Source organism: Celeribacter naphthalenivorans (genome assembly GCF_020524585.1).
Taxonomy (GTDB): domain Bacteria; phylum Pseudomonadota; class Alphaproteobacteria; order Rhodobacterales; family Rhodobacteraceae; genus Celeribacter; species Celeribacter naphthalenivorans.
In genome coordinates this window covers 284459-370093 of the sequence record NZ_JAIVLK010000006.1, presented here as the reverse complement: position 1 = coordinate 370093, position 85635 = coordinate 284459, and the positions used below count along the sequence as shown (strand labels likewise).

Annotated in this window: 94 protein-coding genes, 3 tRNA genes and 1 other RNA gene (1 of these 98 running past the window's edge); 53 read left to right on the top strand and 45 right to left on the bottom strand. The window is 59.4% G+C overall.

Annotated features, from left to right (window positions below):
* Positions 1 to 236: 236 nt before the first annotated feature.
* The 4 genes from LC094_RS15255 to LC094_RS15240 all read right to left on the bottom strand — a co-directional run bounded on the left by LC094_RS15255 (position 237) and on the right by LC094_RS15240 (position 3453).
* On the bottom strand, positions 237 to 1325 hold the full coding sequence (locus tag LC094_RS15255; RefSeq protein WP_226553641.1) for a site-specific integrase: 1089 nt from the start codon (positions 1323 to 1325) through the stop codon (positions 237 to 239).
* Between the two features lie 282 nt (positions 1326 to 1607).
* The gene (locus LC094_RS15250; protein ID WP_226553640.1) at positions 1608 to 2267 is read right to left on the bottom strand and encodes a hypothetical protein; all 660 of its coding nucleotides are present in this window, start codon (positions 2265 to 2267) and stop codon (positions 1608 to 1610) included.
* Positions 2268 to 2426: 159 nt separating this feature from the next.
* Positions 2427 to 2501: transfer RNA gene (locus tag LC094_RS15245), tRNA-Asn, on the bottom strand.
* An 82-nt stretch (positions 2502 to 2583) separates the two neighbouring features.
* Positions 2584 to 3453, bottom strand: coding sequence for an MBL fold metallo-hydrolase (locus tag LC094_RS15240; protein ID WP_226553659.1), 870 nt, complete (start codon positions 3451 to 3453; stop codon positions 2584 to 2586).
* Positions 3454 to 3606: 153 nt separating this feature from the next.
* On the opposite strand from LC094_RS15240, the gene LC094_RS15235 reads away from it, so the two are divergent.
* Complete coding sequence (locus LC094_RS15235) at positions 3607 to 4938, top strand: ATP-binding protein (RefSeq protein WP_226553639.1); 1332 nt, start codon at positions 3607 to 3609, stop codon at positions 4936 to 4938.
* Between the two features lie 62 nt (positions 4939 to 5000).
* Here LC094_RS15235 and LC094_RS15230 read toward each other — a convergent pair.
* A tRNA-Ile gene (locus LC094_RS15230) sits at positions 5001 to 5077 on the bottom strand.
* Between the two features lie 137 nt (positions 5078 to 5214).
* Here LC094_RS15230 and purM point away from each other — a divergent pair.
* The 4 genes from purM (at position 5215) to rnd (ending at position 8710) form a co-directional block, all read left to right on the top strand.
* Positions 5215 to 6276 (top strand): phosphoribosylformylglycinamidine cyclo-ligase, encoded by a 1062-nt coding sequence (gene purM, locus LC094_RS15225; protein WP_226553638.1) that lies wholly within the window; start codon positions 5215 to 5217, stop codon positions 6274 to 6276.
* Positions 6273 to 6893, top strand: coding sequence for a phosphoribosylglycinamide formyltransferase (purN, locus tag LC094_RS15220; RefSeq protein WP_319003301.1), 621 nt, complete (start codon positions 6273 to 6275; stop codon positions 6891 to 6893). The genes purM and purN overlap by 4 nt, the downstream gene beginning before the upstream one ends.
* Before the next feature lie 134 nt (positions 6894 to 7027).
* On the top strand, positions 7028 to 7399 hold the full coding sequence (locus LC094_RS15215) for a DsrE family protein (RefSeq protein ID WP_226553637.1): 372 nt from the start codon (positions 7028 to 7030) through the stop codon (positions 7397 to 7399).
* A gap of 153 nt (positions 7400 to 7552) precedes the next feature.
* Positions 7553 to 8710, top strand: coding sequence for a ribonuclease D (gene rnd, locus LC094_RS15210; protein ID WP_226553636.1), 1158 nt, complete (start codon positions 7553 to 7555; stop codon positions 8708 to 8710).
* Positions 8711 to 8814: 104 nt separating this feature from the next.
* Here the strand turns inward: rnd and LC094_RS15205 are convergent, their stop codons facing one another.
* From LC094_RS15205 to LC094_RS15185, 5 genes are all read right to left on the bottom strand, one after another.
* Positions 8815 to 9318: a GNAT family N-acetyltransferase gene (locus tag LC094_RS15205; RefSeq protein WP_226553635.1), complete on the bottom strand. Its 504-nt coding sequence runs from the start codon at positions 9316 to 9318 to the stop codon at positions 8815 to 8817.
* A gap of 191 nt (positions 9319 to 9509) precedes the next feature.
* Positions 9510 to 10037, bottom strand: a complete 528-nt coding sequence (locus LC094_RS15200; RefSeq protein WP_226553634.1) for a GNAT family N-acetyltransferase — start codon at positions 10035 to 10037, stop codon at positions 9510 to 9512.
* Positions 10038 to 10304: 267 nt separating this feature from the next.
* Positions 10305 to 11321: a Fe(3+) ABC transporter substrate-binding protein gene (locus LC094_RS15195; RefSeq protein ID WP_226553633.1), complete on the bottom strand. Its 1017-nt coding sequence runs from the start codon at positions 11319 to 11321 to the stop codon at positions 10305 to 10307.
* 52 nt (positions 11322 to 11373) lie between these two features.
* Positions 11374 to 12216 carry a nucleoside triphosphate pyrophosphohydrolase gene (mazG, locus tag LC094_RS15190; RefSeq protein ID WP_226553632.1) on the bottom strand — a complete coding sequence of 281 codons (843 nt, stop codon included), beginning with the start codon at positions 12214 to 12216 and terminating at the stop codon, positions 11374 to 11376.
* Positions 12209 to 13027, bottom strand: coding sequence for an isocitrate lyase/PEP mutase family protein (locus tag LC094_RS15185; protein ID WP_226553631.1), 819 nt, complete (start codon positions 13025 to 13027; stop codon positions 12209 to 12211). Before LC094_RS15185 ends, mazG begins: the two co-directional genes overlap by 8 nt.
* Before the next feature lie 192 nt (positions 13028 to 13219).
* Between LC094_RS15185 and cysS the strand changes: the two genes are divergently transcribed.
* The 4 genes from cysS to LC094_RS15165 are packed head-to-tail and all read left to right on the top strand — an operon-like array spanning position 13220 to position 17632.
* Positions 13220 to 14653 (top strand): cysteine--tRNA ligase, encoded by a 1434-nt coding sequence (cysS, locus tag LC094_RS15180; protein ID WP_226553630.1) that lies wholly within the window; start codon positions 13220 to 13222, stop codon positions 14651 to 14653.
* Positions 14653 to 16293, top strand: a complete 1641-nt coding sequence (gene cimA, locus LC094_RS15175; protein ID WP_226553629.1) for a citramalate synthase — start codon at positions 14653 to 14655, stop codon at positions 16291 to 16293. Before cysS ends, cimA begins: the two co-directional genes overlap by 1 nt.
* Before the next feature lie 9 nt (positions 16294 to 16302).
* Complete coding sequence (locus tag LC094_RS15170) at positions 16303 to 16851, top strand: phosphatase domain-containing protein (RefSeq protein ID WP_226553628.1); 549 nt, start codon at positions 16303 to 16305, stop codon at positions 16849 to 16851.
* Position 16852: 1 nt separating this feature from the next.
* Positions 16853 to 17632 (top strand): squalene/phytoene synthase family protein, encoded by a 780-nt coding sequence (locus LC094_RS15165; protein ID WP_226553627.1) that lies wholly within the window; start codon positions 16853 to 16855, stop codon positions 17630 to 17632.
* On the opposite strand, the gene LC094_RS15160 is transcribed toward LC094_RS15165, so the two are convergent.
* The 6 genes from LC094_RS15160 to LC094_RS15135 all read right to left on the bottom strand — a co-directional run bounded on the left by LC094_RS15160 (position 17605) and on the right by LC094_RS15135 (position 21681).
* Positions 17605 to 17838 carry a ribbon-helix-helix domain-containing protein gene (locus LC094_RS15160; RefSeq protein WP_167600817.1) on the bottom strand — a complete coding sequence of 78 codons (234 nt, stop codon included), beginning with the start codon at positions 17836 to 17838 and terminating at the stop codon, positions 17605 to 17607. The two genes, LC094_RS15165 and LC094_RS15160, sit on opposite strands and share 28 nt — an antisense overlap.
* Positions 17839 to 17846: 8 nt before the next feature.
* Positions 17847 to 18032 carry a DUF4169 family protein gene (locus LC094_RS15155; RefSeq protein ID WP_226553626.1) on the bottom strand — a complete coding sequence of 62 codons (186 nt, stop codon included), beginning with the start codon at positions 18030 to 18032 and terminating at the stop codon, positions 17847 to 17849.
* Between the two features lie 29 nt (positions 18033 to 18061).
* On the bottom strand, positions 18062 to 19042 hold the full coding sequence (locus LC094_RS15150) for a serine hydrolase domain-containing protein (protein WP_226553625.1): 981 nt from the start codon (positions 19040 to 19042) through the stop codon (positions 18062 to 18064).
* A gap of 85 nt (positions 19043 to 19127) precedes the next feature.
* A complete protein-coding gene (locus LC094_RS15145) occupies positions 19128 to 19436 on the bottom strand; it encodes a hypothetical protein (protein WP_226553624.1) in 309 nt (102 codons plus the stop codon).
* A gap of 155 nt (positions 19437 to 19591) precedes the next feature.
* Positions 19592 to 20983 carry a class II fumarate hydratase gene (gene fumC, locus LC094_RS15140; protein ID WP_226553623.1) on the bottom strand — a complete coding sequence of 464 codons (1392 nt, stop codon included), beginning with the start codon at positions 20981 to 20983 and terminating at the stop codon, positions 19592 to 19594.
* 140 nt (positions 20984 to 21123) lie between these two features.
* Positions 21124 to 21681, bottom strand: coding sequence for a class I SAM-dependent methyltransferase (locus LC094_RS15135; RefSeq protein WP_226553622.1), 558 nt, complete (start codon positions 21679 to 21681; stop codon positions 21124 to 21126).
* A gap of 193 nt (positions 21682 to 21874) precedes the next feature.
* Between LC094_RS15135 and LC094_RS15130 the strand changes: the two genes are divergently transcribed.
* Positions 21875 to 22597 carry a DoxX family protein gene (locus LC094_RS15130; RefSeq protein WP_226553621.1) on the top strand — a complete coding sequence of 241 codons (723 nt, stop codon included), beginning with the start codon at positions 21875 to 21877 and terminating at the stop codon, positions 22595 to 22597.
* An 80-nt stretch (positions 22598 to 22677) separates the two neighbouring features.
* Here the strand turns inward: LC094_RS15130 and LC094_RS15125 are convergent, their stop codons facing one another.
* From LC094_RS15125 to LC094_RS15095, 7 genes are all read right to left on the bottom strand, one after another.
* On the bottom strand, positions 22678 to 23169 hold the full coding sequence (locus LC094_RS15125) for an SspB family protein (protein ID WP_226553620.1): 492 nt from the start codon (positions 23167 to 23169) through the stop codon (positions 22678 to 22680).
* Positions 23170 to 23244: 75 nt separating this feature from the next.
* Complete coding sequence (gene chrA / locus LC094_RS15120) at positions 23245 to 24537, bottom strand: chromate efflux transporter (RefSeq protein ID WP_226553619.1); 1293 nt, start codon at positions 24535 to 24537, stop codon at positions 23245 to 23247.
* 76 nt (positions 24538 to 24613) lie between these two features.
* Positions 24614 to 25393: a phytochelatin synthase family protein gene (locus LC094_RS15115; protein WP_226553618.1), complete on the bottom strand. Its 780-nt coding sequence runs from the start codon at positions 25391 to 25393 to the stop codon at positions 24614 to 24616.
* A gap of 186 nt (positions 25394 to 25579) precedes the next feature.
* Entirely contained in the window at positions 25580 to 26017 is a 438-nt protein-coding gene (locus LC094_RS15110; protein WP_226553617.1) for a nuclear transport factor 2 family protein, read from the bottom strand.
* A gap of 204 nt (positions 26018 to 26221) precedes the next feature.
* Positions 26222 to 26598, bottom strand: a transfer-messenger RNA (tmRNA) gene (gene ssrA, locus LC094_RS15105).
* Between the two features lie 69 nt (positions 26599 to 26667).
* Entirely contained in the window at positions 26668 to 27708 is a 1041-nt protein-coding gene (locus LC094_RS15100) for an ABC transporter substrate-binding protein (RefSeq protein WP_226553616.1), read from the bottom strand.
* Between the two features lie 154 nt (positions 27709 to 27862).
* Positions 27863 to 28576 (bottom strand): FadR/GntR family transcriptional regulator, encoded by a 714-nt coding sequence (locus tag LC094_RS15095; RefSeq protein WP_226553615.1) that lies wholly within the window; start codon positions 28574 to 28576, stop codon positions 27863 to 27865.
* Positions 28577 to 28655: 79 nt separating this feature from the next.
* Between LC094_RS15095 and acuI the strand changes: the two genes are divergently transcribed.
* Positions 28656 to 29639 carry an acrylyl-CoA reductase (NADPH) gene (gene acuI / locus LC094_RS15090; protein ID WP_226553614.1) on the top strand — a complete coding sequence of 328 codons (984 nt, stop codon included), beginning with the start codon at positions 28656 to 28658 and terminating at the stop codon, positions 29637 to 29639.
* A gap of 82 nt (positions 29640 to 29721) precedes the next feature.
* Positions 29722 to 30543, top strand: coding sequence for a sulfite exporter TauE/SafE family protein (locus LC094_RS15085; RefSeq protein ID WP_226553613.1), 822 nt, complete (start codon positions 29722 to 29724; stop codon positions 30541 to 30543).
* A 57-nt stretch (positions 30544 to 30600) separates the two neighbouring features.
* Here LC094_RS15085 and LC094_RS15080 read toward each other — a convergent pair whose 3' ends face one another.
* The 4 genes from LC094_RS15080 to LC094_RS15065 form a co-directional block, all read right to left on the bottom strand.
* Positions 30601 to 30795 (bottom strand): DUF1289 domain-containing protein, encoded by a 195-nt coding sequence (locus tag LC094_RS15080; RefSeq protein ID WP_226553612.1) that lies wholly within the window; start codon positions 30793 to 30795, stop codon positions 30601 to 30603.
* A complete protein-coding gene (gene ruvX, locus LC094_RS15075; protein WP_404815022.1) occupies positions 30795 to 31268 on the bottom strand; it encodes a Holliday junction resolvase RuvX in 474 nt (157 codons plus the stop codon). The genes LC094_RS15080 and ruvX overlap by 1 nt, the downstream gene beginning before the upstream one ends.
* 10 nt (positions 31269 to 31278) lie before the next feature.
* Positions 31279 to 32514: a c-type cytochrome biogenesis protein CcmI gene (gene ccmI / locus LC094_RS15070; protein WP_226553611.1), complete on the bottom strand. Its 1236-nt coding sequence runs from the start codon at positions 32512 to 32514 to the stop codon at positions 31279 to 31281.
* Between the two features lie 98 nt (positions 32515 to 32612).
* Positions 32613 to 33062, bottom strand: coding sequence for a hypothetical protein (locus LC094_RS15065; protein WP_226553610.1), 450 nt, complete (start codon positions 33060 to 33062; stop codon positions 32613 to 32615).
* Between the two features lie 174 nt (positions 33063 to 33236).
* Here LC094_RS15065 and LC094_RS15060 point away from each other — a divergent pair, with 174 nt between their 5' ends.
* From LC094_RS15060 to rarD, 6 genes are all read left to right on the top strand, one after another.
* A complete protein-coding gene (locus LC094_RS15060; protein WP_226553609.1) occupies positions 33237 to 33398 on the top strand; it encodes a hypothetical protein in 162 nt (53 codons plus the stop codon).
* A gap of 161 nt (positions 33399 to 33559) precedes the next feature.
* Positions 33560 to 34159, top strand: coding sequence for a superoxide dismutase (locus LC094_RS15055; protein WP_226553608.1), 600 nt, complete (start codon positions 33560 to 33562; stop codon positions 34157 to 34159).
* Between the two features lie 57 nt (positions 34160 to 34216).
* The gene (locus LC094_RS15050; RefSeq protein ID WP_226553607.1) at positions 34217 to 35080 is read left to right on the top strand and encodes a metallophosphoesterase; all 864 of its coding nucleotides are present in this window, start codon (positions 34217 to 34219) and stop codon (positions 35078 to 35080) included.
* Positions 35077 to 36240 carry an amidohydrolase gene (locus LC094_RS15045; RefSeq protein ID WP_226553606.1) on the top strand — a complete coding sequence of 388 codons (1164 nt, stop codon included), beginning with the start codon at positions 35077 to 35079 and terminating at the stop codon, positions 36238 to 36240. Before LC094_RS15050 ends, LC094_RS15045 begins: the two co-directional genes overlap by 4 nt.
* The gene (locus LC094_RS15040; protein WP_226553605.1) at positions 36237 to 36866 is read left to right on the top strand and encodes a hypothetical protein; all 630 of its coding nucleotides are present in this window, start codon (positions 36237 to 36239) and stop codon (positions 36864 to 36866) included. The genes LC094_RS15045 and LC094_RS15040 overlap by 4 nt, the downstream gene beginning before the upstream one ends.
* Before the next feature lie 154 nt (positions 36867 to 37020).
* Complete coding sequence (rarD, locus tag LC094_RS15035) at positions 37021 to 37971, top strand: EamA family transporter RarD (protein WP_226553604.1); 951 nt, start codon at positions 37021 to 37023, stop codon at positions 37969 to 37971.
* Here rarD and LC094_RS15030 read toward each other — a convergent pair.
* On the bottom strand, positions 37899 to 38489 hold the full coding sequence (locus LC094_RS15030; RefSeq protein ID WP_226553603.1) for an LOG family protein: 591 nt from the start codon (positions 38487 to 38489) through the stop codon (positions 37899 to 37901). The two genes, rarD and LC094_RS15030, sit on opposite strands and share 73 nt — an antisense overlap.
* Positions 38490 to 38635: 146 nt before the next feature.
* On the opposite strand from LC094_RS15030, the gene LC094_RS15025 reads away from it, so the two are divergent.
* From LC094_RS15025 to LC094_RS15000, 6 genes are all read left to right on the top strand, one after another.
* Positions 38636 to 39919: a LysM peptidoglycan-binding domain-containing protein gene (locus LC094_RS15025; RefSeq protein ID WP_226553602.1), complete on the top strand. Its 1284-nt coding sequence runs from the start codon at positions 38636 to 38638 to the stop codon at positions 39917 to 39919.
* Positions 39920 to 40023: 104 nt separating this feature from the next.
* Complete coding sequence (locus tag LC094_RS15020) at positions 40024 to 41862, top strand: ABCB family ABC transporter ATP-binding protein/permease (RefSeq protein ID WP_226553601.1); 1839 nt, start codon at positions 40024 to 40026, stop codon at positions 41860 to 41862.
* A gap of 51 nt (positions 41863 to 41913) precedes the next feature.
* Entirely contained in the window at positions 41914 to 43311 is a 1398-nt protein-coding gene (locus tag LC094_RS15015) for a cryptochrome/photolyase family protein (RefSeq protein ID WP_226553600.1), read from the top strand.
* Between the two features lie 45 nt (positions 43312 to 43356).
* Positions 43357 to 44601 (top strand): class I SAM-dependent methyltransferase, encoded by a 1245-nt coding sequence (locus tag LC094_RS15010; RefSeq protein WP_404815021.1) that lies wholly within the window; start codon positions 43357 to 43359, stop codon positions 44599 to 44601.
* Positions 44602 to 44617: 16 nt separating this feature from the next.
* Positions 44618 to 45058, top strand: coding sequence for a TrgA family protein (locus LC094_RS15005; RefSeq protein WP_226553599.1), 441 nt, complete (start codon positions 44618 to 44620; stop codon positions 45056 to 45058).
* A complete protein-coding gene (locus LC094_RS15000; RefSeq protein WP_226553598.1) occupies positions 45049 to 45912 on the top strand; it encodes an NUDIX domain-containing protein in 864 nt (287 codons plus the stop codon). Before LC094_RS15005 ends, LC094_RS15000 begins: the two co-directional genes overlap by 10 nt.
* Positions 45913 to 45925: 13 nt before the next feature.
* Here LC094_RS15000 and LC094_RS14995 read toward each other — a convergent pair whose 3' ends face one another.
* Positions 45926 to 47143 (bottom strand): MFS transporter, encoded by a 1218-nt coding sequence (locus LC094_RS14995; protein WP_226553597.1) that lies wholly within the window; start codon positions 47141 to 47143, stop codon positions 45926 to 45928.
* A 137-nt stretch (positions 47144 to 47280) separates the two neighbouring features.
* The gene (cobA, locus tag LC094_RS14990; RefSeq protein WP_226553596.1) at positions 47281 to 48135 is read right to left on the bottom strand and encodes a uroporphyrinogen-III C-methyltransferase; all 855 of its coding nucleotides are present in this window, start codon (positions 48133 to 48135) and stop codon (positions 47281 to 47283) included.
* Positions 48136 to 48320: 185 nt separating this feature from the next.
* Here cobA and LC094_RS14985 point away from each other — a divergent pair, with 185 nt between their 5' ends.
* From LC094_RS14985 to LC094_RS14955, 7 genes are all read left to right on the top strand, one after another.
* The gene (locus tag LC094_RS14985) at positions 48321 to 48926 is read left to right on the top strand and encodes a precorrin-6A/cobalt-precorrin-6A reductase family protein (protein ID WP_226553595.1); all 606 of its coding nucleotides are present in this window, start codon (positions 48321 to 48323) and stop codon (positions 48924 to 48926) included.
* 6 nt (positions 48927 to 48932) lie between these two features.
* Complete coding sequence (locus LC094_RS14980; RefSeq protein WP_226553594.1) at positions 48933 to 49559, top strand: DNA-3-methyladenine glycosylase family protein; 627 nt, start codon at positions 48933 to 48935, stop codon at positions 49557 to 49559.
* On the top strand, positions 49560 to 50096 hold the full coding sequence (locus tag LC094_RS14975; protein WP_226553593.1) for a hypothetical protein: 537 nt from the start codon (positions 49560 to 49562) through the stop codon (positions 50094 to 50096).
* Between the two features lie 99 nt (positions 50097 to 50195).
* Positions 50196 to 50864, top strand: coding sequence for an alpha/beta hydrolase (locus tag LC094_RS14970; protein ID WP_226553592.1), 669 nt, complete (start codon positions 50196 to 50198; stop codon positions 50862 to 50864).
* A gap of 143 nt (positions 50865 to 51007) precedes the next feature.
* Positions 51008 to 51142, top strand: a complete 135-nt coding sequence (locus LC094_RS21615) for a hypothetical protein (RefSeq protein WP_264186513.1) — start codon at positions 51008 to 51010, stop codon at positions 51140 to 51142.
* Positions 51114 to 52694, top strand: coding sequence for an ABC-F family ATP-binding cassette domain-containing protein (locus LC094_RS21660; RefSeq protein WP_319003300.1), 1581 nt, complete (start codon positions 51114 to 51116; stop codon positions 52692 to 52694). The genes LC094_RS21615 and LC094_RS21660 overlap by 29 nt, the downstream gene beginning before the upstream one ends.
* 168 nt (positions 52695 to 52862) lie before the next feature.
* Positions 52863 to 53447, top strand: a complete 585-nt coding sequence (locus tag LC094_RS14955) for an HNH endonuclease (RefSeq protein ID WP_226553591.1) — start codon at positions 52863 to 52865, stop codon at positions 53445 to 53447.
* Positions 53448 to 53462: 15 nt separating this feature from the next.
* Here the strand turns inward: LC094_RS14955 and LC094_RS14950 are convergent, their stop codons facing one another.
* Positions 53463 to 54419 carry a radical SAM protein gene (locus tag LC094_RS14950; protein ID WP_226553590.1) on the bottom strand — a complete coding sequence of 319 codons (957 nt, stop codon included), beginning with the start codon at positions 54417 to 54419 and terminating at the stop codon, positions 53463 to 53465.
* A 282-nt stretch (positions 54420 to 54701) separates the two neighbouring features.
* On the opposite strand from LC094_RS14950, the gene zwf reads away from it, so the two are divergent.
* The 3 genes from zwf (at position 54702) to pgi (ending at position 58570) form a co-directional block, all read left to right on the top strand.
* Positions 54702 to 56156, top strand: a complete 1455-nt coding sequence (gene zwf, locus LC094_RS14945; RefSeq protein ID WP_226553589.1) for a glucose-6-phosphate dehydrogenase — start codon at positions 54702 to 54704, stop codon at positions 56154 to 56156.
* A complete protein-coding gene (gene pgl / locus LC094_RS14940) occupies positions 56153 to 56824 on the top strand; it encodes a 6-phosphogluconolactonase (RefSeq protein WP_226553588.1) in 672 nt (223 codons plus the stop codon). Before zwf ends, pgl begins: the two co-directional genes overlap by 4 nt.
* Positions 56825 to 56947: 123 nt before the next feature.
* Positions 56948 to 58570, top strand: coding sequence for a glucose-6-phosphate isomerase (gene pgi / locus LC094_RS14935; protein WP_226553587.1), 1623 nt, complete (start codon positions 56948 to 56950; stop codon positions 58568 to 58570).
* 34 nt (positions 58571 to 58604) lie between these two features.
* On the opposite strand, the gene LC094_RS14930 is transcribed toward pgi, so the two are convergent.
* Complete coding sequence (locus LC094_RS14930) at positions 58605 to 58898, bottom strand: SCP2 sterol-binding domain-containing protein (protein ID WP_226553586.1); 294 nt, start codon at positions 58896 to 58898, stop codon at positions 58605 to 58607.
* A gap of 65 nt (positions 58899 to 58963) precedes the next feature.
* Positions 58964 to 59491: a DUF2938 family protein gene (locus LC094_RS14925; RefSeq protein WP_226553585.1), complete on the bottom strand. Its 528-nt coding sequence runs from the start codon at positions 59489 to 59491 to the stop codon at positions 58964 to 58966.
* A gap of 5 nt (positions 59492 to 59496) precedes the next feature.
* On the opposite strand from LC094_RS14925, the gene LC094_RS14920 reads away from it, so the two are divergent.
* The 15 genes from LC094_RS14920 to LC094_RS14855 all read left to right on the top strand — a co-directional run bounded on the left by LC094_RS14920 (position 59497) and on the right by LC094_RS14855 (position 69572).
* Positions 59497 to 59988: a helix-turn-helix domain-containing protein gene (locus LC094_RS14920; RefSeq protein ID WP_226553584.1), complete on the top strand. Its 492-nt coding sequence runs from the start codon at positions 59497 to 59499 to the stop codon at positions 59986 to 59988.
* A gap of 319 nt (positions 59989 to 60307) precedes the next feature.
* Positions 60308 to 61606: a tyrosine-type recombinase/integrase gene (locus LC094_RS14915; protein WP_226553583.1), complete on the top strand. Its 1299-nt coding sequence runs from the start codon at positions 60308 to 60310 to the stop codon at positions 61604 to 61606.
* Positions 61607 to 61984: 378 nt separating this feature from the next.
* Positions 61985 to 62173 (top strand): helix-turn-helix transcriptional regulator, encoded by a 189-nt coding sequence (locus LC094_RS21710; protein ID WP_226553582.1) that lies wholly within the window; start codon positions 61985 to 61987, stop codon positions 62171 to 62173.
* Between the two features lie 225 nt (positions 62174 to 62398).
* Positions 62399 to 63523 carry an AAA family ATPase gene (locus tag LC094_RS14905; RefSeq protein ID WP_226553581.1) on the top strand — a complete coding sequence of 375 codons (1125 nt, stop codon included), beginning with the start codon at positions 62399 to 62401 and terminating at the stop codon, positions 63521 to 63523.
* Between the two features lie 224 nt (positions 63524 to 63747).
* A complete protein-coding gene (locus tag LC094_RS14900) occupies positions 63748 to 64071 on the top strand; it encodes a hypothetical protein (protein ID WP_226553580.1) in 324 nt (107 codons plus the stop codon).
* Positions 64058 to 64747, top strand: a complete 690-nt coding sequence (locus LC094_RS14895; RefSeq protein ID WP_226553579.1) for a hypothetical protein — start codon at positions 64058 to 64060, stop codon at positions 64745 to 64747. Before LC094_RS14900 ends, LC094_RS14895 begins: the two co-directional genes overlap by 14 nt.
* 68 nt (positions 64748 to 64815) lie before the next feature.
* On the top strand, positions 64816 to 65229 hold the full coding sequence (locus tag LC094_RS14890; RefSeq protein ID WP_226553578.1) for a hypothetical protein: 414 nt from the start codon (positions 64816 to 64818) through the stop codon (positions 65227 to 65229).
* Entirely contained in the window at positions 65226 to 65807 is a 582-nt protein-coding gene (locus LC094_RS14885; protein ID WP_226553577.1) for a hypothetical protein, read from the top strand. Before LC094_RS14890 ends, LC094_RS14885 begins: the two co-directional genes overlap by 4 nt.
* 264 nt (positions 65808 to 66071) lie before the next feature.
* The gene (locus LC094_RS21610; RefSeq protein ID WP_264186512.1) at positions 66072 to 66197 is read left to right on the top strand and encodes a hypothetical protein; all 126 of its coding nucleotides are present in this window, start codon (positions 66072 to 66074) and stop codon (positions 66195 to 66197) included.
* Positions 66181 to 66966 carry a hypothetical protein gene (locus LC094_RS14880; RefSeq protein ID WP_226553576.1) on the top strand — a complete coding sequence of 262 codons (786 nt, stop codon included), beginning with the start codon at positions 66181 to 66183 and terminating at the stop codon, positions 66964 to 66966. Before LC094_RS21610 ends, LC094_RS14880 begins: the two co-directional genes overlap by 17 nt.
* Complete coding sequence (locus tag LC094_RS14875; protein WP_226553575.1) at positions 66963 to 67442, top strand: hypothetical protein; 480 nt, start codon at positions 66963 to 66965, stop codon at positions 67440 to 67442. Before LC094_RS14880 ends, LC094_RS14875 begins: the two co-directional genes overlap by 4 nt.
* Complete coding sequence (locus LC094_RS14870) at positions 67435 to 67920, top strand: hypothetical protein (RefSeq protein WP_226553574.1); 486 nt, start codon at positions 67435 to 67437, stop codon at positions 67918 to 67920. Before LC094_RS14875 ends, LC094_RS14870 begins: the two co-directional genes overlap by 8 nt.
* Before the next feature lie 3 nt (positions 67921 to 67923).
* Positions 67924 to 68184, top strand: coding sequence for a hypothetical protein (locus LC094_RS14865; protein WP_226553573.1), 261 nt, complete (start codon positions 67924 to 67926; stop codon positions 68182 to 68184).
* A 151-nt stretch (positions 68185 to 68335) separates the two neighbouring features.
* Positions 68336 to 68899: a hypothetical protein gene (locus tag LC094_RS14860; protein WP_226553572.1), complete on the top strand. Its 564-nt coding sequence runs from the start codon at positions 68336 to 68338 to the stop codon at positions 68897 to 68899.
* Between the two features lie 130 nt (positions 68900 to 69029).
* Positions 69030 to 69572 (top strand): hypothetical protein, encoded by a 543-nt coding sequence (locus tag LC094_RS14855; RefSeq protein ID WP_226553571.1) that lies wholly within the window; start codon positions 69030 to 69032, stop codon positions 69570 to 69572.
* 186 nt (positions 69573 to 69758) lie between these two features.
* Here LC094_RS14855 and LC094_RS14850 read toward each other — a convergent pair whose 3' ends face one another.
* From LC094_RS14850 to LC094_RS14815, 8 genes are all read right to left on the bottom strand, one after another.
* Positions 69759 to 69902 carry a hypothetical protein gene (locus tag LC094_RS14850; RefSeq protein WP_226553570.1) on the bottom strand — a complete coding sequence of 48 codons (144 nt, stop codon included), beginning with the start codon at positions 69900 to 69902 and terminating at the stop codon, positions 69759 to 69761.
* A gap of 149 nt (positions 69903 to 70051) precedes the next feature.
* Complete coding sequence (locus LC094_RS14845) at positions 70052 to 70417, bottom strand: hypothetical protein (protein ID WP_226553569.1); 366 nt, start codon at positions 70415 to 70417, stop codon at positions 70052 to 70054.
* Positions 70418 to 70484: 67 nt separating this feature from the next.
* A complete protein-coding gene (locus LC094_RS14840) occupies positions 70485 to 70805 on the bottom strand; it encodes a hypothetical protein (RefSeq protein ID WP_226553568.1) in 321 nt (106 codons plus the stop codon).
* Between the two features lie 7 nt (positions 70806 to 70812).
* Entirely contained in the window at positions 70813 to 72645 is a 1833-nt protein-coding gene (locus LC094_RS14835; protein ID WP_226553567.1) for a hypothetical protein, read from the bottom strand.
* The gene (locus LC094_RS14830) at positions 72642 to 73970 is read right to left on the bottom strand and encodes a DUF4123 domain-containing protein (protein WP_226553566.1); all 1329 of its coding nucleotides are present in this window, start codon (positions 73968 to 73970) and stop codon (positions 72642 to 72644) included. The genes LC094_RS14835 and LC094_RS14830 overlap by 4 nt, the downstream gene beginning before the upstream one ends.
* A 453-nt stretch (positions 73971 to 74423) precedes the next feature.
* Positions 74424 to 74497, bottom strand: a tRNA-Gly gene (locus tag LC094_RS14825).
* A 144-nt stretch (positions 74498 to 74641) separates the two neighbouring features.
* Entirely contained in the window at positions 74642 to 75271 is a 630-nt protein-coding gene (locus LC094_RS14820) for a fasciclin domain-containing protein (RefSeq protein WP_226553565.1), read from the bottom strand.
* Positions 75272 to 75440: 169 nt separating this feature from the next.
* Positions 75441 to 76016 carry an rRNA large subunit pseudouridine synthase E gene (locus LC094_RS14815; RefSeq protein ID WP_226553564.1) on the bottom strand — a complete coding sequence of 192 codons (576 nt, stop codon included), beginning with the start codon at positions 76014 to 76016 and terminating at the stop codon, positions 75441 to 75443.
* A 200-nt stretch (positions 76017 to 76216) separates the two neighbouring features.
* Here LC094_RS14815 and LC094_RS14810 point away from each other — a divergent pair, with 200 nt between their 5' ends.
* Entirely contained in the window at positions 76217 to 77329 is a 1113-nt protein-coding gene (locus LC094_RS14810) for a Ppx/GppA phosphatase family protein (RefSeq protein ID WP_226553563.1), read from the top strand.
* An 86-nt stretch (positions 77330 to 77415) separates the two neighbouring features.
* On the opposite strand, the gene LC094_RS14805 is transcribed toward LC094_RS14810, so the two are convergent.
* Both LC094_RS14805 and hemB read right to left on the bottom strand, forming a co-directional pair.
* Positions 77416 to 77973 carry a lipid-binding SYLF domain-containing protein gene (locus tag LC094_RS14805; protein ID WP_226553562.1) on the bottom strand — a complete coding sequence of 186 codons (558 nt, stop codon included), beginning with the start codon at positions 77971 to 77973 and terminating at the stop codon, positions 77416 to 77418.
* A gap of 142 nt (positions 77974 to 78115) precedes the next feature.
* Positions 78116 to 79114 carry a porphobilinogen synthase gene (hemB, locus tag LC094_RS14800; protein ID WP_226553561.1) on the bottom strand — a complete coding sequence of 333 codons (999 nt, stop codon included), beginning with the start codon at positions 79112 to 79114 and terminating at the stop codon, positions 78116 to 78118.
* 174 nt (positions 79115 to 79288) lie between these two features.
* Here hemB and LC094_RS14795 point away from each other — a divergent pair, with 174 nt between their 5' ends.
* Positions 79289 to 79816, top strand: coding sequence for a component of SufBCD complex (locus tag LC094_RS14795; protein WP_226553560.1), 528 nt, complete (start codon positions 79289 to 79291; stop codon positions 79814 to 79816).
* A gap of 3 nt (positions 79817 to 79819) precedes the next feature.
* Positions 79820 to 83296: a transcription-repair coupling factor gene (mfd, locus tag LC094_RS14790; protein ID WP_226553559.1), complete on the top strand. Its 3477-nt coding sequence runs from the start codon at positions 79820 to 79822 to the stop codon at positions 83294 to 83296.
* 3 nt (positions 83297 to 83299) lie between these two features.
* Here mfd and LC094_RS14785 read toward each other — a convergent pair whose 3' ends face one another.
* Positions 83300 to 84529 carry a multidrug effflux MFS transporter gene (locus LC094_RS14785; RefSeq protein WP_226553558.1) on the bottom strand — a complete coding sequence of 410 codons (1230 nt, stop codon included), beginning with the start codon at positions 84527 to 84529 and terminating at the stop codon, positions 83300 to 83302.
* A 126-nt stretch (positions 84530 to 84655) separates the two neighbouring features.
* Positions 84656 to 85294 (bottom strand): DsbA family oxidoreductase, encoded by a 639-nt coding sequence (locus LC094_RS14780; RefSeq protein ID WP_226553557.1) that lies wholly within the window; start codon positions 85292 to 85294, stop codon positions 84656 to 84658.
* A gap of 333 nt (positions 85295 to 85627) precedes the next feature.
* On the opposite strand from LC094_RS14780, the gene LC094_RS14775 reads away from it, so the two are divergent.
* Positions 85628 to 85635: the beginning of a hypothetical protein gene (locus tag LC094_RS14775; protein ID WP_226553556.1), read on the top strand. It continues 223 nt past the right edge of the window; 8 of the gene's 231 nt are visible here — the first part of the coding sequence; it begins with the start codon at positions 85628 to 85630; its stop codon lies off the right edge, out of view.

Genomic DNA, 85635 nt, shown 5'->3' with positions numbered 1-85635 from the left:
GCTGCTTTATCGTAAGCATCTGAAGCCATTGGAGGTATTTGAGCACTTCAGCATCGACAGAAATTTTGGTCTCTTCAACTCCGATGCTCAATTCCGCAGTGAGTGGGTTTATTCCAATAAATCTGCTCAGGTGCTCTTCAGGTCGCGTCGAAACACTGGTTAGGTTTGTCCCGCATCTTTAGTTGTGCGGAACTATGCGTTACGCGAAGGCCCGAAGAGCCGCAGGTTACTCACATTCACATCAAGCGCGGCAGCCTTTCGATCGCATCGCGCTTCACGCTGAGAGGAGTTTCATCGCGATATGTCGATGTGTTTGTTCCTTCTTTCTCATCGTTGTCGATATGACCGATGATATCGGTTCGGGTCACGTCAAGAACGCCTGTGCTGTGCAGCAGCGTGTGATTGACGTAATGTCTCAAACTATGAATGCAAAGCTTACGCGGGTTGCCATTCAGGGAAATCTGCATCGCCTTGCGCCAGGTGTCGTCGAAACGTTCGCCAAACTTTTCCACTGACGTCGCCAGATCTTCAGTATTCGAGCGCTTAGAACCGTTGCGTGGTACGGGGACGACGTCAGGAAACAAAAGGTTGTGACCCTTTCCGGCAATAGACTTAACGTAGTCCAAGAAACCGAGCTCGATCAGGTGAGAATGGATCGGAACGGTGCGCGTACGCTTGTCATCCTCCGTGCAATCTGGGTCTTCGCCCTTGATGCCGCGGTAGGCGTTGGCCTGGATCACAAAGCACGGGACGCCTTCAATGTTTTCTACATCAGAAGGCAACATACCTGCAATTTCAGCTCGCCGAGCACCTGTGTAACCAAGGATGAGAGGGATCCAAAATTTGCCATCTTTCAAAATCTTTGTTCCTGGTTCATGGCGCCGTCCAGCGGAACGAGCGCCAGTCCAGATGGTGTGGGAAAACAGTTGGCGCGCCTCTTCCTTGCGGAAAACCGCTCGCGATTTGTGTTTGTTGCGGGATGACTTCTTTTTCGGCTTCAGGTCTTTTGTGTTGAGATCTGTAAGGGAAATGCCTTCTGCACGTGCCCGAGCGATCAGCAACTCCATCGACTTTACGTGCCGCCTCCGGGTGCTGGAAACCAGGCCAAGTTCAGCGGGAGCCATATGTCTGGCATTCATATAAACTTCGTCAACTGTTCGGTGCAAATCTTTGGAAGAACGCAAAAAGTTCTTCGGAAACTTCTGCAAGTTGTCAGCCCAAAATGTCAGATGTGCCTGCCGAATTTCAGTGACTTTGGAAAGCCCTGTGATGAACATGAAGCGTCTAATATCTGACCCTCGCTGCTGTTTGACAGCTTTGCTCATGTTATTATCAACTGCGGTGCGCCAGAAGACGTGTGCGATGTCATCGGTCCATTCGTCTGGTGAAGCGTTTTCGGCTTGGTCTTGCGTCTTGAAGAAGTAATCTTCTAATTTTTCATAGTAGTAAGTGGTTTTGTTAAGGCTTTATGTGAGCTTCCTCTTGCTCCTTCCATACGATGGGGCACCGGCGCTTCCAAAGGTGCAGATGCGGGTGGCGTCGGAATTGCGTTGGTCGGGGAGAGATTTTCAGCGGTGAGGCAAGATTCTGAATTCGTCACAAATTTGTTAGCGGGGGTGGGTGGTGCGGATGTTTCTTTTTTTGAGCGGCGCCCGCGAATCCTGTCGAAAATCATGAAGTGCCTGAAGGCGAGCACGGAAATGCGCAGCGCGAAGCTGTGCAAGATGTTCTTCATCTTTAATGACATCATTCGTCAGAGACGCGTAGATCGAGCGCAGTTGATCTCCCGTTGCCGCTGAAAGTGCCTTGCGGCTTTCAATTTCATAAAGATGGAGGATCGCCTTCAGGGTCTCCTCGTCCCACTCGGGATCAATCTTCTCGACCGGAAACCTTTTGCGAATACCTTGCTCGAGAAAACTTTCGTAAATAATTGGCAATACAGACAATGAGCGCTCATTGTCTGCGGAAAACCTTCCTTTCATCCGCGCGAAGTTGATCTGACGGTTCAGGTCAGAAACGCACTTCTGGAGATAATGTTCGAAGTACCTGAACACAATTTTGTCAGGGAGTGCAGGCGTTAACAGTACAAAGCTATCGAACATTTGGTCGAACTCCAACTTGAGGCGTTCAAGCCATGTATGCGCAAGATTTCGATCTGTCGTCCCCAATGCCAAAAAAATTGGAGAAAGAAATGTGGATAACCCTGGAATCCGCCGGCGAAAGTAGAAGCGATTCCGTTTGCAGTAGAGATATTTCTGCTGAGTCAAAGTGGACCTCTGTGATGAGGCCATCGCATATGAAACGACTTACAACCAGCGCTGTGTGAACCTTTTGTGAGACGCCAGTGAGACGAATCTAGGTGAGAAATCAAAAGTGAGCGGAGCTACTTTCTTTTTCTTATCCATATCAACAGGTTAAGTTGTATATGGCTCCGGCGGTAGGGATCGAACCTACGACCAATTGATTAACAGTCAACTGCTCTACCGCTGAGCTACGCCGGAACATGGGGCGGTGTATAGCTATGTGATTTGGGGCGTGCAAGTGGGTTTTGTGACAAAAAATCAGTTTTCGACAATTTTTTACTCAAGTCACGGAAAATACTGCCTTTTCAGAGAGTTCGGGTGTGGCGAGGACGTGGTTTCTCTCGGTGAGGTCGATCAGATGCGCCAAAGTGTTGCGCGCGGCGGCGGGGAGGTGGCTGGCGGGCAGCTCGGTGTAGACGGCTTGGGTCAGGGGCAGGAGTGCCTGTGGACCTTGGGTCAAAACCGCAAGGATTTGCGCCTCGCGCTTGGCCCGATGCGTCAGGAGAAAGTCGATCCGCTCCAGTGGGGTCTCTACGGCTGCGCCGTGGCCGGGCAGGAGGCACTGAGGTGCCAGATCGCGCAGGAGCGCGCAGCTGTCGCGAAAGGCGGCGGCGTCGCCATCGGGCGGAGAGATCAGCGAGGAGGACCAGCCCATCACCAGATCGCCGGAAAACACCATGTCTTGCCAGTGAAAGCACAGGTGATTGCCCATGTGACCGGGGGTATGGAGTGCGGTGATCGGACCGGATTCGGTCTCGATCTCGGCCTCATGCGCCAGTGTCACATCGGGTTGAAAGCCCTCATCGACGCCTTCGCCGCCGCCGATCTGATCGCCTAGAGCGGCCATCACCGGGCTGCGGCCCGCCATTGCATCGCCAAAGGCATAGATCGGCGCGCCGGTGGCCTCAGAGAGAGCGCGCGCGCCTTCGGAATGGTCGCGATGTGCGTGGGTGACGAGAATGTGGGAAAGGCGCGTGTTTTGCGGCAGGGCGTCGAGGATCGCCGCGCGGTGATCGGCCAGATCGGGGCCGGGGTCGATCAGCACACGGGACTCGCCCTTGCCCAAAAGATAGGTGTTCGTGCCCCAATGGGTCATCGGCGACGGGTTCGGCGCCAAAATGCGGATCAGCCCGGGGGCAAGCTGGGTCATGGTGTCGGGGCGGGTCTGCACGCGATTGTCCTTTGCTTCGGGCTCTGTCAGGGTCTACCAAGTGTGCGTTTCATGGCATAGCTTTATCTCGGCTGTGCCAAAGGGCGCTATGGGATGTCCATAGGATATCTGTGCGCTGAAAGGTCTTGGTCTATGTTGTTCGAATGGCTCAAAAAATACATGCCGCGCGGGATTTATGGCCGGGGCGCCTTGATCCTTTTGGTGCCGGTCGTGGTGATCCAGATCGTGGTGATCGTCGCCTTTTCCCAGCGCTATTTTGCCGACATCACGCGCCAGTTGAGCCGGGGTGTGGTGGCTGAGATCGGTCTCTACGTGGTCTCCGCCGACACGCTGCCGATGGCGCAGGTGCCGCTGGCCTTGCAGGAGCTGGATGAGCGTCTGGGCTTTGCCTCCACCTTTGGTGCCGAGGCCCCGATCGCAGATCAGCGCCGCTGGTATGATTATTCTTCGCGGGTGATCGAGGCGGAATTGCGCGGTGCGATTGATGGCGTCGAAGGCATGGATGTCGCCAGCGACACGCAGCGGGTGCGGGTGTCTATCATGACTGAGGCAGGGCGTTTGACGCTGGATGTGCCACGACGGCGGGCCTCGGCCGCGAATCCGCACCAATTGGTGGTTTGGACGGCCTTTACCGGCCTTGTGATGACCCTCATCGCCTTTATCTTCCTGCGCAATCAACTCCGACCGATCCGGCAATTGGCCCGTGCTGCCGAAAGTTTCGGACGCGGCGAAAGTCGGCCCTATCGTCCGGCAGGTGCCATCGAAGTGCGCTCTGCGGGGGCGGCCTTTCTCAATATGCGCTCGCGGATCGAGCGTCAGATCGAACAGCGTACGCTGATGCTGTCGGGGGTGTCGCATGACCTGCGCACGCCTTTGACGCGGATCAGATTGGGCCTGTCGATGCTCGATGTGCCCGAGGCGGATGCCGAAGAGGTGGCGGCGATGCAGGCCGATCTCGATGAGATGGAGCGCTTGATCGAGGCGTTTCTAGATTTTGCGCGCTCGGATGCGACCGAAGACCCCGAAGCGGTCGATTTGGTGGCTTTCGTCGAGGCCGCAAAGGAGCGTGCAGAGCGCGCTGGCGGCGTGGTCGAGCTGGGGGAGATGCCGGATCAGGAGGTGGTTCTGAAACTGCGGCCTGTGGCTCTGGCGCGCGCGCTCGACAATCTGATGTCCAATGCGCGCCGCTATGGCACGACGGCGCGGATCGGTCTGGCGCTTTTTGAACGGGCGGTTGTGATTTCTGTCGAAGACGACGGGCCGGGGATCGCGCTTGAGGGCCGTGAACGCGCCTTGCAACCCTTTGTGCGTCTTGATGAATCGCGCAACCAGAATCGCGGCTCAGGCGTGGGGCTGGGCCTTGCCATTGCCCATGACGTGGCGCGGCGCCATGGCGGCACATTGCGTCTGGGAGAAAGCGCGGGCCTTGGGGGATTGAAGGCCGATCTGGTTTTGGCGCGCTAAGAAAACGGACCGCCCTGCAGCCGGCTTTCAAGGCTTTGTTGCTCAACGAGTTTTAAGAATTTTGGTAGGCCCGGCAGGACTTGAACCCGCAACCAAAGCGTTATGAGCGCTCTGCTCTAACCAATTGAGCTACAGGCCCCTACCGGAACCGTGCTTATTGTGCGCTCAAAGCAGGGTCAAGCAGAAGTCGACGCAAGGCGCAAACGGGGGCCTTTTCAAGACGGCTCAAACCGCGTAAACGGGCGGCAACTTTGGATTGCGCGGGGAGCCTTTGCCATGACCCATGAACAGAAGACATCGGGAAAAAACGGTCTGACCTATGCAGACGCCGGTGTGGATATCGATGCGGGCAATGAGCTTGTCGAACGCATCAAACCGGCGGCGAAAAAGACCGCGCGTCCGGGCGTGATGGCCGGGCTGGGCGGCTTTGGCGCGTTGTTCGACCTGAAGGCCGCGGGCTATGAGGATCCGATTCTCGTTGCCGCGACCGATGGCGTCGGCACCAAGCTGCGCATTGCGATCGACACCGACAATGTCAAAACCGTGGGCATCGATTTGGTGGCCATGTGCGTCAATGACCTTGTGTGTCAGGGCGCTGAGCCTTTGTTCTTCCTCGACTATTTCGCGACCGGCAAACTGAAACTCGACAATGCCGCCGCTGTGATCGAAGGCATCGCCGAGGGCTGTGCGCAGTCCGGCTGTGCGCTGATCGGCGGTGAGACGGCCGAGATGCCGGGCATGTATGAGGATGGCGATTTCGACCTCGCGGGCTTTGCCGTGGGCGCGATGGAGCGCGGCTCCGATCTGCCGTCCGGCGTGCGCGAGGGCGATGTGCTTTTGGGGCTGGCCTCCAACGGCGTGCATTCCAATGGCTATTCTTTGGTGCGCAAGACCGTCGAGATTTCTACCTTTAAATGGTCCGACATCGCGCCGTTTTCGGATGCGACCCTGGGCGAAGAGCTTTTGAAACCAACCCGGCTTTACGTCAAACCGGTGCTCAAGGCGATCCGCGCGGGTGGGGTTCATGCGCTGGCGCATATCACCGGCGGCGGTCTGACCGAAAACCTGCCGCGCGTTTTGCCGACCGGCATGGGTGCCGACATCGACCTGACGGCTTGGACTTTGCCGCCGGTCTTTAAATGGCTGGTCGACACAGCCGGCCTGTCGCAGCATGAGCTTCTCAAGACCTACAACGCCGGGATCGGCATGATTGTGGTCTGCGATGCGGCGGAGGCCGAGGCTTTGACCACGCTTTTGAGCGGCGAGGGCGAAACCGTCTACCGTCTCGGTCAGGTGACCACCGGCAATGGCGTGACCTATGAGGGCAGCCTCTCGTGAATTCCAAAGTCGTGAGCCCCAAAAAGGTTGCGATCCTGATTTCCGGCGGCGGCTCCAATATGGTGTCGCTGGCGAAATCCATGATGGAGAACGCCGAGGACGCCCCCCTTGGGCGTCCGTGTCTCGTGCTCTCCAATGTGCCCACGGCGGGCGGGTTGGCGAAGGCCGCTGACATGGGGATCGCGACCGAAGTGGTGGATCATCGCGACTTTAAAGGCGACAGGGAAGCCTTTGAACAAAAGCTGATTTCCGTCATTGACCAATATGAGCCGGACGTCATCGCCATGGCTGGGTTCATGCGCATTCTGACGCCGACATTTATCTCGCATTACGCGGGGAAAATGCTCAATATCCACCCGTCATTATTGCCGAAATACAAAGGCCTTCACACGCACCAGCGCGCGATTGAGGCGGGGGACGGTGAGGCCGGGTGTTCGGTGCATGAGGTGACAGCGGAGCTGGATGGCGGGCCGATCCTTGGACAGGCGCGGGTGCCGATCATGGCGGGTGACACGGCGGATGATCTGGCGGCACGGGTTCTGGTGAAGGAACATTTGCTCTATCCGGCAGTGCTCAAGCGGTTCCTTTCGGGCGAAAAAGACCTGATCACGCTTTAAACCGGTCTCTCGTGCCACTAGGGCGAGATGTCGCGGGGCTGTGATCCTTTCCGACCTTTCAAAGATATATTCGAGATGTAGAATATAACGCGAGTCCGCACAGGACCCGCAGCTATGTCGCGAAAGGATATCGCATGAAAACCGCTGATTTCGTTGCCACAATTTTTGACGGCCATTCCAATCCGGGCAAGGTGACCGTGGCCTTCACCATGGCGCTCAACGCGCAGAAAATGGGCCATAGCTCCATCGTTTTGCTGATGGTCGAAGGCGTCGAGCTGGGCCAGCCCGGCTCTTGTGACGATATGGACATTGGCAAGCCGTTCGAGCCGGTGGCCGATCTGGTCAAAGCCTACCGTGAGGCCGGCGGGCGCATCGGGATTTGCGGCGCTTGCATGATCCACAACGGGTTCAGCGCGGAACAGATGGACCCGGCCTATGAGATCATCACGGCGCCCGATGTGGTCGAATTGATGATGGCGGCGAAAGGCAGTCTGCCGATCACCTGAGGCGGTCACGCGCGCCCAAAAGTGGTGCAGACAGGAAGCAGACATGGGGAAGGGGGCGTTCTGCGCCCCCTTTGTTCTTTTCATTCCGCCGCAAACCCCGTATCACGATTGAACCGCCGGGATGACCCCGCACCGCAGGCAAAAGAAAACAACATGATCACCATCACCACGACCGAAGGCCTTCAGGCTTTCTGCGACCGCGCCAAAGCCCAACCTTACGTCACGGTCGACACCGAGTTCCTTCGCGAACGGACCTATTATTCCAAACTTTGCCTCGTGCAGCTTGCCGTTCCGGGCGACGCCGAAGAGGACGCGGTTCTGGTCGATCCGCTGGCCAAAGGCCTCGATCTCGCGCCGCTTTATGCACTGTTTCGCGACGAAAACGTGGTCAAGGTCTTCCACGCCGCGCGCCAGGATCTCGAGATTTTCTACATTCAGGGTCAGGTGATCCCGACGCCTCTGTTCGACACGCAGGTGGCCGCGATGGTCTGCGGCTTTGGCGAACAGGTCGGCTACGAGACGCTGGTGCGCAAGATCGCCAAGGAAAGCCTCGACAAGACCTCGCGCTTCACCGATTGGTCGCGCCGTCCGCTCAGCCAAGCGCAGGAAAGCTACGCGCTGGCCGATGTGACGCATTTGCGGGTGATCTATGAATTCCTGCGCGATGAGATCAAACGCGAAGGCCGCGAAAAATGGGTGGCCGAGGAGCTTGAGGTGCTGATGTCGCCGGAGACCTATGTGGTCAAACCCGACGACGCCTGGATGCGGGTCAAGACGCGCACCAGTTCGGGCAAATTCCTCGCAGCCGTCAAAGAACTGGCTGCTTTCCGCGAATTCTACGCCCAGAGCCGCGATATTCCACGCAACCGCGTGTATAAAGACGACGCGATGCTGGAGCTCGCGTCGACGAAGCCCAAAACGCCGCAAGACCTGTCGCGTTCGCGGCTTTTGTTGCGTGAGGCACGTAAAGGTGAGATTGCCGACGGTATCTTGCAAGCGATTGAAAAAGCGTCGAATTACACCGCCGCCGAGATGCCGAAGCTGGATATGTCGAAAGACAAGATTCAGGTGAACCCGGCGCTGGCGGATATGCTGCGGGTGTTGCTCAAGGCAAAATCCGACCGTTTCAACGTGGCCGCCAAAATGATTGCCTCCGCGTCTGACCTCGATCAGATCGCGGCCGGGAAACGCGATCTGCCGGTGTTCAAGGGCTGGCGCGCCGAGGTTTTCGGTGACGATGCGCTGCGGCTCTGCAAGGGTGAGATTGGTCTGGCCGTCAAAGGTCAGCGGGTCGATGTGATCGCGCTTTAAACGTCTGACCAAGAGCCTCAAATGCGGCTCTCGGTCGAATGTCTTGGCCTGATGCGCGTCTCACGCTCCCGTCCTTTCTCTTTTCAGGTGAAAAGACGAGAGCTTTAAAGCGCGACCATATTTTCGTTCAAAATCATCTCAAACCGTTTGCCAGTGAGGGTTTTCGGTTCAAACCCGCAAGCGCGATAGGTGGCCTGCGCGACCAGATTGTGGTCCTGCGTGCCAACCGTCAGGCTGTGGCATCCCATGGCAATGGCGGTGGCTTTCGCCTCGGCAATCAGCGCGCGCCCGACGCCTTGTCCGCGCGCCTCTTTGGCGATGTAAAGGTGATGCAGGTCCAGCGTTTTCTGGCCATGGTGCAGGCGCACACCGCCGACCAATCCGGCGTAACCGACCAACGCGCCGTCGCGTTCCGCCACCAAAAGCCGCAACCACGGCAGATCGGCGCGCATCAAATCGATGAGGCCGGGCAGGTCCAGCTCCGGCTCATCGCCGTGATGATGTGCCAGCGCGTGGATCATATGCAAAAGCGCATCCTTGTCGCCCCAACGCGCGCGGCGGATCGTGAGGCTGTCCTTCGGGGTGGTAATCTTTGTCAGTAGGGTCATGTTTTTCTCCTGTGGGCGCCACAGGAGGGGAAGTTTGACATGAAAAAAGCCGCCTCTTGTGGCGGCTGTTCAATGTTCCAAGCTGAAAGGCCGCGCTTATGTAAGCTCGGTCCAATAAAAAACAGTCATGGAAGCGGTCTGTGTCATGCGGGCAATTTGCGCGGCGTGGGGAGGCCTGTCAAGCGCAAAGCTCAGGCCAGCGCCATTTTGTCCAGTGCCATTTCGTAATGCGGCGCGCGCGGCGAAGGGCGTTCGAACCCGACGGCGCGATAGGCGGCCTTGGCGGTCTCAGAGGTGCTCAGGATGCCGACACTCAAGGTGCCGCAGCCCAGACGATGCGCCACGTCCCGCGCCGCCTGCGTCAAGGCGCGCGCAACACCTTCGCCGCGATATTCGGGCCGGACATAGAGGTGATGCATCTGCATGGCGCGGTCGATGGGACTCAGTTGCAGCCCGCCGACCAGCACGGTGTAGCCGATCAAATCGCCATTCTGCTCGGCGACCAGAATGCGGGCCCAAGGCGAGGAGGCATAGAGCAGGTCGATCAGAACATCCTCATCGAGCTGCAATTGATCCTTGGTCACCGTTTGCAGGTCGCGGATCATCTCAAGCAGGCACGGCAAATCCGCCTGTTCCATCGCGCGGAGGGTCAGGGGCGGGAGGGCCGATGCGGCGGTGAGGGCCGCGATGTCGAATTTGCGCTCTGTCATGTCGGTCATGTCTTGATCTCTTGCCGCGTCTTTCGCCGGGACAAGACATCAAAAAGGTTAAGGCAGCCCTACGGTGCCGGTGAATTTTCTGTAAAAACGACCGTTTTTGATCTGGAGGGTGCGTTTGGTGCCCATATGTGGCAGAGATCGCGCTCTGTCAATCTGTCGATTTGACCAAATTGAGTGTTTGGTCAAATCTGGAGGGCGTGTGGCGCCGATGCGCCGATGCGGCGAGGCCCGGGGCCTCACCGCGTGAGATCACATGAGATCAAAGGCTCAGCCGTCGTAATCGACCTCTTCGGTCAGACGCAGGGCTTCGGCGCGTTCTTCGGCGAGACGCGCCAGAGGGATGTTGTCCGGGTGCAGATCGCCCCAGCTTTTCACCAGCTCGGAGGCCTCGGTGCCCGGCACGACGGGGTATTCGGAATTCACCTCGGCGTAGATTTCCTGCGCGTGTTTGGAGGTCAGGAATTCAATGAATTGAACGGCTTCCTCGGTGTTCTTCGACGATTTCGTCAGCGCAACGCCGGAGATGTTCACATGCGTGCCGCCGCCGTCTACGTCAAAACGCGGGAAATCGAGGCGCACGGAGTTGGCCCATTCCTGCTGTTCCTCATCGGCCAGCATTTCGCCCATGTAATAGGTGTTGCCCAGCGAGATGTCGCATTCGCCAGCCCAGATCGCCTTGACCTGTGCGCGATCGTTGCCCTGGGGTTTGCGGGCGAGGTTGGCCTTGAGGCCTTCGAGCCAGGCTTTGGTTTCCTCGGGGCCGTGATGCGCGAGATAGGCGGAGGTCAGGCCGATCATATAGGTGTGCATGCCGGAGCGGGTGCAGATGCGGCCTTTCCATTTCGGATCGGCGAGGTCTTCGTAGGTGGTCACTTCGCCCTCTGCGACGCGCTCTTTCGAGGCGTAAACGATCCGCGCGCGCGAGGTCACACCCCACCAGTTGCCTTCCGGGTCATGGAATTCGGCGGGGATGTTTTGCTGCAAGGTCTCGGTCATCAGCGGCTGGGTCACGCCCGCGTCCACGGCCTCGGCCAGACGCGAGATGTCGACGGTCAGGATCACGTCGGCGGGCGAGCGGTCGCCCTCGGCCTTCAGGCGCTCTGTGAGGCCTTCGACCAGATAGGCCACGTTGACCTGAATGCCGGTTTCTTCGGTGAACGCATCGACCAGCGGCTGGATCAGCTCCGGCTGGCGATAGGAATAGACATTGACGTCTGCAAAAGCAGAAGAGGCCAAGAGAGACAGGGGGAGCGTTAGGGGAAGAGCGAGTTTGAGCGCGGTCATTGGGACTTCCTTTGATTGGTCCCGCTCGTTAAATCTGACTAAAACGCTCAGGTCAAGTGGTCTCGCCGATCACGCTTGCTTTCTTAGCGGCCTTCTCGCGAGCCTTCGCTTTGTCCCAAAGCGCATCCATCTCGGCCAGATCGCTGTCCGCAGGCGTCTTTCCAATTGCTTTAAGATCGTCTTCAACTGCATTGAAACGACGTGTAAATTTCGCGCTGCAGGCACGTAGAGCCTCCTCGGCATCCACCCCCAAATGCCGCCCCAGATTGACCACAACAAAGAGCAAATCGCCGAATTCCTCGAAGACCTCGTCTTTCGTCAACCTGTCGCGCGCCTCTTCCAATTCGGCGGCTTCTTCGCGGATTTTGTCCAGAACATGGGAGGTGTCCGGCCAGTCAAAGCCCACCCGCGCCGCACGCTTTTGTAGCTTCTGCGCGCGCATCAAAGCAGGCAGGCCCATGGCCACGCCGTCGAGCACACGGGTCTCCCCACGGCGCGCACGCTCCTTGGCTTTTTCCTTTTCCCAATCCTTGGTCTGCTGCTCCGGCGACTTTTGATTGCTCTCGTCGCCAAAGACATGCGGATGACGGGAAATCATTTTGGATGCAATGGCTTGCGCGACGTCGTGAAAGTCGAAAAGTCCTTTGTCAGCGGCAATTTGCGCCTGAAACACCGATTGGAACAACAGGTCCCCCAGCTCGGATTTCAAATCCTCCATATCGCCACGCGCGATGGCGTCGTCGACCTCATAGGCCTCCTCAATAGTATAGGGCGAGATGGTCGCGAAATCCTGTTCGATATCCCAAGGGCAGCCGCCCTCCGGGTCACGCAGGCGACGCATGATTTCCAAAAGCTGTTCAATGCCTTGCGGGACGTTGTGAATGGCATCACTCATGGCGGGCTCCTTTGGCGAGAAGCGCATCCACCCGGTCCGATCCGGCGGGGGTGCAGGTGGAAAAGACGCCTTGGCTCAGGATGTCTTCGGCGTTCGAAATCAGCCGCTCGTGGATCGACCGCGCCAGCAAAGAGCCAAGCGAAATGCGCGCCACGCCGAGGGCGGCGAAATCGGCGCGGGTGAGGTTTTGCAGCGGGCCGACGGGCAGGGCGTTCACTGGTTTCTTGGTCGCCGCCACCACGGTTTTCAGATCCTCGATGGTGCCGGGACAGGGCACGTAGAGGCAATCCGCCCCCGCCGCGTCAAAGGCCCGGAGGCGCCGCAGGGCCTCATTGAGATCGTAATCGCCATTCATCACCCCGTCGGCGCGCGCCACGAGGACGAAATCACCGGGCAGGGCGCGGGCGGCGCTCACGGCAGCTTTGATGCAGTCGACCGCCAGATCAAACTCCCGCGCACCTGCGTTGGGGAAGGCCGTGTCTTCGATGGAAATTCCTGACAATCCAGCCTCATAGGCCAGTTTTACGGTCCGCGCGACCTCATCGGGATCATTGGAAAACCCGTTCTCGAAATCGCCAGAGACCGGCACGGAGACGGCGGCCACGAGGTCTTGGGCATGAGCCAGCGCCTCGTCGCGGGTCAGCGTGCCGCCATCCGGGCGCCCGAGGGTAAAGGCCTGTGCGGCCGAGGAGGTGGCAATCGCCTGCGCGCCCAGTCCCGCCAACACGCGCGCCGATCCGGCGTCCCAGGCGTTGGCGAGGATAAAGGGCTGGCCGGGGCGGTGGAGGTCTCTGAATGTCGTCTGGGTCATAGGCGTCACCCTGACCCTCACAAGAGGGCTTTGCAAGCCGGAAAACCCGCGCTACAAGAACCGCATGACCAACCGTGCCACCATCATTATTGGCTGCTGCATTATCCGCTGACATCGTCGCGCGGGTCCGGTCTCTTTTCACCTGAAATGGAAGCTGATAAGCCCGCGGGGGACACCCTGAGGGACTAGCTTATGACCATCAAGCTCACCAATTCGAAAACGCGCAAGAAAGAGATTTTCGAGCCGATCGACCCGAACAATGTGCGGATGTATGTCTGTGGTCCGACGGTTTACGACCGCGCCCATATCGGCAACGCGCGGCCTGTGATCGTGTTCGATGTGCTCTACCGGCTGTTGCGCCATGTCTATGGGCCGGATCACGTCACCTATGTGCGCAACTTCACCGACGTGGATGACAAGATCAACGCGCGCGCGGCGGAGAGTGGGCGCTCGATCCGCGAGATCACCGACGAGACGACCGGGTGGTATCTCGACGACATGCGCGCGGTGGGGGCAATGGACCCCGACCAGATGCCGCGGGCGACCGAATTCATCGGCGCGATGATTTCGATGATCGAAGGGCTGATTGCGAAAGGCCACGCCTATGCCGCAGAGGGCCATGTGCTGTTTTCCGTCGAGAGCTATAAGGACTACGGCAAACTCTCGGGCCGCTCCATCGACGATATGATCGCGGGCGCCCGCGTCGAAGTGGCACCCTACAAACGCAACCCGATGGATTTCGTGCTGTGGAAACCGTCGTCGGACGAGCTGCCGGGCTGGGACAGCCCGTGGGGCCGGGGGCGTCCGGGCTGGCACATTGAATGCTCGGCGATGTCTTATGAGCTTTTGGGTGAGAGTTTCGACATTCACGGCGGCGGCAACGACTTGATGTTCCCGCACCATGAAAACGAGATTGCGCAGAGCTGCTGCGCCCATCCGCAGGGCGGCTTCGCGCGCTATTGGCTGCACAACGAGATGTTGCAGGTCGAGGGCAAGAAAATGTCCAAGTCTCTGGGCAATTTCTTCACCGTGCGGGATTTGTTGGATGGTCATGACGGGATGCCGGGCGTGCCGGGGGAAGTAATCCGCTTTGTGTTCCTCTCGACACATTACCGCAAGCCGATGGACTGGACGGCGGAGAAGGCGGAGCAGGCGAAGGCGACTTTGAAGAAGTGGCGAAGCCTGGGGAGCAGCGCTCTCGGAACTGGAAACGCTGATCCACGGGTTCTGGAAGCCATTGCCGATGACTTGAATACGTCGAAAGCTATCTCTGTCCTTCATGAAATGGCGAAGAAAATTCAAAATCAGCAACGGCACGATACTCCACCTGATGAGGTGGAAGACTTTGTTGCTTCCGCACGTTTGCTCGGTCTTTTAGAGGACAGAGCAAATATGGGGGCTTGGGTTTTCGAGGGCGCTGTTGGGAAGTTAATTGACCTCACCACCTACGCCGATCATCTCTTCGCCCTGCGCCAATCCGCCATGGAAACCAAAGACTTCTCCGCCGTCGACGCGATGAAAACCGCGCTCTTGGACGCGGGTGTCGAGGTGCGTATGTCTAAAGCTGGCGTGGAACTTGATGCGGGCCCCAACTTCGATGCGGCGAAACTTGAGGGGCTACTTTGATGACCACAGCCAGCACCAAAGACCGCCTCTACCTCTACGACACCACACTCCGCGACGGCCAGCAGACCCAAGGCGTGCAATTCTCCACCGAGGAAAAGCACCTGATCGCCGATGCGCTCGACCATCTCGGCGTCGATTACATCGAGGGGGGCTGGCCCGGCGCCAATCCGACCGACAGCGAATTCTTCGCCGACGCGCCCAAGACCAAAGCCCGTTTCACCGCCTTCGGCATGACCAAACGCGCCGGGCGCTCCGCCGAGAATGACGAGGTGCTCGCGGGCGTGTTGAACGCGGGCACGGACTCCGTCTGTCTCGTCGGCAAGACCCATGATTTCCACGTCACCACGGCGCTCGGAATCACGCTTGAGGAAAACATCGAGAACATCGAAAAATCCATCGCCCATCTGGTGGCGCAAGGCCGCGAGGCGCTGTTCGATGCCGAGCATTTCTTTGACGGCTTTAAGGCCAACCCGGACTATGCGATCGCCTGTTGTCAGGCCGCCTACAAGGCTGGCGCGCGCTGGATCGTGCTTTGCGACACCAACGGCGGCGCGCTGCCCAGTGAGGTCTATCAGATCACGCTCAAAGTCATCGAGGCGGGCATTCCCGGCGCACATCTGGGCATTCACACCCATGACGACACCGGCAACGCCGTCGCCAACAGCCTCGCCGCCATCAACGCCGGCGCGCGGCAGGTGCAGGGGACATTGAACGGCCTCGGCGAGCGCTGTGGCAATGCCAATTTGATGACGTTGATCCCGACATTCCTGTTGAAAGATCCGTATAAGTCGACGCTCGACACAGGGGTCACGGAGGACGCCCTGAAGAGCCTCGTCAAGACCTCGCGCATGCTCGACGACATCCTGAACCGGGTGCCGCTGCGCTCCGCGCCTTACGTCGGCGCTTCGGCCTTTGCGCATAAGGCGGGGCTTCATGCCTCGGCCATTCTCAAGGACCCGACCACCTACGAACACATCCCGCCCGAAACCGTCGGCAACGCGCGGATCGTGCCGATGTCCAATCAAGCGGGACAATCGAACCTGCGCTCGCGTTTGGCGGATATGGGGCTTGAGGTGTCGGAACGGGCCGACCTTGGCCGCATTCTTGAGCGCATCAAACAGCGCGAAAGCGAGGGCTATTCCTACGACACCGCGCAGGCCTCCTTTGAACTCGAAGCGCGTCGCGAATTGGGCCTCATGCCTGCGTTTTTCGAGGTCGAGCGCTACCGCGCTACGGTCGAACGCCGCCGCGATGCAAAAGGCCGCGAAATCCATCTCTCCGAGGTCACGGTCGTGGTCAATATCGCCGGAGAACGCCACCTGTCGGTCTCCGAAGGCATCATGGCCGACGGCAACGACGGCGGGCCTGTGAACGCCCTCTCAAAAGCGCTGGTGAAAGATCTCGGGCCATATTCCGAACTGATCTCCGACATGGAACTCGTTGATTTTAAAGTCCGGATCACCAATGGCGGCACCGAGGCGCGCACCCGTGTCATCATTGATCACGAGGACAGTCTGGGCCGCCGCTGGTCCACCGTGGGCGTGTCCTCGAACATAATCGACGCCTCCTTCGAGGCGCTTTTGGATGCGGTGCTGTGGAAACTTTTGCGCGACGGTGCGACGGCGCTTGGGGCGGAATGAGGGGGCAGAATGACGGAGCGTGCTTTCTTTCGGCCGCCATCGGCAGGTGCGCCTGAGGCGGATGACATTCTGCGGATGCAGGACGTGCATCTGGGGCCGGTTGATATCTATGTGCCGGATGTCGGGACGCTTTATTGCGATATTGACGGCACGCTGGCGGATATAGCCCATCGACGCCGCTTTCTTGAACGCACACCGAAAGATTGGAAAGCGTTCAAATCCACGATGCATCTCGACGCGCCCATGTCCGAGGTGATTGCGGCGGTCAAACGCTTGTATGCTGCGGGATGGAATGTGGTTTTGATGACGGGGCGCGACGCGGCAAGCCGGCGGGTCACCCAAGACTGGCTCAAGCAGTTCGACGTGCCCTATGCGGCCATATTCATGCGCGCAGATGGCGATTATCGCCGCGACGATTTGGTGAAGGCCGACCTGATGGCCGAGGCTGAGGACGCAGGGTTCAGAGCGGATCTGGTGTTCGATGATCGCGATCAGGTGGTGCGCATGTGGCGCAACAGCGGGCTGACCTGTGTGCAGGTCGCAGAAGGAAATTTTTGATATGAGCGTTCAGGCCTGTGCAGAGATCGTCCAAAAGGGCGATGAGGACCGGTTTCGTGCCACCATGGCCGCGCCTCTGGCCGCGCGCGAGGTGTTGTTCCCGATCCATGCCTTTTGTCTTGAGGTCGCGAAGGCGCCTTGGGTCACGCAAGAAGCGATGATCGCCGAGATGCGGTTGCAGTTCTGGCGCGATGTGTTGCAGGAGAAAATCGACGGCAAGGCGCCGCGCGCTCATGAGGTGGCGGGGCCTTTGGCGCAGGTGTTGGACACGGCTTCGGCGCAGGCTTTGGATGCCACGGTGACCGCGCGGCAATGGGACATTTACCGCGATCCGCATGAGGATGCGGCGGCCCTTCGGACCTATCTGCACAACAGCTACGCCATCCCGATGCACCTCGCAGCCCGTCTGCTTGGTGCACCGGAATCCGCGACCAAAGCGCTTAATGCTCTGGGCTACGCGGGTGGCTTGGCGCGCTATCTGATGGCCATTCCGGGGTTGCAATCGGCGGGGCGGATTCCGCTCGTTGACGGTCGCCCTGAAGCGGTCTCGGAGCTTGCAAAAGAGGCCTTGGAACAGGGCCGTTGGGGCGCGCAGAAATTGGGCAAATTGACCAAAACCGCCCGCGCGCCGATGATCGACGCGGTGATGCATTTGCCGGTTCTGAAGCAGGCGGCAAAAGACCCGGATGCGGTTTTAGATGGGCGGTTGGGGCAGGGACCCGCGCGCAAATCCTTGCGGCTGGCTGTGGCGTCTCAATCGCCCAGTTGGGCTTTTTTCTGAGTGTAATCGAGCACATAGACCCGGATCGCCGAGGCCAACCCGCTGTCCACGCCGCGCAATTCGTCGATTTCGGCGGCCAGCACATTGACTGGGATGTCGCGCTCTTTGGCGATGCCGCGAAAGGCGCGCCAGAACGGTTCTTCGAGCGACACAGAGGTGCGGTGGCCGTGCAAAGTCAGCGAGCGTTTGACCGGGCGGCCCATCAAGAGCGCGCTCATGTGTCGTCTCGCTTATGTGCGTCCAATTCCGATTTCGCCTTGGCCTTCTGCGCCTCTTCGAGGGCTTTTTGCGCCTTGGTGCGACCGAATTTCACGGCATTCTGATCGCCCTCGGCGCGCTTGTTTGCGCGGGCTTTCTGTTTGCGAAACTGGTTCAGATTGGTGACGTTATCGGTGCTCATGGGGTGGAATGATACCGCAAGGGTGGGTTTTACGCCAGTGCCAAAATCGGCCCGTCCAACAACGCCATCAGCGCGCCGAAATAGCCCTCTGAGCGCGCCGGGCGGTTCGGGTCTGAGCTGATCGCGACAGCCAAATCGCGCTCCGGGTGGGCGGCGATGATCTGGCCACCGTAGCCGCGCGCAAGGATGTAACCACTATCGCTCAGGAACCAGCCGTAGCCATAGGACATGCCGGACCAGGGCGAGCGAGTGCGGGCCGTGGTGGAGGCCTCGATCCAAGCTTGCGGCAGGACCTCGCGACCCTCGAACCAGCCGCCATCGCGCAGCATTGTGGCGATTCTCAACATGGCGCGGGGCGTGAGCGCCATTTCATTGCCACCCATGTAATAGCCCTGCGGATCGCGGGTCCAGGGCGGGATCTCGATGCCCAAAGGCTGGCCCAAGATGCGGCGCATCTGGGTTAAAAGCGTCTCGCCGGTGGCCTCGGACAGTGCGGCGCCCAAGAGATGGGTGCTGCCGCTGGAATAGATCATTCGGCCGCCCGGTTCGGCTTCCATCTCGCGGGTCAGGGCGTAGCTGTTCCAGTTCGCGGCATTGACCCAGGCGCCGTAATTCGGCCCGGAGGTCGAGGCCAGTCCTGCACGTAGGCTGACGAGGTTTTCCAAGGTGATGTCGCGCACCTTTGGGTCAGCAGAGGCGGGAATGAGGCGGGGGGCAACCTCGCCCAGCGTGGCAGTGATTGAGGGAACGGCGCCTGACGCAATCGCGTCGCCGAGGCACAGCGCCACGAGGCTTTTGGAACAGCTTTTGATGTTGGTCAGCCGGTCCAACCCGCCGCCGCGTGGGGCCTCGGCAAAAATCACCTCAGAGCCGCGCTGCACCTGCAGGGACTGGAGTTGATCGAGGCCGTTCACGGTGTCTGAGAGAGACGTGCCCTGCGCCCAGGCGGGGCGAAGGGCGGTGAGGGCGAGGGCCGCAGAGGCGGCTGTGAGAATCTGGCGACGATACATGCCGCCAGACTGTCATAGGTTTTGAGCTTTGAGGACTCACGGGCGATCACAGTCCCGCGGGTCATTCGCTAAGCGAGATTTGTCCTTAGTTTTGAGGGGCGTAGGAGCGCATCACCTCTTCGTAGCGCGCGGTGGTGATCTCCGGGTTGTGCGTCTGGACGCAGGCAACCATTTCCGGGCGCGCCCCATCGGGGGCGGCGGCGTCACCGGCTTGGTAACGTTGCTTCGCGGCTTTCATCTCTTCGCGCGAAGGACGGTTGGCTTTGAAACATTGGGTCAACTCCTGTTTGGTGAGGCCCAGGTCTTTGGCGATGTCTTCGACCGGGAAACGGCCCTGTGCCGTGGCGGGCAGGGCAAGGGAGATGAGAAGCGGGGCTGCAAGAAGGAATTTCATAGACTGTCTCCTGTTTGATTGAGCCTCTGATACGGGCCTCCCCGCCGCCTTCCGTCGCGCAAAAAGAAAGGCGACCCGAGGATCGCCTTCACTTTAATTTGTCATGTTTTCAGCGTAGGGAGACGCTGTTTCGCGCGTAGCGGATCAGGTTTCGATCAGTCCTTCGGACCGATCATCTGCTCCGGGCGGACCACGGCGTCAAAGGTCGCCTCATCCACAAAGCCCAGCTTGATCGCCTCTTCCTTGAGGGTCGTGCCGTTTTTGTGCGCGGTCTTCGCGACTTTGGTGGCGTTGTCGTAGCCGATGGTCGGCGCCAGCGCGGTCACCAGCATGAGGGACTCGTGCAGCAGTTTCTCGATACGCGGCTCGTTGGCCTCGATGCCCGCCACCATGTTGTCGGTGAAGGCCGAGGCGCTGTCGCCGAGCAATTGCATCGACTGGAGCACGTTATAGGACATCATCGGGTTGTAGACGTTCAGCTCGAAGTGACCTTGGGAACCCGCGAACCCGACGGCGGCGTCATTGCCCATGACATGGGCGCAGACCATGGTCAGCGCTTCGGCCTGGGTCGGGTTCACCTTGCCCGGCATGATCGAGGAGCCCGGCTCGTTTTCCGGCAGGATCAGCTCGCCCAGACCGCAACGCGGGCCGGAGCCGAGAAGACGCAGGTCGTTGGCGACTTTGAACAGGGACGCTGCGACGGTTTTCAGCGCGCCGGAGAACATCACCATGGCGTCATGTGCAGCGAGCGCTTCGAATTTGTTCGGGGCGGTCACAAACGGCAGGCCGGTGATTTCGGCCATGTTTTTGGCGACAGCTTCCGCCCAGCCTTTTTTCGTGTTGAGACCGGTGCCGACAGCCGTGCCGCCTTGGGCCAACTCGTAGATCGCGGGCAGGCACATCTCGACGCGCTTGATGCCCATGCGGACCTGATGCGCGTAGCCGCCGAATTCCTGACCCAGCGTCAGAGGCGTCGCGTCCTGGGTGTGGGTGCGGCCGATCTTGATGATGTCTTTGAATTTCTCGGCTTTTTCCTCGAGCGCTGCGGCCAGTTTGTTCAGCCCCGGAAGCAACACGTCACGCGCCTGCATGGCGATGCCGACATGCATGGCAGTCGGGAAGGTGTCGTTCGAAGACTGGCCCATGTTGCAGTGATCGTTCGGGTGCACCGGATCTTTCGACCCCATCGTGCCGCCCAGCATTTCGATCGCGCGGTTCGAGATCACCTCGTTGGCGTTCATGTTGGACTGGGTGCCGGAGCCGGTCTGCCAGACGACGAGCGGGAAGTTGTCGTCGAATTTGCCGTCGATCACCTCGGTGGCGGCGGCGACGATGGCGTCGCCCAGCTCTTTTGCCAGCTTGCCCTGCGCCATGTTTTCCATCGCACAGGCTTTTTTCACCACGCCCAGAGCGCGGATGATTGGCACCGGCTGACGTTCCCACCCGATGGGGAAGTTCATGATCGACCGCTGGGTCTGCGCGCCCCAATATTTGTCGGACGGGACTTCGAGCGGGCCAAAGCTGTCGGTTTCGGTACGGGTGGTCATCGGGGCACTCTCCCATGCTATGCCAAAGATTGCTTTGGCTATAAGGCCTCAAACAGGGGCTTGCAATGTATACCGAGGCATACATGTCGGTGATAGCGCTAAAAAACGACGCGATGCACCGGGATGCACCGCGACGGGCGTCAGCTCACGCGGCGACGGTATTCGAATACGCGCGCCGGCGGCAGGTTGGCCCAGACCGTGCCGCGCTTCTCGGACACAAGGCCTAACTCTCCCTGCATCTCCGGCGTGATCGGCGAAGAGTTGGCATAGGTGATCTGGGTGAAAAACGCGCCCGGTGCCATGACCTCAAAGGCTCGGCCCACAACGGCCCGTTGCAGTGCGGGTTTCGCCAGCACCGGCACGCCCGAAATCACCGCGCCAATGTTGCTGAGCCCAATGTCGCGGATGTCTTCGGCGGGTCGGTTGATGACATGGACACCTGGGAATTTCTCGCACAGCTCCACACAGAACCGTGGGTTCAGTTCGAGGAGTGTGAGCCGCGCAGGATCGATACCACGCGCAAGGATTTCGCGGGTAAAGGCGCCAGTGCCCGCGCCGATCTCGACGATGGGGCCGGAAATATCCTCGACACCGCGAGTCATGAGACGCGCTGTGGCGGAGGACGAGGGGGCAATGGCGCGGACCTCATCGGGATTGCGGATCAATTCTGAGAAAAAAACGGCAAAATCGCGCGGCATGATGTCCTCCTGTTTGTGATAGAGGTGCGCGCGCAGCAAGGCGGACGCAAGGGAGATTGTGCCGCTGTTACGCAAACTTCACGCGGTTGTATCGTGCCTTTCATACTGCGGGTACGGTGCGGGCACACTGCGGCCACGCTGCGGATGACGTCGCTTCAGGCCTTTGTGATTTTGGTGGGTAAATGCGCAATGATTGTTCAAATATGCGCATGGGGTATGCTGTTCTTTGAGGGCAACGAAGAATTGCCACAGCTTTGACGTACCGGGTACCAATGCGGCGGTCAGGCGCGCGGCAATTCGCCCCAAATGCGCCTTAAGTGTACGTTTTCAGGAGTTTATTATGCAGGAAATGACGTCGGGACCTCGCGAGCGATTGATCCTTCCGTTTCTCGCTTCGTTATATCACGGTTTTGCGCAGCCCTTTGGCTGGTTGGCTTTTCGCGTGATCATCGGCGGCCTTTTGATGGTCGAGGGTTGGCCAAAAATCACCGCGCCGATGGGGCAGGTGGGATTTGTCGAAAATGTGGTTGGGCTGCCTGCCGGTTGGTTCTTTTCGCCGCTTTTGGCGATCTTGCAATTCTTTGGTGGCGCCATGATTGCTGTGGGTCTGGTCACCCGTCCGATTGCCTTGATCAACGCTGTGATGTTGCTTGTGACGCTGTGGTTTCACATGTCGCACCCCTATGGCGACGCGTTCCTGACGCCTGAAGGCTTGGCCTTTCTTAAGGACCATACGAGCTATTTGACGGCCCAGGGACAGGCGCGTCTGCTCGGGGACGGCGGTGCCGCATTCTTGCATCAGGTCCAGCTCAAGGCTGAATTCAATTCGACATTCTGGTTTGCTGGCGCGGCGATCATCGCGGCGTTTGGCGGGGGCAAGCTGTCGCTTGATCGTATGATCGGCAAAGAATTCTGAGACATAACACGCAAAAACAAGAAAAGCCGCTCTCAAGGGAGCGGCTTTTTCATGTTCTGGAATGATCCAAAACGAGACATTTACTTGCGGAACTTGTCCAGAGAGACAATCTCTGCCTCTTTCGGCCCGCTGCTTTTCTCCGGCTCGTCTTTCGGCTCGAAAGAGGTCACCTCTGCGTCATGCGGGATCTCGTCCTCGTCCATTTCCTCGACATCGTACTCCTGCGTCTCGAACCGCAGGCCGAATTCGACGGAGGGGTCCACGAAGGTGCGGATCGCGTCGTAAGGGATATAGAGAGGCTCCGGGCTGTCGCCAAAGTTCAGCGTGATCGCGAACCCGTCTTCGGAGACCTCGAGATTGTCGAACCAATGCTGGATGACGATGGTCATTTCCTCGGGGTAGCGATCCGACAGCCAGTCGGCCAGCTCCACATCCGGGTGCATCGTGTCAAAGGTGATAAAGAAATGATGATCCCCCGGCAGACCGTCCTTGGCCACGCCATCGAGCACCTTGCGGATCAGTCCGCGCATGGCGTCGTGCATGAGGTTGCCATAATCGATGGTTTTGGCCATCCGAGCGTCCTTTCCTTATCCCTTCCTCGCAGCATAAGGGATTCTGTGGCAGAGGGAAGAGGCCTTTGAAGGGGCTCACATTGTGCCGATCTCACCAGTGCCGATTTCAACCGCGCCCAGAGCTAATCCGGCCAAGGCCATAAGGGCCAGCGTGACCATCAGGCCGCGTTTGAACACAAAGAGCAGGATGGCTGCGAGGGTCACGAGCGCGAGCGCTTCGAGCGACAGGCTGTTCAGATCGGGCAGGGTGAGTCGCAACGGCCCGAGGCTTTGTGACGAGACGCGGGTGAAGAGAACATGCAGTGCAAACCACCACGACAGCGAGGCGATCACACCGACGACGGCGGCGGTGACGGCCTTGAGCGCGGCGTCCAATCTGGGCCGCGTGGCGATCCAGTCGATGTAAGGCGCGCCTGCGAAAATCCATAGAAAACAAGGGATAAATGTCACCCAAAGTGTGACCAACGCGCCGAGGATGCCACCAAAGACTCCCAAAGGTGTGGCAGCCATATAGCCCACGAACTCTGTCACGAGGATCAGGGGGCCGGGCGTGGTTTCGGCCAGCCCCAAGCCATCGAGCATCGCCTCGGGCGTCAGCCAACCGTGGTTTTGCACCGCCTCCTGCGACATATAGGCCAAGACTGCATAGGCGCCGCCAAAGGTCACGACCGCGAGTTTCGAGAAAAACAAGGCGATCGCCAAAAGCCGTTCTTGCCCCGCGAGCCACAACCCGATCAAGGGCGCCGCCCAAAGCGCGCCCCAAAGGGCCAGCGTGCGGGGCAGATGCGTGGCTTTTGGGGCATTGGTCGTCTGTGCCGAGGCCTTGGCCGTCAGTGCGCCATAGAGACCAGCGCCCAGAACGATCAGCGGAAAGGGCGTGGCGAAAAAACTGATCAGCGCAAAGGAGAGCGCCGCCAAGACCCAGCGGCTGCGTGTGCCGAGGGCCTTTTTGCCCAATCGGAACAGGGCCTGAATGACGACCAGAACCACCGTGGCCTTGATCCCGGCAAACAACGCCTCGGAGGCGGGCAAGTGGCCGAAATGCGCATAAAGCGCCGCGAGCGCCAGCATCACAAGCGCGCCGGGGGTTGTGAAAAACAGCCCCGCGATCACGCCGCCCGGCACGCCGCGCAGGCGCCAACCGGCATAGGTCGCAAGCTGCATCGCCTCGGGGCCGGGGAGCATCATGCAAAAGGAGAGCGCGGAGAGGAAGCCGTCCTCAGAAAACCAGCGCCGGTCTTCGACCAATTCGCGGTGCATCACCGCGATCTGCGCCGCCGGTCCGCCAAAGGACAAAAGCCCGATCCGGGCGAATGTTTTCAGGAAAGCCGAAAAATCCGGGTGATGTGGAACGGGCTGGGGCGACATGGGAGAGCCTCGGTCGGGAACCTTTGCTGTCTTGGTAGCCGCCCCAGCCTGTGGGTCAAGTCTTAGGTTTCAGGTCTTAGCTTTGAGGCGCGAGACGGACAAGGCCGCCGGTCTGGCCTTCGAGCACGCCGTGCTCCTCCGACGTCGGTTTGAGCATCGCTTCCAAGAGCACTGTGGTCGGCGTCCAATAGGGGATGTACCAGTCCTGATCGACCTCAAGGATCAGCACCTCATCCTTGGCGGCATCATAGGCGCCGATCAGCGACACATGCGGGCCGTCCCAATCGCCGGTCACAACGCCTTGGTTGAAATAGACCATGAGCGCGTCGTCAGAGCTTTCTTCGTTTTGGATCAGCCATTTGCGGGTGGTGTCTAACGTCGCCCCGCTGGCGTCCGCCGGTTTGAACGCTGTCACGCCATAGCCCTCAAGACCCGCGACCGGCAGGGCCGCCGTGGCATAGGTGACGAGATCGTCGAACATGACGCCATCGCCGCCTTCGGCCGAAATCTCCGACCAATGGGCGTCGCCAACGGCCTCCAAGAGGTCGGGCTGGGTCATCACCGTGTCTTCGGCATTGGCGGGCAGGCCAGCCAGTCCGTTGACGGCGGCGGTCACCGTGGCCACGCCACAGGCGGAGCTGGTGAACTGTGGTTTCACATAGGGCGCGAAGGCCCAGTAATCCGGCGCAGGCGCGGCTCTGAGATAGTCCGTGGCTTCGGTCACTGGGGTGGCGTTGGGGCCGAGTTTCGGCAGAGGGGCCTCGTCTTCGGCATGGGCGGCGAGGCCGGTACAGAGGGCCAGCGGCAGGGCAAGAGAAAGGGCAAGCGCCTCAGGCAAAGCAACGGTCAGTTTCATATGTCACCTATTTGAAAAACGGGTCATGACCGTGGAGCTATCTCTGCCGACACGCGATCCCGCCCGCTTACTTTTGATCAAATTTCAGGATTGGCAAGGGAAACCGAACCAGACCTTTGCAGGCGGGGCGAGGGTGCCGCGTTTTCAGGCGAAGACGGTCAGCCGTAGACTGTTCCTCAAAGGCTGTCAGCTCAGGGTTTCTCCCGCCAGCATGAGCGCGATTGAATCCTTGGGCAAATTGCCCATCTGTTCGAAATAGCTGACGAAGTCATAGCTGTTATGGGCCTCGATGATCTTGCCGTTTCTCAGCCGGATCATCACCTGTCCGGGAATGTGAATCGGCGACATGTCGGAGGCTTTTTGCGCATGAAGCGTCATCCGCACCCAAACGCGGTCGTCCATTTCCATCGAATCTTCGATGCTGAAACTCACATTGCGGACAGCGTGAAGGACGGCGGGAACGAGGCTTTGAAAATCTTCGATCTGGGCCGCGAAATCGGTCATCAGGCCGCTGGCCATTGCCTCGACATCGAAAAAATCGGCGACGGCGTCGAGATTGCCCTCAACCCAGATTTTTTCATACCACGAGGTGAGAATTTCGAGCCCGGTCACGATGTCGCCCATTCATTTTGATGCGTTGCCCCTATGGGATACGCCCAAAATCTAAAGGATTGGTTGCCAGCGCAGAAAAATCTTGCGTCCCTCTCTCATGCGACAGGGGAAAGTGCAGGATTCTGTTGCCAGGCTCCTTCACGATGCGATTTGCAGTCGCCTGAAGGTAGCCCATCCGACTTGAGAGGGAGCGATAAGTGCAAAGGTGGGGAAAGAGGTGCAGGATTCTGTTGCCAGGCTCCTGCGGGCCCCGCCTTACGCTGCTAGGCGAAAGGGCTTAGATTTCGATATTTCGCACAGCTTACGCTGCGAGAGCCATCGGAGCTTTGTTGTCGTTTGCAACTAGCTTAAGTGAACCGATAACGGTGGTATCTCACCGAGACAAAGCAAAACCCCTTTAGACGTCCGTCGATCCTATTTCGTCCCCATGATCCAATCTCTTGCCGGTCTCAAACGAAGACCGAAGAGGGGTATTTGGTGGAGACGCCGGGTACCGCCCCCGGGTCCGATCCGCTTATTACGAGCGCGTTTATGTCCATAGTCGCCTAAGCGACATCCCACATGTAAGCGATGGGAGGCAGGGTTTCAAGGGGTGGTGATACAAGGCGAAACGCCGCCCTTCTGACAGGGCGGCGCTTGTTTTTCGGTGCGATCGTAAAGCCTTAGAACCCGGCTTTGATCTTTTCGAACTCTTCGGACTGCTTTTCACGCAGCTCGACAGACATCGGCAGCTGGGCCAGAACCGGCACGTCGATCGGCTCGAGGCCACCGGCGACGAGCGCCTCTTCGCCCAGCGTCGCCAGACCTTCGGTGTTCGAGATGCCGTAGCCTGCGTCCATCAGGACAGCGGCGTTCGAGGCGTCGAGGAAACCGTTGATATAGTCATAGGCTTTCTCTTCCGAACCGGGGCCGTCTTTCAGGTTCACGTAGCCGCAAAGCCAGAGCGAGGAGCCCTCGGTGGTTTCACGCTGGAAGCCCACCGGGAAACCTTCCTCGACCAGCGTCGGATAGGTTTCGTTCCACGCCCAGGAAATCAGAACTTCGCCTGTCGCCATAAGCTGTGCCAGCTCCGCCGGATCGGTCCAATAGGTGCGCAGGTTCGGATGCACCTCACGCAGCCAGTTCGAGGCGGCTTCGAATTGCTCGTCCGTTGCCGTGGTCCAATCCGTGGTGCCGGTCGCCAGATAGGCCAGCGCATAGGCGTCGTCCACATTGTCCGGCAATGTCATGCGGCCCGCGTATTCCGGGTTCTTGAACACCTCCAAAGAGGCGACGGCTTCGGCCGGCACTTCGTCCGTATTGTAGGCGATGGCGGTTGAGCCAAAATCGGTCGGAATGAAATAGGCGCTCGCGGCCGCCACGTCAGAGCCCAGAAGGTTGCTGTCGAGTTTGGCATATTCGGTGATCTTCGCAGTGTCCCACGGCTCGAGAATGCCGCTTTCCTCCCATTTCTTCACGGAACCCGCGCAGACGTGGCTGACGTCGGCCTTGAAGCCCGACACGAGTTTCTGAAGCGCTTCGTCTTCTTCGCCGAAGAAGGCGAAAGACGGCTGAACACCATTCTTTTCGGCGTATTTGGTGTGGAATTCAGGCGCTTCGAAGCCCGAGTAATCGAACACCAAAAGCTCCGGATCTTCGGCGAAAGCCGCCGCCGCGAGAATGCTGAGCGCTGCGCCGCCCAAAAGGGTTTTCATCATGGTCATGTCATCTCCCTGAAAATGGATCATGTCTGGTGAATGACGCTATCAGGCGTTTGAACCTTTGCAAGCAAGATTCCCGTGAGTTGCACCGGAAGCGGGCGGGACGGGCGGTGTGTGCCATAATTTGATCAAATTATGAGCAGGCCCGTTCCAGACCTTAACTCAAGGCCGTCCGAAGCGTCTGATCCCGCAGATAATCCATCAAAATCTCAAGCCGCGCTCCGACACGCGCCTCCAAAGCCTCCACCATCGCCTCATGCAATGAGATCACCGCATCGCGGTCGCGTTGGCGATAGGTCAGCATGTTCATCAGCGGTTCGATCCCCTCGACCGCCGCGGCCAATTGCCAGGACAGCACCGGATTGCCCGCCGCATCCACCAAAGCCCGGTGAAAGGCGACATCGGAGGCGCAAAACGCCTCGTCCGACAGCTCCGGGTCCTTTTGCCGTGTGATTTCGGCGCGCATTTTGTCGAGGTGGTGGTCCTGACGGTGCTTGGCCGCCAGCCGCACACAGCCTCTCTCCAAGGCAAACCGCGCCTCGCAGGCGGTGGTGATGTCCACCTCATTGAGTGTGATAAGCAGCGTGGCATTTGACGCCATCTGCGTATAGGCGTCCTCAAAACTCTGCCGATGGACAAAGGCCCCGCCGGTGGCACCGCGTTTGGTGCGGATCAGGCTTTGCGCCGCCAAGCGTTTCAAGGCCTCGCGCACGGTGGCACGTGAGACGCCATGGGTCTCGGACAGCTCAGACTCGGAGGGCAGGCGGTCATCGGCCACCAAGGCGCCGCTCAGGATGTCCTGTCGAATGCGCTCCGCGATAGCAGCAGATAAATCCGTTTGTTTTTCGAGCTTTGGTAAATTGTCAGACATTTGACTTGCCAGTGCGATCAATTGTCTGACATTTATGAGGGCAAGTTGGAGAAATTGCAAGATTGAGACGGAGGACCCCATGCGCGCCCTGATCATGGAACAGAATGACACCGGTCTGGCGGAACCGCAGATCAAAGACATTGCCGAATCCGATTTGCCTGAGGGCGATGTTTTGGTGAGGGTGGAGTATTCCACGCTGAATTACAAAGACGGGCTGTGCCTTTCGCCAAAAGGCGGCGGACTTGTGCGCAACTATCCCCATGTGCCGGGCATCGATTTTGCGGGCACGGTGGAGGCTTCTGAGAGTGCTGATTTCAAACCCGGCGACAAGGTGGTGCTCACCGGTTGGCGCGTGGGCGAGGTGCGTTGGGGCGGCTATGCCGAAAAGGCCCGCGTCAAATCCGACTGGCTCGTGCCGCTGCCCGACGGTCTCTCGACGCGTCAGGCCATGGCGGTCGGCACGGCAGGGTTCACGGCGATGCTGGCGGTGATGGCGCTGGAAGATCACGGTCTGTCCCCCGAGAAAGGTCCGGTCTTGGTCACAGGGGCGTCGGGCGGTGTCGGCTCGGTCGCCACGGCCATTCTGGCGCATCTGGGCTATGAGGTCGCCGCCGTCACCGGGCGTCCCGAGGGTGCCGACTATCTCAAATCGCTTGGCGCCACACAGATCGTCGCGCGGGACGATATCAGCGAGACCGTCAAACGCCCGCTCGAATCTGAGACTTGGGCGGGGTGTATCGACGCTGTTGGGGGATCAATGTTGGCGCGGGTGCTTGGGCAAATGAAATACGGCGGCACTGTCGCCGCGATCGGACTTGCAGGCGGCGCCGACCTTCCGGCTTCCGTGATCCCGTTCCTGCTGCGCGGTGTAAACCTTTTGGGCATCGATTCCGTGATGCAGCCGAAAGAGAACCGTCTGCGCTGTTGGAAGCGCATCGCCACGGACCTGCCGATGGAGAAACTCGAAGAGATGGTGCAACCCGCCACGCTCGAAGAGCTGCCCGCACTTGGCGCTGCGATCCTCAAAGGCGGGGTGAAAGGCCGGGTCGTGGTCGAAGTTTGAGCATAAGTGCAGGCGACACCATCCAAAAACGCGCTCTTCTCACTCTTCTCAAGGGCGCGTTTTGCCGTTAACGCTTTGCGTCATGGATATTTCGACACTTCTCCCCTTCGCCGCCCTGATCGCCGTCATCGGCGCCTTCGCGGGCATTCTGGCCGGTCTTTTGGGCGTCGGAGGCGGCATCGTTCTCGTGCCCGCCTTCTACTACGCCTTTGCGGGGCTGGGGTACGACAGTCCGCAGCTCATGCAAATCTGTCTCGCCACCTCCTTGGCGACCATCATCGTGACCTCGATCCGCTCGGCCCTGTCGCACCACAAAAAGGGCGCGGTGGAGTGGCCGATCCTGAAAAGCTTTGCGCCAGGGATTGTCGTGGGTGCCGTGATCGGTGTGCTCGTCGCCTCAAGCCTGCGCTCGGCGACGCTTCAGATGATTTTTGGCGGGGTCGCGATTTTCATCGGGCTTTACATGGCCTTCGGCAATTCCGCCTGGCGGCTGGGCTCTGAGATGCCGAAAGGTCTCATGCGGGCGATCATCTCGCCGCTTATTGGTTTTCTTTCGGTGCTGATGGGCATTGGCGGCGGCTCTTTCGGGGTGCCGACGATGACGCTTTACGGTGTGCCGATCCATCGCGCTGTCGCGACTGCCGCAGGCTTTGGCGCGATCATCGCCATCCCGTCGGTGATCGGATTTCTCTTCGTCAATCTCCCTGCCGAGGTGACACCGCCCTTTACCGTCGGTGCCGTCAATATCGCGGCCTTCCTCTTGGTGATTTGCATGACGCTGATCACCGCGCCTTTGGGCGCGAAGATCGCCCATGCCATGGACCCGAAACCGCTGAAACGCGTGTTTGGTGGCTTTCTGATCCTTGTCGCGCTCAATATGCTGCGCAAGGCTGTGATGGGGTAAGGAGGATTGAGTATTTGACGCACAAAGGAAACGCCGTCTCCTTTGCTGCAAAAATACTCACCTTTGATGTTTGAGCTGTGCCGCGCGGTGCGGCAGTTCGGCCATGATCACGCGACGTGCCTCCGCTGTCATCCGTGACCAGGCTGAGATTTCGTCGATCGAGCGCGCGCAGCCCAGACAGAGCCGGGTGTCCGGGTCGATTTTACACACATCTGTGCAGGGGCTTTCGATCTTTTGACGCGCTGAGGCCATTACAGGTTCCTCAAGCGGTCCAATGCGCCTTGCAGGATCACGCCAGCGGCGACCTGATCGATCTTGTCGGCGCGTTTGGCGCGGGACATGTCGGCCTCCAGCATGGCGCGGTCGGCGGCCACGGAGGACAGGCGTTCGTCCCAGAAGGTGATCGGCAGATCGGTCAACTGGCCCAGATTGCGGGCGAAAGCGCGGGTTTTCTGGCACCGCGGGCCTTCGGAGCCATCCATGTTGCGGGGCAGGCCCAAGACGATGCCTGAGACCTCGCGTGCGGTCAGGAGTTTCAGCAAAGCCTCAGCGTCTAGGGTGAATTTCTTGCGCCGGATTGTCTCCGTGGGCGTTGCGACCGAGCGCAGCCGGTCGGAGATCGCAACGCCAATGGTTTTGTCGCCAAAGTCCAGCCCGGCCAAGGCGCTCATCGGCGGCAGGGAGGCGTTAAATTCTGCGATGTCATCGGTGATCAGGGCGCTCATTCGTCTGTCCTCACTCCACAAGACCCGCACGTTCGGCGCCTTGACGCACCACGGCCAGCGCCTCGGGCGAGGGGCCAAAGATCACCTGCGCCTCGTTCCAGATCGCGCGGGCACGTTCCGTGTCGCCCAGCATGGCGAGCGACGAGATCAGGCGGCCCCATTCCTCGGGCGAGCCGCCTTCGTTGGCGAGACGCGCGGACAGGCCATCGACCATGCCACGGATCATGTCCTGACGCTCTTCCGGTGTCATTTCGGCGGTGGCGTCGATGTCTTCTTGAGTTGGGCCGCGCAGGCCGTCTGCCGCCGGGGCAGGTGGCAGGGTGTAGCGCACGCCTGCGGCCTGGGCGACGGCTTCGATCTGGGCACGGACCGGCGGCACCCAAGGGTCGTCGGCGGCCGAGGAATTCAGCAGCGGGCGCCAGAGTTTGAAGGTCATATCGGGACGGCCGTTTTGCGCGAACATCATGCCGGAATAGTAGATCGCCGTGCCATTTTGCGGATCGCGGCTCAGGGCTTTGGACAGGGCTTCTTCGGCCTCGGGCGAGACATAGCCCCCGGCGGCGAGGATCATCATGTCGGCAAGATCGGCGTAATCGTCTGCGGTGGCGCCTGGGCCTTTGATGCGGATCACCTCTTGCTGAGCGGCATAGGCGCGGTCGTAATTGCCGATCACGGCCTCGTTGCGGGCGAGCAGAATGTGGCCCTGAAGATCGTCGGGGCGGGTTTCCAGCGCCGTGCGCAATTGGCCGACGAGGGTCATGAGCCGCTCGTCAGGCTCTTGGATGGGCGGCGATGAGGGGCGGGTCTGTTCGATCTCGGCCTGAGACGGGCGGTTGGCGCGGATTTCTTCGGCCATCTTAAGGCGATACGACAGCGGCAGGTCTTCACGTTTTGGCTGGCCGAGATCGTAGTAGAGCCAGAGCCCGCTAACGACCAAGACGGTGCCCAGCGCACCTGCGGCCCAGATCGGGGCTGCGGTGGTGGTTTTCGCTTTGGTTTCACGCGCTTTGTCGGCCTCGAGCAGGCGGCGGGAGACCTCGACACGGGCACGTTTGGCGTCTTCTTCGGAAATCACGCCGCGGGCGGCATCGCGATCGACCTCTTTGAGCTGGTCGCGGTAGACCTTCATCTCGATCTCCGCCGCAGAGGCGCTGTCGGCCACGATCCCGCGCGCTCTCAGCAACGCAAGCGCCAAAGGCGCGGCGGACAGGATGGCGATGGCAGTGGCGATGATCCAAAAGGTCATGTCAGGGTCCGTCAAAGAGTTTCCGTTCGGAAGGTGTATCCGGCGGACGGGCTTTGCGAAACCCCTTATGACGTGGGTGTGACCGGCTGTCTCAACCTTTATGTGTTTGGCGGTTGAGAGGGCATCGGCTTTTGTTGGTTTTCTCGAGACGCCTCGAGGTCGCGGATGTCGAAATCGATGTCGACAATATCGACAATATTATCGTCGCCCGTCTCTGGTGTGTCCCATGGCCCCGATGTCCTCGCCTTGAGCTGGGGGTCTTTATCTTGCCACCATTCTTTGCGTCTTGCGTATCGAAAGACGTTGAAAATCATAATCGGCATGGGGGTGAACGTGCCATAAAACGTCATGCGCGACAGCGCCTCGCGCAGATTTTGCGTGACGATTTTACGGCTGGGTGCTGTGCGTCTGGTGGGCTGTTTGGGGCGCGGATCGGACAGCCAATCGTCCTCTTGGTCAATCGACCTGGAGAGTTGGCGCAATGTCTTATGCGCCCACCACCCCAAAAAGGGGAATGCCAAAACCAATAAAATCCAGAGCCAAAACATATCGCCAGTCTAAAGCCTCTTTCATCATACGAACAGTTGAAAAATGCCCGTGATTTTCCGATCTGGATTTTCCTCTCTGCATTCTCGGAACCCTCTGGCGGTATTTTACGTTGTGTTTTCAATCGGTCCCTCTTGGGGACCATGAAATAACGGTTTGACATTAAGGAGACAGTCATGAGTGGCGACAAAAGCGGTGGCAATACCGGTCTCGGAATTCTGGTGGGCGCGATGCTCGTCTTGGTGCTGGGGATCGCCTATTATCTTTTTACCGGCGGGGATGTGCCGCCGATTGGCGATGAGCCGGAAATTCAGATCGATTTGCCGGACGGCAACTGACCGGTGGTCTAGGGGGAGGGCACACATGCGGACAGCGGCGAACACCCGCTGTTCGGCTTTTCTGGAACGATTCCAGTGTTTCGCCCTTGACCCGAGCCCGCCATCGGATCACCTATACCCCCAGACCTGAAACGCATCACTGCTGACTTATGGAGGCCCCAATGGCTTTTGAACTTCCCGATCTTCCCTATGCTCACGACGCTCTCGCCGATCTCGGCATGTCGAAAGAGACGCTCGAGTATCACCACGACCTGCACCACAACGCCTATGTCACGACCGGCAACACGCTGATCGCGGGCACCGAGTGGGAAGGCAAATCGGTCGAAGAGATCATCAAAGGCACCTATGACGCAGGTGCTGTCGCGCAATCCGGCATCTTCAACAACGCGTCCCAGCACTGGAACCACACCCAATTCTGGGAAATGATGGGCCCGGGCGAGAAAGCCATGCCGGGTGAGCTTGAGAAAGCCCTCGTCGAATCCTTCGGCTCCGTCGAAGAGTTCAAGAAACAGTTCTCCGCTGCTGGTGCCAGCCAGTTCGGCTCCGGTTGGGCCTGGCTCGTGAAAGACACCGATGGCGCGCTCAAAGTGACCAAGACCGAAAACGGCGTGAACCCGCTGTGCTTCGGCCAGACCGCTTTGCTGGGCTGTGACGTGTGGGAACACTCCTACTACATCGACTTCCGCAACAAGCGCCCGGTTTACCTGTCGAACTTCCTCGACAAGCTGGTGAACTGGGAAAACGTCGCATCGCGTATGTGATCCGGTGCGATCTAAGTGACTGCGGGATTTTACATCCTTTTAGGGCTGGGAGCCGTCGTGCTCCTGGCCCTTTTTTACGGGTTTTGGATCGAACCGGCCTGGCGTTTGCGTGTCAAACGCTACCGTGTCGAACACCCGGCGTGGGGTGCGCGGGCGCCGATGCGGATCGTGATTATTTCCGATCTGCACGCAGGCGCGCCTTACATCCCTTTGTCGCGGGTCAGACGGATCACCCGCAAAGCCAATCGTCTGGCGCCGGATTTGGCGGTGCTGTTGGGGGATTATTCTGCGGCTCATGGCTGGACCTGGGGGCAGACGGGCAAAGACGACATTATCGGCGCGTTGAAAGAGTTTCGCGGCACACACGGCCGTTTTGCCGTGCTCGGCAATCACGACTGGTGGCAGGATTTCGAGGCCGCCAAGACCCGCGTGCCCTGCGAAGCGCAAAAGGCGCTGACCCGTCACGGCATTCCCTTGCTGGACAATGAGGCGGCGAAATTGGTGCATGAGGGCGGCGAGGTCTGGCTCGTCGGTCTGGGCGATCAGCGCCCCTATGACGAGGGACCCGACGGTGAGGGCTTCGACGATTTGGAGGCCGCCATGCGCGAGGTCACCTCGGAGGCGCCTGTGATCCTTTTGGCGCACGAGCCTGACCTCTTTCCCAACGTGCCCGCGCAATGCATCCTCACCCTCTCGGGCCACACCCACGGCGGGCAAATTCGCATCGGCAGCCGCTCTCCGGTCATCATGGCGGCGGAAAATGAGACGTATTCCTATGGGCGCTATGAGGCGGAGGGGCGCGTGTTGATCATCTCCGGCGGCATCGGCTGTTCCGAATATCCGGTGCGGATCAATATGCCGCCTGAGATTACGGTGGTGACGCTCTGTGCGCCGGGGAATGCTCCGGAGACCACATCATGACACATCCTCTCCCCAAGGCCTGGACCCTCACTCCCGAGATGCGCGCCGAGGCCGTGGCGTTGCGCCATGAGCTGCACCGCTGTCCCGAAGTCTCCGGCGCGGAGCATGAGACCGCCAAACGTATTGCCCAGCGCATGCGCGATCTGGGCGCAGAGGTGATCGAGGGCCTTGGCGGCACGGGCGTCGCCGCCGTCTTTGGCGCGGGCACGAAAACTCTGATGATCCGGGCGGAGCTGGACGCTTTGCCCATCGTTGAGGACTTTGGTCCCGCGTATCGGTCCCAAAATGAGGGCGTCGGGCATCTTTGCGGTCATGACGGCCATATGGCGACGCTTTACGCGGTGGCTTGCGTGCTGGCACAACAGGCGCCCGCCTGCCGCGTGGTTTTGGTGTTCCAGCCTGCCGAAGAGACCGGGCAGGGCGCGCGGGCCGTGATGGCCGATCCGAAATTTACCGCGCTCACCCCCGATCTGGCGATCTCTTTGCACAATCTGCCAAAGCTGCCTCTGGGGTCTGTGGCCTTGCAAGAGGGGCCGGTGGCCTGCGCCTCGCGCGGGCTACATATCCGTTTCACCGGCCAGACCTCTCACGCCGCGCGGCCCGAAAATGGCCGCTCTCCCGGTCTTGTGCTGTCGGAACTGATCCCCGCGCTCGGGGCCCTGTCGCGGGACCTGCCGACCGAAGACCCGGGCTTTCGGCTTTGCACCGTCACCCACGCGCGGCTCGGCGTGCCGTCTTTTGGCATCAGCCCCGGCGAGGCGGAGTTGCAAGTGACGCTGCGCACATTGTTGAACAGTGAAATGTCAGCGCTCGAGGCCGAGGCCCGCGCGCTGATCGAGACCTCCGCCGCCGCCTTTACGCCAGACATCACCATCCACGACGCTTTCAGCCATTCGGTCAATGCGCCCGAGGCGACGGCTCTGTTGGAAGAGGCGGTGAAAGGCCTGCCGCGTGTCGAGGGCGCAATCCCGATGCGTCCGTCCGAGGATTTCGGCCTTTTCGGCACGGAAATCCCGGCGGCGATGCTGTTTTTGGGGTCGGGCGAGGATCAACCAGACTTGCACAACCCGGATTTCGACTTTCCCGATGCGCTTATACCTTTGGGGGCGGAGATTTTCCTGAACGCGATAGAGGCTTTTTGCCAGGGAGATATGATGTGACCGACATGGCGACCTATGCGGCGTTTCGCACGGCCTTTCTGGCGCGGTTTGAGGCGGCTGGTGTCGCCTTCGATCCTTTAGTGCTGCGTTTCATGGACGGTCTTGGTGCGGCCGGGCATGTCCATATCGGCGGCGAGACCATCGTCACGATCGAAGACCCGACGCGGCCCGAGGGTCTGACGAGCGATGTCTATTTCTGCCAGCCGCCCGATCTCGTGCGGCATTGGTTCGGGGAGGGCGGCTATGAAGATCGGATCATTCCCTTTCTGCACGCCTCGAGCACCGGGTCCTATATCGCGCTCTGGCAGGGGGAGGGCCAACCTCAGCGCTACGTGTTCTTAGGCGATGAGGGCGAATGCCTGACTTTGGCAGAGAGCGCTTTTGAGCTGATCCGGCTTTTGGCCATGGGATATATCGAGATTTACGGTCGCAATTCTTTGGCAGAAACGCCTGAGGATCAGTTCGAGGACAGCTTTGATGAGGATTTTATGCCGCCCGCTTTGGCACGGTCTCTCTGTCTCGATGTGACCGGGGAGGCCCCTCCGAAGACATATGCGACGTATCTGCCTCATGCGCCGGGTGCGGACCCCTTTGAGGCCTTCGTGACGGAGGCAATCGGCGGCTAAAGCGTTTCACACAAGGTTTATGTCGCGCTGCGTTTCTTTCTGCCACAGATCAAAAGAAAAACGCTTTGGCCTGTGCAATGCGGGCGTAAGACATCAGACGTCTTGTGCATTTTTGTTCCTTGCAAACCGCCCGCGAAAGGCGCTTTGTCCGCCAATGACTGAGACACAAAAAGGCTGGGTCGCGCTCCTTCTCGCGCAGTCCCTCTGGGGCATCTCGCCGCTCTATTACAAAGTGATGGCCATGGTTCCGGCGACAGAGATTCTGGCGCATCGGACGATATGGACCTTCGTTCTCTTCGGCATCTGGATCGTGATGAACGGCCGACTGGGCGAGTTTTGGCGTCTGATCAGTGGCCCACAACAGCGCAAGGTGATCTTTGCGGCGCTGTTCATTTCGATCAACTGGGGGTTGTTCATCTATTCCGTGCAGTCCGGGCAGGCCTTGGAGGCGGCTTTCGGATATTATGTCTTTCCGCTGGTTGCCACGCTGGTGGGCGTCGTGGTGTTCAAGGAACGTCTCTACGGGCTGCAATATGTCGCGATCTTGCTGGCCGTGGTCGCGGTTCTGGTACTTGGCATCGGGATCGGCAGCCTGCCGTGGATTGCGCTCACGCTGGCGGTGACCTTTTCCATCTATGGCGCGATCAAAAAGACCCTCGTGGCGGGGCCGTTTCTGTCTGTTGCGGCCGAGGTGGTGTTCCTCGTGCCACTGGCGTTGATCGGGCTTGTCGGCATTCACCTCTACGGTTGGGGCGGCACAGAGACACAGGCGGCCGGCAATTTCGGTGCGTCGTGGTACATGTCGCTCATGTTGATCGCCTCGGGTGTCGTGACCGGCGTGCCGTTGATCTTTTTCGCCGCCGCCGCGCGTCGCCTGCCGCTCAACATCGTCGGCATGGGGCAATATATCAATTCGACGATCCAATTCCTGATCGCCGTCTTTATCTTTTCCGAACCCTTCACCCATTGGCATGCCATTGCCATGCCGCTGATCTGGACGGCTCTGGTGCTCTACACGCTGGAGGTGCTGCGTCAGGACCGCTCGGCGCGCCGGGCCCGCAAGGCGGCGACCAACGCCTCGACCGTTTCCACCGTTTCGAAATAGCTCGAGGTCGAGAGCGGCGCGAAGCCTTCGTCGATCACATGATCGATGAGCGCTTCGAGCGGCTGCCAATAGCCGTCGGTGGACAGAAGAAAGATCGGCTTGTCATGCAGGCCGATCTGTTTCCAGGTCAGCACCTCGAAAAACTCGTCCAGCGACCCCGCGCCGCCCGGAAGCACCACGATGGCGTCCGAATTCATGAACATCACCTTTTTGCGCTCATGCATGTTCTCGGTGATGATAAAGCGTGTGAGATCACGTTTGCCGACCTCTTTCGGCAAAAGATGCGTCGGGATCACGCCAAAGGTCTCCGCACCGGCCTTTTGCGCCGCGCGCGCCACGGCCCCCATCAACCCGACATCGCCCGCGCCGTAGACCAGACGCCAGCCTTCGGTGGCGATGGCCTGACCCATTTCAGTGGCGGCAAGCTCGTAGCTGTCCTTGTGGCCCGGACGCGACCCGCAATAGACGCAGACGGAAAACGGCGTGGAATTGGGCGCGGAAACGGGCGTATCGGACATCGCATACACTTTCAAAAAAGGAAGTCTTTGACCCTTGTTAGACCCCTTGCTAGGCTCTCTCAAGTCTTGATCGACGCGAGGATTACCGCAGGGGATGCGGCCAGGTCTGCGTGCTCTGTCTTGGCGGGGTAAACAGGGGACAGAAGATGTCGAACACGAACGGATGGATGCTTCCGGCTGCGGGCGTCGGGGCAGCGGTGATTGTGCTGGCGATCGGGGCCACGCTCTATCTCGCGCGACCGCAGGCGGGGCCGGATTTGGCGCAACCTGACGGCACGGAGGCCCCCGCTGCGGCGGTGGAACTGAGCGCTGCGGATCAGGGCGCTGCCGCAGAGAGCGACCCGGAAATGACCGAGGTCACCGCCCAGCTTTATCCCGCTTTCGATCTGGTGCGCATTCCGCCCGATGGGCTTGCGACCGTGGCCGGGCGGGCCGAACCGGGCGCGACCGTGTCCATTCTGGTCGATGGCGAAGAGGTCACTCAGGCGCAGGCCTCCGAGCGGGGCGAATTCGTCGCGCTCTTTGAGTTGCCCGCGTCGGGAGAGGCCCGCGAAATGCGGCTGATGTCCAAATCCGCCTCGGCAGAGCTTGCCAGTGCGGAAACCGTGCTGATTGCGCCCGCCAGCGCGCCGCCGAAAACGCCGGTCTCTCTGGGTGATGAAACCGATCTGCCGCCGGAGAACTCTGTGGGCGGTGTGTCTGGAACCTCTCAAAGCGCGGGCGTGGCGGTTGCGACGCAGGTTCTGGAGGCGACAGGGATGAATGACGCCGGGCAAAGCACAGGTCAAGTCTCTGAGCCAGAACCGGGCCAGCCGACCGTGTTGATGGCCGATGACGAAGGCGTCAAAGTTCTGCAACAGGCGGGCACGGCGCCCGCGGAGCTGCGCATCGATGCGATCACCTATGACCCGGAGGGCCGGGTCTTCGTTTCGGGCCGTGCCGCGCCCTGGGCGGAGCTTTTGATCTATCTCGATGGGGCGTTTTTGACCGAGGCGCGCGCAGGTGCGGACGGTCAATGGCGGCGCGAACTCGAAGGCGTTGCGGCGGGGCGTTACACCCTGCGTGTGGATCAGGTCGGGGACGAGGGCGCCGTGATTGCGCGCGTCGAAAGCCCGTTCCAGCGCGAAGAGATCGCCAAACTGGCCGAGATTGCGGCGGGATCGTCGGAGGTCGCTGAGCCTGCGGCAGAGACGTCGACAGAGGTGGCGACTTACGCGACAGAGACGGCAGAGACTCCGTCCTCAGCGGCCGGCGCCCGCAAACCCCGCATCGCCTCGGTCACCGTGCAGCCGGGCAACACGCTATGGGGCATTGCCTCCGAGCGCTACGGCGACGGCTATCTCTATGTTCGTCTGTTCGATGCCAACCGGGCGCAAATCCGCGACCCGGACCTGATCTATCCGGGGCAAATTTTCGAAATACCTGAATGAGATCCCGACGCTCTGACGCATAGGTCTCTTGCGCAGAGAGGGCTTGCGCTTGCCAGCGACATAGGACAGGTTGCGCGCCTGTTTCAAAAGTGAAAGGCAACTCTATGCGCGGCAATCGCCCTTTGAGAGTGACCGATGGACCCAAAAACGGCTGGGCGGTGATCCGGGCGGTCATTCCCTATTTCTGGCCAGACAAAACGGCGGAAGATGCCGGCAAAACCAAGGCGCGGGTGATCGTCGCCATGGTGTTTTTGCTGGCCGCGAAACTGGTCACGGTGGGCACGCCGGTGCTTTACAAGTCCGCGGTGGATGCGCTCGCGGGCGAGGGGCAATCTGCCGCCTGGATGCTGGGCGCGGGTGCCGTCGGGCTGACGGTGGCCTACGGCATGGCGCGGCTCATGACCAACGGGTTCAACCAGCTCAGAGACGTGATCTTTTCGCCCGTGGCGCAATCGGCGCTCCGGCAATTGGCGCTTGAGACTTTCAACCACATCCACGCGCTTTCGATGCGCTATCACATCACCCGCAAGACCGGTGGCCTGTCGCGGATCATCGAGCGCGGTGTGAAAGGCGTGGCCTTTTTGTTGCGCTTTCTGGTGTTCTCCATCGGGCCTCTGGCGCTTGAGCTTTTGATGGTTTTGGTGGTGGTCTCTTTTGCCTTCGGACCGACCTATATGCTCGTGCTCTTGGCGACGATCGCGATCTACATTTGGTTCACTTTCACGGTCACCGAGTGGCGCGTTAAACTGCGCAAAGAGATGAACGATCAGGACACGGACGCGAACCAAAAGGCCGTCGACAGCCTGTTGAATTTTGAAACGGTGAAGTATTTCGTCGCCGAGAAACGCGAAGCGGCGCGCTACGACAAGGCGATGGAGGCCTATGAGGTCGCTGCCAACAAGACCGCCTATTCACTGGGGTTTCTGAACTTCGGCCAGTCGTTCTTCATCACCGGGGGGCTGGTGATCGTCATGGTCATGGCCGCCATCGGGGTGCAGAACGGTCAGATGACCGTCGGCGATTTCGTCATGGTTAACGCCTATATGATCCAGATCACCATGCCTTTGAATTTCCTCGGCACGGTCTACCGCGAAATCCGGCAGGCTCTGGTGGATATGGAAGAGATGTTCGACCTGCTGCACCAACCGGCGGAGATCAAGGATGCCCCCCATGCGAAGGACATCAAGGTCACCGGCGGCACGGTCACTCTGAACGCTGTCGAATTCGCCTATGATCCGGCGCGGCCGATCCTGAAAGGCGTCGATCTTGAGGTGCCAGCGGGCAAGACCCTGGCCATCGTCGGCCATTCCGGCTCGGGCAAATCCACCATCGGGCGGCTGTTGTTCCGGTTCTACGATGTCACGGGCGGCAGTCTTCAAATTGACGGTCAGGACATTCGCGAGGTGACGCAGGAAAGCCTGCACCGCGCTATCGGTGTCGTGCCGCAGGACACGGTGCTGTTCAACGACACGATCCGCTACAATATCGGCTACGGGCGCGATGGGGCGACCTATGAAGAGATCGTCGCGGCGGCGAAACAGGCGCAGATTCACGATTTCATCATGGCCCTGCCGGAAGGCTACGAGACGCAGGTGGGCGAGCGGGGATTGAAACTCTCCGGCGGGGAAAAACAACGCGTCGGCATCGCGCGCACGCTGTTGAAAGACCCGCCGATTTTGCTGTTGGACGAGGCGACCTCGGCCTTGGACACCCGCACGGAACAAAGCATCCTTGGCGCTTTGAAACTGGCCGGTGTTGGCCGCACGGTGATCACCATCGCGCACCGCCTGTCGACGATTGCCGACAGCGACGAAATCGTCGTCTTGGACGCAGGTCAGGTGATCGAACGCGGCACCCATGAGGCGCTGTTGAAGCGCGGCGGCGCCTATGCGGCGATGTGGTCGGCGCAGGCCGAAGACCGCGAGGCGGAAGATGCCGCGTGATGTGATCCAAAAGGTGTTTTCGGACGTAACCGTCTGAAACAAGGAGGCATCATGGTTTCGATTTGGTGGATCAGGCGGGATTTTCGCCTCGACGACAACCCCGCACTGGTGGCCGCAGCCAAGGCCGGGCAGGTGGTGCCGGTGTTCATCCGCGATGACACGGTCGACGGGCTTGGCGCGGCGCCGAAATGGCGGTTGGGGCTTGGGCTCGACCATCTCATGGTGCGGATCGAAGAGCTGGGTGGCAAGGTGGTCTTGCGCCACGGCTCAGCCAAGGATCAGCTTTTGCAACTGGTGGACGAGCTGGGGGCAACCAGCGTCTATTGGAACCGGCTCTACGACAAGGCCGCCATCGCGCGCGACACGGAGGTCAAATCCGCGCTCAAAGAGGCAGGTGTTGAGGCGCAGTCGTCAAATGCGCATCTTCTGTTCGAACCTTGGACGGTCGCGACCAAGACCGGCGGCTACTACAAGGTCTACACGCCGTTCTGGAAATCCGTGCGCGATCATCCCGTGCCGGAGCCTTTGGCGCGGCCTGAGATCACTTGGCCTGAGACTTTCCCCGACAGCGACGCTCTGGAAGACTGGCAGCTTGGTGCCGCGATGCGCCGTGGCGCTGAGGTGGTGCTTTCGCATTGTCACATCGGCGAGACGGCGGCGCGGGCGCGGCTCTCGGCCTTTCTCCAACATCATGCGAATGACTACAAAGCGCGGCGCGATTTTCCCGCCGAACCGGTCTGTTCCGGCCTGTCGGAAAACCTGACCTATGGCGAGATTTCCCCGCGTCGCATCTGGTTTGCGGGCTGGCAAGCGATGGAGGAGGGCGCGAAGGGCGCCGAGCATTTCCTCAAAGAACTGGTCTGGCGCGAGTTTGCCTATCATCTCTTGTACCACGAACCCGACCTGCCAGAGCAAAATCACCGCGAAGGCTGGGACAATTTCCCGTGGAGACAGGACAATAAGGACGCCGAGCGCTGGCGTCAGGGACGCACCGGCGTGCGTTTTGTCGATGCCGCGATGCGCGAGATGTTCGTGACCGGCGTGATGCACAACCGTGCGCGGATGATTGCGGCGTCGTATCTGACCAAACACCTGCTGACCGATTGGCGGGTGGGGCTCAGATGGTTTGAGGACTGTCTCATCGACTGGGACCCGGCGTCGAATGCCATGGGCTGGCAATGGGTGGCGGGCTGTGGTCCCGATGCGGCGCCCTATTTTCGGATTTTCAACCCGGACGGGCAGGCGGAGAAATTCGACGCCGAGGGCACCTACCTGCGCCGCTGGATCGCCGAAGGTGAGGCGCGCCCGACGAAGACCGCACTGTCTTATTTTCAGGCTGTGCCAAAATCCTGGGAACTGTCGCCTGAGGACGCCTATCCTGAACCGGTGGCGAGCCTCAAGGAAGGTCGCGAAAACGCGCTTGCGGCCTATGAGTCATTGAAAGGGTGACGAAATCTCAGTTTGCGCTAAACTCGTAACAACGAGTGAGGTGAGATGATGCACGACAACAGCAAACTTCCGGCCGAAGAGGTCCTCACCAGCACGGAGGGTCAGGACGATCTTCCGCGCTATTTCAACAATGTGTTTGCGGTGGCGCAAGAGATGGCGCGCGGCCAGTTGGACTTTGCGCTGCCAGACGGGCGGGTGTTTCGCGCCAGCGGTCAAGCGCCCGGTCCCGTGGCGCGGCTCGATGTGAAAAGCGACGATGTCTTTGCGCGGCTCATTCGCGAGGGCGATCTGGGGTTTTGCGAGGATTATCTGGACGGTGGCTGGTCGACGCCCGATCTGATGGCTTTCATGGATCTGCTGCACGCAGGAAATGACGATCTTTACGACGGATTCCCCGGCATGGCCTTTGTGCGCGCCTATGAGCGGATGCGGCATTGGATGAATTCCAACACGCGCAGGCAGGCGAAAAAGAACATTTCCTACCACTACGATCTGGGCAACGCGTTCTATGGGCTCTGGCTCGATGAGACGATGACCTATTCTTCGGCGCTCTTTGAGACCGGGCAGGAGAGTTTAGGGGCGGCGCAGATCGCGAAATACAAAAGCATGGTCGATGAGATGGGCGTCAAGCCCGGCGATCATGTGTTGGAGATCGGCTGCGGCTGGGGCGGCTTTGCCGAATATGCGGCGGGGGAGCGGGGGCTCAAGGTGACGGGGCTGACCATCTCTGAGGAGCAATTCCGCTTCGCGGCCCAGCGTATTCAAAAGGCGGGACTGTCCGAGCGGGTGCAGCTCAAACTGCAAGATTACCGCGACGAGACGGCGCAATACGACGGCATCGCCTCGATCGAGATGTTCGAAGCGGTGGGCGAAAAATACTGGCCGGTCTATTTCGGCAAAATCCGCGAGTGTCTGAAGGCGGATGCGCAGGCGACGTTGCAGATCATCACGTTGCAGGACAAACGCTTTGAAACCTACCGCAAAGGCGTGGATTTCATTCAGAAATACATCTTTCCGGGTGGCATGTTGCCCAGTCCCACCGTTCTGCGCGAAGAGATCGGCAAAGCGGGGCTCAAGACCGTGAAAAGCCGCGAATTCGGCGAGAGCTATTCAATCACGCTCAGGCGCTGGTATGAGACGTTCAACGCCAAATGGGATGAGATCGAAGCCATGGGCTTTGACGACCGCTTTCGCAGGATGTGGAATTTCTATCTGACCTCTTGCGCCGCGACCTTTCACGGGGGAAACTGTGACGTAACACAAATCACAATCGCTCATCCGAGCAGGTAGTCCCGAGCAGGTCCACATGCCCACAGCCGCAAAACTCGTTGCCGCCATTTGGTTCGCCCTTTTGGCCTGGTTCGCCGCCGAGCTGGCGAAGAATTACCTGCCCGAAAGCACGCGTTACGGTCTCATGACCTATATCGTCGGTTTTTTCGGTCTTCTGACCGGCTGGATTTTCCTCGGCAGACGCGCAGGCGACACGATGGCGGCGGCCTATAGTTACGGGTTTTCCTCCTCTGTCATTCTGACCTTTTGGTCGGTGTTCTATTTCGCCTTCGAGACGATGATCCACCGCTCTTTGGACAAACGCTATCGCGGGCCGACGGAGGCGCTCATGGCGATGGTCGATCTGATGCGCGAATATATCATGTATGTGCTGAAACCCGATGTCTTGTTCATTCTGATCGTCGGCGGGTTCTTTGGCGGGTGGCTGACGGAAAAGGCGGCACGGAAATGGGCGTAAGCGATGTGTTTGCGGGCTTGAGCCCGCGTTATTCTCCCACGGAGATTGACTTTCTGCGGGAGGTTCTGGAGGGCGACGAGCCGTTCCTGTCGCCCGAATTCATCGCGGCCGCCGCGCATGAGGTGGTGCACTACTATGGCGAGCGCAGCGTCGAAGAATTGCGCCCCCTGCGCCCGATGATCTTCACCCGTGCTTGGGCGCGGATGACGGCGGAGGCGGGCGGGCGTCCGCGCGCGGCCTCGCGGGTCGATATGACCCGAGATGATGTCACCTCGCTGCGCCGCGACATTCCCTATAGCTTTTTCTTTGCTGTGGACGACCGGACTATCAAACACCAGCATTTCGACGGCTCCGAGTCCCAAAGCATGACCCGTGCCGCCTTTCTCATGGCGGATGCGGTCACGGTTTTGCCCTATGATCCGGTCCGCGACCGGGTCTTGGTGATCGAACAGTTTCGCTTTGGGCCGTTTGCGCGGGGCGATAAGCGGCCTTGGATGCTCGAGCCCATCGCGGGCCGTGTGGATGCGGGCGAGGGGCCCGAGGCCACTGCGCGGCGCGAGGGCGAGGAGGAGGCGGGCGTCACAATCGGCGCGCTTCACAAGGTCGCGGAATATTACCCGTCTTCTGGTGCGATGACGGAATATGTGACCTCTTACATCGGCATCACTGAGTTGCCCGACGGGATCACACAGACCGGCGGCGGCCTCGATCATGAGCATGAGGACATCGCGTCCTATCTCATGTCCTTCGACGATCTGATGGTGATGTGCGACGCGGGACAGTTGGATGTTGGCCCGCTTTATATGTCTGCGCTATGGCTGGCGCGGCATCGCGAGCGGATCAGGCAGGGCTGAGGCGAGAGACGCGTTAAAGCCGCTCTCTCGACTGCATCCAAAGCCAGATCAGCGCGCCGCCTGCGAGCGTCAAAAACGGCACCATGGCGAGGTTGACCGCCGCCCAGCCGTCTTGCGCGGAGCCGCCTGAACAGTTCATGAGACCGCCCGAGGCCAGAGAGGCCATCGTGACGCCGCCAAAGACGATCAGGTCGTTCATGCCCTGAACCCGGCCCCGCTCGGAGGGCTCATGGGCAGAGGAAAGCATGGCGGTCGCACCGATAAAGCCAAAATTCCAGCCGACGCCCAAAAGAATGAGGGCGACAAAGAAATTCTCCAGTTCGACGCCCACCATGCCGACGACGCCTGCGGCCGCGAGGATGACGAGACCCGTCGCCATGATGCGCTCGACGCCGAATTTCGAGATCAGGAAACCGGTGAAAAACGACGGGATGAACATCGCCAAGACGTGGGCGGAGACCACGTCGGCGGCGGTGTTTTGCTCGAACCCACAGCCCACGACGGCCAGCGGCGTTGAAGTCATCACGAGGTTCATCAGCGCGTAGGAGACCATGGCGACGATGATCGCCACCGCCACGCGCGGTGTTTTGAGCAATTCCATCCGCGAGCGCCCGATCAGGAGATCATGGGTCGAAACCGGCGGCTTCGGGATGTCGAGGAAGAGGAACAGAAAAGAGCCCACGAGGTTGATCACGATCACGGCCAGATAGGTGCCCAAGAAGGGCACGACCATGGCCTGAGACGTCACTTTGACAAGCTGCGGTCCGATGATGGCCGAGGCCAGACCACCTGCCAAAACGTAGGAAATAGCTTTCGGTTTGAACGCCTCATCGGCGGTGTCTGTGGCGGCGAAACGGAAGAAGCCCTGCGAGGATTGGTAGACGCCGGTGAAGAGACCGCCCAAGACGAAGAGCCAGAAATTCTGCTGCATCAAGGCAAAGGCGCCGATGCCCGCGCCCACCGTGCCCGAGCCTGTGCCAATCCAGAACCCCACGCGGCGGCCGTATTTTTGCATGATTCCGGACAGGGGCGTGGCGGCCAGCATCGAGCCCAGCACGGTCGCCGAAATCGGCAGCGTCGCAAAGCAAAGGTTCGCGGCCAGAGATTGCCCGGCAAGCCCCGCGATGGTGAAAATCATCGACATCTGCGCGCCGAGGAAAGCCTGCGCCATCACGAGGATCATCACGTTGCGGCGGGCTTTGGAGGTGTCCGTGAGGGGCAAGTCGGTCATCTGTGTCTCGTGCGCATTTTTGAATGTGTCGCATAGCGTGTAGCGACAGAGGCGCGCTCTGAGAACCCATGTTCTTCAAGGGCGGTTGTGCAAAAACGTCTCACGTGCGGCGAGTTTTAGATGGGGGATGTGAGGGCTTAGCCCTCTTGCGCCGGTTTGCCGCGCTTCAACGGATCGAGATCGCGCGGCGCTTCCCCGCGCATCAAGGCCTGCCAATCCAGCACCTGACGCATCAAGACGGCGCGCCCGATGCAAATGATCGCGGGAGGTTCCATCGCGGCTGTGGCGATGTCTTCGACCATGGCGCCCAGCGTGGTTTCAATCACCCGTTGATCCGGTGTCGTCGCCTGCGAGACCACGGCGACAGGTTCATCTTCGGGGCGACCGGCGGCCAAAAGGCCCTCGCGGATGGTGGGCGCGTGTTTCATGCCCATGTAGATCACCAGAACCCCCCCCGCGCGGCCCATGGCAGCCCAATCGAGCTGGGTCGCGGCCCCGGTCTTGTCGTGGCCGGTGACAAAGGTGACGGCTTGGTTCACATCGCGATGCGTCACCGGAATGCCCGCATAGGCCAGACCGCCGATGCCTGCCGAAATGCCCGGAATGATCCGCACCGGCACGCCGTGCTGAATAAGCGTCTGCGCCTCTTCGCCGCCGCGGCCAAAGACGAAAGGATCGCCGCCCTTGAGGCGCAACACGCGTTTTCCGGCCTTGGCCAGATCGACGAGTTGCAGCGAAATATCCGCTTGTTTGGCCGAGGGTTTGCCGCCGCGTTTGCCGGCATAGACCATCTCGGTCTCCGGGCTGGCCCAACTCAGAATCTCTTTCGACACCAGCGCGTCATAGACGATCACATCGGCCTCACGCAGTGCATGAATTGCGTGCAGCGTCATCAGCCCCGGATCGCCCGGACCCGCGCCGCAAAGCCAAACCCAGCCGGGTTCTAATGTGGGCCAGTCGCCGGAGGGCAGGGTGAGGGTCGATTCTGTCATGTCTCTTTTATGACGCAGCGAGGTTAAGCAGGAAAGCGGCTTTGTTTCGGTGTGTGTTTCCGTGATTGTGCAGAAACGACAGATCGGTCATCGCGGCCCGAAACTTGTGCAATCCTCCGCTTGGGGGCTGACAAACCGACGGGGATCGCGCATGACTGCGGCAGGTTATAAAGGGAAGGCGAAAGATGATCTTACTTCTGGCTGGCACGACTGAGGCGCGCAATCTGGCGGATCATCTGGTTGAGGCCGGGATCAAGGCGTTGGTGCGGATGCCTGATGCGGCGGAGTCTTTGGAGGGCGCGATTGCGCGCGATGACGTGACTGCGGTCATCGACGCCAGCCCTGCCTGTTCCGATCTGACAGCAGAGAGTTTCTCGCTCTGCGAGGCGCGCGGCCTGCCGTTTCTGCGGTTCGAACGCGCCTCATTGCGCTCGCGTCCCGGTGATATGTGGCAGGCGGTTTTCGAGGCCAAGGCCTTGGCTGCGCTGATCCCCGAAGCTGCGCGCGTCACCTGTTCCGAGCCACGCCTGCGCGACCGGATCGCGGCGGTGCTGCCGGGGCGGGAGTTGTCTGTTTTGTCCGGGGAGACCCTGAGCGATCAGCCCACGGAGTGGCTTGTTGTCTTTGGCACCGAAAGCCATCGCGGACTTTTGGACGCGGCGCGGGAGCGGTCGATCAAGGTCGCCTTTCTGACCTGTCCGCCGCCTCTCAGCGCCACCCGACGTGAACATCTTTTGGACGCGTTGGAATGGGCCGAGAGCCACGCCATGGCCTCCGGCGATATGATGTAAAGGATCATGGCGCGGATCATCACCTGTGAGGCCGATGTGGCGGAAGGGGCGGCGCATCTGGCCGCGATGGACCCGCGCTTTGCCGAAGCGCTGCGTTTGACCGGGCCATTGCCACTCAGACGCCGCAAGGACGGGTTCGAGGAGCTTTTGGGCGCCATCGTCAGCCAGCAAATCTCCGTCGCCGCCGCCAATGGCATCTGGCGCCGGATGAAAGCCGCAAAACTCACCGGGCCTCGCAAGGTGCTTTGGGCGACCGAAGACGATCTGCGCGCCTGTGGTCTCTCGCGGCAAAAGGTGCGCTATGCCAAGGCGCTGGCCGAGGCGCGCATTGACTATCGCGCGCTGAGAGAGGCCCCGACGGAGGAGGTCGTCGCAACCCTCACGAAAGTGTCTGGAATTGGCGTCTGGACGGCGGAGATCTACGCCATGTTTTCGCTGGGCCATGCCGATGTCTTCGCCCCCGGCGATCTGGCGCTGCAAGAGGCCGCACGGCTGGTGTTCGAGCTGCCTGAGCGCCCGAAAGAGCGTGCCTTGCGTCAGATGGCCGAGGACTGGTCTCCGTGGCGTGCGGTTGCGGCACGCGCGCTTTGGGCTTACTACCATGTGGCAAAGCAACGCGAGGGGGTGCGGTAAATGCGGTGGATAGAACGTGTTTCGGTCGGAGAAGCCCTTTCCAGTCTGGTGCTTTTTCTGGCCCTTTTGAGCGCAGCACCGGCGTCGGCGCAAAGTGATGAGGCCGCAACGTCGATCCCGGACGCCGCACTGTTCAAAACTATGGATGATGATCTCTGTGCCGAGATTTCATCGACGCTGGGTTGGCAGCAATTCACCCTGCCATTTCGTGCGCCGATCGATCTCTATTATGAGGGATTTTATGTCGCCTATGAAGACGGCTGGACCGTCGACAAAAACCGCTTTGCGCCGGTGAGCCATGCCGGGCATCAAGGCGCGGATGCCGCAGCATTGGCCCCTTATGAGGGCTATAAATACACCCAATCCCTGCCGTTCGGCGCCTTGCTCATGCGAACGGCCGATGTCCCGATGGCCGACATAAGTGACGAGGGCACCAATTGGTCCGTCCCGGCCGAGGCGACGTCTCTTGAGTTTCGCATCAATGACACCGGGCTTGGCGACAATGCAGGCGAGGTTTTCGTCTGTTTTTATTATTGAGAGCGGTTTCTTTCGAGACAGGTTGCGAAGAGGCGGGGGTTTCGCCTAAGTCTTTTGCAAGCCTTGAGTTTACGGCCCGAACAGGCAAAGGAAAAACACATGTCCGAACTGACCAACCACACACGCGACAGCCAGTCGGGGCGCGCGGGCTCTGCGGTGATTTTTCTGCATGGCTATGGGGCTGATGCCAAAGACCTGTTGGGGCTGGCCGATCCTCTGTCGGAACATATGCCCGACACGATGTTCTTTGCCCCCGATGCGCCGGAGCGCTGCATCGGCAATCCGATGGGATATCAATGGTTTCCGATCCCTTGGATCGATGGCTCGTCGGAGGAGGAGGCCCGCGCCGGCATGTTGCGCGCTGTCGATGAGCTGAACGACTATCTCGACACCATCATGGTGGACTACGGGTTTGAACCCGATCAGATCGCGCTTTTGGGTTTCTCTCAAGGCACGATGATGGCACTGCATGTCGCGCCGCGTCGCGAGGAGGCGCTGTCCTGTCTCGTGGGCTTCTCGGGACGTATCCTCGAACCTGAAATGCTCGAAGACGAGATGAAGGTGAAGATGCCCGTGCTCTTGATCCATGGCGATGAGGATCAGGTGGTGCCGCCGCAATCTTTGCCGGAGGCGGGGCAGGCGCTGCAAGCTGCGGGGTTTGAGACCTACGCCCATATCATGCGCGGCACGGGGCATGGGATTTCGCCGGACGGTCTGGGGGTCGCCTTGGCGTTTTTGCGCAAAAACCTCGGCTATGAAGAGGCCTGACGTAAGGTAAAATTGCGGGGCGGCTTAAGAAATTTGGCAAAAATTAGGCAAGACCTCGCTTTTTTGCGCAATCCTCTCGCAATCCACTTGACCATCGGTTTTGGAGTGTTACCTAATTTACATGTAACTAGGAGGGCTACCCCATGGACATGATCGTGATGACCGCAATCGCTTTTGCTGCAATTGGTGTCATGGTGAGCTATGCCCTCATGTCTGCTCCGTCTGAGCAACGTCTCCCTATCCGCATCCGTGTTGAGGACCGCCGCAAGCGCCGCTAAGGCGCCCGGATCCAACGGAGTTTCTGGACAAGCTGCTGGTTTTGACCTGACTTTAGGGTCGGGCGTAACCGGTCTTGTCGGGCGGAACGGCTCGGGGAAATCCACGCTTTTGAAATTCATCGCGGGACAGGTGGGCCCGCCGCTGATCACTGGTGAGGTGATCCGATCCGGCACCGTGCGTCTGTTGGATCAGACGCCCGATCCTGCGGTTTTGCTCAGTGATCTCTTTGGCGTGACGGAGGCTTTGGCCGATCTACACCGCGCGCAAAGGGGGGAGGCCACGTCTGGTCCGTTTGAAACCGTCGATTGGGGGTTGGAAGAGCGCCTTCGCGCCCAGTTGGACCGTTTCGGCCTCCCGCATTTAGCGATGGATCGCCCTGTCGGAACGCTCTCCGGCGGGCAGCAATTGCGGGCGGCGCTCGCGGCGCTGTTTTTCGATCCGCCTGACATTTTGCTTTTGGACGAGCCAACCAATGCGCTCGATCTCGATGCGCGCGCGGGGCTGATGTCTGCGGCTACCCAACATAAAGGCCTGATCCTGATTGCAAGCCACGACCGCGCGCTCTTGGAGCATATGGATCGGATCGTGGCGCTGGAGCCGGATGGTTCTGCCTCGGTGACGGGTGGCGGATGGTCGGCCTATGCCGCTGCGCGTGAGGCCGAACGCGCGCGGCTGACGCAGGCCTTGGGGCGGGCGGAGCGTGATTTGAAACAGCAGAAATCCCACGCCCGAGAGGCCCAGGCCCGCCAAGAACGCCGGGCACGGCAGGGCAAGAAACTGCGCGATGGGTCGCAATCGAAAATGCTTTTGGACAAGGCCAAGGAAGGCGCGGAACGCAGCTCCGGCGGGCGTTTGCGCGCCGAAGAGCGCCGGGCGAGCGGGCTGACCGCGGATCGCGAGGCTCTTTTGCAGCGGATCGAGGCGATCACGCCCGTGGCCATGCGGTTTCCGGCGGTGAACCTGCCCGGTTCAAAAGGGGTTTTGGAGCTTGAGCAGGCTTGTTTTGACATGGGAGGGCACCGGATCGGCCCGGTGAGTTTCTCGATCACCGGGCCGGAGCGGATTTGGCTCAAAGGGCCGAACGGGGCCGGGAAATCGACGCTTTTGCGCGGGATAACAGGCGAGATCGCGCCCGTTGCGGGGCGGGTTCTGCGTCAGACAAAAGTCATGCGGCTGGATCAATCCGGCGGATTGCATGGGACGGGGACGCTTTTGGAGGTGGCACAACATGAGCACCCCGACCTCACCGCCGCCGAGATCCGCGCCGCCCTTGCGCGTGCGGGGTTTCGCGGAGATGCCGTAGAAAAGCCCGCCGAGGCGCTTTCGGGCGGTGAGAGGCTTCGGGCTGCGATTGCGCTGCTGGGCGCGGGGGATGATCCGGCGCCTCTGTTGCTGTTGGATGAGCCGAGCAATCATCTTGATCTCGACGCCATCGAGGCGCTGGAAGCGGGGCTGTCCGACTGGGGCGGCGCGTTGATTTTGGTCTCGCATGATCCGTCTTTTGTTCAAAATTTGGGGTCTTTTCGCGAAATCGCGCTACATGCTGCTTAAAGAGGCGTCATATAGACGTCACGAAAGCGCTGTAGAGAACAGAGCGAGACCTTCGCATATAGAGGGGCTTGTCAGGTTTAAGCCGCGATATATAGTGAAAGATGATATCGGGGCGGGGTGGCTCCCGTCCTTGATCACGACAGATCAGTGGACGGAGCAGGCACGCAGATGGACGGAAATTTCAGGACGGATTTTGTCAGACAACCCAATGCGACGCGGGCGCACCCGGCGCTCGTGCTCAACGCGGATTACCGGCCCTTGTCCTATTATCCGCTTTCGCTTTGGCCTTGGCAGGAGGCGATCAAGGCGGTGTTTCTCGACCGGGTCGATATTGTCGCAGAATATGACGACTACGTGCACAGCCCGAGTTGCAAGATCAGAATTCCTTCGGTCGTCGTCCTCAAAGATTATGTGAAACCTCAAAAGCGCGTGGCCTTCACGCGCTTTAATTTGTTTTTAAGGGACGAATTTTGTTGCCAATATTGCGGCTCGAAGGGCGAGTTGACCTTTGATCATGTGATCCCGCGGGCGCGGGGCGGGGTGACATCCTGGGAAAATATCGTGGCGGCCTGTGTGCCCTGCAACCTCAAGAAGGGCTCGAAGTCGTTGCAACAGGCGCATATGAGCCTGCGCAAACCGCCGCGTGCGCCGGGCGCCGAACAGCTCCGGAACATCGGCCGCAAATTCCCGCCGGGGCATTTGCACGAAAGCTGGATGGATTATCTCTATTGGGATACCGAGCTGGAGATGTAATCCGGCGCGGGCGCGTCAGGCCGAGCAGGAGGCCCCGCCCAGCACACAGAATTTCGCACAATGCGGATGGTTGAGCGCGACCGCGCCTGACGCCTCCGCCAAGGTCGATCCCAGATCGAACTCCGCCTCATAGGGCAAAAGCGTGCAGGCCACCACAGAAGGGCTTTGCCCTTTGCGCTTCACCACCATGCGCTGCGTGGCGCACATCACGTCCGAGGGGCTTTTGTTCAAAATCCCCCAGCAGGCGGTGGTGATTTCGGGCACCTCGACGCCCATGTCCATTTCCGGGAAAATCACTGTCATACCGGGGTGTTGCGCATCGATTTTATAGTTTCTCTCCATGAAGAGCGCGGTAAATCCGGCGCGGGTCTCAGCCTCTGTCTCATGCCAAAGCGAGCGCGCCGCCACGGCCATGCGAAACCCGTTGTCACGTAGCCAATCCATGCCGTCGAGCGTGGTCGCGTAACTCCCGGCACCGCGCATCTCATCGTGCTCCGTTGGGGAAAAATGATCAAGCGAGACGCGCAGGGTCAGCTGGCCGGGGAACTCGGCGTTGAGCGCCAAAAGACCGGCCAAAACGGCGGGGCGCTGCATCGGACGCATGGCGTTGGTGAGAATCAGCACCTCATAGCCGCGCTCCAAAGCGGCCCGCGTCATGGCGATCATCTCGGGGTTCATAAACGGCTCGCCACCGGTGAAGCCGATCTCGCGCGGGCGGGGATCGAGTGTCTCGGCCTCGTCGAGATAGCGCGTGACCTCTGTTTCCGTCAGATAGGTCAGCGCATCATTGGTCGGCGAGCTTTCGATGTAGCAATTCACGCAGGTGATGTTGCAAAGCGTGCCGGTGTTGAACCACAGCGTCTCCAACCGCTCCAGCGCCACCTTGGCCCGCGCCTCGCCCTTGGCAGTGACGGCCGGGTCGATGAATTTGCCGTCATTGGCGGCAAAATCTGATTGGCTTTGATCTTTCATCGCAAGTGTCCCGCGCTGTTTCCGTTAACTTACTGATGGCGGAACGTTGTGAAAAGGCCGCACTCCGGGTCCTGCGGCTTTGTGATCGGAAATTTGTCCAACTCGGCCCTTGAGAGGTGCTCGGGCAATGCTAGACTTCTCCTTGACCAAGCGGTAAGAGAGGGGCGTTAGCGCTAACTATCAAAGCGCTATGGCGCGCAAAATCTCGCGGCTTCAAACAGGGTCCTGACCGCACCCCCGCACAGGGTATCGGGACCGGGCAAGACGAAAAGGAACACAGATATGGTCTCACGCGTCATTCCGGTCGATGATTTCGATCTGGTGATTTTCGGCGGCACGGGGGATCTGGCCCGACGCAAGATCTTGCCGGGGCTTTATCGCCGATTCTGTGCCGGTCAGATGCCGGAGACGGCGCGGATCATCGGTGCAGCACGCTCCGAACACAGTCCGGATGAGTTTCGCCAGATGGTGCGCGAGGCGATCCTTGAGTTTTCCTCGAAAAACACCTGTGACGAGGGACAGATCGGCACGTTTCTCAAACGCCTCGACTATGTGCAGGTCGACGCGCGTGGCGAAGGCGGCTGGAACGACCTCAAGGGCATGATGCGCGAGGACGTGATCAAGGCCTATTATTTCTCCGTCGCGCCCTCGCTCTTTGGGGACATCGCGGAACGGTTGATGAGCTATGGCATTGCTGATGAGGCGGCGCGGATCGTGGTGGAAAAACCCTTTGGTCGCGATCTTAAAACCGCCAAGGCGCTCAATCGGTCGCTGGCGCAACACTTTGACGAGACACAGATTTATCGCATCGACCACTATCTTGGCAAAGAGACGGTGCAGAACCTGATGGCGGTGCGTTTCGGCAATATCCTCTTTGAGCCGCTGTGGAATTCGCAATATGTCGATCACATTCAGATCACCGTGGCGGAGACCGTGGGCGTTGGTGGACGGGGCGAATATTACGACCGCTCGGGCGCGATGCGCGACATGGTGCAAAACCACCTGATGCAGCTCTTGTGCCTGATCGCAATGGAGCCGCCGTCGCGGTTCGATCCGGACGCGGTGCGCGATGAAAAGCTGAAAGTGATCCGCGCCTTGGAGCCGATCGATCACCACCACATCGTGCGCGGCCAATATGACGCCACCGACGATGAACCGTCTTTCCGCGAAGATGCGGGCGATCCGCGCTCGCGCACGGAAAGTTTCATCGCTCTGCGCTGTATGATTTCCAACTGGCGGTGGGCCGGCACGCCGTTCTACCTGCGCACTGGCAAAAAGCTCAAGGCGCGCACCTCAGAGATCGCGGTGATGTTCAAGGACGCGCCGCATTCGATCTTTGGCGAAGAGGCCGGGCGGCATGCCAATGTGCTTTCGATCCGGCTCCAGCCGAATGAGGGCATGACGCTGAAGGTCACGATCAAGGAACCGGGGCCCGGCGGGATGCGCCTGATCGACGTGCCTTTGGACATGTCTTTCGCCGAGGCTCTGGGCGAAGATGCCGAAGAGATTACAGATGCTTACGAGCGGTTGATCATGGACGTCATCCGCGGCAACCAGACGCTTTTCATGCGCGGCGACGAGGTCGAAGCGGCCTGGGCCTGGACCGATCCGCTGATCGAAGGCTGGGAGGCGCGCGGCGATGTGCCGAAGCCCTACGATGCCTATTCCTCTGGCCCCGAAGAGGCGGCGATCATGCTGCACCGCGAAGGGCGCCGTTGGCGGGAGATCAAGGAATGAATGTCATCGAATACCCTGACCTCGATGTGATGCTGTTGGATTTGGCGAATAAGATCGCCGGAGAGCTGCGTATGGCTCTGGAGGCGCAGGAGCGGGTGAGCTTTTGCGTCCCAGGCGGCACGACACCCGGGCCGGTGTTTGATACTCTGTCCGCTGTGTCGCTCGACTGGGATAGGGTGGATGTGCTCTTGAATGACGAGCGCTGGGTGCCGGAAAGCTCTGAGCGCTCCAATACGGCGCTGTTGAAACGGCGCTTGCTGGTCGGTAAGGCGGCTGACGCGCATCTCGTGCCGCTTTACCGCGATGTGCCGACGCCCGAAGAGGGCTTGGACGCGTTGATGCCGGCGATTGAGGCGGTACTGCCGCTCAATGTGCTTTTGCTCGGCATGGGCGCCGATATGCATACGGCGAGCCTGTTTCCCGGCGCCGATCAATTGGAGCTTGGCCTCTCAGACGAGGCGCCGACGCTTTTGGCGATGCGGGCCCCCGGCGCGCCGGAACCCAGGATCACGCTCTCGGCCAAGGCGCTCAAATCGGCGATCTCGACGCATATTCTGATCACCGGCGCGGAAAAACGCGCGGCTTTGGAACGCGCGCAGGAGCTTGACGAAATGGACGCGCCGGTGAAGGCCGTCTTGTCGCAAGCGACTGTACATTGGGCAGAGTGACGCGTGATGCGCAAAAATCCCCTGTGGAATTCAGGAAGCTTTAGCGAGACTGTAATACTTTCGCTATAAGTGAAAAACACCAAAGACTTGCATGGGTTTGACTGGACCCAAGAAGGAGACGATATGACCGTTGATTTTTCCGCTCTCAAATCCAAGGCAGAGGCGGCGGAGGCGCGTCATATCCTCGATCTTTTTGCCGCAGATGGTGAGCGCGCCGCCGGGTTCTCGGCATTGAGCGACGGTCTTTTGTTCGATTATTCCAAGACGAATATCGACGCGGAGACGCGTGAGGCCCTCTTCGATCTGTTGGAGCAATCCGGTCTCAAAGACAAACGTGCCGCGATGTTCGAGGGCGCGAAGATCAATGACACAGAGGGCCGCGCCGTGCTTCATACCGCGCTGCGCAACCTCGATGGCGGGCCTGTGATCGTCGATGGCAAGGATGTCGTGCCGGGCGTGCGCCATACGCTGGCGCGGATGGATGATTTCGCGGACCGGGTGCGGCGTGGCTCGATTGCCTCTGTGTCGGGGGTTCCGTTTGAGCATATCGTCAACATCGGCATCGGCGGCTCCGATCTGGGGCCAGTGATGGCCTATGAGGCGCTTCAACCCTATGTCGATGGCCCGCGCTGTCACTTCGTGTCCAATGTCGATGGCGCGCATATCCATGACGTGCTGTCTGGCCTCAATCCGCAGACCACGCTGATCATCGTGGCGTCGAAAACCTTTACCACCATCGAGACCATGACCAACGCGCAGACCGCGCGCGAGTGGTTGGTGAAATCCGTGGGCGAAGAGGGTGTGGCGAAACATTTTGCAGCTCTTTCCACCGCGCGCGACAAGACGGCGGAGTTCGGCATCGATCCCGATCTTGTCTTCGGGTTCGAAGATTGGGTCGGCGGGCGCTATTCCGTTTGGGGGCCGATCGGGCTGTCTTTGATGATCGCCATCGGGCCGCAGAAATTCGCTGACTTCCTGCGCGGCGGGCAGGCGATGGATGTGCATTTCCAGAGCGCCGATTGGATCGACAACCTGCCGGTGCTTTTGGCGCTGGTCGGTGTCTGGCACAATCAGGTCTGCGGCTATGCCACCCGCGCGGTTCTGCCCTATGAGCAACGTCTGTTGCGGCTTCCAGCCTATTTGCAGCAGCTCGAGATGGAGTCGAACGGCAAACGCGTGGCGATGGATGGATCGACCTTGCCGTTTGACAGTGGCCCCGTGGTTTGGGGCGAGCCGGGCACCAACGGTCAGCACGCGTTCTATCAGCTGATCCATCAGGGCACGCGGGTGATCCCTTGTGAATTCATGGTCGGCCGCTTGGGTCATGAGCCGGGTCTGGCGCATCAGCACGAGTTGCTGGTCTCCAACTGTCTGGCGCAATCCGAGGCCTTGCTTCGTGGCAGGTCTTTGGAAGAAGCCACTGAGATCATGAAGAAAAAGGGTTTCGAAGGCGCGGAGCTCGACCGTCAGGCGCGGCATCGCGTGTTCCCCGGCAACCGGCCGACGACGACACTCGCCTATGAAAAGCTGACGCCCTACGTCTTGGGTCAAATCGTGGCGCTTTATGAGCACCGCGTGTTTGTCGAAGGCGTGATCCTCGGCATCAACTCTTTCGATCAATGGGGCGTGGAACTGGGCAAAGAGCTGGCTCTGGCGCTGCAACCGGTACTGGCCGGAGAGGCCGATGGCGCGGGCAAGGATGGCTCCACGCTTCAGCTTGTCGATTACCTCAAGATGAACTCGTAAGGGTCAGATATTGATGTTTTAAGTCTAGGCGCGCTCAGCCAAAGAGCGCGCCAAATTTCATCGCTGTTTTGGCGTCGCCCGCGATCTTGAGCTTGCCGAACATCGCGGCTTTCATCGGGTTCAGCTCACCTTTGAGGATCTTCTCAAACGTCGGTTGATCCGCGATGATCGCACAGTCGGCGCGGTCGTCGGAAATCTCCGCCGTATCGCCCTTGATGATCAAATTGCCGATCTCCTTGATCCTGAGCGACACGGATTTCTCGAAATTCTCGCCTTTGAGCCGCTCCAAAAGTGCGGCCTTGGCCGTGTCCAGAAAATCAGTTGTCATATTGCGTTCTCCCTCTGACATCAGCCGTAGCCGGGAGAGGCGCCTGCGCAAAGCGAAACCCTGCGTCACATCGGCGGGGGGATCATGCGCCAGATCTGAGCGACCACAAACAATCCGAGACCGAAGGACAAATGCGCCACGAAACTGCGCCAGCGAACCAAGGCCGGATTGGGTGTGTGTCTTGCGGCGAGGCCAAAGCCAAAGGCCGGGTGCAGGATCAGATAGGGCGCCAGCACCGTGACTGCCCCCATCATCATCGCCGCCCCAAAGAGGGGCGCGGCGGGCAGGGCGATCCATTCAGCGCCGAGCACCCACAGCCAAAGCGCGGCGAAGCCAATGCCGATGAGATAATGCAATGTCCATCCGACACTTGTTTCGCCACGCAGGGACACGCTGGCTTGGATCGGATGATGGATCAGCTGCCCGCGAACCAGTCCAAGCGACCATCGGCCGACTAAGGCGTAGTCGAGCGAGGGGATCGCCCAAAATCGGTGCCGCAGCAGAGCTACGGCATCCATGAACAGGGTGGCACCGACCCCGAGAGCGGCGGCCTGTATATATAGGGACTGCGCCCAGAAACTCAGATCTGTCATGTGCGATGCTTTCTTTTAATGTCAGAAGAACCTATCCTGCCACTTCAAGTCGACTTGAGGTCAAGAGCATGGTTTTGGATATTTCAGAGGTTGCGAAACGCAGCGGATACCCCGCGTCAACACTCAGATATTATGAGGAAAAAGGACTGATTTCATCTGTCGGGCGGCGCGGATTGCGGCGATTGTTCGAGGCGCAGGTGCTTGAGACACTGGATGCGATCAGCTTGGCACGTTGGGCCGGGTTCTCACTTGATGATATCCGTGATTGGATGACACCTGACGGTCAGATTCAGGTGAAGAGAGCCGAGCTTACACAGCGTGCCGAAGAGATCGAGGTTCACGCCAAGCGATTGATGTCGTTGGCACAAATGGTGCGTCACACAGCGCATTGCCCAGAGCGGGATCATTTTTCCTGCCCGGAATTTCAACGCATGTTGCGCGCCGCCCGCCGCCATAAACCGGGACAGAAAAACGTCCGACAAGAGATTGATCCCTGATCGGTTAGCAGAGGGCAAAGCCTACAAAACAATCTGTGGAAATTTGGAGCGGGTAACGGGCGCCTTTGGGTAGTTGTTGTTTGTTGCAATTTGTAAAATAACCTAAAATAAAACAAATACTTGCAAGAATTTATAGAAACAACCCCTTGCACAAAATTGCACATTGTAGCAAAAATTATGGCTAGCGGCATGGCGCATACGCGTAAATAGGCCTTTTCTATTTCGTGTATTTTCGTCCCGCTTTGATGGCTAGCGGCTTGGCGACTTGATGGGGTTATATTCCTGTTTTCGCACCCGCTTTGATTGAATGGAGGGCATGATGCCGAAGAGGGCACGGGAATGGGGGGCGCTTGATGTTAAACGCGCGATGCATTCGGGGGAGCGAGACAGGAACGAATGGCATGCCGTCGGCGGTGTTGCGGGTCTCCAATTGCAGATCACGCCAAACGAGGCAAAGAGCTGGATTTTACGAACTGTGATCGGCGGCTCGCGACGAGCCATTGGTCTTGGTGCCTATCCCGAGGTTTCTCTAGCTGATGCCCGCAAAAGGGCCAAGGAAGCAAAAGAGAAAATTGCCGCAGGCATCGACCCGATAGAGGAGCGCAAGGCGGCCCGTGCCGCTCTCGTGGCGGCTCGGGCGCGGAGTATGACCTTCGAAGTTGCTGCGGATAAGTGGATGGCCGCCAAGCTCAAAGACCGCCCCGAGAAATCGCAGAAGGCTGTGCGGTCCACTTTGGCGAGATACGCCTACCCAATGATTGGGGCTATGTCCTTACAAGATGTCCGAACTCAGGACATTCTTCGGGTTTTGGAGCCGATCTGGACCGTAAAAATTGATACTGCCGGTAAACTCAAAGGCTACCTCGAAGGTATATTCGCGTGGGCGACGGTGGCAGGTCATCGGCAGGGAGATAACCCTGTCACATGGAAGGGAAATTTGCAGGAGCTTCTGCCCTCTCAGGCGAAGGCGTCAAAGGGCGTAAAGGGCAATTACCCTGCGGTGCCTGTGGATCGTTTGCCCGAATGGTGGGCGGAGGTTTCCGAGCGGGAAGGAATGGGGGCGGCGGCTCTCCGCTTTGCAACGCTTTGCGCCAGCCGATCCGGCGAGGTGAGGGGAGCGACATGGGGAGAGATCGACCTAGAGGCGGGGGTCTGGACGATACCGGCGTCGCGGATGAAGGCGGGGGCCGAGCATCGTGTCGCATTGTCGCCTGCCGCTGTGGAGCTTCTGCAAAACCTGCCTCGAATGGAAGGAAGCGATTTCATGTTCCCGGCTGTGAGAGGTGGCATGTTGTCGGACATGTCGGTCTCAGCGGTTATGAGGCGGATGCAGGCGGATGCCGAGAAAGCCGGTCAGCCCGGATGGCTGGATGCCCGTTCAGGAAAGCCCGCCGTGCCTCACGGCCTCAGGTCCAGCTTCCGGGATTGGTGTGCCGAGCGTGGCGTGGATCGTGATTTGGCTGAACTCGCGCTCGCGCACACTGTTGGGAACAAGGTCGAGCGCGCGTATCGACGGACAGATATGTTTGAGCGGAGGAGGGCGCTCATGGTTCAATGGTCGGATTTTCTCAATGGAAAAGAGGCCAAAACCGTGGTGCAGTTTCCGACAACGGCCTGATCTGTTAGGGCAAAATCTGGCCCGCGCTTCGGTTGAAAGCGTGGGCATTTTCTTGCGAAAGAGAAAATCTCTTGCACGCATATATCTCCGCTTGCAATCCGCAACGTGAATACCAAATATACAAGCACCGGCTTGAAGCTCCGTGCCGGTACGAAAAGACCCTCCCCGCAAAAAGCCGGGAACATTTGATTGATAGCATGCTGGCCGCTGGCCATGGAGCGCTCATCCTCTCTCTGCAAAGGGAGAGTGTCAATCAAGGGGGCAATCCATGCCTTTCACATACGCGTCGCATGACGCACATTTTACTTCTCAGCGTTCGCTGGGGCTGTCCCATGTTCCCTCTCGGTCCATGTTCTTGGCGCAACGGGAGGACCAGAAATGAGTGCAATTTTCTTGTCTGATGTGCAGGTTGCAGAACGCTATGGGGTCCATCGGGTCACAATTTGGCGCTGGTCCAAGACTGATCCCACATTCCCGAAACCGATCATGCTTTCTCCGGGCTGCTCGCGTTTCCGTCTTTCCGATATTGAAAATTGGGAAGCGTCGAAAGCGGAGGGCGCGGCATGATCCGAGAAAAGGAAAACCCCGGCTACGCGGAGCGTGCCGGGGCCTTAAACCATGCTTGGGGGTCCACCAAAACCCTTCCCCGAGAGGATACCTTCGGACTGTTTTTGGATCAATCAATATTCACCGCGACTGCCTGCTTTCTGGCCCTTTTGGGAGCCGCTATCGACCTCCGCGCCCTTGCTTGGTCGGTGCGGGTTGCCGTGCGCCGTGATGAGGGTGGGCGTCATGGCTGAAGCGGTGCGCGCAAACACAAATATAGGACGCAGACAGGCGGAACTTGTGAGCGCTTTTGAGCCTCTGGATCAGATTAAGCCTGTGCTCCAAGGCAGATACCTCGTCAAAGGTGTTTTGGATCGTGGCGCGTTTTCATGCATGTTCGGACCCAGCAATGTCGGCAAGAGCTTCTTGGCCCTCGACCTAGCGGCACACGTTTCGGCGGGCATTCCGTGGTTCGGGCATCGGGTCTCTGTAGGCGCTGGCCCTGCGGTATATATTTCCGCCGAAGGCGGTGCGGTGTTCGGGAATAGGGCTGCTGCGCTTAGGCTTACCAAGCCGGATGTGGCCGCTCAGGCTGAGGCGGCTGGCATGGGTGTCCTGCGCTCGTCCATTGATCTTTGCGGCCCAGACGATGCGGCTGAGATCATCCAGCTTATCAAAGAGCAGATGGCAATGCCTCCTTCGTTGGTGATCGTGGATACGCTTGCGCGGTCAATGGGTCAGGGCAATGAGAATGACGGTAGGGATATGGGCGCGGTGGCCGCGAATTGTGGCCGTATTCAGACGGCAACCGAAGCGCATGTCATGTTGGTTCATCATACCGGAAAGGATGCGGCCAAAGGTGCTCGCGGTCATTATTCGTTCCATGCCTCACTCGACAGCGAGATAGAGTTAAAAGTCGAGGACAAGAATATGAAACGTGCGTCGGCTGAATTCACAAAGCAGCGGGATAATGGCTACGCGGCTCCGCTTCATTTCACCTTGAAGGCCATTGAGATCGGAACTGATGAAGACGGCGAGCCAGTGACATCGGCGGTTATTGAGGAGGCAACAGAAGCTCCTAAGAATAGCCGAGGCGCGTTGGCTGGTAACGAGAAAAAGCAGGCGGAGGCGAAAGGCCGCGCTATCGCGGCATGTCGCCTCCTCCCATCCGATCCATTCACCGTAGAAGACGCCCGCCGCATACTTGTCGAGGCTGGAATTGTGAAGCGCAGCACCGCCAAGAATGCGGTGAAGTCAGAGCGCACAACTACAACTCGCATATTGGAAAATCTCGAAGCCGAAGGGCTTGTTACACGGTCCGAAGATGGGAAATTTTCGACCATCAGAGATGGAGGCGATCATGCAGAATGACGCCAAAAAAGCGGGAAACACACGCTGCGAAAAACGGCCATCGGAAACAGACCGTGTGTTTCCGGTTTTGGAAACAGACGCAACACACGGAAACACACGCGAATTTACGTCTGTTTCCACCGTCTGTTTCCATGCCGCAATACAGGGAAACACACGCACCCCCCTCCCTTATAGGAGGGGGGCGTATGTTTCCTGTTGCCCGTTGCAGAGGATGGAGGCCCGCCATGAGCTGTGAATTCCACGTTCTCGCAACGAAGAGCATTGGCCGGAAGCCGGGACCAGCGCGGGACGAACCCGCGCAGGTCATGGCGCATCCGGCTGTGATCGAACTGGATCATTCGATAGTCGAGCGGGAGATGGCCGCGCTGCCAAGCAAATCAGCCCGCGCCGAATTCTGGCGCGAACATGTTCACATCCTCGGCTCTGCTTTTTTGGATCGCGGCATGTCCCGAGAAGCTGTTGAGGCGATCTTGTCGGACCATTTCAATCGGGTCAGGGAATTGCACCGTAAACGTATCAAAGAGGAGCGCGGCGATGATCAGAGATGACGACGACCGCGATTGGATTATTTACCCCGCGCCTGAGACTGATCATGACACCCCGGCTCCTGACGGGCCGGGGGCGGAGGTCGATATGGTCGAGATCATTGGATCAGAGATGCCGGAACCCTTTTCCGCGACATGGTCCGATGAGCGCCCGATTTGGGAGATGGTCGGATCATCGGAAATTCAGGACGATGACCCTGATGCCGTGCGCGAGGCGGGTGCGCGTGAGGTGGCGAAGGCGTTGGGCGTGGGCACGGATTGGCTCCGGCTTCATCCGAACCAGCGGGTTCGCGAGGTCTATGCGCTGATCGGCCAGTATTTCTCCGAAGGCCACTTTCGCGAAGGCGTGAGCCTTGACGTGTTCATCGGCCTTCGACCCGATGGCGGGCGGCCTTCGCTGGCCAGAGAGATAGCCATATTCGAGCGGAACAGGGGGGTGCGGGAATTGGCTCAGATGGAGCCGTTCACGCATATGCAGCCCACACAGGCAGCTAAGGTCATAAAATGGATGTATGAGCGCACCCACGGTTCGCGCTGGTCATGGCATGGCGATGATCAACCGCCGCGCATCACAGAGGCGCACAAGGCGGTGTTGCGAGAGATCGCGGCCACGGGCGCATGCCCATCCGCGCAATCTGTCGCAGAGCACATCCGCGCCATGAGGATGCGGCGAAAATAATTGCACCGCACCTATAGTGCGATTGAAAGTCAGCGGTGATCTTCTGGACCAGAAGGAGATCACCCGAAATGACCACTACCGAAACCATTGAATTCGACGCCGACCGACTGCTGGTCCTCGACCAAAAACGGAGGACCGCCCGCGCCCTTCAGCGTGACGCAAGCGACCATTATCAAGACCTCCGTGAGCGCCGCGAAGACGCCAAGCAGCGGGCAGGAAATCTCCGTTGGAAATCTGAACATGGCGATGCATCTGGACGACACGCCGCCCTTGAACAGGCGGAGGAGATCGAAAAGGAAATTGAAAAACTGACCCGCCAAATGGCAGAAATGCAGACGGAACAAAACACCCACAGTACAACTGCGGGGAAAGCAAATTCGTTGTTCCGTAAATGCCTGTCGTTCGCCGTCGAAAACGGCCTGCAAATCCCGGATCAGTTGGCCGAGGAAGCGCGGAAGATCGCTCAGAGGGTAGCCGAATGAGCCTTTTGAAGAAACTTACTGCGTCCCGCTCCGCTGTCACGGATGCCATGGACCAGCTCGATGTTATCAGAGCAAAAAACGCGGACATTCAATCGGAAATTCGCCGCCTTGAGGTCGCCCCGCTGCCGGTCGGTGAAGCTCTGGAATTGTTCGACAACTGGGCTGAAAAACAGGCCGAAGAGGCATTTCAAAGCCTGCGCCCGGAGTTGCTTCTTGACCCCGGCCTCCGCGCTGGAGAATTGAGCCTGCCTGATTTCACTTATGTCCTTGATGGCAAAAGCGGTCGCGCTCACCACCGCGCTGATGAGGTTTTGTGGGGCTTGATCATCGCGACGGCACTGCCGTCCGTTCGCTCAATCGTGGAGGAAAAAGTCGAGGCGGCTGTTCTGGGGCGTGAATGCCTGTCGCGTCAGGAGCGGGCCGAGAAGATCGAACGTGCTCAAGTAGAACTGCTTGAGATCGAGCTTGTCGAAGAGGGCATTGTGCGAGCACTAGAGGCCAGTGGTCTAGATGTGCAGCGGCGTGCGGACGCGGACCCGCAAGCCGTCCTCGCCTCGGACGCCTCGCTGCCCGCCTGATCAATGACTTTGCCGCCGGTTTCTCTCCCGTTTCTCGGCGGCGGGTGGCGGGTTCGACAGGGTGTTGGGTGCCCGCCACCACCAACCCACGCAGGGCCACGGAGCGGCCCGTCAGCGGGCCATAGCATAGGCCCCCTCCCCCCTAGGGACCGTTCTTTTGCCCCCTAGGGGCGGGGCCGCCGCCGCCCGAGATTTGCCTATTTTCACAACTCCGAAATTTGCTGTTGCGTTGCGTTCCGGCCCTCCAAATCGAAAGGAAATCCCATGGCTCAACCCGAAACGACCGAAGACGAGACCCCGCTGCCGAAGGCGACGAAGATGCTCCTGCGCCGCGCGGCCAAGCTGATTGATCCGAACAGAAAGGATACCGAAAATGACCGTCAAACTTGACCTGTCCCCCGCTGCCCGCCAACGCCGCTCAAATGAAGTGGAGGCCCGCATGAACTCCGTTGCGGCCTCCGGCGATGCCCGCCGGGAGGCCCGCAAACAGATCGAGCAGGACGTGGAGCGCGAAGAAATCGCCGCGCTTGAGGCTGAGGCCGCGCTGTCCGAAGCCGCTAACGAGCGGGGGCGGATCGCGGCTATTGTTCGTGCCGGAACCGATATGGGCCGCGCTCGGCAAGCTTTGAAACTCGGCCTTTCTGGCCCGATCAGCGCCGGTCAGGCTCAGGCAATCCTTGGCAACCTTCCTCGCGACGAAGACCTCAGTGAACCGGCGCTGACCTTGCCGGCGCCGGGTGCCTTCGGCTCTGAAGCCGCCCAGCAAGAGCGCCGCCGTATCGCCTCAGCCTTCAGCCATCCGGGCGCGAAAGGCCGTTTCCGCAGCGCCGTTGCCCTCACCCTTGATGGCGACAATCCGATCCCGGCCAGCGCCATTGCCACGCTGCTGGCCTCGTTGCCGATTGACCAGCCCGCACCTCGCTTTCTCTCACTCGAAGAAAGGGACGCCGAATTGGCAAGCTTTGGTGCGGATGATGGCTCCGGTCCAATGACGAAGGGTGAAAAGACCGCCGCAGCTTGGGGCCGCGCCGTCTCCGAGGCCAATGCGATGATCGGCGCGACTGGTGAGAAGCAGCGCCCGTCCGGCCAACCATATAGCGCCGCTGACGATGAAGCCTTTGGCCTCGCGTCTCAGATGCCGGGAGGTAACGGCCAATGACCTCGACGCCTTCCGACGAGATCGACGTTTCCAGCGCCGCCACGCTCCTCGGTATCTCCGGTGCAATGTTCCGCCGTGTCGCTGCGGCGGGATACATTGAACGCCACGCGCGAGGAAAGACAACCGTTTCAAGTGCGGTTCAAGGATACGCCCGGTTTCTCCGCGATGATGGCGCGAGGTCTGAGGGCAACGAGGCGCAGGCGCGAAGTCATCGCGCCAAGGCCGCCCGCATCCGCCGTGAGACCGAGCGCCGCCGCGCGGCATTGTCTGTTCGGGAGGAGGTCGAAGAGATCGTCGTGACAGTGGCGAAGACGGCTTGCAACCGTCTTCGCTCGGTCGATGTCGTCGGGCTGGTCGATGGGAAGATCGCTGCCGCTTTTGCTGATGAAGTCGAGGGGGCGTGTCAACGAGTCGAAGCTGCAAAGGCCCGCGCTGTCGCGGCTTTGAGGGGAGAAGAGGAGGGCGATGATGAATGACCAACCAGCCCCCATGATGATCCCCGTCACGGCCCTGAAGCGGGTTTGTGGCGATGATGAAGGCGTTATCAGACGGCTCGTTCAATCCCGTCAGATCACGGCCAAGTCGGGCAAAGTGCCGCTTGTGGCGGGGGTGCGGGCGTTCTTGGACCTCGTGCGTTCGGAGGCCCGCAATGCGTCCCTCGCAGCCGCCCGTCAAGAAGCGCAAGAGGCCCGTGCCGAAGCGGTAGAGCTTGACCTCGACCTCGATGAAAACCGCCTAGTTGACGATGACGCGGCCCAGATCGCGGTTGCGAACGTCTGCGGCGCAATCTTGCGCGAATTCCACAGCATCCCCGCCCGTATCACCCGCGACCTTCCATCTCGCCGGACCATCGAAGCGGCATTGCACGAGGCCCAGACCGCCCTTGCCGCCACCTTCACCGACGCTGAGACAGATGTGCCCACGAAACCCCGAAATCCGAAAAGAAAGACGTAGCCTATGGCAATCTCGACTACCAAATTTACGATCACAAGCGCGGCCTATGTGGCCGTGGCGGCAGGCGTCGGCACGGTTCACATTCAGCCTCTCACGACCGGAACGCTCCGGCTGATCGGCGCGACGGCGCTCCCTGCGCCGGGAGCGACCGATTTCCAGCCCATCCACGGCGCGAAAGAGTTTGCGAGCCTCTCTCCTGAGGCCGACATCATCTATCTGCGGGCTGAGGGTGAAGATGTGCAGGTGGTGGTTCATGCGTACTGACGCGGCAGCTATCGTCCATGAGCGCACTTTCGGCCTACCGGGGCAGATAGCCGCCGCGCGCTTCTGCGGCCCCTCACTTGCGTCTCCGCCGTCTTCTAGATCGTGGAGGCTGTTCTGCGCTCTGGTGGCCCACGCCGGACCAGAGAACGGCATGGACAAGGCGCACGTCATTTCCTTTGATGATCTCCGGGCGGTGCATGGCGTCCATTTTGAGTCCGGCCCCGATCTGTTGCGGCTCATGGTCCAATTACGTCGCGCCTCCCTGACCTATAGCGGCGGAGAAGCCTTCGGCCTTGTCGCGTGGGCTTCGGTCTTGACGCATGACGGCTCGCGCTTCCTGCGCTGGCGGTGGTCCGATGCGGTCCGGGCGGCCTATGCCAGCCCGGACGGATGGGCGGTGATGAGGCGTGAAGCGTTGGCGAAATTGCCGGGGCGTTACGGCACAAGGCTTTACGCTTTGGCCGCGCTCCACCGGAGCCAAAAACAGCAGCAATCGGTCATCATGTTGGACGATCTCCGCGCTATTCTCGGCGTCCCTGACGAGACGCTGCCCACGTCTGGGGCCTTGATTGCTGCCTTGCACCGAACTCTGCGTCAGGTGAACAAAGCTGCCCGTCTAAGCCTGTCTGCGCGCACCATAGAGAGGGACCGTTTTGCCACGAGCGTCGTGGTGAACTTGGTCGGGCATAGGCCTCGCCGAAAGAGTATTGGGTGATGTAATAATCTTTGTTGGATTAAATCCTTACGGCCAAAACCTAAAGAAAGACGTTAGCTCTCTTTTGTAGAAATATAGGGGCGGATCGGGCATAGGTGGATGGGCGACAATCTGACAGCGAGGGCACGGTATGAAACACGAAGTGATCGAGGACGGCGGCGACTGGCTGGACGAATATCTGAGGTCGGGAGCGCTTCCCGATGCGCCTCAGGTCCCAACATGGACGCCCGATCTTGTCGGGGAGCAGCTTTGCACGGCCCTGAGATGGGCCAAGCACAACGCAGGGCGAGTTGGTCCGGGTGGCTTTGTCGGTTCCCGATCCTTGTTCGTGGCAACCTTTGACGACCATCTTGCCGAAGGCTGGGGCCTGCCGGAGATCGCCGGGGACGACGAGCCGGACGAGCGCCGCCGCCACGCCATGCCAAGCCCGGAGCAGATCACGCGCCATGAGATGGCGCTGCAATGGCCCGCTGATCACCTCCTGACTGACCACAAAGGGAGCGCCCGGATGCTGGGCCTTTGGGCCGCCTGTGAAATCTCGAAGCGATCATTCAACGGGGCGTGTAAGGCCCGTGGCGTGGATCGGAGCGCGGCCTATCAGTTGCGTGACCGTGGACTGTCGATCATTTCGCGGGCGTTGGACCAAGCCGGGGTGCCGGTAGAGGTCACCTAATCGCCCCAGCTTCTTAGCTGCCTCCTTGGCCTCCGGTGATAGGGAGGCAACCTTGACGGCGCGGGATAGCTGGTGGCGCGATAGTCCTAGGTCGCGTGATGCTTGGCTTAGGCCGCCGATGCTTCTCCCTGCGCCTTTGGGTTTTTTAAAGCGCCGCAAATGGTGGTCGTGGGGGTAATCTCGTGATCAGTATGTCGGCTTCGGACGATCCCAATAGTCGGTCACGTCTGGCTCTTCGCCACCCTCGAAGGCGTATTTGTAGACGTCTTCGAAAAACCGGCGGGCGGATTGTTCGTCGCGGGCTTTGCATGCGGTTGTAAAGAGAAACAACTCAGCCCCAAGGCTTCCCTCGCTGATCCGTCTTTTGAACTCTGAGCGCGTTTTTTTCCCTTTCGAGCTCAGATAACGACATAATGTATTCAGGTAATTCATCTGACAAAGCCGCATTCACATTAAAAAGAAATGCGATGGTTTGTATATTATTGTCGATTTTGTTGATTTCCATATCCCTTAATTCTTGCTTGAAAGTGCGGACCAAAGACATCTGACATTTTGGTTAATGAATTAGGTTCGTGTGCTTTTGATCCACTTTCAAACGCTTTATGTGCGGGACTATTTTTTATCCACTCGTAAGCTTTCACATAATCCTCTGGCGTGTTGAACTTCGTCGCGTGCTCCCCTCTTATATGCTTGATTTTACTGCTCACTATGACCGGGACATCTCTCTTGCCCGGAACATGGATCATCGTCCCGCCGAAATCCGTGGGTGTGCCCTGTTTGATCGGGTCGTAGGGCACGCCGTATTTCTTGAAGAACTTGTCATGGTCCACAATGGAACCTGTCATGGGGGCCAGACCATGCAGGACGCGATCTAGAATCTGCTTGGTGCAGGGGCGCTTCGAGCCAGATTGCTCACCAATCTGCCGGTTTGGGACGATCCCAATAGTCGGTCACGTCTGGCTCTTCGCCACCCTCAAAGGCGTATTTGTAGACGTCTTCGAAGAACCGGCGGGCAGATTGTTCGTCGCGGGCCGTGCAGGCAGTTGCTCGCCTAAAATCTGTCACGCCCAATAGTTTATGTTGAAGATTATATTTGTACCTCTCTTTTAGTCTTGCATACTCTTCTTCAGATAAAGATCGAATATAGATTGGTACGTCGTCAGACATGGCCACATTGACATCAAAGTGGCCGACAAGCGTTAAAAAATCTGTTTCAGTGGCGTTATATTCCATGCTTCACCTAAGGGTCTGGGTACATTGTTTTAAGTTGCAGTATTCCGTTTGAATCTTTTTCAAATATCGCAATTAGGTTCGTGTCTGAACCGAAAACGGTTCGATTTCCAAACGCATCGTAGCCCTTAATCCTGACCTCAAAGTCAGGACCAAATATATCTGACATTTTGATATCAGGAATACGCAGTGTAGGTTTTGAATTGCCTTCAAACGCTTTAACTCTGGGATCTTTTATTACCCACTCATAAGCTTTCACATAGTCCTCAGGCGTGTTGAACTTCGTCGCATGTGCTCCACTTACATGCTGGATTTTCTTGCTCATCGTAATCGGCAAGTCACCCTTGCCCGGAACATGGATCATCGTCCCGCCAAAATCCGGTGGGGTGCCGTGTTTGATCGGGTCGTAGTGCACGCCGTATTTCTTGAAAAACTTGTCATGGTCCACGACGGAGCCTGTCATGGGGTCCAAACCATGCAGAACGCGGTCCAGAAGCTGTTTGTCGGTCACGGCTCCTTCGTGCCTTTGGGGACCATGCCCCTGTCGGGCCAGATCATCGAGTTTCTGGATCCAGTGCCGGGTCGGAATGATGACTCTTTTAACAGGCTCGAGACTTTTCGTTTCCCGAATATACATGCTTTGTCGCAATTTTTGGCCAAGCGGGCCAACCCTGGCTATGATCGGCTCGGTTGTTCTCAGGAAGGCAACAAACGCATAAATCTTGCTATTCGCACTGATCATTTTGCGCAGCTTGCTGGCCAGAGACGCGATCTTGCCCGCGATGATCACCACCGCACCGGCGGCGCCGACACCTGTTGCCGCAATAAGCGCGGACACGATCAGGCTGATCACCCACATCAAGACTTCCGGCAGAATGAAGCCGACGCCCTGACCGAGAATTTCTGCCCAGAAATTCGGTGTCATCAGCGTGATGACGCGCATGATGCTATTGGCGATGAGGCCCAGAACCGGTGTGCGGCGGAAGACTTCCAACAATCCGTTCAGAAACTCAGATCCTTTGGCGAAGAGATCGCTCATGAGGGTGCCGAACTCGCCGATAACTCCTTCTGCGGTTTTGAGAGCCGCCAATGGATCAAGTGCCGCAAATAGCTTGTCAACGTCGCCGGACAGCAGTCCTCGCATGAATTCGGTCAAAGCTTTGACGACGTCCACGCCGGTCGTGATCGCTTTGGCATGTGCCTGAGCGATGCCTTGCAATGTGTCTATCGGGTTCGACACACGATCCCAGACTGCATTTCCCACCTTCGCTGCAGAGCTTTTAAGCGCTCCGGAAACCGACCCCCAAAAATCCTTTTCTCCGTCCCACCAACTCGACATTCCGCTGCCGACACCGGTGATGAAGTCACCGCCGGCGCCCAGCCAACCGTCGCTATTCCACTCCGTGACATAAGGGGCAAAGACACCTGCCATCGTGACTTCAAAGGTTCTGAGATCAGCAACAATCTGTTTTTCAAGCTCCCAGGCCTCTTGTTCCAGAGCGTTCAGCGTTTCCTCGTCGCCCGTGTCAATATCGAGAGGGGTGCGCGGCAGATCGGGTTGTTCAGAAACCCCCAGATTTGATCGAACAGGGGGGACGTCCTCTGTGCTGCATTGCGCACCATAATTCTGAACATGGTAGCTGCGCGTTTCTGCAAGGACGACATCTTTGTCCAGAAAACGTGTCAACACGGCAGTGGCTGGTGTTTTGTACGGGTCATCATACAGAAAGAGGACACTGCGCGGAGCGGTGCAGCTTTGTGTCACGCCGCCATATGTGCCGGACATGGTATTCGCGACCGGTTCGGCCTGCGCGGTCACCTCTGCGGGGGTCATCTCGGTCATGATGCTGCTTTCTTCGGGGCGGAAAGGTGCTCCATACGGGCTTTGAGGGCGCTCATTTTGTCGATCTCACTTAAAGGACTTTTGCAAATATCGGACAGGCGGCCAGAGGGGTCTTTCTGTTCAAAGCTCTGGCCAAAGAACAACGACCATGCCGCCAGAATATAAAGGTGTTTTTGTTGCCTGAACCCGTAGCCGACCATGCGATTTACGGGATCTTCGATCAGGGCGAGGATCGTCTCTTCGGAATAGCTTTTAAGATCTTTCGGGAAGCCTTTTTTCAGAGCTTCCGCAAGCGTCCAAAGGTCCTTGCGCTCACGCTCTTTGGAAAAGGGGGCAAGGTCGTATTCGGTGATTTCAAAGGGCTTCAAGGGAGTGTTTTTTGCGCGCAACAGCGCATGTTGCAATACAATTTCCCGGACGGTTTTTCCGCTATCCTGATCGGCCAGAAGGGCGTGAACATAGAACCCGTTGCGCATGAACCAGCGCTCAACGCGCTCTCGATGGCTGGCGATATGCGGGAAGTAAAGCCGCATATATTGCTCATCCCAAAAGCGGACAAAGACAGGAGTTTGCTGTCCTTCGCGCGGCACGAGGGTAAATTTCCTGAAATGCCCCCAGACCTCGCTCATGCGCGCCGTTGTGCGGATGAAAATACCGGTGTTGTGCCCCCAATGCTTCGCGAAAAAGCTCTTGTGGAAGGCTGGTACGAGGCCGCCGTCGTCCCAGGCGCCATCGGGCAGGGTCATGTCGATGAGATACGGCGCACTTTCCTTAAGCTCCTCGGCGGCGGCGCCTTTGAACAGGCACTGAACCGGCACATCGACATTGTCGAGATCGAACGTCCCGATGACGGTCTTGCGCAGCGTGGCATCCACGATGAGATAGGTGCACATCTTGGTCCCATCTTCCGGCTGACCGAACACAATCTCTTTCAGCTCAGGCGCGATCCAATCCCGATCCCAGAACGGAATGCCAGTTTGATCGGGGAGCGGCGCGAAAGCATGGTCTTCGATGGTCAGATAGCTTTCCTCCGCTGCTGGCGTGCCGCGCGCCGTGGCCTGCATGGGGCCCAGTTCAACGGTGTTGCCGGGATGCACGGCCTGCACAAGTGCACCAACCTGCGGATGCTGCGATGTCTGATGCGAGAGGTGGTGCGCGGCGGGGAGGACGTCTTCGAGCCAGATCAGCGCATAGCCCCGAGGCGTGACATGTGCCTCAAGCGTTGCCCGGAGACTCTCATAATGCGCCCAAACCGCAAATTGACAGCGATATTCTCCACCGTCGGTCTGCCGCAAATGGCAGACACCAATCCATGCTGTTCTCATCTCGCAACCAATAAACTCAGAATAGAATCAAATCAGAGCGCAAAGCTCTCGTCTTTCTACGGGCGACGCTCGCTACGGTAAAGGTTTTGACTTTGATGAGGCCGCCTATGCGCGCAGAGACGCTGAGGACGGCCATGAGGGAGGCAGGCGAGGCTCAAGGCGCTGGAAGGGCATAGAGCGGCCTGTCGTGGCCGCTGTGATGCTGGCAGAGGAAATGGGTGGGGTGATCATGGCTTTGGTCGCAAAGGTCTCATTTTTCGCCCATGATCTCTAAATCCAGAAGGTGCGCAAGCCGAACGGCGATCCTTTTCGAAGACGAAGAGCGGCCAAAGAGGCTGAACACGCCGTAAATTCGTGTTGCATTCCGTATTTTTGAAAATGGGTAGCGCGTTGGCTAGCGCGCAAATCAATCCGTAATTTTATTTATATAAAACAAACGCTTATTGGATTGATTGGAGCGGGTAACGGGAATCGAACCCGTAACTAAAGCTTGGGAAGCTGCCGTGATACCTTTTCACCATACCCGCGGTGACGGTTTACCTAAGCAAAGCCAAGGGGGCGGTCAAGGGAATTTGCAGCCACCAAAGAGGAAAAAGGGCCATCCCCGAAGGGACGGCCCTCATGCTCAGGAGTTGGACCAGACCTGAGACTTATGGCTTGCGCTGCGCGCCTTACGAAACGGGCATCAACACGCCATCGACAAAGTACATCACGCCGTTGGACTGCGCGACGTCCTTCGCGAGGGTGGTCACGATGTTGCCGGCTGCGTCACGCAGGACCAGCTGTTCGCCAGTGCCTTTTTCGACGCGGATCGGGTCGCCGGACACGGTGGTCAGGGTCACGATGTTGTTGTCGTAATCAACCTGAACGTTGGCGGGGATTGCGAAGCGTTCCGGAGTATCATCCGACGCCAGAAGGTCGTCGATCATCTGCGGCGTGAACTCGCCTTCGATCAGATGGGCGTTGATCACGTCCTGAAGCATCTCACGGTTTTCCGGCAACAAAAGCTCATCCACGGCACCGGCAGGAAGAGCGGCAAAGGCGTCGTTGGTCGGCGCAAACAGTGTGTACGGGCCTTCGCCCATCAGCTCATCAGCCAGACCAGCGGCCTGCACAGCGGCGATCAGTGTGGTGAGGTTCTGCACCTTCATCGCGTTGTCGGCGATGGTGGCGTTTTCGTCGAGAGCCTGTTCGTTGATGATCTCTGCGCCATTCACGGCCTCTTGGGCAAAGGATGCCATCGGGGCGGCAGCCATCAAAGCGGCGGTCGACAGGGCGAGAAGTTTACCAGAGGTTTTCATAAGAAACTCCAATTCGTTGTTCGTCACATGTGGCACAAGCGGCGGTCCCGCTGGCCTTCTGGGGGATCAACTCAGGGAGGCTTTGAAAAGTTTCGCGGTTTCCGTTCACATGTTTTTCAACATAAGTTTCGGAACCTTTTGCGATGTTTTGTCTAAGCGGCGGGCGCTTTTAGCGTGTGAAGGGGGCTGCCTTCGGGTCCTCGTCACGCCAGGCGCCTGTGGCGAGATCATTCAAATGCCACGGCCCGATGGACAGGCGAATAAGCCGCAATGTTGGAAACCCCACGGCGGCGGTCATCCGGCGCACCTGACGATTGCGGCCTTCGGAGATGGTCAATTCAAGCCAGCTGTCAGGCACGGATTTGCGGTAGCGCACCGGCGGCGTGCGCGGCCAGAGCCAGTCGGGTTCTGAGACGCGCTTGGCACGGGCAGGGCGCGTCATACCGTCTTTTAACTCGACACCCCGTTTGAGCTGCGCCAAAGCCTCCTCCGTCAGATCGCCCTCGACCTGCGCCAGATAGGTCTTTTCCATCTTGTGGCGCGGGTTTGAAATCCGGGCCTGAAGTTTGCCGTCATCCGTGAGCAACAAAAGCCCCTCGCTGTCGCGATCCAGACGACCTGCCGGGTAAACCTTTGGCACATTGATGAAATTCGACAGGGTTTGACGCGTCGTACCCTCGGTGCCCTTATCTGTGAACTGCGACAGCACGTCGAAAGGTTTGTTAAAGGCAATCAGTCGCGCCATGTCGAGGTCCTGACATTTAAACGGTGAAAAGACGGGGTTTGGCGCAGGACATAAAAGAAAGCCCCGACAAAAGAAAGCCAATGTGCCAATGCGCACACTTAGTCTCAGAACATTGTGATAATGTGCAGTCATCAGAACACTTGCCCGACGCGCGAAATTTCGCTTATGGTGGGGATAACTTGATATGGAGGGCGTGACCAATGACGCCCAAGCGTCCCAATGGTGCGGGCGCGTTCCCGAAAGCGGTCGAGCCTCTCGCACCCAAACCCGCCGATCCGGCCGAGCTTTATGCCGCGCTGGATCTCGGCACAAATTCGTGCCGCATGTTGATTGCCCAGCCGAAGGGCAGCCAGTTTCATGTGGTCGACAGTTTCTCGAAATCGGTCCAGCTCGGCAACGGGTTAGAGGCCTCTGGTCGGCTGTGCCGCACGTCGATCTCGCGCACGATCCAGGCTCTCAGGGTCTGTCGCAAGAAACTTGAGAAACACGATGTCAAACATATGCGCCTCGTGGCGACAGAGGCCTGTCGTCGCGCACGGAACACCCGCGACTTCCTGCGCCGGGTGCAACGCGAGACCGGTCTGAAGCTTGAGATCATCAAGCCGGAGGAAGAGGCACGTCTGGCGGTGATTTCCTGTGCGCCTTTGGTCTCGACGAAAACCGAACAGCTTTTGGTGGTCGACATCGGTGGCGGCTCGACCGAGCTTGTCTGGATCGACCTGACCAATGTGCCGCGCGCCGAGCGTCCGCGGTCGATTATGCGGCTGCACACCGGGTTTCAGAATTCCGACAGCCGGTTTCCCCATGCCAAAGTCGTGGACTGGATTTCCGTGCCTCTGGGCGTCGCAACCCTGATGGAGCAATTCTCAGACGTCGAAGACGACGCCGCGCGCTTTGCGCTCATGTCTTGGTATTTCGAAGAAAAGCTGGCCGATTTCGCGCCCTATGCCAATGAGGCCTGCCGCGAAGGCTTTCAGATCATCGGCACCTCTGGGACGGTGACCACGGTGGCCGCCTCGCATCTGGGGCTGAAACGCTATGACCGCAATAAGGTCGATGGGTTGCGCATGACCTCGGAACAGATCGACAGGGTGATCCGTGATTACCTCGAACTTGGCCCGGAAGGGCGCAAACGTGACCCGCGCATCGGGCGCGACCGGCAGGAATTGATCATGTCCGGCTCCGCGATCCTTCAGGCTTTGCTGCGCATCTGGCCGACGGACCGTCTTTCCGTGGCTGACCGTGGCCTGCGCGAGGGTCTGCTCTATGCCCAGATGTCTGCGGACGGCGTGCTGGAAGAAGCGGTGCCCTAATGTCTCCGCCATTTTTCCTGGTGAAAATACTCAAATAAAAAGCGGGCCTTGGCCCGCTTTTTTCATGCAATACTTTAGCTGCGAGGTCAGGGAATGATCCGGGTGTATTTCGTGCCCTCGACCGTCGCGCCCGCGATCAGGCCTGCTTGCCCGAAGACCACCGCAATCACCGGCGACAGCGAGGTCATGGTTTCCGCAGAGAGGTTCTCGCCGCGGTTGGAGATCGCATATTCCATATCGGCACCGGCGGACCAGCCCGGGGAATTGCGGAAATCGGCCAGCGCTTCGTTGGTCATGAAGAACAGCACATGAGCATATTGCTGGGCGCCGATCTGCAACCCGAATGTGGCCTGCGTGGAGGAATAGTAATCCACCGTCGCGCCACCCACACGCAGCGCACCGCGCCCGTAAGAGCCGCCCACACCAAAGCCCGCCTTGGTGATCAGCGGCATCACCAGCATGCCGACGGATTTGTCGCGCAGGGTCTGGGTGCCGGGGTAGTCGGAATAGAGATAGGTGAGCGTGCTGTCGACGCGGGCGTCGATCGTGGCCGATCCGTTCGACCGCATGGAGTTGTCGCAGGCGGCCAAAAGACCGGCGCTGCCCAGACCGATCATAAAGGTCCGGCGATTGGAAATCGTCATGAGGGGTATCCCTTTGCTGCTATGCCTCTGATGGGCTCTGATCGGCCCGATTGCGAATACTATAACCGCAATCTTTCGCCTATGTCATCGGCAAAACACCACCTATGGTGTGCTTCGGTGAGGTTTTGCCGATCTGTAGCCGTTATTTTGCGAGCAGTTTTGCGGCTTCGGGCGCGAAATAGGTCAAAATCCCGTTGCAGCCCGCGCGTTTGAAGCACATGAGGCTCTCCAGCACGATCTTGTCGCGATCGAGCCAGCCGTTCTGAAAAGCGGCGGCCAGCATCGCATATTCGCCGGAGACCTGATAGGCGAAGGTCGGCACTTTGAACGTGTCTTGCACACGGCGGCAGACATCGAGATAGGGCATGCCGGGTTTCACCATGACCATATCGGCACCTTCCAACAGATCGCGCTCGACGAGGCGCAGGGCTTCGTCCGTGTTGGCGGGGTCCATCTGATAGGTCTTTTTGTCGCCTTTGAGCGCACCGGAGGCCCCGACCGCATCGCGGAAAGGCCCGTAAAAGCCGGAGGCATATTTCGCGGCATAGGACATGATCGAGACCTTATCAAAGCCTTCGGTCTCCAAAGCACGGCGAATGGCGCCGATGCGCCCGTCCATCATGTCCGACGGCCCGATGATGTCGGCGCCCGCCTCGGCCTGAGCGACCGACATTTTCACCAAAGCTTCGACGGTCATGTCGTTGACGATCTCGCCATCCACCACATAGCCGTCGTGGCCGTTGATATTGTAGGGGTCCAATGCCACGTCCGTCATGATCGCCAGCTCCGGCACCTCGGCCTTCACCGCGCGAATGGCCCGGTTCACAAGGTTGTCCGGGTCCCAGGCGCCGGCGCAATCTTCGGTCTTCAGTTCCGGCTCGATGTAGGGAAAGAGGCAAATCGCAGGGATTCCAAGCGCATAGGCCTCGGCTGCGGCCTTCACCAGCCGGTCGATGGTGAGGCGTTCGACGCCGGGCATCGAGGCAATTGGCGTGGCCTCATTCACGCCTTCGCGCACAAACACCGGCCAGATCAGATCTTCGACCGACAGGTGGTTCTCCCGCACGAGACCGCGCAGCGCCTCCATCTTACGTGTGCGCCGCAGGCGGGTCAGCGGGAAGGGGGCGGTGGTGCGGGTCATGGGACAGCCTCAGGTTGCGATATTTCCTTTGGGGTGGCATGGATTTTCCGGCGCTTCAAGGGTAGGAATCGGGGATCGGGACCTCTAACCTGTTCAAAAGTGTGGGAGCGGTCCGAAAACCCTGCGACATTTGCGCGCCACGATACAGATAACACGACAGAAAAGAGCAGCGCCTTGGATTTCTACGCAACCATCTTCGAAGTGATCGATGTGCGGTCCTTTTCGAATATGTGGTACTGGATCGCTTTGGCGGTGCTCTGGTCCACGGCTTCGCATTTCGTCTTGGGCGTGCCCTTCGATCTGGCGCTCAAGGCCAAACGTCAGGGCGGCGACCGGATGCGCGATCTCGAAGACCTCGTGCGGATCAACTGCGGTCGGTTGTCGAACATTGCTGAGGTGTCGGGGCTGGTGCTCACGGCTTTGGGCAGCGCCTTGATCGTCATTCTGGCGATCACCGGCTTTGGCTATGGGCTGCAATTCTCACAGGCCGTGTTCATGATGGCGTTCCCGATGATTTTCGTCGGCGCGCTCAACATTCGCACGGCGCAAAAGATCATCAAGGAAGAGACCAAGGGCGAGGCCCTCGTCGCCGTGCTGCGTCGGCATCGGTTTTATGTCCAGTTGATCGGCATGTGTTCGATCTTCGTCACCGCCATGTGGGGCATGTATCAGAACATCGCCATCGGGCCGTTGGGGGGCTAACCCATGAGCAAATCCACTCATCTGACCGTCGGGGGCGCGCCCGAAGGGTTCGACGCGCATCTTTTGGCGCGCGAGGTCACCCGTGCAAATGGGCCGGTGATCCATGTGGCGCGCGATGACAAACGGTTGGCGGCGCTGCGCGAAGGGTTGAAATTCTTTGCGCCCGACCTGCCGGTGATTGAATTTCCGGCCTGGGACTGTTTGCCCTTTGACCGCATGTCGCCCAATGCCGATCTTTCGGCGCAGCGGATGGCGACCCTGGCGGCGCTGGCGCATGGATCGGTGCCCTCGCGGTTTGTGCTTTTGACCACGCTTTCGGCCGCGACGCAAAAGCTGCCCGCGCGCGACACATTGGCAGGCGCGGCCTTCACGCTCGCGAAAGGCCAGCGCGTCAATGAAGCGGAGCTGCGGGCGTTTTTCGTGCGTATGGGGTTCACACAGGCCCCGACCGTGGTCGAGCATGGCGATTACGCAATTCGGGGCGGCATCATCGACGTCTTTCCTCCGGGGCAGGTTCTGCCGGTGCGGCTGGACTTCTTTGGCGATGAGTTGGACGGCATCCGGCGGTTCGATCCGGCGACGCAAAAGACCGTCGACAGTCTCAAGGAGGTGAGCTTCACGCCGGTCTCCGAGGTCATTCTCGACGAGGCCGCGATCACGCGGTTTCGGCAAAACTACCGCATCGAATTCGGCGCGGCGGGCACGGACGATCCGCTTTACGAGGCGGTCTCCGCCGGGCGCAAACATGCGGGGATGGAGCATTGGCTGCCCTATTTTCACGAGCGGCTGGAGACGCTGTTCGACTACCTGCCGGATGCGGTGATTTCCCTTGACGATCAATCGACTGCGGCGCGTCTTTCGCGTTGGGAGGGGATTGAGGACCAATACCAAACCCGGCGCGAGGCACTGAATGCCAAGGGTCGGATGGACTCGGTCTATAAACCCTGTCCGCCGGGGTTGTTGTACCTCGATGATGCGGCTTGGGAGGTCGCGACCGAAGGCCGCCGTGTGATCCATTTCCATCCGTTGCCACAGGCGACAGGCCCCGGTGTGATCGACGCGGGCGGGCGGATCGGGCGCAATTTCTCGCCTGAACGCCAGATGGAAGGCGTCAATCTGTTCGAGGAGCTGGCGGAGCATATCCAAAAGCGTCGAAGCCTTGGTCAAGTGGTGCTGGCCAGCTGGTCCGAAGGGGCGCGGGATCGTCTGAAATCTCTCTTGGAAGATCAGGATGTCGCGGGCAAGGAGATCTCCGACTGGCGCGATGTGCCCGAGGGCACGGGCGGGGTTTTCCTGTCGGTGTGGGCGCTGGAACAGGGCTTCGAGGCGCCTGTGGGCGAGGGCCAATCCGTCACGGTGATCTCCGAACAGGACGTCTTGGGCGACCGCTTGGTCCGCCGTCCGGGGCGACGAAAAAAGGCCGAGAACTTCCTCACCGAACACAGCTCGCTCAGCCCCGGCGATCTGATTGTCCATGTCGAACATGGCGTTGGGATTTTCCGCGGGCTTGAGGTGGTCACCGCCTTGGGCGCCGCACATGAGTGTCTTTTGCTCGAATATGCGGGCGGGGATCGGCTTTACCTTCCCGTTGAAAACATTGAGCTTCTAAGCCGCTATGGTCATGACGAAGGGCTTTTGGACAAGCTCGGCGGCGGCGCGTGGCAGGCCAAGAAAGCGCGGATGAAGGAACGCATCCGGGAGGTGGCGGAAAAGCTCATCCGCATCGCCGCAGAGCGTCACATCCGCAAAGCGCCGATCATGGAGCCGCCCGCCGATATGTGGGAGGCCTTCTGCGCGCGCTTCCCTTATTCGGAGACGGAAGATCAGCTCAAAGCCATCGAGGATTGCCTCGACGATCTGGAACGCGGGATGCCGATGGATCGGCTTGTCTGCGGCGACGTGGGCTTTGGCAAGACCGAGGTGGCGATGCGTGCGGCCTTTGTCGCAGCACTCTCGGGCGCGCAGGTCGCGGTGATCGCGCCGACGACGCTTTTGGCGCGGCAACACTTCCGCAGCTTTGCCGAGCGGTTCCGGGGTTTTCCCATCAATATCAGACCGATGTCGCGCTTTGTGTCTGCGAAAGATATGGCAAAAACCCGCGAGGAACTGGCCGAGGGCACGGTCGAGATCGTCGTCGGGACCCATGCTTTGCTGGCGAAATCGGTGAAGTTCGCCAATCTCGGGTTGCTCATCGTGGACGAGGAACAACGCTTTGGTGTTACACACAAAGAGCGCCTTAAGTCCTTGAAATCCAACATTCATGTGCTGACGCTTTCGGCAACGCCGATCCCGCGTACGCTGCAAATGTCACTCACAGGTGTACGGGACCTCTCCATTATTGGCACGCCGCCGGTCGACCGGCTGTCGATCCGCACCTATGTGTCGGAGTTCGACACGGTGACGGTGCGTGAGGCCTTGTTGCGTGAACATTATCGCGGCGGGCAGAGCTTTTTCGTTGTGCCGCGCGTCAGTGACATTCCGGACATCGAGGACTTTCTCAAAAACCATGTGCCGGAGCTGACCCATGTGGTCGCCCATGGCCAGATGGCGGCGGGCGAGTTGGACGACCGGATGAACGCCTTTTACGACGGCAAATATGACGTGCTTTTGGCGACCACGATTGTCGAAAGCGGCATCGACATTCCGACCGCGAACACGATGGTGGTGCACCGCGCCGATATGTTTGGCTTGGCTCAGCTGTACCAAATCCGGGGCCGGGTGGGCCGGGCGAAAACCCGCGCCTATGCCTATCTGACCACGAAACCCCGCGCGCCCTTGACGCCGCAGGCCGAAAAACGGCTGCGTGTGCTTGGCTCTCTGGATACGCTCGGGGCCGGATTTACCCTTGCATCTCAAGATCTTGATATCCGGGGTGCAGGTAACTTGGTGGGTGAGGAGCAATCCGGTCACGTCAAAGAGGTTGGGTTCGAGCTCTATCAATCCATGCTGGAAGAGGCGATTGCGCGGATCAAGTCCGGCGAAGAGGCGGTGAGCCTTGAGGACGACGGCCAATGGGCGCCGCAGATCAACCTTGGCGTGCCGGTGTTGATCCCGGAGACCTATGTGCCCGATCTCGATGTGCGCTTGGGGCTTTACCGGCGTCTCTCTGGCCTCAAGACCAAGGTTGAGTTGGAAGGATTTGCCGCAGAACTGATCGACCGCTTTGGGAAATTGCCCAAAGAGGTCAATACTTTGCTGCTCGTTGTTCGGATCAAGGAAAAATGCCGTGAGGCGGGGATTGCGCGTCTGGACGGCGGGCCGAAGGGCGCAACGCTTCAGTTCCACAATGACAAATACGCCAACCCGGCGGGGCTTGTGGAATTCATCCATGCGCAAAAGGGGCAGGCGAAGGTCAAGGATAATAAGATCATCATTCGCCGTGACTGGAAGAAAGACAGCGACAAGATCAAAGGCGCCTATGCGATTGCGCAGGACCTCGCGAAGTTCGCGAAGGGCGCTGCGCAACCGGCGAAGAAATAAGGCTTATTCCGCAGGCTTCGTAGGCGCGCCATGCGGAGCCGTGGCGCTGTCCTCAAAGCGGAACAGGATGAGCGCCAGCGCCGAACAGATCACGCCCGCAGCCATCACCGGGATCGGGGTGCCGTTGAACGCAAGGCCCACAGGGGCGGCGATCAGGACGGAGCCCATGGTGAAAACCGCGCCGATCAGCGAGTTGGCAAGGCCTGCGAGACGCCCCAGAGGCACCAAGGCCAAAGCGTTCAGGTTGCCAAAGGTGAAGGCGTTGATCGAGAACATCGCCACGGTCCAGAGGAAGAAGACCACAAAGCCGAAGGTGCCGGAGCCGAGACCGAAGAGGTTCAGGGCCAACGCAATGACGGAGGCGGTGAGCGCAATGCCGTAGCCCAGACGGATCAGGAAGTGCATGCCTTTTTCACCGACGAGCCGTCCGTTCATGATTGCGCCGACGGCGGAGATCAAAGCGGTCGCGCCGAAGAAATAGGGGAAGACCTCTTCGAGATCGAAGGTGTCCGCATAGATTTGCTGGACCGAGGAGAGGATGGAGAACATCTGGCCGAAGCCCAGCATCAAGATCACGGTGTAGATGCGGACATTGTAATTGCCCACAATTTCTTTGGTGCCGGATTTCAGGTCCTTGAAATTGAGGTGCCGGCGGTTTTCCGGCTCCAGTGTTTCGCCTTGGCGCAGGCTCATCCATGTGGCCCCGATCACGGCGACCAGAACGAAGGCGGCGAAAATGCCGTGCCAGCCAAAGTCCGCCATTATCATCGCGCCAATCGACGGGGCTGCGGCGGGCACGACCATGAAGATGGTCATGACGAAAGAGGTGATCTTGGCCATTTCGCGGCCCTCATAGAGGTCGCGCACCATGGCGATCCCGACGGTGCGGGGAAAGGCGCCGCCGACGCCCTGAATGGCGCGGCCGATCAGCATCATTTCCATCGTGTTGGAAAGTCCTGCGATCACGGCGCCGACAATATAGAGGCCGAGGCCGAAAAGGATCACCGGTTTGCGCCCGAAATGGTCCGAAATCGGACCGGAGATCAACGTGCCGCCCCCCATGCCGAAGACGAAAGCGGTGAGCACAAGCTGCGCACGGTTCACGTCGCCGGGCGACAGATCTGCGGCGATCTGCGGCAGGCCGGGCAACATGGCGTCGATGGAAAAGGCCACGGTCGCAAACAACATGGCAAGCAGGATGGTAAATTCGAGTTGCGGCAGGCGACGCGGCATAGGGGGACTCTTTCAATAGGGAAACGCCCCGGGACCCTATTGGGCATCGGGGCGTTTGAACAGTCTGCGACTTGGCGGGGCGGCTCTGCGGGAATGCACAGATGAGGCCCAAGCTGTTTGGATTTTCTAGAGCGCGTTGCGCTCGGTCAGCTCGTCGATCACCTCAAGCCACAGCTCGGTCGGTTGTGCGCCTTCGACCGCGTGCAGGTTGTCGATGATGAATGTCGGCACAGCCTTGATCCCACGTTCGCGGGCGTGGCTGTCGCGGGCGGTGATCTCTTCGACATCTGCGTCCGTGTCCAGAAGGCGGGTGATGGCATCCGGGTCCATCTCGATCTCGCCGGCAATCTCGGCCAGCACGGCGCGGGACCCGATGTCGCGGCCTTCCTTGAAATAGGCGCGGAAGAGGGCGGAGACGGCGGCGGTCTGGCGCCCGTCGATCCCGGCCCAATGCACGAGGCGATGCGCGTCGAGCGTGTTCGGTGTGCGTTTGATCTTTCCCAAATCGACCTGCGGCATCTCCTTGTGGAGGATGTCGATCACCGGACGATAGGCTTTCATCGCGCCTTCGGTGCCGTGGAATTTCATCTCAAGGTAGGTGAGGCGATCGAGGCCCTCTTTCGGCATCGTCGGGTTGAGCTGGAAGGGATGCCATTGGATCGCGAAGGGATGATCCGGGCGGGCCTCCAAGGCGCGATCGAGGCGGGTTTTGCCGATGTAGCACCAGGGGCAGATCGGGTCGTGGAAAATGTCGAGCGTGATCATCGGGGCCTCGTAGGAATTTCGGGTGAAGGATTTTGAGTTGTGTGGTTTTAGCCGATCCGCGCGGCGGAGGGGAGGGGGTGCGAAAAGGAAAATATTCCTCCACCTCACAATTCGCGCCAGATCGGATGTTCTCATTGACCTATATCTTGTGTTTGGGGTGGGTTTGCAACTTTGCAAACTGTGCGAATTCCTGTTTTGTTCATGTTTTATTCCCACCTGCGGGCGGCATTTTGGGGCGGCAAATGTGACATTTTAGATCGCATGACAGTGCCCTGAGAATCGTGATTAAGTCGTTGCAACATATAAGTTTCTCCGGGTATCGAGGGTTCTCTCATGGCAGC

Coding starts and splice junctions, on each gene's coding strand:
- LC094_RS14920 (WP_226553584.1), top strand. CDS start 59,497: ATGCTTTCTTTTAATGTCAGAAGAACCTATCCTGCCACTTCAAGTCGA.
- LC094_RS14885 (WP_226553577.1), top strand. CDS start 65,226: ATGAGCCTTTTGAAGAAACTTACTGCGTCCCGCTCCGCTGTCACGGAT.
- LC094_RS14820 (WP_226553565.1), bottom strand. CDS start 75,271: ATGAAAACCTCTGGTAAACTTCTCGCCCTGTCGACCGCCGCTTTGATG.
- LC094_RS21710 (WP_226553582.1), top strand. CDS start 61,985: ATGAGTGCAATTTTCTTGTCTGATGTGCAGGTTGCAGAACGCTATGGG.
- LC094_RS15080 (WP_226553612.1), bottom strand. CDS start 30,795: ATGGCCTCAGCGCGTCAAAAGATCGAAAGCCCCTGCACAGATGTGTGT.
- LC094_RS15015 (WP_226553600.1), top strand. CDS start 41,914: ATGGTTTCGATTTGGTGGATCAGGCGGGATTTTCGCCTCGACGACAAC.
- purM (WP_226553638.1), top strand. CDS start 5,215: ATGACCCATGAACAGAAGACATCGGGAAAAAACGGTCTGACCTATGCA.
- LC094_RS15020 (WP_226553601.1), top strand. CDS start 40,024: ATGCGCGGCAATCGCCCTTTGAGAGTGACCGATGGACCCAAAAACGGC.
- pgi (WP_226553587.1), top strand. CDS start 56,948: ATGACCGTTGATTTTTCCGCTCTCAAATCCAAGGCAGAGGCGGCGGAG.
- LC094_RS14875 (WP_226553575.1), top strand. CDS start 66,963: ATGACCTCGACGCCTTCCGACGAGATCGACGTTTCCAGCGCCGCCACG.
- LC094_RS15255 (WP_226553641.1), bottom strand. CDS start 1,325: ATGAGCAAAGCTGTCAAACAGCAGCGAGGGTCAGATATTAGACGCTTC.
- cobA (WP_226553596.1), bottom strand. CDS start 48,135: ATGACAGAATCGACCCTCACCCTGCCCTCCGGCGACTGGCCCACATTA.
- LC094_RS14835 (WP_226553567.1), bottom strand. CDS start 72,645: ATGACCGAGATGACCCCCGCAGAGGTGACCGCGCAGGCCGAACCGGTC.
- LC094_RS14780 (WP_226553557.1), bottom strand. CDS start 85,294: ATGATCACGCTCGACATTTTCCACGACCCGATCTGCCCCTGGTGCTAC.
- LC094_RS14895 (WP_226553579.1), top strand. CDS start 64,058: ATGATCAGAGATGACGACGACCGCGATTGGATTATTTACCCCGCGCCT.
- LC094_RS14805 (WP_226553562.1), bottom strand. CDS start 77,973: ATGACGATTTCCAATCGCCGGACCTTTATGATCGGTCTGGGCAGCGCC.
- LC094_RS14955 (WP_226553591.1), top strand. CDS start 52,863: ATGGACGGAAATTTCAGGACGGATTTTGTCAGACAACCCAATGCGACG.
- LC094_RS14845 (WP_226553569.1), bottom strand. CDS start 70,417: ATGACAGGTTCCATTGTGGACCATGACAAGTTCTTCAAGAAATACGGC.
- LC094_RS15100 (WP_226553616.1), bottom strand. CDS start 27,708: ATGACCATGATGAAAACCCTTTTGGGCGGCGCAGCGCTCAGCATTCTC.
- LC094_RS14950 (WP_226553590.1), bottom strand. CDS start 54,419: ATGAAAGATCAAAGCCAATCAGATTTTGCCGCCAATGACGGCAAATTC.
- LC094_RS14900 (WP_226553580.1), top strand. CDS start 63,748: ATGAGCTGTGAATTCCACGTTCTCGCAACGAAGAGCATTGGCCGGAAG.
- LC094_RS14855 (WP_226553571.1), top strand. CDS start 69,030: ATGAAACACGAAGTGATCGAGGACGGCGGCGACTGGCTGGACGAATAT.
- LC094_RS21610 (WP_264186512.1), top strand. CDS start 66,072: ATGGCTCAACCCGAAACGACCGAAGACGAGACCCCGCTGCCGAAGGCG.
- LC094_RS15115 (WP_226553618.1), bottom strand. CDS start 25,393: ATGAAACTGACCGTTGCTTTGCCTGAGGCGCTTGCCCTTTCTCTTGCC.
- LC094_RS15170 (WP_226553628.1), top strand. CDS start 16,303: ATGACGGAGCGTGCTTTCTTTCGGCCGCCATCGGCAGGTGCGCCTGAG.
- LC094_RS15000 (WP_226553598.1), top strand. CDS start 45,049: ATGGGCGTAAGCGATGTGTTTGCGGGCTTGAGCCCGCGTTATTCTCCC.
- LC094_RS15200 (WP_226553634.1), bottom strand. CDS start 10,037: ATGACCGACATGACAGAGCGCAAATTCGACATCGCGGCCCTCACCGCC.
- LC094_RS15235 (WP_226553639.1), top strand. CDS start 3,607: ATGTTGTTCGAATGGCTCAAAAAATACATGCCGCGCGGGATTTATGGC.
- cysS (WP_226553630.1), top strand. CDS start 13,220: ATGACCATCAAGCTCACCAATTCGAAAACGCGCAAGAAAGAGATTTTC.
- LC094_RS15010 (WP_404815021.1), top strand. CDS start 43,357: ATGATGCACGACAACAGCAAACTTCCGGCCGAAGAGGTCCTCACCAGC.
- LC094_RS14810 (WP_226553563.1), top strand. CDS start 76,217: ATGACGCCCAAGCGTCCCAATGGTGCGGGCGCGTTCCCGAAAGCGGTC.
- ruvX (WP_404815022.1), bottom strand. CDS start 31,268: ATGAGCGCCCTGATCACCGATGACATCGCAGAATTTAACGCCTCCCTG.
- LC094_RS15195 (WP_226553633.1), bottom strand. CDS start 11,321: ATGACCGCGCTCAAACTCGCTCTTCCCCTAACGCTCCCCCTGTCTCTC.
- LC094_RS15065 (WP_226553610.1), bottom strand. CDS start 33,062: ATGTTTTGGCTCTGGATTTTATTGGTTTTGGCATTCCCCTTTTTGGGG.
- LC094_RS15060 (WP_226553609.1), top strand. CDS start 33,237: ATGAGTGGCGACAAAAGCGGTGGCAATACCGGTCTCGGAATTCTGGTG.
- LC094_RS15185 (WP_226553631.1), bottom strand. CDS start 13,027: ATGACCCAGACGACATTCAGAGACCTCCACCGCCCCGGCCAGCCCTTT.
- LC094_RS14905 (WP_226553581.1), top strand. CDS start 62,399: ATGGCTGAAGCGGTGCGCGCAAACACAAATATAGGACGCAGACAGGCG.
- LC094_RS15145 (WP_226553624.1), bottom strand. CDS start 19,436: ATGAAATTCCTTCTTGCAGCCCCGCTTCTCATCTCCCTTGCCCTGCCC.
- rnd (WP_226553636.1), top strand. CDS start 7,553: ATGATCACCATCACCACGACCGAAGGCCTTCAGGCTTTCTGCGACCGC.
- LC094_RS14865 (WP_226553573.1), top strand. CDS start 67,924: ATGGCAATCTCGACTACCAAATTTACGATCACAAGCGCGGCCTATGTG.
- LC094_RS14880 (WP_226553576.1), top strand. CDS start 66,181: ATGACCGTCAAACTTGACCTGTCCCCCGCTGCCCGCCAACGCCGCTCA.
- LC094_RS14890 (WP_226553578.1), top strand. CDS start 64,816: ATGACCACTACCGAAACCATTGAATTCGACGCCGACCGACTGCTGGTC.
- rarD (WP_226553604.1), top strand. CDS start 37,021: ATGACTGAGACACAAAAAGGCTGGGTCGCGCTCCTTCTCGCGCAGTCC.
- LC094_RS15045 (WP_226553606.1), top strand. CDS start 35,077: ATGACACATCCTCTCCCCAAGGCCTGGACCCTCACTCCCGAGATGCGC.
- LC094_RS15125 (WP_226553620.1), bottom strand. CDS start 23,169: ATGGCCAAAACCATCGATTATGGCAACCTCATGCACGACGCCATGCGC.
- LC094_RS14925 (WP_226553585.1), bottom strand. CDS start 59,491: ATGACAGATCTGAGTTTCTGGGCGCAGTCCCTATATATACAGGCCGCC.
- zwf (WP_226553589.1), top strand. CDS start 54,702: ATGGTCTCACGCGTCATTCCGGTCGATGATTTCGATCTGGTGATTTTC.
- LC094_RS14830 (WP_226553566.1), bottom strand. CDS start 73,970: ATGAGAACAGCATGGATTGGTGTCTGCCATTTGCGGCAGACCGACGGT.
- pgl (WP_226553588.1), top strand. CDS start 56,153: ATGAATGTCATCGAATACCCTGACCTCGATGTGATGCTGTTGGATTTG.
- acuI (WP_226553614.1), top strand. CDS start 28,656: ATGCGCGCCCTGATCATGGAACAGAATGACACCGGTCTGGCGGAACCG.
- LC094_RS15030 (WP_226553603.1), bottom strand. CDS start 38,489: ATGTCCGATACGCCCGTTTCCGCGCCCAATTCCACGCCGTTTTCCGTC.
- LC094_RS15165 (WP_226553627.1), top strand. CDS start 16,853: ATGAGCGTTCAGGCCTGTGCAGAGATCGTCCAAAAGGGCGATGAGGAC.
- LC094_RS15005 (WP_226553599.1), top strand. CDS start 44,618: ATGCCCACAGCCGCAAAACTCGTTGCCGCCATTTGGTTCGCCCTTTTG.
- LC094_RS15095 (WP_226553615.1), bottom strand. CDS start 28,576: ATGTCTGACAATTTACCAAAGCTCGAAAAACAAACGGATTTATCTGCT.
- LC094_RS14815 (WP_226553564.1), bottom strand. CDS start 76,016: ATGGCGCGACTGATTGCCTTTAACAAACCTTTCGACGTGCTGTCGCAG.
- LC094_RS14975 (WP_226553593.1), top strand. CDS start 49,560: ATGCGGTGGATAGAACGTGTTTCGGTCGGAGAAGCCCTTTCCAGTCTG.
- LC094_RS14870 (WP_226553574.1), top strand. CDS start 67,435: ATGAATGACCAACCAGCCCCCATGATGATCCCCGTCACGGCCCTGAAG.
- LC094_RS14860 (WP_226553572.1), top strand. CDS start 68,336: ATGGACAAGGCGCACGTCATTTCCTTTGATGATCTCCGGGCGGTGCAT.
- LC094_RS15215 (WP_226553637.1), top strand. CDS start 7,028: ATGAAAACCGCTGATTTCGTTGCCACAATTTTTGACGGCCATTCCAAT.
- cimA (WP_226553629.1), top strand. CDS start 14,653: ATGACCACAGCCAGCACCAAAGACCGCCTCTACCTCTACGACACCACA.
- LC094_RS15205 (WP_226553635.1), bottom strand. CDS start 9,318: ATGACCCTACTGACAAAGATTACCACCCCGAAGGACAGCCTCACGATC.
- LC094_RS14915 (WP_226553583.1), top strand. CDS start 60,308: ATGCCGAAGAGGGCACGGGAATGGGGGGCGCTTGATGTTAAACGCGCG.
- mfd (WP_226553559.1), top strand. CDS start 79,820: ATGAGCAAATCCACTCATCTGACCGTCGGGGGCGCGCCCGAAGGGTTC.
- LC094_RS15025 (WP_226553602.1), top strand. CDS start 38,636: ATGTCGAACACGAACGGATGGATGCTTCCGGCTGCGGGCGTCGGGGCA.
- LC094_RS14995 (WP_226553597.1), bottom strand. CDS start 47,143: ATGACCGACTTGCCCCTCACGGACACCTCCAAAGCCCGCCGCAACGTG.
- LC094_RS15155 (WP_226553626.1), bottom strand. CDS start 18,032: ATGAGCACCGATAACGTCACCAATCTGAACCAGTTTCGCAAACAGAAA.
- LC094_RS14985 (WP_226553595.1), top strand. CDS start 48,321: ATGATCTTACTTCTGGCTGGCACGACTGAGGCGCGCAATCTGGCGGAT.
- mazG (WP_226553632.1), bottom strand. CDS start 12,216: ATGAGTGATGCCATTCACAACGTCCCGCAAGGCATTGAACAGCTTTTG.
- fumC (WP_226553623.1), bottom strand. CDS start 20,983: ATGACCACCCGTACCGAAACCGACAGCTTTGGCCCGCTCGAAGTCCCG.
- LC094_RS21615 (WP_264186513.1), top strand. CDS start 51,008: ATGGACATGATCGTGATGACCGCAATCGCTTTTGCTGCAATTGGTGTC.
- chrA (WP_226553619.1), bottom strand. CDS start 24,537: ATGTCGCCCCAGCCCGTTCCACATCACCCGGATTTTTCGGCTTTCCTG.
- LC094_RS14930 (WP_226553586.1), bottom strand. CDS start 58,898: ATGACAACTGATTTTCTGGACACGGCCAAGGCCGCACTTTTGGAGCGG.
- LC094_RS15110 (WP_226553617.1), bottom strand. CDS start 26,017: ATGGGCGACATCGTGACCGGGCTCGAAATTCTCACCTCGTGGTATGAA.
- LC094_RS15240 (WP_226553659.1), bottom strand. CDS start 3,453: ATGACCCAGCTTGCCCCCGGGCTGATCCGCATTTTGGCGCCGAACCCG.
- LC094_RS14840 (WP_226553568.1), bottom strand. CDS start 70,805: ATGGAATATAACGCCACTGAAACAGATTTTTTAACGCTTGTCGGCCAC.
- LC094_RS15135 (WP_226553622.1), bottom strand. CDS start 21,681: ATGCCGCGCGATTTTGCCGTTTTTTTCTCAGAATTGATCCGCAATCCC.
- LC094_RS15150 (WP_226553625.1), bottom strand. CDS start 19,042: ATGTATCGTCGCCAGATTCTCACAGCCGCCTCTGCGGCCCTCGCCCTC.
- LC094_RS14785 (WP_226553558.1), bottom strand. CDS start 84,529: ATGCCGCGTCGCCTGCCGCAACTCGAATTTACCATCCTGCTTGCCATG.
- LC094_RS15055 (WP_226553608.1), top strand. CDS start 33,560: ATGGCTTTTGAACTTCCCGATCTTCCCTATGCTCACGACGCTCTCGCC.
- ccmI (WP_226553611.1), bottom strand. CDS start 32,514: ATGACCTTTTGGATCATCGCCACTGCCATCGCCATCCTGTCCGCCGCG.
- LC094_RS15085 (WP_226553613.1), top strand. CDS start 29,722: ATGGATATTTCGACACTTCTCCCCTTCGCCGCCCTGATCGCCGTCATC.
- hemB (WP_226553561.1), bottom strand. CDS start 79,114: ATGACCCGCACCACCGCCCCCTTCCCGCTGACCCGCCTGCGGCGCACA.
- LC094_RS14970 (WP_226553592.1), top strand. CDS start 50,196: ATGTCCGAACTGACCAACCACACACGCGACAGCCAGTCGGGGCGCGCG.
- LC094_RS14980 (WP_226553594.1), top strand. CDS start 48,933: ATGGCGCGGATCATCACCTGTGAGGCCGATGTGGCGGAAGGGGCGGCG.